Raw genomic sequence first — 113,418 nt, 5'->3', positions numbered from 1 at the left:
CGGCGGGGCCAGGGGCGGCTGCCTCAGGTTTTTATATGCATCCATGGCGTCATGGGTAAGCCAGGCAGACAGTCCCCCCACAGCCAGGGGGATGAAAAGGCTTATGAATAAGGGCTTCCACTGGACAGGGGTATGGTTTATGCGTTTTGACATGAGGCATCCTGCCTTTCCAGGAAAAATACAGGGATTCCCCTATAGTGTATGCCATGTTTTTGGAAAAATGCAGCGTGCAGGATTTTCAAACCCGCTTTTAGGTTCTTCACGCAAGCCCCAGAAGCCTTGCGGCACAGGCTGTTATAAAGCACAGGCCCAGCCCGCAGGCTGTGGGCAGCAGGAAGGCCACAGCCGTCCATTTCAGGCTTCCGCTCTCTTTTTTGATGGTCATGCAGGTGGTGGAGCAGGGCCAGTGCATCAGCCCGAACAGCATGGTACACAGTGCTGTCACCCATGTCCAGCCGTTATCTGCCAGCAGGGCATGAAGGGCTGTCAGGTCGCTCAGCTCTGTCAAAGCCCCGCCGCTGGTGTAGGCCATGATGATAAGGGGGATAACGATTTCATTTGCCGGCAGGCCCAGGATGAAGGCTAAAAGTATCACGCCGTCCAGGCCGAAAAGCCTTGCGAAGGGATCTAAAAACCTGGCGCAGTGGGCCAGGAGGGTAGCGTCTCCCAGGGTGATGTTGGCTAAAAGCCAGATGATAAGCCCTGCCGGGGCAGCCACCGCCGCTGCCCTGCCCAGCACGAACAGGGTGCGGTCAAACACAGAGCGGACAATAACCTTGCCGATTTGCGGGCGGCGGTAGGGAGGCAGCTCCAAGGTGAAGGAGGAGGGCACGCCTTTCAGCAGGGTTTTGGAGAGGAATTTGGAAACAGCCAGTGTCATGAACAGACCCAAAAGGATGACGCACAAAAGCAGCAGGGCAGAAAGCAGGGAGCCGCCAAAACCTCCCGCGGCCCCGGCAAAAAACATGGTGATAAGGGCAATAAGCATGGGCAGCCTGCCGTTGCAGGGGACGAAATTATTGGTGAGCATGGCAATCAGCCGTTCCCGGGGGGAGTCGATAATGCGGCACCCCACCACGCCGGCGGCGTTGCAGCCAAATCCCATGGCAGTGGTGAGGGACTGCTTCCCGCAGGCCCCGCAGGCCTGAAAGCATTTGTCCAGGTTAAAGGCCACCCGGGGCAGATACCCCAAATCCTCCAGCAGGGTAAAGAGGGGGAAGAAAATCGCCATGGGCGGCAGCATTACAGAAACCACCCAGGCAAGGGTGCGGTACATGCCGTCAACCAGCAGCCCAGTGAGAAAGGGGGGAAGCTGGCACAGGGCGCACAGATCCCCTAAGCGATCGCCCAGCCAGAAAAGGGCAGTGCTGAGAAGCTGGGAGGGATAGTTTGCCCCGGTGATGGTAAGCCAGAAAATCCCCAGCAGCAAAAGCAGCATAAGAGGGAACCCTGTGGCCTTGCCTGTTAAAAGCCGATCCCATTTCCTGTCCCGTTCGCTGTAGCTGTTTTGCCCAAAGGAAACCGCCTGCCGGGCAATCTCCTCTGCCTTGCCCACAGCCCCGGCGGCAATGTCATCCCGCAGCCGCTCCGGGGTAAGGCCTTCCTTTTCCCACTGCTTTTCTAAGGCCTCCAGGATTTCCCGCACCTCCGGCTGTGCCCGCAGGCGCAGGCCCAGGTTTTTCTCCATAGCAAGGTCCAGGCTTGTGTCGTTGCTGTCCAGCAGCTTCAGGGCCAGCCACCGGGCATTGACCCGCCCCCCGCACAAGCCCTCTACAACAGGCTGCAGCTTTGCCACAGCTTCCTCTGTAAAGGGGGAATAGGGGATAGGGGCGCTGCCAGCCTCAGGAGACAGACCCCGGGCGCTTTTTCCCGCCTCCTCTAAAAGCTTTTCCAGGCCTGTGCCGCTGCGGGCAGAGGCGCCCACCACCGGCACGCCTAAAAGCTCTGAAAGCTTCTCCAGATGAACCTTGACGCCCTTGCGCCTGGCCTCGTCCAAAAGGTTCACGCACACCACTACCCGGGGCGTAATCTCCATGGCCTGCAGCACCAGGTTTAAATTCCGCTCCAAGCAGGTGGCGTCGCACACCACCACAGCAGCGTCCGCGCCGCCGAAGCAGAGGAAGTCCCGGGCCACTTCTTCCTCGGCGGAATGGGCCAGCAGGGAGTAGCATCCAGGTAAATCCACCAGAACATACCCCTGATTTTGGCGGTTTACATATCCCTGGGCATTGGTCACAGTTTTTCCGGGCCAGTTACCAGTATGCTGATGCATTCCAGTTAAAGCGTTAAACACAGTGCTTTTGCCCACGTTGGGATTGCCCGCCAGTGCCAGCACCAGATCTCCCGGCTCTTTTTTCTCAATAACCAGTTCGCTCCCAGCGGCACGCGCCCCGGTGGAGTCCTTAGAAAGCCCCATGGTTCTGCCACGCTCCTTTCTTCGGCGTCAAACCGCCGGCCCGTCCAGCAGAACCCCGGCGGCGTCCTGGCTGCGCAGGGCGATAACAGCCCCACGGATTAAATAGGCAGAGGGGTCACCCAAAGGGCTTGCCCCCAGGCATTTTACAACTGTGCCATGTACAAGGCCGATATCCTGCAGGCGGCGGCGCATAGGGCCTTGGGCGGACAGCTCCGTTACAGCAGCCGACTGCCCTGGCAGCAGGCTGGAAAGATTGCTGAATGGTTTCATATATACAGTCACTCCTGAATAATTTGTTAGGGAAAGGCAAAATTCTTTCTCTCCACTACTATATTCCTGAGAGAAAAACTTGTGACGGGAGGAGCCGGGATGCAGGAAGGGTTTTACACCATGAAAGGGTATACGCTGCTGGAGCATGGGCAGCTTACCGCATCCATGGAGGACTATCTGGAAATGATATACCGCATGGGGGAGGAGGGCTATGTGCGCATCACAGCCCTGGCCCAGGCCCTGCACGTAAAGCCGCCCTCCGCCTCCAAGATGGCGGCAAACCTCCGGGGCCAGGGGCTGATTGAGTTTCCCAAATACGGTTACATCACCCTGACGGAATGGGGCAGGCGCATGGGGGCCTATCTGGTACACAGGCACCGGGTGGTGGGCAGGCTTCTGTGTACCATTAACCAGACAGAAAGCGAGCTGGAAGAGGTGGAAAAAATCGAGCACTTCCTGTCGCCCCGCACTGTGGCAAATATAGAAAAATTTTTAGAGGGGCTGGAAACCCCCTCCAAATAGAAAAATGCGTAAGACAGGCCATCATGGCTTGTCTTACGCGCTATGCTGTGTGCTTCTGTATGGCGGTTCTTACAAATTGCTTCTCCTAAAATGGATAAAGGATAAAATGCCGATGGGGATAAAATAGGCGCACCAGAATTCCAGCGCTATAACGCCGCCCAGGCTGTTCTCCCCGTCCGCCATAGAGCGGAACACGCCTGTCATGGGCAGTATAAAACAGGAGAAAAAGAAAATTCCATGAACCACCATCAAAACCTGTAACCATTTGTCCGCTTTTGTCTTTGCCTCTATCGTAAGCCCCAGAAAGAAAGTCGAAAGCGCCATCATGCCATATCCAAGCAGGTCATAATTGAAAATCAGCCCGCCCCTTGAAAAATCGAGGATCCTTATGGCCTGCTCGTTAAGCCCGTCCAGCCGGACGGATGTAGTCTGGGCAAAATATACCAGGAAGATGAAGCCAGCATACAACACGGCAAAGGCCATTCCAGCAAGAGCCGCCACCTTATGCTTTTCATCGCTTTCCTTGCAAAAGCCGGCGGCCGCCATGATGTATCCGATAGGCAGCAGCATACACACAAAATAGCTTCCAAAGTCAAAGGGAATAAGCATACAGAGGGCAAACAGCAGCACGGAAACCGTTACGATAAAAGCCCCCGCCTTTGCGATTGTTTTGTTCATCAGCCAATCACTCCAAATCCCGCTTTTCAGCTTTTCCGCCAGGCCGAGGGCACAAACAAAAGGAGCATGGGGAAGATTTCCAGCCGGCCCACCAGCATGTCAAAGGAAAGCACCAGCTTGCTGAAACCGGAAAAATGGGAGAAATTCCCTGTGGGGCCAACCATGTCAAGGCCCGGCCCGATATTGTTCAGGCAGGCCAATACGGCGGTTATGTTTGTTTCCAGGGAGAAGCCGTCTCTGGCAATCAGCAGCATAGACAAGAGGATAATGGCGCAGTAAGCGGAAAGATAGCTGTAGGCGTTCTGAATCATGTCCTCGCTGGCAAGCTGCCCGTCTATATGCACCTGGGCAACAGACCTGGGCCGCAGCATCCGCTTGATGTTCCGGTGCCCTGCTTTTGTAAGCACCACAGCCCGGGCCACCTTGATACCGCCGCCAGTAGATCCGGCGCAGGCCCCCAGCACCATCAACACCACCAAAAGGGTTTTGGAAAGGGTGGGCCATTGGTTAAAATCCACAGTGGCAAAGCCAGTGGTAGTCATAATAGAGGAAACCTGGAAAGCCGCGTGGTGCAGGGCTTCCCATACGTTGCCGCCAAACTGGGGCAGGATATTCCAGGCAATAAGCCCGGCAGAGCCTATCATAACGCCTAAATACGTCCACAGCTCCTGGTTGTGGAGCACCCGGGAAAACTGCCGTAAGAGCAGCAGATAGAACACGCTGAAATTTATCCCGAACAGCGCCATGAAAACTGTACAGACCCCCTGCAGATAGTGGCTGTACCCGGCAAGGCTGTCCCCTTTGATGCCAAAGCCGCCGGTGCCCGCCGTACCGAAAGCTGTGGTGATGCTGTCGAAAAAGGGCATGCCGCCTATCAGCAGCAGTATAGTCTGGATAAGGGTCAAGGCGATATAAATGGCATATAATATTTTAGCGCTGTTTTGCAGCTTGGGCACCAGCTTGTCCACCTGGGGGCCGGGGCTTTCCGCCCGCATTACGTACAGCAGGGAATTTTTCCCCTTTCCCATGGGCACTACGGCTAACAGGAACACCAGCACCCCCATGCCGCCCAGCCAGTGGGTAAAGCTGCGCCAATAAAGCAGGCCCATGGGCATGGCCTCCACATCGGTGAGGATACTGGCGCCGGTGGTGGTGAAGCCGGAAATCGTCTCAAAAAAGGCATCGATAAAATGGGGGATAGCGCCGCTGAGAAAGAAGGGGAGGGCGCCCAGGGCAGACACAGCTATCCAGCACAGGCCCACGCTGAGAAAGCCTTCCCTAGCGCCTATTTCCCGGCTGCGGGGACGGAACAGGTAGGTGCTCAGGCTGAGGCCGCCCGCCAGGGCGGTGGAGAGGATAAGCCCGAAAAGGGCCGCATGTTCCCCTTTATAGAGGGATATGCCGATAGACGGCAGCAGGCACACTGCTTCCACGCGCAGGATATAGCAGATTAAGCGCAGGATCATTCTGTGATTCATAGCAGCAGGCACAGGCCCCAGGCCGTATCCGGGGCGCTCCTTTCCTGATTTGAGATGATAAAAGCCGGAAAAACTTATTCCTTTTCAATGCGCACGAAAAAACGTGCATGGTTGTCCGCCACCCATGCCGCAATTTTTTGCAGCAGCTCCTGCATAAAGGGGGAAGGCTCCTCCCGCACCAGCAGGACAACATGGGTGTTTTCCGGCGTGGCGGCAGGGCACTGCCCGCGGAAATCCGGGGTACGGATATATTTCAAGTAGGTTTCCACCTTGTCCAGCAGCAGGGTCTGGCCTTCCGGCGTTTCGTCCAGAGGATCAGGGGAAACCATAACCAGATCCGCGCCCCCGTCCTTGCGCGCGCCCAGGATGTCAATGTGCCGTGGATTTTCCACCATAAAAAACCGCCATGCGGCAGGGGATTCATGCCCCATACCGTTCCTTTCCGCAAAATGTCAATCGTCAATAAAAATATCGCTCAAGTCTGCAATGCCCCGCTCTGCGGGAGAAATAACCACCACGTTGTCATGAGGCTCAATGCAGTCGCCGCCGCTGGGGATGATGACCTTGCCCCGGCGGGTGATGCTGGCAATCAGGGTGCCGGGCTTTAATGCCACCTGGTAAAGGGGTTCTCCCAGATGGGGGAGCTGCTTGGTGGCAGTAAACTCCAGGGCCTCCACCTGATCCTCCACCAGCCGGTGCAGGGCCTGCACCGAACCGCCCTTGCGGTTTCCCATGGCACGCACATACCGGGCAATGTCGTTGCAGCACAAGTCCTTGGGGCTTACCACGCAGTCAATTCCCTTTTCGTTTAAAACCTCGCTGAATTCTGTACGGTTGATTTTGGTGATAACCTTGTAGGTGCCCAGGAAATTGGCATACATGGAAATGATAAGGTTCTGCTCGTCAAAGTCCGTCAGGGTAACCACTGCGTCTGTCTGGGCCAGTCCCTCGGAATCCAGCACAAAACGGTCAGAGCCGTCTGCGTGGAGGATGGTGGCCTTAGGCAGGTTTTCCGCAAGCTCTATGCAGCGGTTCTCGTCGATTTCAATCAGTTTTACATTGACGCCGGCCTTAATGAGATCTTCCGCCAGATAAAAGGCAATGCGGCTGCCGCCTATAATCAACACGTCCCGCACCTTTTTCTGGGCAATGCCCAGGCTGCGGATAAGCCTTGCCAGGTCGCTGGTGGAGGCCGTAACATAAAGCCTGTCGCCTTCCAGCAGGGTGAAATTGCCGTCCGGGATAACCACCTGGGAGCCGCGCTTTACCGCGCACACCAGCACCTTTACCTTCACAATTTTATACAGATCCAGCAGCCGCGCGCCGTTCAAAACGCTGTCCCCTTTAAGCACCAGCTCCACAATCTCCACCCGGCCTCTTGCAAAAGCCTCCCGCTTCAAAAAAGAGGGGAACTGCAGCAGGCGGGAAATTTCGTTTGCCGTGGCCCGTTCCGGATTGATGGCCATGTTCAGGCCAAATTCCTCCTGCAAAAGGAAAAGCTGGCCAAAATAGTCGGGGTTGCGCACCCGGGCGATAGTGTGGGCACAGCCCAGCTTCCGCGCCAGAATACAGCACAGCAGGTTGATCTCATCGGCGGAAGTGGCGGCAATAAGCAGATCGCTTGCGTCCACATTAGCCTGCTTCTGCACCTTCAAAGCCGCCCCGTTGCCGTATACCACGTTCACATCCAAAGACTGCTCCGATTCCTGCAACACCATTTTATTGCTGTCAATGATGACAATATCGTGATTTTCCTTGGAGAGCTGTACAGCAAGAGCGGAACCCACCTTGCCATCGCCCACAATCACAATTCTCATAAAGAAACCGCCATTGGGTACAGGGCTTTCCCGCGCCCTGCGCCATTCCTTTCTCCCATGATTTTACATCCGCTCTGTAAAGAGAGTTTCCTTTACAGAATAAAAAGAGGCAGTGCCAGAAAAAAGGGCTGCATCAACAGCCCTTTTGGAATGTATCATTACTTGGTACGTGCCGCAGGCCTGTCCCTACCTTGCCTATCCTACCACAAAGAACAAAAAGGCGCAATAGGTTTTTGAAAAGCGCAGAATTTTTTCTTTTTTGCCCAAATCAGCAGCTTTGGAATGAAAAGATTATATGCTTATCCCTCTTCCAGCACAGAAGTGCAGTGGGGGCAGCGGGAAGCTTCCAGGGCAATTTCGCTTTTGCAGTAAGGGCAGGCCTTCACCGCAGGGGCTGGCTTATCCGGTTCGGCTTTTTTCAAATTGCGCAGCCGGTTGATAGCCTTGATAACCAAAAACAGCACCAGGGCAATAAGCAGGAAGTTTATGACAGCAGCAATAAACGCGCCGTATTGCAGCGCGTCCCCGTCATTTCCCCCCAGCCGCAGGGAAAGCCCGGCAAAATTCATGCCGCCTGTAAGCAGCCCTAGCAGGGGCATAAAAATGTCGTTTACCAGGGAATTGACAATGGCTGTAAAAGCGCCGCCAATAATAACGCCTACCGCCATATCCAGCACATTGCCCTTGGAGATGAACTCTTTAAACTCTTTCAGGATTTTCATAAATACCCTCCTGCCCTCCGCAATATCTTCCTTGATTTTCGCCCCATTATGGCAGGGTGTTTTCCTTATTTTGCCACAGGAAGCATGAAAAAGCAAGGCCCTGCTGCCATTTGCGCTGTCAAAAGCCTGCCTGTAAAGCACATCGGCATTACAAGAAAAGGATCCCAGGCTGCTGGGATCCTTTTCTGCCGTATTATTGGGAGACGCTGCCGCTTAAGGCTGCATATAGCTGCTGCCGCAGGGTACTGTACTCCCGGGCAATATCAGCGGGGGCGTCATCTGTCAGCGCTTTTTGGCGCATATATTCCAGCGCCAGATACTGCGCTTCTGCCAGTGGCGAGAGGGCTGTCCGGTTTTCTTCCATCTTTGCACGCTCCTTTCTGAAAATATAGAATGGGCGCAAAAAGGGCGTGTTATGCAGAAAAGGCTTGCAAGCCTGGCTTGGTATGCTATAATATATTATCCGTAAAAGTATGAAACAGCCAATTGTGTAAAGCACACGGATTTACACAAAAAAGGGGGGGTTCCATGTACATTGCTGATCTGCACATCCATTCCCGGTACGCCCGGGCCACCAGCCGGGACTGCGACGGGCCTCACCTGGATCTCTGGGCCAGGAAAAAAGGGATTGCCCTGCTGGGCACAGGAGACTTCACCCACCCGGCATGGCGCAGGGAGCTGGAGGATCAGCTTGTGCCTGCGGAGGAAGGATTTTATGCGTTAAAGACGGAGCACCAGCTTCTGGACGGGCCTGAGGCGGCTGCGCGCTTTGTGATTTCCGGGGAAATCAGCTCCATCTACAAGAAGGACGGCAGGGTGCGCAAGGTGCATTCGGTTATCCTCCTGCCTGATTTCGACAGCGCCCGCCGGCTTTCCGCCCGCCTGGAGGCCATCGGCAACCTTCACTCCGACGGCAGGCCCATCCTGGGCCTGGACTGCCGGGATTTGCTGGAAATCACCCTGGAGGCCTGCCCCCAGGCCATGTTCATTCCCGCCCATATCTGGACGCCCCATTTTTCCCTTTTTGGGGCTTTTTCCGGCTTTAATACCATAGAGGAATGTTTTGGGGATATGTCCGGGGAAATTCATGCCCTGGAAACAGGGCTTTCCTCAGATCCTCCCATGAACTGGCGGGTTTCCCAGTTGGACGGCTACACCCTGGTGTCAAACTCTGACGCTCATTCCCCCCAGAAGCTGGGCCGGGAAGGGAACCTGTTGGATACGGAGCTGTCCTATCCTGCGCTGAAACAGGCCATTGAGACGGGAGAAGGCTTTGGGGGCACCCTGGAATTTTTCCCAGAGGAGGGGAAATACCATCTGGACGGCCACCGGAACTGCGGCGTGGTGCTTTCTCCCGCCGAAACGGAGGCCCTGGGGGGACGCTGCCCGGTTTGCGGGAAAAAGCTGACCATCGGGGTGGAGCACCGGGTGGAAGAACTGGCAGACAGGGAAGAAGGCTTCCGGCCTGTAAAGGCCAAGCCCTTTGAAAGCTTAGCGCCCCTGCCGGAGGTGATAGGAGCCTGCTGCGGGTATTCGGAGGGCAGCAAAAAGGTGCGGGCCTGTTACGAACACATGATAGCAGAGCTTGGCCCGGAGTTTTCCATCCTGCGGGAAAGCCCTCTTTCCGACATCAGCCAGGTGGCAGGGCCTGCTGTGGCGGAGGGAATTGGCCGCCTGCGCCAGGGCCGGGTGGAGCGCAAAGCTGGGTTTGACGGGCAGTTTGGCGCTGTGATTCTGCTGACCCCAGCGGAAATAGAGGCCCTTGAGGGGCAGACCAGCCTGTTCGCCCTGTACAGCGCCGGAAAAAAGCCTGGCCAAAAGAAAAAAGCCGGGAAAAAGCCCCAGGTGAAAGCCGCGGAAAAGCCTCTGCTTCCCCAATCCGCCATACCAAACCCGGAGCAGCAGGCCGCTGCCTGCGCTGTGGAGCCAGTAGTGGCGGTGATAGCCGGGCCGGGAAGCGGGAAGACTAAAACCCTTGCGGACAGGGTGGAATTCCTGCTCGCCCAAACGGGGGCAAAGCCCCGGGAGATTACGGCAGTCACCTTTACAAACCAGGCCGCTGGGGAATTGCGGGACAGGCTCGCGTCAAAGCTGGGAGGCAGGCGGGCTGTTTCCGGCATGACCATTGGCACCTTCCACAGCGTGTGCTGGCAGCAGTTGGGAAAGCCCGGGCTGGTAAGCGAAAGCGAGGCCCTCTCCCTTGCGGAAAAGCTTTTGGAGGGCCGGGGAATTCGTGTCACGCCCAGGCGGTTTTTAGAGGAGCTTTCCCGGCGGAAAAACGGCATGGGGCCAAAGGAAACGGCAGTGGAGGAGAGTTTGCTGGAGGAATACCGCATCCTGCTGGAGGGGCGGCTGGACTTTGACGATCTTCTTTTACAATCCCTGGCCCTTGACCCGCCAGCCCCCAAAAGCCTTACCCATCTGCTTATAGACGAGTTCCAGGACTGCAACAGCCTGCAATACCGGCTGGCCCTGCATTGGGCGGAAAAGGGGAAAAGCCTTTTTGTCATCGGGGATCCGGATCAGTCCATCTATGGCTTCCGGGGCGCGGCAGGCAGGTGCTTCCAGCAGCTAAAGGAGGACAGGCCCGGCCTGCGGGAAATACGCCTTGTGCGAAACTACCGCTCCACCCCGGAAATCCTGCAGAGCGCCCTGGAAGTCATCTCCCATAACCCCGGCGGGCCGCGCGTCCTTGCAAGCGAAGCCCCTAAAGGCCCCCTTGTGCGGTGGTGCAAAGGAGAGGACGAGTTTTCCCAGGGGATATTCTGCGCCAAGGAAATTGCCGCCATGACAGGGGGCATGGACATGCTGGGGGCGCGCCAGCGGGAAGCCTTCTATGCTTTTTCTGAAATTGCGGTGCTGTGCCGCACCCGCCGCCAGCTTGAGGCCTTGGAACGCTGCCTGCGCCGGGAGGACATCCCCTGCGTAATCGGGGGCCGGGATGATTTCCTGCAGGAAAAGGAGGTGCTGGGCACAGCCGCCTTTTTCCGGTTCCTGCTGGACTTTACAGATGCGGGCGCTTTAAAATCCTGCCTGGAGCTTTTGTGGGGCTGCCCTGCTTACCACCGGGAAACAGCCGCCGCCTGCTGCGGGGAAACCGGGCAGGGGAGCATAGAGCCTTTGAAAGGGCGGCTGGGGGATATCCCGGCACTGCAGGGCTTTTTGCAGGCAGCGGAAGAGTATCTGCCCCGGGTAAAGGAAAAGCCGGAAAAGCTTTTGGAAAGCTGGGCAGCCAGGCAGCCAAAGTCCCGGGCATTAAAGCGCCTGGCAGGCGTCGCGGCCTTTTCCTCCAGCCTGGAAGATTTCCTCAACACCCTGCTGTTAGGCGAGGAGGGAGATCTGCGCCGCCAGTCCGGCAAAACTTACGCCTCCGGGGCCGTGTATCTCAGCACCTTGCACGGGGCCAAGGGGCTGGAATTCTCCGTAGTCTTTCTAGCTGGAGTGGACAAGGGGACCCTGCCCCTGGAATCCGCCAAAGGCCAGGCAGACGCCGAGGAGGAACGCCGCCTGTTTTATGTGGGCATGACCCGCGCCCGGGAGGAGCTTGTCTTGCTTTCCTCCGGGGAGCCTTCTCCCTTTATGGAGGAAATCCCACCGGAACTGCTGGAAAAGGAGAAAATCCCTCTAAGGGAAAAGCCAGCCGAGCAGCTCCGCCTGTTTTAACAGAAAAGAAGGGGCACACTGCAAAGCAAATTGCCTTTACAGTGTGCCCTTTGTCATGCCAGCAGGCATAGCCTGAAAATTTAGCTGCCCAGCACAATCTCCTTATGCTGTTCGGAAGAATCGTAAATGGCCTGCATCATCTGGGCTGTGACAATAACGGTGTCGATGTGGGAAGGCAGCTTCCTGCCTGTCTTGATACAGTCCACAAAAGCGTCTATCTCATTTTGGAACATATCCCGGGATGTATACTGAGGGGTAAACTCCACCAGCGCGCCGTTTTCCACTGTGTACAGGGTGAACTCCTTGCCATACTGCAGCCGGATGCCGCCCTTGTCCCCCATAAAGTCGATATAGCGGTCTTCCGCGCCGATATTCTGCGCCCAGGCGCCGTTTAAGGTAATCACAGGGCCGGAGGTGCGGATCATGCCGGTAACGGAATCGTCCACGTCGTACACGCCGTCATACTTGGGAGGCCCTGCCCACATGTCTTTATACACATAGCTTTCCATATCCTTGCCCAGCTTGCAGAAGGCCTCGCCTGTGACAGTGCGCACAGTGGGATCGCCGCAGCAGTACATAACAATATCCAGGTAGTGTACGCCCCAGTCGATAAGGGCGCCGCCGCCTGCAATGGCCTTGGTGGTGAAAGCGCCGCCCAGGCCGGGGATAGAGCGGTGGGCGCGGAAGCTCACATAGACGTGGTGGATGTTCCCCAGGCGGCCGGAATCAATGTATTCCTTTATGCGGTTTACGCCGTCGTTAAAGCGGTTTACCACGCCGATGTTCAAAACCTTCCCTGTTTCGTGCTGTACCTTCTGCATCTCCAGGGCTTCCGCGTAAGTGCGGGAGGCAGGCTTTTCGCACAGCACGTTTTTCCCGGCCCGCAGGGCGTCCATAGCGATAACCGGGTGCATGTCGTTGGGGGTGCAGACAGACACAGCTTCAATTTCCGGGTCGGCCAGCGCCGCATGGTAATCCACAATGGCCGTGCCGCAGCCATACTCTTTCACGGCTTTCTCGGCCCGCTCAGGGATGATGTCGCAGAAATATTTGATTTCCGCCTCGGGGTTCTTCATATAGGACGGGATGTGGGCGGCGTTGGCAATGGTGCCGCAGCCGATAACAGCTACCTTCATGATGATACACTCTCCTTATCAGTTTCACATCGTTTTCGGGCTTTATGGTGATTATACCTTAGCGCGCCGGTATTTGCAATGCGGATTTTAGAAAAAATCCCCCCGCCGCCTTTTTTCCTGATTTACACCTGCGGGCAAGTGTGGTACAATAGACGAAACTATGAAAAAGGGAGGTTCCACCTATGAACCAGACCATTGACGTATTGATGAAACGGAAATCTGTCCGCCAGTTTGAAGAAAAGGAAATCCCCGCCGACGTAAAGGAAGCCATTCTGGCAGCAGCCATGCGCGCCCCCACTGCCGGCAACTCCATGCTCTACTCCATTTTGGACGTGACCGACCAGAAGCTGAAGGATCTCCTCTCGGAGAGCTGCGACCACCAGCCCTTTATCGCCACAGCCCCTCTGGTGCTGGTTTTTCTGGCGGATTACCGCCGCTGGGTGCGCAAATTTGCCCAGGCCGGGTGCGAGGCCCCCAAGCCCCGCTTAAGCGACCTGATCCTCTCCACCAACGACGCGGTTATCGCCGCCCATGCCGCCTGCGTGGCAGCGGAAAGCTTTGGCATCGGCTCCTGCTACATCGGGGACATTATTGAGCAGTGGGAAACCCACCAGAAGGCTTTTAACCTGCCCCAGTATGTGGCCCCGGTATCCATGCTGGTGTTCGGCTATCCCACCCAGCTTCAGAAGGACCGCAAGCAGCCCAGCCGCTTCCCCAAGGAGATGATCGTTTTTGAAAACGGTTATCACGATCTTACCGATGAAGAACTGCTGGCCTATTATGATAACGAGAAGGCCGCCGCTTTCTGCAAACGGAAGTACACCTCGGATTTCGCCCTGGAAATGGAGCGATCCGCCAAGGAGATTTTGAAAAACTGGATGGGCGAGCCGTAATTTCCCGCCCTTCCACCATTACAAAAATAAAAACAAGGAGCAAAATTATGTATCCCTTTTCTATCGGCGTCATGCTGGATTCCTTCCGCACAGACATGCTCACTGCCCTGGACAAGGCCGCGGCCCTGGGGGCCAAGGGCATCCAGGTGTATGCTACCCGGGGGGAAATGTCCCCGGAAAAGCTGGCAGGGGAAAAACGCAAAGAATTCCTGAAAGCTGTAAAGGATCATGGCCTTACGGTTTCCGCCCTGTGCGGCGACCTGGGCAAGGGCTTTGTAAACCCGGAACTGAACCCCGGGCTGATTGAGCAGTCCAAGCGCATTCTGGACTTGGCAAAGGATTTGGAAACAGACGTGGTAACTACCCATATTGGCGTGGTGCCGGAAGACCCGGCCCATCCCCGCTATGGAATCATGCAGGATGCCTGCGGAAAGCTTGCAGCTTACGCGGACGGGATGCAGGCCCATTTTGCCATTGAAACAGGCCCGGAGAAGGCCGCCACCCTCAAAGGCTTTCTGGACGGCCTGCACTCCACCGGCGTGGCGGTGAACCTGGATCCCGCAAACTTTGTCATGGTCACTGGGGACGATCCAGTACAGGCTGTATACACCTTAAAGGATTACATTGTCCACACCCATGCCAAGGACGGGCGCAGGCTGGCTGTGCGGGATCCGGAAGTGCTTTACGGCATGGTAGAGTCTGAAATGCTGAGTGACCCCTCTTATATTGAGCTGCCCTTGGGCGAAGGCGACGTGGATTTCCCCAACTACTTGAAAGCCTTAAACGACATTGGCTTCAAAGGCTTCCTCACCATCGAGCGGGAAGTGGGGGATGACCCGGAAGGGGACATCGGCGCGGCAGTGCGCTTTTTGCAGAACCTCATCCGGTAAGGCTGGCTATGACGGCAAACGAATACCAGGAAAAGGCCATGGCAACCTTAAACCCGGATTTATCCCCTAAGGACGTGCTGATAAACAGCGTGATGGGTTTGTGCGGGGAATCGGGGGAGGCCATTGACCTTGTGAAGAAATGGCTTTTCACAGGCCACGGTTTTGATCGGGACGCCTTGATAAAAGAGCTTGGGGACGTGGCCTGGTATCTAGCCGAGGCCGCCACAGCCCTGGGCCTGCCCCTGGAGGCTGTTCTGCAAAGCAACCTGGACAAGCTGCAAAAGCGGTATCCCAAGGGCTTTGATTCCGAGCGTTCCAGGAACAGGGAAGAAAGCTAGAAGCACCAAATGCAGCCGCGCCTTTATTTCCAGGGGGCGGCTGTTTTTTTATGGGAAACGGGTTGTAAATTCAGGCAAAGGGTGGTAAAATCCATATTGCAAGAGGAAAACTGCCCTTTTTGAACGGGCGGTGTGAAAAATACAAAGAAAGGAACGATACCGGGTACAAAAGGCCGCTTTTTCATGGCTTTTTGCGGCGAATCCTGGTTCGCATGGCGATTTAAGATGGAGGGCGAATCACCCAAACAGCCCCTGCTGGCAAAAATCGGCAGGGAAGGCATGAAAAAATTCCTGATTATCAACGCGGGGGTGTTCCTGCTCTCGCTGGGGGTATATTTTTTCAAGTTCCCCAATAACTTCACCACAGGCGGCGTAAGCGGCATTGCCATTATTCTGGGGCGGCTCATCCCGAACCCGGCCATATCGCCTGCCACCATGATGTCTGTCATCAACATTGCCCTGCTGGTGGTGGGCTTTATCTTCCTTGGCAGGGACTTTGGCTTCTGGACAGCCTATTGCAGCATTATGTTCTCCTTTGAGACATGGCTTTTTGAAAAAATCTTCCCCATGGACAGGCCCTTCACCGACCAGCCCCTTCTGGAGCTGTGCTTTGCCATCATGCTGCCGGCAGTAGGTTCTGCGCTGCTCTTTAATAGCAACGCCTCCAGCGGGGGCACAGATATTGTCGCCATGATACTGAAAAAGTATGCCAGCATCACAGATATCGGCAAGGCCCTGTTTGTCAGCGATGGCCTGATAGCCTTGTCCGCCTGTTTTATTTTTGGGATGCAGACAGGCCTTTTCTCCCTGCTGGGCCTGTTTTTAAAGGCTTTCGTGGTAGATTCTGTCATTGAAAGCATTAACCTGTGCAAGTTTTTTGCCATTGTCACCTCAAAGCCCCGGGAGATCTGCGACTATATCATACAGGACATGAACAGAAGCTCCACCGTCATTGACGCCATGGGCGCCTATACCCACGCGGGCTGCAAGGTGGTGCTCATAGCCTGCCGCCGGGGGGAGGCGGTGCGCCTGCGGCAGAAGTGCAAAACCATTGACCCCAAGTGCTTTATGTTTATCACCAACACCAGCGAGATCATCGGCAAGGGATTCCGGACAGTATAGCATTTAGAGAATAAGGGAAACGGCGGTAAAGTTGAGAATGGAAAATCAGCATAAAGAGGAATTTATCGAAATCTTTCAGCGGCATGTGGCAAGGGACGGCGGGGATAAGCTTTTAAACTGGCTTTCCGGCACAGATTTTTTCACCGCCCCTGCCAGCACCAAGTACCACTGCGCCTGCGAGTGCGGCCTGGTGCAGCACAGCGTCAATGTATACCAGGTTATGCGGGAAAAATATTTCGAGGAAGGGGACAGCGAGGAAAGCTTTGCCCTGTGCGGCCTGCTCCATGACGTATGCAAGGCCCAGTTTTATAAAATTTCCACAAGGAATGTGAAAAACGAGGAGACAGGCCAGTGGGAGAAGAAGCCCTTCTATTCGGTAGAGGACGCCTTTCCTTATGGCCATGGGGAAAAGTCTGTATTCCTTATTGAGCGCTTTGTGCGCTTAAAGCCTGCCGAGGCCATGGCAGTGCGCTGGCACATGGGCGGGTTTGACGACTCAGTGCGGGGCGGCAGCTTCGCGTTAAGCGTTGCGTTTGACCGCTACCCGCTGGCTGTAAAGCTGCATCTGGCAGACTTGGAGGCCACTTACCTCCGGGAGCATGGCACCTCAGAGGCCAGACGCTGAAAGGGGGGCGCATATGGATGCCATCACAGCCTTTGGGCTGACAAAGCAATATGCCGGGCGCACAGTGCTCCAGGGGCTGAACCTGCAGGTGCAGCAGGGCAGCGCCATGGCCTGCGCTGGCTGGGAGAACTCCGGGAAAACCACCCTGATACGGCTGCTGTCCGGGCTGTGCAGGCCTACAGCAGGGGAGTGCGCTGTTTTGGGGATGTCCCCGGCCTTTGAAACGGCGAAGCTTCATGCCCGCCTGGGGGTGGTGTTGGACAAGGCCCCTTTGTACAGCGGCATGACCTTAGGGGAGAACCTGCGGTTTTTCGCGGGCATCCATAATATGGACGGGAATGACAGCCTGGAGCGTTCTTCCTTTTTGCTCCACAGGCTGGGCATTTGGGAATACCGGGATGAAAAAGCTGGAGCGCTGCCCACAGGCGTGGCCCGCCGGGCCAGCCTTGCCAGAGCCTTGATGCACTCCCCCCAGGTGCTGCTGATGGACGAAGCGGCCCGGGGTCTGGACGCGGAAACCGCGGAAATAGTCCAGGATCTGCTGGCCTATCTGGTGCGGGAGGAGGGGATTGCCCTGCTGCTGGGCACCCGGAACATGCAGTATGCCCAAAGGGTCTGCGACAGCTTTTCCCTCATGCAGGCCGGCGTGCTCATTGCCAGGGGAAGCCTGGAAAGCCTGCGGCAGGGGGCAGGGGTGCGTTTCCGGGCCGCCCTGCGCCTGGGGGAAGGGGAGGGAACCCTTCCTGGCTTTCATCTGGAGGACGGGCTGTGGCAAAAGGAGATAGATTCCGAAAACGAAATGCCCGCCATTATCGCCCAGGCAGTGGGGCAGGGGAAAAGCCTGTATGAGGCAAAGCTTATCCGGCCCACGCTGGATGAAATATATCGCGCCTGCCTGGCGGGAGGCAGGAGAAGGGAGATGGCCTATGAGCAGGGAACCCAGCGGCAAGAGGACAAGGCTGCCGGAGAAGAAACCCCAGCGGACGGAGCAGAATCCGGGACGGAACAGCCGGGAGAACCCAGAGGGGAAGAATAGGGCTGTTTTTTCCTCTTCTGAAATCATCCTGGTGAAAAAGGATTTAAGCAGCCTGTGGAGCCGCAAAGGCATCCGCGCCCTGCTGGTGCTGGTGCCGCTTTTTCTGGCGGTAATTGTCCCCATTGTATACTTTACCGCCATTTCCCTTGTGCCCATCGCCCCTGGCGCCCGGGTGCCGGAGGGCATATGGGCTTTGCTGCCGGAATATGAGGGGAAGCTGGCATACCGGCAGGCGTGGATGGAAGCCTTCACCACCCTGCTGTGCCCCATGCTGTTCCTCTGCGTGCCCCTGCTCACCGGCGCGGTTTCTGCCGCCTGCGCCTTTATAGGGGAGAAAGAGGAGGGGACGCTGGAAACCCTCATGCTTTCCAGCATGAACGCCCGTTCCATTTTCAGCGCGAAAATCGGCTGCTGCGTAATGCTATCAGTTTTCCTGTCTTTGATGGCTTTTGCGGCATTTTTCCTGACAGTTACAGTGGCCGATGTCCTAACAGGCGCGCCTTTTTTCCTGCGCATTGACTGGCTTATCACGCTGTTCCCCTTAACGCCTGTTATGTCCCTGTTTTCCGTGGTGTTTATCAGCCTGATTATTACCCGGGTACACAGCACAGGGGAGGCTATGCAGACCCTGGGCTACCTGATTCTGCCAATAGTGGTGGTATATCTGGTGCAGTTTACCGGGGTGTTCCGGCTTCATTGGGCGGTCCTGCTGGTGCTGGCAGCAGCGCTGGGGGCAGTTTCCGTTATCCTGTACAATATTTCGGCCCAAAATTTCCAGCCTGAAAAACTTTTTGTCCAGGAAGCCGGGGACAGCGTGTACGAATCATAGCCCGGCAGGATATAGGCGTGGCGAAAGCACAAAGTTTGTTAAAGGGAAATTTCACAAATGCAGGAGATTGGTTTTCGGATCAAAACATTCTCAAAGGGAATGTTTTGGGGCATGGGGCTTGTGCCGCGGATATAAAACGCATGGCTTGGACACTTCCCAGGACACGGGAGTATCCAATGTGCAGAGAGTATACAGAAAATCCGATAAATTTTTAAACTTGGTTTTAGGGTCAACCCCTTTTTTAAAAGGGGTTGTGGGGGTATGGGGCAAAGCCCCATAGGTGTGCACCGTAGATATAAACTGCGTGTTCGGACACTCCCCCAGGACACGCTCCTCTTGACAAATGGAAAAAGATTTGGTAAATTTTGTGCTGGGCAGCTTTTTCTTACCCCTGCCCTTCACTTTTTAGCTTTGGAAAGGATGGTTCCTATGGAAATTCATTTTACGCCGAAAGGCGTCTGCTCCCGCCACATTGATGTGGTTGTGGAGGACGGCATTATCCAGTCTGTCAAGTTTACCGGAGGCTGCAGCGGCAACACCCAGGGTGTGGCGGCTCTGGCCCAAGGCATGAAGGTACAGGATTATATTGACCGCTGCAAAGGGATCCGTTGCGGCGTCAAGTCCACGTCATGCCCGGATCAGCTTGCCGCAGCCTTGGCCCAGGCTTTGCAGGCATAAGCTCCGGCTTTTTCAAAAAAGGCGTATGTATAAGGAAAAGGGTGCTGGCCCCGCTGGGGGACAGCACCCTTTTTGCGCGCAGGCTTTCATGTGAAAACCTGCCGCCGCGTCCTTTCAGGACTGTGTGGCGTTAGCAGCCGCAGTTGCCGCCGCAGCCGTTGCAGCCGCAGTCATTGCCGCAGTTGCAGCCGTTGTTGTAGCTGCCGAAATTCCCGCAGCCACCGCAGCACAGAAGGATGAGAACGATGATGATGATCCAAGAGCAACCTCCGTTACACATTGAAGAACGCCTCCTTTCATTTACACTCTATCTTATGGCAGGGGAGGAAAAGTGTTACAGCTATGAAAAAAAGAGAATACAGGAGATTTTATCAGGAATCAGAAGATATATTCTCATAAATCCGTATAGGCGAATATGAAAGCCGGATTTTTTTAAAATTCCTTCTTGACTTTCCCGGAAAACTTGGTATACTTAAAGTCAAAGAAAGTCAAAGACAAAAACGGAGATGAGAAGGAATGCGTATCAGCGACAGCGTTGCAAACTATATTTTGCAGCTCCTAAATGAAGCCGACGGCATTGCCGAGATCCAGCGCAACGAGCTGGCAAGCTTCCTGGGGTGCGTGCCCAGCCAAATAAACTATGTGCTCACCTCGCGCTTCACCCCAGAGCAGGGATATCTGGTGGAAAGCAGGCGGGGCGGCGGCGGGTATATCCGCATCACAAGGCTCCGGCTTTCCACAGCGGACATGATTATGCATATTGTAAACGCTGTGGGGGATTCCCTGGACGCCGCCACAGCCCGGGCCATGACCGCCAACATGGTGCAGAATTCTGTGCTGGCCCCCCAGGCGGCAGACCTTATCCAGGCGGCTGTTTCAGAAAAGTCCCTGGCCGCTGTGCCCCGGGAACTGCGGGAGGCGGTGCGGGCCGCAATCTATAAAAACATGTTGCTGGCAACCAGGACGTAACCATATAACAGAGAAGGAACAGGAGGAATTTGCATGATCTGCCAAAGATGTGGAAAGAACAACGCAACCACTCATATCAAAACGACTGTCAATGGCAAGATGACAGAGCTTTACCTCTGCCCGGAATGCGCCAGGGAACAGGGGTATACCCATCTTTTTGAAGACTGGGGATTTAACAGCCTGGTAAGCGGGCTAATGGGCGGGGCCGCTCCCCAGCGCCAGGTGCCCCGCTGCCCTTCCTGCGGGGCAAGCTTTGAAGAAATATCCCGCAGCGGGAAAATGGGCTGTGCCGCATGCTACAATGCCTTCCGCAAAGAACTGGCGCCCATTATCCAGCGGGTACACGGCACAACGCGGCACAAAGGCAAGGTGCCCGGCGGCTCGGCCCTGCGTGTGGCGGATCCCAACCAGAAGCTGGTGGCTGTGGAAACCACCCTGGCAGATGAAAAAAAGCGGCTGCTGCAAAAGGCCATAGAAGCCCAGGACTTTGAACAGGCCGCTGTACTGCGGGACGAGATACGGGATTTGGAGAAACAGCAGAAAGGGGAGAAGTAATCATGAAGTGGTATGAAAAAGCCGGAGCCAGCGGAGACGTGGTGTGCAGCACCCGGGTGCGGCTGGCGCGGAACCTGAAACAGTATCCCTTCCCGGACAGGGCCTCCCTGGAGCAGCGGGAAGACATTAAAAAACGTGTGCGGGACGCCCTCCTTTCCGGCAACAGCATTCTTTCCAAGGAATTTCAGTTCCTGCCCCTGGAGGAGATGGACGAAGAAACAGCAGTGTCCCTGGTGGAGCGGCACATTGTCAGCCCCGGGTTTATTGCCGGCCGGCAGGGGAAGGGCGTGCTGATTGCAGAGGATGAAAGCATTTCCATTATGATAAACGAGGAAGACCACCTGCGTATACAGGTGCTGCGGGAGGGCCTGTCCCTGAAAGAGGCCGCTGAAACAGCGGATCGGCTGGACACCCTGCTGGGGGAAAGCCTTTCCTTTGCCTTTGACCAGGAATTCGGCTTCCTCACCCAGTGTCCCACAAATCTTGGCACCGGTATGCGGGCCTCCGTTATGCTGCACCTGCCAGCCCTGCAGGAAAGCGGATCTATAGCGCGCATCTGCGCAAACCTTTCCAAGCTGGGCCTGACCCTGCGGGGCACTTACGGCGAGGGGACAAAGGTTACAGGGGCGCTGTACCAGCTTTCCAACCAAATTACCCTGGGGCTAAGCGAAAACGAGGCCATTGAGAATTTAAGCGCCATTGCAGGGCAGTTGATAGAGGAAGAGCGCAGGCTGCGGAACCAGATGTGCAAAAACCTGCTTTTGCAGGACAAAATAACAAGGGCGGCTGGTGTGCTGGGCAGCGCCCGGGTAATTTCCACCGGGGAGTTTATGGAGCTGCTGTCCTATGTGCGGCTGGGCCTTGCAGCAGGGCTTTTGCAGGGGGTCACGCCGGAAGAACTGAACGCCCTGTCTGTACACGCCCAGCCTGCCACGCTGATGGCCCAAAACGGGCAGAAGCTTTCTGAAAACCAGCGGGACGCCAAACGTGCCTGCCTTGCCCGGCAGGTGTGCGGGAAGCTTCGAGATGTGATGGAATAAACGTGTTTTGAAAGGAGCTGGCATATATGGAGTACCGTTTTAATGGATTTACAGAAAAGGCCAACAAGGCGCTGAACCTGGCGGTGGAATCCGCCCAGGAGCTGGGCCACGACTATATTGGCAGCGAACATCTGATGCTGGGCCTGCTGAAGGAAGGCAGCGGCGTGGCCTATACCGTATTAAGCAAGCTGGGGGTGGAAGCGGAGGCTTTTGAAAAGCTCATCCGGGAGCGCATCGGTTCCGGCCCTGCCACATCCCTTTCCCCAGACGCTTTCACCCCCCGGACGAAGCAGATTCTGCAGGTTGCCGCCATGGCAGGCGCAAGGCTGCACAACGCCTATGTGGGCACAGAGCACCTGCTCATTGCCATTATGCAGGACGAAAGCTGCTATGCCATCCGGTTTTTAAAGATTCTGGGGGCAGACCCGGACAGGATAGTGGGGGAGCTTTCCGCATTGCTGAGCAACACAGCCTTTTCCGGGCAGGAAAACGGCTCCAAGGCGGGACGTGAAGGCAAACCCGCCGGGAAGGCCCTGGAGCAGTTTGGCAGGGATTTGACAAAGCTGGCGGCAGAAGGGAAGATTGACCCGGTAATCGGGCGGCAGACGGAAATTGAGCGGGTAGTGCAGATCCTTTCCCGCCGCACAAAGAATAATCCTGTCCTTATTGGCGAGCCTGGCGTTGGCAAAACCGCTGTGGCAGAGGGCCTGGCCCTGAAAATCCACGCGGGAGACGTGCCGGAAACCCTGAAAAACAAGCGGCTGGTTTCCCTGGATTTAACAGGCATGGTAGCCGGGGCCAAATACAGGGGAGACTTTGAGGAGCGCATTAAGGCAGCCATTGATGAAGTGAAGGCAGACGGCAGCGTTATCCTGTTTATTGACGAGCTGCACACCATCATCGGCGCAGGCTCTGCCGAAGGCTCGGCAGACGCGGCGAACATCTTAAAGCCCGCCCTGGCCCGGGGGGACTTCCAGGTAATCGGCGCCACCACTATCAACGAATACCGCAAGCACATTGAAAAGGATGCCGCTTTAGAGCGCCGGTTCCAGCCGGTGACAGTAGGGGAGCCTACAGAAGAAGAGGCGGTGGAAATCCTCCGGGGCCTGAAAGACAGGTATGAGGCCCACCACAAGGTGCAGATTACAGACGCCTCCATTGACGCGGCGGTGCAGCTTTCCGCCCGGTATATTGCCGACCGCTACCTGCCGGACAAAGCCATCGACCTGGTGGACGAGGCGGCCTCCCGGGTGCGCCTGCGCACCTTCACAGCCCCGGAGAGCCTGCAGGACTTGGAAAAGCAGATTAAAGACGCGGAGATAGACAAAGCGGCAGCCATCAATTCCCAGGATTTCGAGCGGGCGGCCTCCCTGCGGGATAAGCAGAAGGAGCTGCAGGAGCAGCTTGACAAAGCCAAAGACGAGTGGGCCGCGAAAAACGAGCGCAGCAACAGCGTGGTAACCCCGGAGGACATTGCGGACATCGTCTCCATGTGGACGGGGGTGCCTGTGTCCCAGCTTACAGAGGAGGAGAGCCAGCGGTTGCTGCGGCTGGAAGAGACCCTGCACCAGCGGGTCATCGGCCAGGAGGAGGCTGTAACAGCCATTGCAAAGGCCATTCGCCGGGGCCGTGTAGGCCTGAAGGACAAGAACCGGCCCATTGGTTCCTTCATCTTTTTAGGCCCCACAGGCGTGGGCAAGACCGAGCTGTGCAAAGCCCTGGCGGAAGCCATGTTCGGGGACGAAAAGGCTATAGTGCGCTTTGATATGTCGGAGTATATGGAAAAGCATACAGTTTCCCGGCTGGTGGGATCCCCTCCCGGCTATGTAGGCTTTGACGAGGGCGGGCAGCTTACAGAGGCAGTGCGCCGCAAGCCTTACTCTGTGGTGCTCTTTGACGAGATTGAAAAGGCCCATCCCGACGTGTTCAACATCCTCCTGCAAATCCTGGAGGACGGCCGGGTAACAGACTCCCAGGGCAAAACCGTAGACTTCAAAAATACGGTTATCATCATGACCTCCAACGTAGGGGCCAGGCTTATCACCGAAAAGCAGAACACCCTGGGCTTTGCCGGAAGCAGCGGGGAAAGCAAAGATTTCGAGAAGATAAAAGAGCTGGTGATGGGGGAGCTGAAAAACCTTTTCAAGCCAGAGTTCTTAAACCGCGTGGACGATATCATTGTGTTCCACAAGCTGACCCGGGAGGACACAGCCAAGATTGCCGGGAAGATGCTGGAAACCCTGAAAGGGAAGCTGGCAGAGATGGGCATTGAAATGGAGTTTGCGCCGGAAGCGGTAGAGGCGCTGGCAGAAAAGGGATACGATCCCCTTTATGGCGCCCGGCCCCTGCGCAGGGTGATACAGAGCAAAATTGAGGACACAGTATCCGAGCAGATGCTGGAAGGCAGGGTGGCTGCCGGGAAACGCTATGCCTGCCGGCTTGCAGACGGAGAGTTCAGCATAGAGGAAACAGCACAGGCATAAGAATAAAAATCCCCCGGCGGAGCCGGGGGATTTTTATTCTTAAAAGCAAGGCCCTAAGAAAGCCTCTTGCTCTTTCCCTTTGCTTTGCCCACAAAGCGCAGAGGCTGTTTCTGCCGCAGCCGCAGGCCGCCGCTTTCCTTCCGGCGCATGTGTACGCTCTGCACCAGCCCGAACCCCAGGTACAGGCAGGCCGCAGAGGATCCGCCTGCGCTGAAGAAGGGCAGCGTCACGCCCATAACAGGCAGCAGGGCCAGGCACATACCGATATTTACAACAGACTGCAGGGCGATAATGCCAAAAAAGCCAAAGCACATAAACCGGCCCAAATCGTCGCGGGCCATGCTGGCAACATGGAGCACCTTCACCATAAGCAGGAACAGAAGCAGTAAAATCAGGGAACAGCCTATAAACCCCAGTTCTTCCCCTGCCACAGAAAAAATGTAGTCGCTTTGCTGGAAGGTTACCGCATTGCTTGCCACCCGGGTGCCCTGGAACAGCCCCTGGCCCCGCAGCTTCCCGCTTCCAATGGAGATGCGCCCCTGATACTGCTGGTAACCGCCCTCCATCTGGACAGTGGGATCCTCCAGGTTAAATACAGCGGTAAAGCGGCTTTTTTGATATTCCGGCATGACATACTCCCAGAGGATGGGGAAGGCAATGAGAATCAGCACAAACAAAATGGCAAAATACCGAAGCTGCACCCCGGCGCCCAGGCTCATGGACAGGAACATGAAGAAAAACACCACCCCGGCCCCGGTGTCCCCCTGGAACATGCACAGCCCCACAGCGATGAAAGCGTGGCAGGCCAGCAGGATAACCTGTATAGGCTCTTCCAGCCTGCCCTGCTTTTTCAGGATATCCAGATGCTTTGCAAAGGTAACCATAAAGGCTATCTTCACCAGCTCCGAGGTCTGGAAGGTGCGTCCGGCTATGCGGATCCAGGCCCTGGCGTCCACTCCGCCGGAACCCAGCACCTGATCCCCGAAAAGGGCGGTATAAATCATCAAGATAATGCACGCCCCGGATATCAGAACCCAGTAGTTGGCAATTTCAGCATAGTCCATCATGCTGACCACCACAGCGCCGGCAAGGCCGATAGCTGTGGCCATAAGCTGCGTGCGGAAATAGCTTGTCCCGGTAGCGGTGTCCACACTGCGCAGCAGCAGGAGGCTGTATACAGAGATGGCCGCCAAAAGCATCCAGAGGATGATGTCGGCCCGCTTTAAATATCCCCACAGCCCTTTCAAAAAACGGTTTTCCATAATATGCAGTTAAACCCAAAGGCGGCGCCCGCCCCTTTCCCTTTCTTCATTTTGATTATGACGCTCCTACAGCCCGAATTCCCGATTTATGTAAAGCAATTATACCACGCTTCCCGGTTTTCGGCAAGTTTTTTTGTTTCAGGCTTTACTATTCCGCCAAGATAATTTATAATGCATAAAGGAAAGAAAATCTTTTGGCCATAGCGGCCGGAAAGGCGTGAGGTACCTTATGCTAACCGATATTGAAATCGCACAGAGTACCACCATGAAACCCATCACCCAGGTGGCGAAAGAGCTGGGCATTCTGGAGGAAGAGCTGGAGCTGTACGGCAGGTATACCGCAAAGCTCAACGACGCTGCCTTCCAGCGCCTGTCCCAGAAGCCGGACGGCAAGCTGGTGCTGGTGACGGCCATCAACCCCACTCCGGCTGGCGAAGGCAAAACCACCACCACCGCAGGCTTGGGGCAGGCCATGGCAAAAATTGGCAAAAACGCCATCATCGCCCTGCGGGAGCCTTCCCTTGGCCCGGTGTTCGGCATTAAGGGCGGCGCGGCGGGAGGCGGCTATGCCCAGGTGCTGCCCATGGAGAATATCAACCTCCACTTCACTGGCGACATGCACGCCATCACTTCCGCCAATAACCTGTGCTGCGCCATGCTGGACAACCACCTGCAGCAGGGGAACCCTCTGGGCATTGATCCCCGGCGCATCCTTATCAAGCGCTGCCTGGACATGAACGACCGGGCCCTGCGCAACGTAAACGTGGGCCTGGGCGGCAAAATCAACGGCGTGCCCCGGGAGGACGGCTTCATTATCACGGTGGCAAGCGAGGTTATGGCAATTCTGTGCCTTGCCGCTGATATGCCAGACCTGAAAAAGCGCCTGGGCAATATCCTCATCGCCTATACCTATGACAACAAGCCCGTCTATGCCCGGGATATCAAGGCCCAGGGCGCTATGGCGGCCCTTTTGAAAGACGCCGTCAATCCCAACCTGGTGCAGACCGTAGAGGGCACCCCTGCCATCATGCACGGCGGGCCTTTCGCCAATATTGCCCATGGGTGCAACTCTGTGCGGGCCACCCGCCTTGCCCTGAAGCTGGCGGACTATTGCATTACAGAAGCGGGGTTTGGCTCAGACCTGGGCGCGGAGAAGTTCCTGGATATCAAGTGCCGCATGGCAGGGCTGAAGCCTTCCTGCATTGTGGTGGTGGCCACTGTACGGGCCTTAAAGTATAACGGCGGCGTGGCAAAGGCCGATTTGGCAGCGGAAAATGTGGCTGCGCTGGAAAAGGGAATTGTGAACCTGAAAGCCCATGTGGAAAACATGCACAAGTTTGGCGTGCCGGTAGTGGTGGCTATCAACCGCTTTGGCACAGATACAGACGCAGAGCTGCAGGTTATAGACAACTGCTGCAAGGAGCTGGGGGTAGATTATGCCCTTTCCGAGGTGTTCGCCAAGGGCGGCGAAGGCGGCAAAGAGCTGGCCCAGGCTGTGTGCGGTGTTATTGAAAAGTGCGAGGGCTGCCAGACGAAATTCGCCCCAATCTACCCGGACGAGGCTCCTATTGAGGAAAAAATTGACACAATAGCCAAGAAAATTTACGGCGCGGAGGGCGTCATTTTCACCAAGCAGGCCCAGAAATCTTTAAAGGACATCAAGGCCCTGGGCGGGGACGCCATGCCTGTGTGCATTGCCAAGACCCAGTATTCCCTGTCTGACGATCCCAGCCTGCTGGGGCGGCCCGAGGGATTCTCCATCACCATTCGGGACTTGAAGCTTTCCGCAGGCGCAGGCTTTGTGGTGGCTTACGCCGGAGATATTATGACCATGCCCGGCTTGCCCAAAGTGCCTGCGGCAGAGAAAATCGACGTGGATGAGATGTCTGTCATTCACGGGCTGTTCTAACAAAAGCATGACGCAAACATTTTTGACGAATTCGCCAGAGGAAACCCAGGCGCTGGCCTCCCGCCTTGCAAAGCAGTTGCAGGGCGGGGAGGTGCTGGCCTTTACCGGAGGCATGGGCATGGGCAAAACAGCCTTCACCCGGGGCCTTGTCATAGGACTGGGAGCAGGAGACGTAGCCCAAAGCCCCACCTTTGCTCTTATCAATGAGTATACAGGCAGGCTTACGGTGGAACACTTTGACATGTACCGCATTGAAACCTGGGACGATCTGTATTCCACTGGCTTTTTTGATTACTTGGGCACAGACCGGGTGCTGGTAATTGAGTGGAGCGAAAACATAGACGGCGCTTTGCCTGAAGAAACCGTCTATATTCATATGTCGCTTGGGGAAACACAGGCCCAGCGGCGCATTACCATAGAGGGCTGGAAGGGAGAACTGTAGGGTATGCTGGTTTTAGGAATTGAATCCTCAGCCACAGCGGCTTCGGCGGCTGTGGTAGAAGGGGAAAGGCTTTTGGGGCAGTATTACTGCAACGTTTCCATGACCCACAGCCAGACCCTGCTGCCTATGGCGGAAAGCCTGCTCCAGGCCTTGGGGAAGTCTTGGCAGGATTTTTCTCTGCTGGCAGTTTCCGCCGGGCCAGGTTCTTTTACGGGGGTGCGTATCGGCGTCTCTTGTGTAAAGGGAATAGCCTTTCCAAACAACACGCCCTGCTGCGGCGTTTCCACCCTGGAGGCCATTGCTTATGGAGGCCTTGCCTGCGAGGGCTGCGTCATCTGCGCTGTCATGGATGCCCGGTGCGGGCAGGTGTACAATGCCCTGTTCCGGGTGGAAAAGGGCGCGCTCATCCGGCTGACGGAGGACAGGGCCATCGCTATCTCCGCGCTTTCGGCAGAATGTGAGGCATACGGGTCGGCGCTGGTGCTCTTTGGCGACGGCGCAGCCCTGTGCCACAAAACCTTTTCCGCGTGGGGGGCGCGCCTGGCTCCGGAAAGCCAGCGGTACCAGCAGGCCTCCAGCGTAGCCTTTTTAGGTTTCAAGCAGGCAGAGCAGGGGCTGGCAGTTTCCGCGGCGGAGCTGCTACCTGTATACCTGCGCCTGCCCCAGGCAGAGCGGGAGTTAAAACGAAAAAAAGAAAAAGAGGGGAATTGACTTGAAAATAGCACTTGGCTGTGACCACGGCGGTTTTGAGATGAAAGAAGCTGTGCGGCAGCATCTGGAGGGAAAGGGTATACAGTGCGAGGACTTTGGCGCATACAGCACCGAATCTGTAGATTATGCGCCCATTGCCGCCAAAGCCGCCCGCAGCGTGGCGGAGGGAAAGGCAGATTTTGGCGTGCTGGTCTGTTCCACAGGCATTGGCATTTCCATGGCCGCCAACAAGGTGAAGGGCATCCGGGCGGCAGTGTGTACAAACGCCCACTGTGCCGAAATGACCCGCCGGCACAATAACGCCAACATTTTGTGCATGGGCGGGCAAGTAATCGACAAGGAAACCGCTTTACAGCTCGTGGATATCTTCCTGGACACAGGATTTGACGGCGGCCGGCATGCCCGGCGCATTGCCCAGATTGCCCAGATTGAAGAAGGAACACTGTAAAGGCAATCAGCTTTATGCGTTGCGGCTATACTTAAAAGTTGGGAGGAGTTTTACCAGTGAAAAGCCATGAAAACGTATTTGTTATGGATCATCCCTTAATCCAGCACAAGCTCACTTTTCTGCGCAGCAAGGACACAGGCACCAAGGAGTTCCGGGAGCTTGTCAGCGAGATCGCCAACCTGATGTGCTATGAGGCCACCCGGGATCTGCCTTTAATGGATGTGGAGACGGAAACCCCCATGCAGAAAACCACCACCCAAGTCATTGCGGGCCGGAAGCTGGCCTTTGTGCCTATCCTGCGGGCCGGACTGGGCATGGTGGATGGCATGCTGCGGCTGGTGCCCTCCGCTAAAGTGGGGCATATCGGCCTGTACCGGGATCATGACACCCTAAAGCCTGTGGAGTATTACAACAAGCTGCCCCAGGATATTATGGAACGGGATGTTATCGTGCTGGATCCCATGCTGGCCACCGGCGGCTCTGCCATGGACGCTATTACCATTGTCAAGCGCAGCAGCCCTAAAAGCGTAAAGTTTTTGTGCATTATCGCCGCTCCCGAGGGGATTGAGGCCCTGCACAAAGCCCATCCGGATGTGCAGATTTACTGTGCCGCTGTTGACGAAAAACTCAACGAAAACGGCTATATCCTGCCTGGGCTGGGGGATGCGGGCGATAGGATTTTTGGCACGATTTAAAAGTATTCATCCTGAAAGGTTACGACACCATGACAAATGCATTGCAATTTAATCCCATCGGGGAGGGCGCTTCCCTGAAATCCCTGTCCGATTCCCGCTTTAAAACCATGCGGGTGTCTGTTAATATGCTGGTACCCCTAACGGAAAAGACGGCGGCAGCCTATGCGCTGCTGCCTTCCCTTGTCAGCCGGGCCACCCGGCAGTATCCCGATTACACAGCCTTAAACTGCCGCCTTTCAGAGCTTTATGGCGCTTCTTTAAGCTCCAGCGTGCGAAAGTTCGGGAACTTCCAGTCTATCGGGCTTTCTGCAAGCGGCATTGCGGACCGCTATGCCTTTGGGGGCGAGAACATGTTGGAGGAGCTTTCCAGCCTCCTTTTCAGCGTAATTTTTTCCCCTTTGCAGGATGCCCAGGGCTTTTTCCCTTTAGACGGGTTCACCCAGGAAAAGCGCCAGCTTTTAGAGATGAAGGACGCGGAGTATAATGATAAAATGACCTATGCCCACCAGCGCTGCGAAGAAATCCTGTTCCAGGGTCAGCAGGCGGGTATCAACCGCTGCGGCAGCCGGGCGGATATTGAGGCACTGAAGCGGGAAGGGCTTTTGGCGGCCTGGGGAGAACTGCTCCGCACAGCAAGGTTTGAAATTTTCACCTTGGGAGACTGCGCCCCTAATCCTGCGCTGTTCCGGGAGAAGTTTGGCGCCATGGGCCTTTCCCGCCCTCTTGGACAGGTGCCTTATCGGGAACCTGGGGAGGTGCGCCGGGTGACGGAGGAACAGCCCCTGTCCCAGTCCAAGCTTTCCATGGGCTTCCGGCTGGACGCAAAGCCCCGGGAGCGGATGCTATTCCAACTAATGAGCGCTGTGCTGGGCGGCACGCCCAGTTCCAGGCTTTTCCAGAACGTGCGGGAAAAAATGGGCCTGTGCTATTACTGCTCCTCCAGCTTTTCCAGCGTCGGCAACGCGCTGTATGTGGAAAGCGGCGTGGAAACGGCAAATCTGGAAAAAACAGAGGAGGCTGTGCTGGAGCAGCTTCAGGCCTTGCAGCGCGGGGAAGTAACCGAGGAGGATTTGACCTTTGCAAAGCTTGCTCTGTGCAATGCCCTCCATTCTGTGGGGGATTCCCTGGGGGCTGTGGAAAACTGGTATCTTTCCCGAACCTTCGATCAGCCGGAGCAAAGCCCGGACATGGCGGCAGAGCAGTTAATGGGCTACAAGGTGCAGGACGTAATAGAGGCCGCGAACAGGCTGCGGCTTGACACAGTATACCGGCTAAAGGGAAACGGAGGGGATTGACCAATGGATCTGCAAAAAGTGACAAGCGCTCGGGTGGGCGACCACTATTTCAAAGCAAGCCATCCCACAGGCCTCACCATTTACCTTTATCCCAAGGAGAGCGGCAACACCACCTATGCCATTTTCGGCGCCAAATATGGGTCTATTGACAACTGCTTTTGCCGCAGCGATGAAAAGGCCCCGGAAACCGTGCCCGAGGGCATTGCCCACTATCTGGAGCACAAGCTTTTTGAGAGCGAGGACGGGGACGCTTTCGCCCGGTTCGCCAAAACCGGGGCCAGCGCCAACGCCTACACTTCCTTTGAGTCCACCTGCTACCTGTTCTCCTGCACAGAGCGGTTTTATGAGTCCCTGGAAATCCTGCTGGACTTTGTGCAGTCGCCTTATTTTACCAAGGAGACGGTGGCAAAGGAGCAGGGGATTATCGGCCAGGAAATTAAGATGTATGACGACGATCCCCAGTGGCGGGTGATGTTTAATTATCTGCGTGCCATGTACCATGCCCATCCCATCCACCTGGATATTGCCGGGACGGTGGAAAGCATTGCGAAAATCACCCCGGAATACCTGTACCGCTGCTACAACACCTTCTATAACCTGCACAACATGGCGCTGGTGCTGGTTGGAAAGTTTGACCCGGAAAAAGTGCTGGCCCTGTGCGATAAAATGCTCAAGCCCTGTGCGCCTGTCTCTGTGGAGCGGGTTTTCCCGGCAGAGCCAGCGGATATTGTAAAGCCCTTGGCAGAGGAGCGCCTGGCAGTGGCGCTGCCCCTGTTCCAGTTCGGCTTTAAGGAGGACGGCGGCAGGGCGCGGACGGAAAAAGACCTGGCGGAAATGGAGATCCTGCTGGAAATCCTGGCGTCCGAATCGTCCCCGCTGTTCAGGCAGCTTTTGGACAAGGGCCTTGTAAATGAGTCCAGCTTCAGCTATGAGTATTTCGAGGGTGCCGGATACGCCACCGTCATGTTCGGCGGGGAATCCCGGGAGCCAGAGGCTGTGGCCCAGGCCATCAACCGGGAAATTGCCAGGCTTTTACAGGACGGCATCCCGGAGGATGCTTTCCAGCGGGCCAAGCGCGCCCTGTACGGGGAAAACGTGGCAGCTTTAAACAGCGCCTCCAGCATTGCAAACGGCGTGCTCAGCCTTTCTTTAAAGGGAAGGGAGCTGTTTGCCTATATTGACGCGCTGGCACAAATAACCCTGGAGGACGTGTCGGAAAAGCTGTCCCTCCTGCGGGAAGACCGCAGCGTGCTGTCTGTAATCCGGCCTTTATAAGGCACACCTGATATAAATGGAAATGGAAGGCGCACAGCCCGCGCAACGCTGTGCGCCTTAATAAAGGAGGAATTTTTTATGCAGATGACTTTCCGCTGGTATGGCGAAGGCAACGACAGCATTACCCAGGAACAGATTAAGCAGATCCCCGGCGTAACAGGCCTTGTGTGGGCCTTGCACGACAAGGCCCCCGGGGAAGTCTGGGAGGTGGAAGAGATAGAGGAGGCCCGCCGCCAGATTGAGGGCCACGGCTTTAACATGGACGTGTTGGAAAGCGTAAACGTCCATGACGACATCAAAATCGGCCTGCCCAGCCGGGACAAATACATAGAAAACTACAAGCAGACTCTGCGAAACCTGGCAAAATTCGGGGTGAAGGTGGTCACCTATAATTTTATGCCCATTTTCGACTGGACTCGCACCGATCTGTTCCATCCCATGGAGGACGGCTCCACAGCCCTTTACTATGAGAAGGAAAAAATCCAGCAGGACTATAAAGAAATGGCACAGTATATCCTGGAAAACCTCCATGGCATGACTTTCCCTGGCTGGGAGCCGGAGCGCATGGCAAAGCTGGACGAGCTTTTTGAAGCCTACCGCCCTGTGACAAAGGAAAAGCTGTGGGAAAACCTGCGCTACTTCTTAGAGGCGGTTATGCCCACCTGCCACGAGACAGGCATTAAAATGGCCATCCACCAGGACGATCCGCCCTGGGATATTTTCGGCCTGCCCAGGCTCTTGGTGGATAAGGAATCCATCGGCCAGTTCCTTTCCATGGTGGATGACCCCTATAACTGCCTGTGCCTGTGCTCCGGCTCTTTAGGGGCAAACCCCCAGAACAATGTGGCGGATATTATCCGCACCTACTGTGACAGAATAGCCTTTGCCCATGTGCGCAACGTGAAGCATTTCCCGAACGGGGACTTTACGGAAGCCTCCCACCGGGACTGCGACGGGGATACGGGCATCCTGGAGATTATGCGGGCTTATCATGACTGCGGCTATGAAGGCTATATGCGGCCTGACCATGGCAGGCACATCTGGGGCGAAAAGTGCCGCCCCGGCTATGGCCTTTATGACCGGGCCATGGGCATTATGTACCTGTGGGGCTGCTGGGATATGCTGGAGCGGGAAGCGGGGAAAATCTAAACTATGTATCCAAAAGATATAGAAAAATTCCTGCTTCAGGTGCAGAAACCTGGCCGTTATGTAGGCGGTGAGGTAAATGCGGTCATGAAAGACCCCTCCAAAGTAGAAGTCCGGTTCGCTTTCTGTTTTCCTGATGTATACGAAATAGGCATGTCCCATTTGGGTATCAAAATCTTGTACGGTGCTTTCAACCAGGTGCCCTACTTCTGGTGCGAACGGGTATTCGCCCCCTGGACAGATATGGAAAAGCAGATGGAGGAACACCGCATCCCCCTGTATGCCCTGGAAAGCGGGGATCCAGTAAAGGAATTTGATTTTATTGGCTTTACCCTCCAGTATGAGTTAAGCTATACAAACGTTCTCCGGATGCTGGAGCTTTCCGGCGTTCCCCTGCGGGCAGCCGACCGCCCGGAGCTTTTCAACATCGTGGTGGGCGGCGGCCCCTGCGCCTGCAACCCGGAGCCTCTGGCAGACTTCTTTGACCTGTTCTTTTTAGGGGACGGGGAAGAGGTGGACATGGAGGTAATGGAGCTATACAGGCAGTGCAAAAAAGAGGGAAAAGATAAGAAAGAGTTCCTGCGGCTGGCTTCCCAGATAGAGGGGGTATATGTACCGTCCCTTTATGATGTGGAGTATAACCCGGATGCCACCATAAAGCGGTATATCCCGCAAGAAAACGCGCCCGCCACTATAAAAAAGCGGGTGGTGCTGGATATGGACAGCGCCTATTATCCAGATTCTTTCCCTGTGCCCATGATAGAGGTGGTACACAGCCGGATATCCGAGGAGGTGCTTCGGGGGTGTATCCGGGGCTGCCGGTTCTGCCAGGCAGGTTTTTTATACCGGCCCTTCCGGGAAAAAAACATTGAGGTGATAGACGCCCAGTGCCGCGCCCTGTGCGCCTCCACCGGATATGACGAAATCTCCCTTTCCTCCCTGAGCACCAGCGACTACAGCCGCCTTAACGAACTGATTGACCGCCTGCACCAGTGGACGGAGAAGGATAAGGTAAGCCTTTCCTTGCCCTCCCTGCGGGTGGATGGCTTTTCGCCGGAACTGATGGAGCGCATTAACTCTGTGCGCAAAAGCGGGCTGACCTTCGCGCCGGAGGCAGGTTCCCAGCGCATGCGCAATGTAATCAACAAGAACGTAACGGAGGAGGAACTGCTGCGCACCGTAAACGTGGCTTTCACCGAGGGCTGGACGCGCATCAAGCTGTATTTTATGATAGGCCTTCCCACAGAAACCATGGAAGACGTGCTGGCCATTCTGGAGCTGGGCAGGAAGGTGGTGGACGCCTTTTACCAGAACAAGGAAAAGCCCCGGGGAAAGCCTGTAGAGGTGGCTCTAAGCGCTGCTGCCTTTGTGCCCAAGCCCTTCACGCCCTTCCAATGGTTTGGCCAGGACACCATGGAAACCCTGCAAAAAAAGCAGCGGGAATTAACAGGCCATGTGCGCTCGAAGCGGGTAAGCGTCAATTACCATGGGGCGAAAACCAGTTTTTTGGAGGCTGTCTTTGCCAGAGGAGACAGGAAGCTTTGCGCTGTGCTGGAAAAGGCTATCGCACTGGGCCTGCATTTTGACGGCTGGGACGACTGCTTTCACTTTGACAAATGGATGGAGGCTTTTTCCGCCTGCGGGGTGGATCCGGATTTTTATGCCACCCGCACCCGGGGCCTTGACGAGGTATTCCCCTGGGATCATCTGGACTATGGCGTGACAAAGGCATTCCTGCAAGCAGAGTATGAGCGGGCCTATCAGGGGCTTACCACCCCCAACTGCCGGGAAAAGTGTGCAAACTGCGGCGCTTTGTGCTACAAAGGAGGGCTGTGCGTTGAAAAACGTGAGAATGTGGTTTAAAAAAGGGGGAGCGGCAAAATATATCTCCCATCTGGATTTAACCCACTGCATGGGGCGCGCCCTGAAGCTTTCCGGCCTGCCTATATGGTATACCCAGGGCTTTAACCCCCGGATCTATATGGCGTACGCCATGCCTCTGTCCCTGGGTGTAAGCGGGGAGAGGGAGTGTGTGGACATCCGCCTGACAGAAGAGGATTTTCCTTTAGCGGACGTGGCAGGCCGCGTCAACCCCCGCCTGCCAGACTCCATTTCCGTCTGGGGTGTTACAGAGCCTTTAAACAAGCTGGACGCCATCGCCTTTGCCGACTATGAACTGCGCCTGGAGGCAGGGGACAGCGCCGGGTTAAAAAGCCAGATAGAGGGGCTTTTCGCCCAAGGCCCCGTAATCGTGATGAAGCATGGAAAAAAAGGGGATAAAGAGCTGGATATTGCCCCCTATTTTTCTGACATGGCATTAAACGCCGGGCCGGGATATCTGGAGGCCGCCCTGCGCCTGCCCTGCAGCGTTTCCGGCAGTATAAACCCCAGCCTGCTTTTAGATGCCCTGAAGAGCTGCCTGGGCCTGGCGCCCTATGCGGAAATCCATCGGAAAAGGCTTTTGCTGGAAGATTTTTCCGAAATAGCGTAAAAACACCTTGCAAAACCACTTGCGGTATGGTAAAATATTTAAGCATTTGAGTTCTGCGGGCGTCCTCAAAGGCTTGCCCGTGGGGTTCTTGGCGCGAAAGCGCCGGAAGCGGACAGTCCGCTGCCGGGTTCCCGGCATGAATGTCTGAATATATTTTTTGGAGGAATATCAAATGGACGCACTGAAAATCATTTCCCAGGCTTCCCTGCGGGAAGAAGTACCCCAGTTCAACATTGGCGACACTGTGCGGGTAGACGTAAACATCCGCGAAGGCGAGCGGGAGAGAATCCAGCAGTTTGAAGGCACCGTTATTGCCCGCAAAGGCAGCGGCATCAGCGAAACCTTTACAGTACGCCGCGTTTCTTATGGCGTTGGCGTAGAGCGGGTGTTCCCCCTGCATTCCCCCAATGTGAAGGCTGTGAAAGTCGTGCGCCGGGGCCGTGTGCGCCGCGCCAAGCTCTATTACCTGCGCAACCGTGTGGGCAAGGCTGCCAAGGTCAAAGAGCAGCTTAAGTAAGAAAAACCTGATAGCAAGGCAAAAAGGGACATCATGTCCCTTTTTTGTTATACTGGTTCAAAAACAGCGGAAAGGAGCGGTACAAAACGCCGAAAGGCGTATCTTGTGCCGCAGGGCAAACAGGATGGATGCACCGGAAAATGCACGCCAGCCCAATAGAATAAAAATCACCGCCAGCATTTTTCTGGACTGGGTGGAAGAACTGGTGATAGCCCTTACCATAATCGCCGTCATTTTCACCTTCTGTTTCCGAATCATTACGGTTTCCGGCACCTCTATGGTGCCAAACTATGAGGACGGGGACAGGATACTGGTGGTAAACGCCTTTACGCCTCCCAGGCAGGGGGAAGTGGTCGTAATTGTAAACGTGCTGGAGGAGCCTATTATCAAACGGGTAATAGCCACAGAGGGACAGACTGTGGACTTTGACTATGAGGCAAAGGCGGTTCTGGTAGACGGGAAGGCCCTGGACGAAACAGCCTTTGGGCTGGAAAACGGTATCACAGAATTTCCATACACCTCTTTTGAGCTGGTAGATTTTCCCCAGACCGTACCTAAAGGCTGCATTTTTGTGCTGGGCGACAACCGGCCTGTGTCAGAGGACAGCCGGTATCAGATTATCGGCATGGTGGATATGCGGGATGTGCTGGGGAAAGCTGTTTTCCACGTGTTTCCCCTGCACAGATTCGGCCCAGCGCAGTGAAAGCGCATTATCATAAACAACCACTGGAAAGGATGGTTTTCATGGAGGATATACTACAGCCTATGGAAGGGCCAGAACAGCAGGAGAAAGCTTTTTGCAGTTCTGTGCTGGAATGGGTGGAAACTATCGTGTTTGCCATTATGTTGGTGTCCATAGTATTCACCTTTGCGGCAAGGGTTATTACGGTTGATGGGCGCTCCATGGAGCCGACATACCAACATGGGGATCGGGTGCTGGTTTCCGGCTTTGCAGGAGAGATAGGCCGGGGGGATGTAGTTATTATCGTCCATGCCCTGCAGGAACCCATTATCAAGCGGGTGGTTGCTACAGAAGGGCAGGTTGTAGATTTCGACCTGGCGGCAGGAGAGCTGACTGTTGACGGCACGCCTGTAAAGGGAGAAGCCTTTGGCCTGGAAAACGGCATCACCTTTGTGCCGGACGCCCCCGGGCAGGTGCTGGATTTTCCCCAGACTGTGCCGGAAAACTGCGTGTTTGTGCTGGGGGACAACCGGGGCAATTCCACAGACAGCCGCTTTCTCTCTGTAGGCATGGTGGATCACCGGAACATACTGGGGAAGGTGGTATTTAACCTCTATCCCTTCTCCAAGCTGGGCAGGCCCTCCTGAGGCGCATACCCGGCATAGAAACAAACTTGTACCTTTTATGGACAGCTTGTAAGGCAGTTTGGCTTTACAAAGCAGAAAGGAGAACGCAGATGGGCGAAGTGATGTCAGTACAGTGGTTTCCGGGCCATATGGCGAAAACCCGCCGGAAAATCGCGGAAGATTTAAAGCTGGTGGACGTTGTGGCGGAAATTTTAGACGCGCGCATTCCCCAAAGCAGTTCAAACCCCGTACTGCGGGATATTATCCGATCCAAGCCCCGCGTGGTACTTTTAAATAAAAGCGATATGGCAGATCCCAGCGAAACGGCTAAATGGGTGGCCCGCTATCAGCAGCAGGGGCTGAAGGCCATTCCCATTGAGAGCAAAACGGGCAAGGGCATCCCTGCCTTTTACAATGGGGCGCGCCAGGTGCTGGCAGAGCAGATTGCCGCCTGGGAGCGCAAAGGCATGGTGGGCAGGCCCATCCGGGTGATGGTGCTGGGGGTGCCCAATGTGGGCAAGTCCTCCTTTATCAACCGCATAATGGGCAAAGGCGGCGGGAAAGCCGAGGTGCGGGACAAGCCCGGCGTCACCCGGCAAAACCGCTGGTTCGCCGTAGGCAGGGGCTTCGAGCTTTTGGATACCCCAGGAGTGCTCTGGCCCAAATTTGAAGATCCCATTGTAGGGGAGCATCTAGCCTTTACAGGGGCTGTGAAAGACGAAATCCTGGACTTGGAGGGCCTTGCCTGCCGCCTGTTGGAGCTTTTGCAAACCCGCTATCCCAAATGCCTGGAGCAGCGGTACAAGCTGCAGCTTGATCCCCAAAGACCTCTGCAGGGATATGAGCTGTTAGAGCGCATTGGGCGCAACAGGGGCATGCTGGTTTCCGGCGGGGAAATCAACACCGAACGGGCCGCCATCACCCTGCTGGACGAATACCGGGGCGGAAAGCTTGGCCCCATAACCTTAGAACCCGCTTGAAAACAACGGATAAAGGAGGAAAGGGCAGTGGACTGGTACGCCTATGAAAAGCAGGCAATATCCCAGGGATGCCGGGCTGTCTGCGGCATAGATGAAGCGGGGCGGGGGCCTTTAGCGGGGCCTGTGTGCGCCGCCGCCGTTATCCTGCCTGTGGACTGCGAACTCCCCGGGCTGGATGATTCCAAAAAGCTGACAGAAAAAAAACGGGAACTGCTTTTCCTCCTCATCACCCAAAAGGCACTGGCCTATGGCATCGGCTGGGCAAACGAGGAGGAAATTGACCGTCTCAATATCCTGCGGGCCACTTTCCAGGCTATGGCCCGGGCTGTAGAAGCCCTGAAGCTCCCGCCGGACTGGGCTATGGTGGATGGCAACCGCATGCCGCCCCTGCCCATCCCCGGGGAAACCATTGTCAAAGGGGACGCAAGGTCTGCCAGCATTGCGGCAGCCTCTATTTTAGCCAAGGTAAGCCGGGACAGGGTGCTGTGCCAGATGGATGCACAATATCCCCAATATGGCTTTGCCAAGCACAAAGGATACGGCACAAAGGCCCATTATGAGGCCATTAAGGCCTATGGGGTGCTGCCAGTACATAGAAAAAGCTTTCTGAAAAACCTGGGAGAGAAATAGGAACAGCTATGGAGAAGAAGCAGTCCGGCAGCTTGGGGAAGCTTGCAGAAGATTTCGTTGCCCAGCGGTTAGCGGAAGAGGGCTGCAAAATTCTTAAGCGGAATTACCGCACCCGCTTAGGGGAAATAGATATTGTCGCCCAAAAGGACGGATGGATCCTCTTTGTAGAGGTGAAAGCCCGCAAAGCGGGAAGCATGGTTTCCCCATTGGAAGCAGTAACACGGAGCAAGCAGAAAAAGCTTCTGCTCGCCGCAGGACAGTATCTGTCGGAAAATCCGGCTCCATGGCAGCCCAGATTTGACGTGGCGGCTGTGTATATGCAGGCAGGGCGGATAGTAAAAATGGAGTATCTGGAAAATGCTTTTACAGCATAAGGAGGGGATATCCTTGCGTTATTTCGACCTGCACTGCGACACCATGACAGAGTGCTTCCTGCACGACAAGCACCTGAAGGAAAACGATCTCCACGTAAACCTGCAAAAGGCGCAGGCCATGGAAACTTATGCCCAGTGCTATGCGGTGTGGATCCCAGACAACCTGCGGGGGGACGCTGCTTTCCAGCGGTTCTGCGAAATTGCAGACCGCTTTCAGGAGGAGGCAGCGGCAAACCGAGAGCCGCTTTCTGTCTGCCGGCAGCCCGGAGACTTGGCCCAGGCTGCCGCAAAGAAAAAGCACGCCGCTGTACTGACAGTGGAAAACGGCGCGGCATTGGGGGGAAAGCTGGAGAACATCCAGGCTTTCCGGGACAGGGGCGTGAAAATGTGTACGCTGACATGGAACGGGGAAAATGAATTGGGCCGGGGCGTGGGGGCAGAAGGCAATACCGGGCTTTCAAATTTTGGCAGGCAGGCTGTGAAGGGCCTGGAGGAAGCCGGCATTGTGATAGATCTTTCCCACGCAAGCCCGGCGCTTTTTTACGATGTTGCAGAGATTTCCCAAAAGCCTTTGGCTGCGTCCCACTCCAACGCCAAGTCTGTGTGCTCCCATCCCCGGAACCTGACAGATGAGCAGTTTTGCATTATACGGGATTCCGGCGGGCTGGTGGGGCTGAATTTCTATAAAGCTTTCCTGCATGATGAACCGGAAATAGCTTCCATGGAGGACGTTTTGCGCCATGCGGAGCACTTCCTCGCCCTTGGCGGCGAAAACACCCTTGCCATGGGCGGCGACTGGGACGGCGCGGCCCTGCCAAAAGACATGGCAGACGGGCTGGGGGCTGTCCCCAGGCTGTATGAGCTGTTCTTAAAACACAATTACCCGGAAAGCCTGGTAAAGAAAATTTTTTATGAAAACGGGGCCTGCTTTTTCCAAAAACAGAATTTGCTTTGACAGAACGCCAAAAGTGCGGTATAGTATTGGGGTGTAATTTCCCAGGCCTCCAAGATGCCGGGAATGAAAAATAACAAGTGTGGGTGATATGGATGCGCTATAAAAGCACCAGGAATTCTAAGCTTTCCCTGCTGGCTTCGCAGGTTATAGCCCAGGGAATCTCAGAGGAAGGCGGGCTGTTCGTGCCAGAATGCCTGCCGCAGGTGAAAGAAAAGCTGCCTTTATGGCGGGATATGGATTACCGAAGCCTTGCAAAGGCTGTTTTCGCGGAATTTTTAACAGATTTTTCTCCGGAAGAACTGGACGAGTGCGTGGAAAAGGCGTATGCCCCCGGCAAATTCGGGGGAGGTGAACCTGTAAAGCTTGTCCCCTTGCCGAATTCCCCAGGCAATGAACATCTATTAGAGCTGTGGCATGGCCCCACCTGCGCTTTTAAGGACATGGCACTGCAAATCCTGCCCCATTTCCTCACAAAATCCATGGGGAAATCAGCGGCAGGGAAAACAGCCGTCATCCTGGTAGCCACCTCCGGAGATACGGGCAAAGCTGCGTTAGAGGGTTTTAAGGACGTGCCGGGCACGAAAATCATGGTGTTTTATCCCAAAGACGGGGTCAGCCCTATGCAGAAGCGCCAGATGGCCACCCAGGAAGGGGAAAACGTGGGTGTCTGCGCCATAGAGGGGAACTTTGACGACGCGCAAACCGCAGTAAAAACCATCTTTACCGATCAAGGCATGAAGCAGGCGCTTTTGGATAAGGGAATGCTGTTCTCCAGCGCCAATTCCATCAACTGGGGCCGCCTGCTGCCGCAGATTGTCTATTATTTCTATTCTTATTTGGAACTGCACCGCACAGGCCGCATATCTTCCCTGGAAGAGCCGATAAATATTGTGGTGCCCACCGGGAATTTTGGCAATATTCTGGCGGCTTATTATGCCAGCCGCATGGGCCTTCCCGTAAAAAAGTTTGTCTGCGCCTCCAACCGCAACAAGGTGCTGGCAGACTTCATCCGCACAGGCGCATATGACCGCCGCCGGGAGTTTTTCGCCACCTCCTCGCCTTCCATGGATATCCTTATCTCCAGCAACCTGGAGCGGCTGCTGTACGCTCTGTCCGGGGAAGACAGCCAGGCTTTAACCGGCTGGATGGAGGAACTTGCCCAAAAGGGCGTGTATGAAGTCAGCCCGCTGGTAAAGGAAAAGCTGCAAGCCCTTTTCTATGGCGGCTTCTGCGATGAGGAGGCCACAGCCCAAACAGTGCGCCGCATCTGGGAGCAGGAAGGCTATCTCTGTGACACCCACACAGCAGTGGCCTTAGACGTGTACCGGCAGTATATAGAGGAAACTGGGGACGGGGAAACGCCTGCCATTATCGCCTCCACTGCCAGTCCTTATAAATTTACACAGCATGTGCTGGGCGCTTTGGAACCCCTTGAAACGACGGAAGAATTTGAAAACCTCCGCCGGCTGGAGGAACTGACCCGCACCAGCGCCCCCCGGCAGCTTCTTGCTCTGCGTGACAAGGAAATACGCTTTACAGAAATCGTCCCGAAAGAGCAAACGGCTGCCGCTGTACGCCGTATGCTGGGGATAGGGTAAGATTATCAAGAAAGGAAGATACGGGACTGTCTGTATCACGGGAACGTGGGAAAATGGCTTTATTTGTAATAGCAGATCTGCATTTGTCCCTGGGGACAGACAAACCCATGGACGTTTTCCGAGGCTGGCAGGATTATGTGCAGCGCCTGGAGGAAAACTGGCGGGGCACAGTGGCTGAAACAGATACGGTGGTCATTGCCGGGGATATTTCCTGGGCCATGAAGCTGGAAGATACCGGCAAGGATTTTGCCTTTATCAATTCCCTGCCCGGGCAAAAGCTGCTCCTAAAAGGCAATCACGATTACTGGTGGTCTACCCGGAACAAAATAGACCGCTTTTTCCTGGAAAACGGCTGGGATACCTTGCACATTTTGCATAACTGCGCCTACAGAGTAGGCGATAAAGCCATTTGCGGCACCCGGGGATGGCTCTATAACTCGGAAACCGAGGAAGACAGAAAAATTGTCAGCCGGGAGGCAGGCAGGCTTTTGTCCTCCATTGAACAGGCAAAGACCCTGGGGGGAGAGCTGGTGGCTTTCCTCCATTACCCGCCGGTATATGATAATATGGAGTGCCGGGAACTGCTGGAAATCCTTTGGGAAAACCAGATCCGCCACTGCTATTTTGGCCATATCCATGGGCAGTATGCCGCCAAAAAAGTTCTGGCAGGCAGCTACCGGGGTGTGGAGATGCATTTGATTTCTTGCGATTATGTAAACTTCGCCCCTGTACTCATCCCATAAACGGCAAATTTTATGTGAAAAAACCGAATTTTTCACGATTTTCCTGCAAGAATTTGCAGTCCAGATATAGATTCCTGCGCTTGTCTATGCTATAATATTCACAAGCGGCTATTTTGCAATACTTAAATTTTACCAGGATACCAGGCGGCCCGTCCCGTTTCTGGTATGAAGTCAAAACGCCCGGCTAAGTCTATTGTGAGAGGAAAAAGTAAAATGAATTTAAAAGCTACCAACAACGTGGAAACCAACAAATACCAGTTGCAGATTGAGGTCACCCCCGAGGAATTTAACAAGACCCTGGACGCTGTGTTCAAGTCGGAAAGCAAAAAGCTGAATATCCCCGGCTTCCGCAAAGGCAAGGCGCCCCGGGCTTTTGTAGAAAAGTATTACGGCGAAGAAGTGTTCTTTGACGCCGCTGTTGACCGGCTGTACCGCTCCATCGTCATGGAAGCCATCGACCAGTCCAAGCTGGAGGTAGTCAGCATTGGAGACTTTAAAATCGACGAAATCAGCAAGGCGGCTGGCGTGCAGTGTACGCTGACGGTTGTCACAAAGCCTGAGGCCTCCATTGAAGGGTACAAGGGCATTGAAGTCACCAGGGAGCCTGTTGTGGTAACAGAAGGGGACATCAATAGCGAGCTGGAGCGGGTTCGGGAGCGCAATTCCCGGATGATCACAGTAGAAGGCCGCGCGGCGGAAAACGGCGACATTGCTGTAATCGACTTTGACGGCTATGTAGATGACAAGCAGTTTGACGGAGGCCAGGCGGAGAACTACGAGCTGACCTTGGGTGCCGGGCAGTTTATCCGCGGTTTTGAGGATCAGATCGTGGGCCACAGCACAGGGGAGGATTTTGACGTAAACGTAACCTTCCCGGAGGATTACCATGCTGAAGAGCTGAAAGGGAAGGCGGCTGTTTTCAAAATCAAGCTGCATGAGTTAAAGACAAAGGAACTGCCCGAGGTAGACGATGAATTTGTAAAGGATGTCAGCGAATTTGACACCTTGGAGGAATATAAGAAGGATATTGAAAAGAAGCTGCTGGAGCGCCGGGAAAAGGCCGCGGATGCCGATGTGGAGAACCAGCTTATTGACGCGGTTATTGAAAAGGTGCAGGCGGAAATCCCGGATGAGATGGTAGAAAACGAGGTAGATGAAATCATCAACGCCTTTGCCCAGCGCCTGCAGTCCCAGGGCCTGAAGCTGGAGACTTACCTCCAGTATACCAATATGACCACCGACGATCTCCGCGCCCAGTATAAGCCCCAGGCAGACCGGCAGGTAAAGGTGCGGCTGGGCCTTGAAAAAATCGCACAGTTAGAGGGCATCAAGCCCACAGATGAGGAGTGCGAGGAAGAACTGAAGCGCCTGTCCGAAGCGTATGGGATGCCCCTGGAGAACGTCAAGGGCCTGGTGAACATGGATATGGTCAGCGCAGACCTGGCAAACCAGAAGGCTGTAGAGTTTGTGCGTGCCAACGCTGTCATCAAAGAGCCGGAGGCTGGGGAAGAATAACAGGAAAAATAAGGCAGAAATGCCTTTTGCTGGCATAATTTTTCTGAAACCGAATAAATCTTATTGCCTGCTTTCATACTAATTTAGGCTGAAGGCCTGTTTGGAGTGATTTGCTTTCAAAAAGGGCCTCTGGAAAGGAGCTAATCAATATGAGCCTGGTGCCATATGTTGTGGAACAGACCAACCGGGGCGAGCGGTCTTACGACATTTTCTCCCGCTTGCTCAATGACCGGATCGTTATGCTTAACGAGGATGTGAACAGCGCGTCTGCTGGTGTTATTGTGGCGCAGCTTCTGTACCTGGAAGGGCAGGATCCGGAAAAGGACATCTCCCTGTATATCAACAGCCCTGGCGGCGTTATTACCGACGGCATGGCCATTTATGACACCATGCAGTATATCAAGTGCGATGTGTCTACTATCTGCATTGGCATGGCAGCCAGTATGGGTTCCTTCCTGCTGGCTGCGGGGACGAAGGGCAAACGTTTTGCCCTTCCAAACAGCGAAATCATGATACATCAGCCCAGCGGCGGCGCACAGGGGCAGGCCACGGATATCAGTATCCATGCCGACCATATCCTGCGCACCAAGAAGCGCCTGAACACCATCCTGTCCCAGCGCACAGGCCAGCCCATTGAGGTCATTGAGCGGGACACCGAGCGGGATAACTTTATGACAGCCCAGCAGGCACTGGAGTACGGCCTTATCGACAAGGTTATAGAATCGAGATAACAGAAAGGGTGTGGACAGATGGCGGGAATCAATGAAAGCGAAATCTGCTGTTCTTTCTGCGGAAAGCCGCAGGCTGTAGCAACCCGTCTGATAGCAGGCTCCGGGGTGTATATCTGCGATGCTTGCGTCAGGCTGTGTATGTCCATTATAGAGGATGAGGATCGGCTGAAAAAGGGCAGAAGCGACGAAAAGGAAGTGGGCATCCTGCTGCCAAAGCCACAGGAAATCAAGCGGAAGCTGGATGAATACGTGGTGGGGCAGGAGAGCGCTAAAATCGCTTTGTCCGTAGCGGTTTACAACCACTATAAGCGCATCTATTTTTCCAATGACGATGTGGAGCTGTCTAAAAGCAACGTCATGCTTTTAGGACCCACCGGCGTGGGCAAAACCTATCTGGCCCAGACCCTTGCAAAGCTTTTAGACGTACCCTTTGCCATCGCGGACGCCACCACCCTGACAGAAGCGGGCTATGTGGGCGAGGATGTGGAAAATATCCTGCTGCGGCTTATCCAGGCGGCAGACTATGATATCTTCAAGGCAGAGCGGGGCATTATCTATATCGACGAAATCGACAAAATTTCCCGCAAGTCGGAAAACACCTCCATCACCCGGGATGTCAGCGGCGAGGGGGTGCAGCAGGCCCTGCTGAAAATTCTGGAAGGCACCACCGCCAGCGTGCCGCCGAAAGGCGGGCGCAAGCATCCCCAGCAGGAGGCCATCAATATCGACACCTCCAACATCCTCTTTATCTGCGGCGGCGCCTTTGACGGCCTGGAAAAGATTGTCCAGCAGCGCTCTGCGTCCACCACCTTAGGCTTTGGCGGGGAAGTCCATGGGAAAAAGGAACTGGATTCCATTAACTGGATGAAGGATGTAACCCCTCACGATCTGGTAAAATACGGCCTTATCCCCGAGCTTGTAGGCCGTATCCCGGTTATCACATCCCTGGAGGGCTTGGACGAAGAGTCCCTGGTGCGCATTTTGCGGGAGCCGAAAAATTCCCTCTTGAAGCAGTACCAGAAGCTGTTTGACCTTGACAAAGTGGATCTGGAGTTTACGGAAGAGGCCCTGCGTTCCGTTGCCAGGCAGACTCTGGAGCGCAAAACAGGCGCCCGGGGCTTGCGATCCATTTTGGAAGGGGTTTTAATGCCCATGATGTATAAGGTTCCCAGCGACTACACCATTGAAAAGGTAAAAATTACAAAGCAGATGGTAGAGGACGGCATGGAGCCGGAAATCCTGTACAACAAGGACAGAAAACCCGTTAAAATCAAAATCACCCAGCCTAAGCGGCGTGACCGCAGAGACTCGGTATCATAAATAAGGTAGCGAAAAAGGCTGTTGCCGGCATGGTTCCCGGTCGCAGTCTTTCGCTGGTTTTAGGAGATCATCATGCAAAATTTTACAGATGAAAATAGCAAGATAGAAAACAACTTGGTTTTGCCGGTTCTGGCTGTGCGCGGGCTGGTGTTTTTCCCCGGTATGATGCTGCAGTTTGACATTTCCCGAAAAAAATCCGTACTGGCAGCATCTGAATCTATCGTCAATGACAGGCTGATTTTTCTAGTCTCCCAGGTGCATATGGAGGATGGAGAACCGGTAGGGGATGACCTGTACCGGGTAGGCGTCATTGCCCGCATCAAACAGGTGGTACACCACTCAGAAGAAGGGGCAAAGCTTCATGTAGAGGGGCTGTGCCGGGGGGAAATCACCTCTTTTGTGCAGGAAGAGCCTTATCTGCTGGGGAACATTGTGAAATGCCCTATGCTCACCTATAAAAAGTCCTACAAGTCTGAAGCCCTCATCCGCATTATCCACGAGCGCTTTGACGAATACCTGCGCCTGTTCAAGCATGTGCCCCCGGATGTGCTGCTGGGCGTGCTCCAGGAAAAGGACTGCGGCAGGCTTGCGGACTACATTGCCTCCAACATTTCCATCGACTTCGAGCGCAAGCAGTATATTTTAGACGAGCTGCGGCCCCTAAAGCGTATGCAGAAACTGATTGACGTGCTGACCGAGGAAATCCAGATTCTGGCTGTAGAAAATGAAATCAATCAGAAGGCCCAGGCCCAGATGGATGAAAACCAGCGGGAATATTTCTTAAAGGAACAGATGCGGGCCATTGCCAATGAACTGGGGGAAGAGGACGACCCTCAGCAGGAGTCAGATGAACTTCGGAAAAAGGTGCGCGCCCTGCAGCTTTCCAAGGTCTGCGAGGAAAAGCTTCTAAAGGAATGCAATAAGCTGTACCATATGCCCTCCGGCTCCCACGAGGCCAGTGTCATCCGGCTGTATCTGGACACCTGCCTGGAGCTGCCCTGGCGGAAATCTTCCAAGGAAAAGCTGGATTTAACCCGCGCCCAGCGGATTCTGGATCAGGATCATTATGGGCTTGTAAAAGTCAAGGAGCGGTTTATTGAAATCCTGGCAGTGAAAAGCCTTGCGCCTTTACAAAATGGACAGATCATCTGCCTGGTTGGTCCTCCGGGCGTGGGCAAAACCTCCATCGCCCGTTCCATTGCCCGGGCCACCGGACGCAAATATGTGCGGGTGTCCTTGGGAGGCGTCAGCGATGAAGCAGAAATCATGGGTCACCGCAAAACCTATGTAGGCTCCATGCCTGGCCGTATTATCAACGCTGTGAAGCAGGCAGGAGTGAACAACCCCCTTATCCTGCTGGACGAAATTGACAAACTGGGTACGAACTTCAAGGGGGATCCCGCTTCCGCCTTGCTGGAGGTGTTGGATCCGGAGCAGAACGGGGAGTTTACCGACCATTATATTGACATGCCCTTTGACTTGAGCCATGTGCTTTTTATCACCACGGCAAACGATGCCTCCCGCATCCCCGGCCCGCTGTATGATCGTATGGATATTATCGAGCTGGGCAGCTATACGCTGGAGGAAAAGTTAAATATTGCTACCAAGCATCTGGTGAAAAAGCAGCTTACAAAGCATGGCATTAAGGCCCGGCAGTTAAAGTTCAGCAAAGCGGCCCTCCGGCAGATCATCGAAGGCTACACCCGGGAGGCTGGCGTGCGCACACTGGAGCGCACCATTGCTTCCGTCTGCCGGAAAACAGCTAAAAAAATTGTGCTGGATCCGGAGTTTTCCAGCGTTTCTGTAAAGCCCGAAGATCTGGAAGAGCTGCTCGGCCCCCGGAAATATACCCAGGATCGCCTGCCCAGTGAAAATATGGTGGGCCTTGTCAACGGGCTGGCCTGGACCAGCGTGGGAGGGGAGCTTTTGCCCCTGGAAGTGGCTGTTATGGAAGGCACAGGCAAAATCCAGCTTACTGGCTCTTTGGGGGATGTGATGAAGGAATCCGCCAACGCGGCCATCACCTGCATCCGCACCCGGGCCGGCGCTTTGGGCATTTCTCCCAAATTTTATGAAAAGTGTGATATACATATTCACGCTCCGGAGGGCGCAGTGCCCAAAGACGGCCCTTCTGCCGGCATCGCCATGGCCACTGCTATCACTTCGGCCTTAACCGCCATACCTGTGCGGCGGGATATAGCCATGACAGGGGAAATCACTTTACAGGGCCGCGTGCTGCCCATCGGCGGCCTGAAGGAAAAAGCCATGGCAGCCTATAAAAACGGCATAAAGACTGTGCTTATTCCCATTGACAATGTGCCGGATCTGGCAGAAATAGATGAAGTTGTAAAGAAAAATGTATGCTTTATCCCAGTAAAACGAGTAGATACCGTACTGGAAAACGCTTTACAGTGTATGCCCCGGCCCATCCAGCCGGAGGGACAGGCCATTTCCGAGGAAATCCCCCTGCACCCAGCTCCCGCTGACCACTATGTAGAGCCTGCCAGAGTGTAAAGTAAAGGAGCTTACCAGTGGATTTTCAACATGTAGAATTTGAATTTGCAGCAGGACGCAAAGACCAGTTGCCCGCCTCCAATTTACCAGAGATCGTATTTTCCGGCAAGTCCAACGTGGGGAAATCCTCCCTTTTAAACCGTCTGGTGAACCGCAAGGCCCTTGCCCGGGTGAGTGCCACGCCGGGTAAAACCGCCACCATCAATTTTTACCGTCTGATGGATTGCCGTTTTGTGGACTTGCCCGGCTATGGGTATGCAAAGGTTTCTAAAAGCGAAAAAGAGCGCTGGGCCTCCCTAGTGGAGGGATATTTTGCCCAGCAGCGCCAAATTGCCCTGGTTATCCAGCTTATCGACATGCGCCACAAGCCCTCTGCCAATGACCTGCAGATGATAGATTTCCTGCAGGGAATGGGTGCGCCTTTTGCTGTGGTCTGCACTAAGTCCGACAAGCTGAATAAAGGGGAGACAACGTCTCAAACCCAGCTTTTTTCTGATTTGCTGGCCCCTCTGGGCATTCCTTTTTATCCTTTCTCCGCGGTAAAAGGAGCCGGGCTGGAAGAGGTGCGGGAACTGATTGCAAAGGCTGTAGAGACGTATGCGGACATGTAATTTTTGATTGTGCGAAAGGATGATGAGATTGCTTTCTCCCTGCCTTGAAATAAACGAGAGGGGACGGCTGGCTATCAGCGGATGTGATGCCGTAGAGCTTGCCGGGCAGTATGGCACACCCCTTTATGTGATGAGCGAGGACGAAGTACGCCGGGTTTGCAAAAGCTATGTGCAATCCTTCCAGAAATTTTATGGGGGCCATGGCCGCCCTATCTATGCCAGCAAGGCCTTTAGCTGCAAGGAAATTTACCGTATTGTGGTAAGCGAAGGCCTGGACGTGGAAGTGGTTTCCGGCGGTGAACTGTACACAGCCCTGCAAGCAGGAGTGCTGCCCCAGCATATCCATTTCCAGGGGAATAATAAGTCTGCCGGAGAGATAGCCTTTGCCGTTGAAAACGGCGTGGGAGACATTGTGGTGGACAGCTTTTCCGAACTGCGGCTTGTAGAGCGCATTGCGGAGGGCAATAACGCTGTGGTCAACATTTCCCTGCGTATCAAGCCGGGCATAGATGCCCACACCCACGACTTTATCCGCACCGGGCAGATTGATTCCAAATTCGGCATCGACTTGGCAAGCGGCGAAGCCCTGGAGGCGGTGCGCCAAAGCCTTTCCCTGGAGCATGTAAGCTTAAAGGGGCTGCACTGCCACATCGGCTCCCAGATTTTTGAAGTGGAGCCTTTTGTACACGCCGCTGAAGTCATGCTGGAGTTATTCGGGCAGGTAAAGTCCCAGTTTGGCGTGGAGTTGGAGCATTTGAACCTGGGCGGCGGTTTTGGGGTGCGCTACACCCAGCGGGATGACGCCCTGCCTTATGAAAGCTATATGGAGGCTGTGTCCCAGATGGTACACAAGAAGTGTAAAGATTTAGGCCTTGACCAACCTGAAATTTACATTGAACCAGGCCGATCTGTGGTGGCGGAAGCAGGCATCACCTTGTATACTGTGGGCGCCATCAAGGAGATTCCCGGTGTGCGCAATTATGTTTCCATTGACGGGGGCATGTTTGAGAATCCCCGCTATGCCCTCTATCAGGCCGATTACACCTGCCTGCTTGCCAATAAAGCAAACGCGCCTGCGGATTACATTGCCACAGTGGCAGGAAAATGCTGTGAGAGCGGCGATCTGATCCAGGAGCACACGCCTATTCAGCGCCCAGAGGAAGGGGACATCCTGGCAGTGCTCACCACTGGGGCCTATAATTATTCCATGGCCTCAAACTATAACCGCAATCCCCGGCCAGCCTGTGTTATGGTGTCCCAAGGGGAGTCCCGTATCATCATCAAAGGGGAGACCTATGAGGACTTGGTGCGCAATGACGTATAAGGGGCGGCATAATGGGCTATAGATATTTGATTTTTGATGTGGACGGCACGCTGTTAGATTTTGGACGTGCCTATGCCTGCGCCCAAAAAGCCATTGCGGAGAAGCTTAACGCCGCGTATACGCCGGAATATATTTCTTTAGATGAAAAATTAAGCTGGAAAATCTGGGACGAGTTTGGCTTGGACAATACCTCGAATCAAGACATCCAGGCAAATTACCACCGCTATTATTATGCGTATCTCCAGCGGCATTTTACATGCCTCGCACAGACCCTGGGGTGGGGCGGGGATATAGACGAACTGGTGGAATGTTACCTGAAGCATGTAGCCTTGTCCTGCGATTTTATGGAAGAGGATACCTTTGATATCTTCAGGCAGCTTTCCGCAAGCCATAAGCTGGTGCTGGCCACTAACGGCGTCACCCGGGTGCAAAGGCCCCGAGTGGAAAAACTCCTGCCTTATACGGAGGCTGTGTTCATTTCCGAGGAAATAGGCTGTATCAAGCCGGGAAAGACATTTTTTAAAGAAATGCTCGTATCCCTTAGGTGCAGCCCGGAGGACTGCCTGATGGTGGGCGACTCCCTTTCCAGCGATATTGCAGGCGCTGTGGCTGCCAGGATGCCCGCCTGCTGGTATAATCCCAGAGGAAAGCAGCCGCCTCAGGACATTGCACCTGCCTATATTATCCGCAGCCTGCGGGAGCTGGAGCGGGTTTTGTCCTGATGCCATAAAATCCACAGACTTTGAACTTTACTTTTCTGCTTTTCTGTGTTAAAATGATAAACCAGTGGGAACCGTGTGAAAACAGGGAGATAAGAACATACCGGGCGCAGAAAGCCTGCGGGTTTTAAAATTTTTCATGGAAAGAAAGGACGGCGCAGAGATGAACGCGAAATTGCAGGACGGTAACATAGATTTTCTTTTCCAGGCAGTGCTGTCGCTGGAAACGCCGGAGGAGTGCTACCGCTTTTTTGACGATCTGTGTACAGTGCCAGAGCTGAAATCCATGTCCCAGCGTCTGGCTGTGGCAAAGATGCTCAGCGACAAGCAGGTATACAGCGACATTGTGGCAAAAACAGGAGCTTCCACCGCCACCATCAGCCGGGTAAACCGTTCTCTGAATTACGGCAGCGACGGCTATGAATTGGTGTTCAGCCGGCTGGGAAAAGAGAGGAAGCAGGAATAAGCCTATGGGAAGCTACGCGGTTTTTGCCCAGTTTTACGATGCCCTAACCGCCAACGTGGGCTATAAGGAGCGGGCGGAATATTTCCTTTCCCTCTTAGAGCGGCTGGGGCATACGCCCGGCCTTACATTGGATTTGGCCTGCGGCACAGGCTCCCTGACTCTGGAGCTGTTCCGCAGGGGCGTGGATATATACGGCATAGACGCTTCTGTGGAGATGCTTTCAGAGGCCCGGATGAAATGCGCCCAGGCAGGGGCGGACATCCTGTTTCTGTGCCAGAAAATGCAGGAAATGGACTTGTACGGGACAGTGGATACGGTTATCTGCTCTTTAGACAGCCTGAACCATTTAAGCGGCAGGGAAGAGATGCAGCAGGCCTTTGGCAGGGTTTCCTTTTTTATGAATCCCGGAGGGTATTTTTTATTTGACCTGAACACCCTCTACAAACACGAAAAGGTGCTGGGGAACAATACCTTTGTCTATGATATAGGGCAGGTCTACTGTGTATGGCAGAACCGCTGCATCCCAGGCTCTGGGCGTGTGGACATCCAGTTGGATTTTTTCCAGCGGGAGGGGAAGCTGTACCGCCGCAGCCGGGAGCACTTTTCCGAGTCTGCCTACCCGCTGGAAGAAGTATTTGCCATGCTGGGAAAGGCAGGTTTCGGAAATATCCAGGTGTATGACGAGCTAACGTTTCAGCCGCCCCGGGAGGACAGCCAGCGGCTGGTGTTTGCCGCGCAAAAATTGAAATGAGGGGAGAAAACCCAAACCATATGGACAGGATTATCCGCACCATCACTTCCGATGGGAGCCTGATGGCTTCCGCTATCGACTCCACAGAGCTTGTATACACAGCCCAGCAGCTCCACGGGCTTTCCAAAACAGCCTGCGCGGCTTTAGGCAGGCTGCTGACAGGCGCATCCCTTATGGGCGCCATGCTGAAAAAGGATAATGCCACCCTAACCCTGAAGGTAAACGGCGGGGGGCCTTTAGGCACCCTTGCAGCCCTTTCAGACAGCCGGGGCAACGTGCGCGGCTATGTGGACAACCCTCAGGTGGAACTGCCCATCCGCCAGGATGGAAAAATAGATGTGGGCGGCGGCGTAGGCCATGAAGGCCGCCTGGCAGTTATACGCGACTTAGGGGAGGGCGACCCTTATATCGGGCAGACAGCCCTTGTAAGCGGTGAAATAGCCGAGGACATCACCCAGTATTATGCCATCAGCGAGCAGGTGCCCACAGTGTGCGCCTTAGGCGTGCTGGTGGACAGGGAAAAGGGCGGGGCGCTGCTTTCCGGCGGGCTGCTGATTCAGGTGCTGCCCAGGGCAGAGGAAGCCGCTGTAAAGCAACTGGAAGCCAATATCGCCAAGCTGGATTCCGTAACCACCATGCTGGCAAAGGGGCTTTCCCTGGAGGAAATGTGCCAGAAGGCTCTGGACGGCTTTGCCATGGAGGTTTTAGACGAGTTTCAGATACACTATGTGTGCAATTGTAGCAAAGAGCGTTTTGCAAAGGGCCTTCTGACCTTAGGCCCTCAGGAAATCCGTACCCTTCCTTTGGACAGCCAGGGCAGGGTGGAAACTGTATGCCAGTATTGCAGCCGGAAATATTACTTTACAAAAGAGGAACTAGAGTCCCTGGCAGAGCAGGCGGCAGGCAGTTTAAAAAAAGAAAAATAAATTTTGAAAAACCCCTTGACATTTGACGGAAAATCCTGTAATATATAGAGCGTCGCTGGTAGACAGCGCAAGCGCCGCTTAAGCGGTACTTAGGATGTGTGGGAGATGGGGGCATAGCTCAGCTGGTTAGAGCACCTGCCTTACAAGCAGGGGGTCATAGGTTCGAGTCCTATTGTCCCCACCATACACATGTTTTACTTAGGTAATCTGGCCCGGTAGTTCAGTTGGTTAGAACGCTAGCCTGTCACGCTAGAGGTCGACGGTTCGAGCCCGTTCCGGGTCGCCATATTTGCCTCTGTAGCTCAGTTGGTAGAGCAGGGGACTGAAAATCCCCGTGTCATTGGTTCGATTCCGATCGGAGGCACCATTTGCGGGCGTAGCTCATCTGGTAGAGCGCCACCTTGCCAAGGTGGAGGTAGCGAGTTCGAGCCTCGTCGTCCGCTCCACAAGATGTGAAAAGACGCTTCTTTCTTGGAGCGTCTTTTCCTAAACATTGGTGACATAGCCAAGTGGTAAGGCAAAGGTCTGCAAAACCTTCATTCCCCGGTTCAAATCCGGGTGTCACCTCCAGAAACGCTATGGATAGATGTCCATAGCGTTTCTCATTTTCTGTAAAGGTGGAAGCTTTATGCTGGAAAATATCCCGGACAGGGAAGAACTGGCGGCATTGCTTGGGCCAGCGCTGTATGAGGTGTGGACGGGCTTGTGCGCCGCAATTGACGCGAAATACGAAATGGAGCGGCTTTGGAACACAGGCGGCAAAAACTGGCAATATGAATATAAGTACCGCAGGGGCGGCAAGACCCTGTGCGCCTTATACGCCCGGGAAGGCTGTGCAGGGTTCATGGTAATTTTTGGCAAGGCCGAGCGGGATAAATTTGAGGCACTTCAAGACAGCTTCCCTGCACAGATACAAACAGCATACGCAAAGGCGCAGACTTTCCATGACGGAAAATGGGTTATGTTTGAGCCTGAAAGCACAGAATTGCTGGACGATTACGTGCGGCTGTTGACAATCAAGCGGAAGCCGAACCGAAAATGAAACCCCTGTTTTGCGAAAGGAGCGTGTAAAGCTTATGCAGTTGGAAACAGAACGCCTTATCCTGCGGGAGATGGTTCCCAGCGACTTTGATGCCCTGTACAAGGTTTGGGGGAATAGGGATATCATGCAGCACTACCCCTATACCTTCGATGAAAAGCGGGTCAGGGAATGGATCCAGCGGAACATGGAGCGGTATCAGATTTTTGGCTTTGGCCTATGGGCAGTGGTTTTGAAAGAGACGGGGGAAGTAATCGGTGACTGCGGCCTGACCATGCAGAACATCGGCAGTAAGATAAAGCCTGAGATTGGCTACCACATCCGCAAAGATCAGCAGCGCAAAGGTTATGCCAAAGAGGCTGCCCGGGCCTGCCGGGATTGGGCCTTTGAAAACACCCCTTTTAACATGCTTTTTTCCTACATGAAATACACGAACATCGGCTCTTATTCCACTGCTATGGCTAACGGCATGCGCCTGTTAGAAGAGTTTGAGGACGATGTGAACACCATCACGAAGGTTTATGGCATCACCCGGGAGGAGTGGGAGCAGTGCCGGTAAAAGAATGGGGAATACCCACCCTGCTGGAAGCCTCGGATCCGGAGAGCGCTGCGGCCCTGTGCAGCCATTTAGGGTTTGGCTTTGTCGAACTGAACATGAACCTGCCCCAGTACCAGCAGTGGGACATGCCCTTGCTGCAAAGCGTGGCAGACAGGTATCAGGTTTATTTCACCATACACCTGGACGAAAAGTTGGATCTGTGTGATTTCAACCCCCTTGTGGCCCAGGCGTACCTGGACACCCTGTTGAAAACTATCTCCTTTGCCCGTAAGCTGCACATCCCTGTCTTAAACATGCACCTGTCAGAAGGCGTATACTTTACCCTGCCTGGGAAAAAGGCGTATCTCTATGAAATGTACCGGGAACATTTCCTGGGGCGGCTGGCAGAGGCCATTGCCCGGTGTGAGGAAGCCGCAGAAGGGGCGGTTTCCATCTGCCTGGAGAATACCGGGAATTTTAACAAACCCTTCCTCCAAGAGGCCCTGGAGCTGTTCCTCCAAAGCCCGCTCTTTGGGCTGACCTTCGATATCGGCCATAACCACAGCGCCGGGGACGTGGACAGGCCCTTTTTCCTTGCACATAAAGAACGGCTGCATCATTTCCACATTCATGACGCAATCGGTGGAAAAAACCACCTGCCCTTGGGCACAGGGAAAATTGATTTGCCCTGGCACCTGGCTCTTGCCGCTGAGAGAAACTGCCGGGCTGTGCTGGAAGTGAAAACCTCGCAGGCCCTGGCAGATTCGGCGGCGTGGCTGGAAAGGGAAGGCTTCTTGGACAGGAAATAATAGGTGCGAAAAAACGCGAGAAAGGAACGATACCGGGCACAGCCTGTATCGCAGGGCGATTAAAATGTATACAAAAAGCGATTTGCTGGCAGACATTAAAAACATGGGTGTCAACCCCCAAGGCGCTTTGCTCATCCATTCCTCCATGAAGGCCATCGGCCCAGTAGAGGGCGGTGCGGATACAGTCCTGGACGCTTGGTGCCAGTACATGGGGGAGGGGCTGCTCATTTTTCCCACCCACACCTGGAAATACATTGGGCAAGGCAAGGAGCAGACTGTGTTCGACTCCCGCACGCTTCCCTCCTGCGTAGGCATCCTGCCCGAGCTTTTCCGGCACAGGCCCGGCGTGGTGCGCTCCCTGCATCCCACCCATTCAGTAGCCGCCCTGGGAAAGGGTGCCGCGGCCTACACAGCCGGCGAGGAACAGGCCCACAGCCCCTGCCCCCGTGATGGCTGCTGGGGCAGACTGCTGGACTTGGACGCGGACATTCTCTTTTTAGGCTGCACCCTGCGCTCCAACACCTTTATTCATGGCGTAGAGGAGTGGGAAGGCATTCCAAACCGCCTTACAGAGGAAACCCGGCCCATCACTATTATAGGGCCTCAGGGCGAAGAATACCGCACAGACGCGCGGTTTCATTACTGCCCTGCCGGGGACGTTTCTGAAAACTATGACAAGCTGGAAAAGCCATTTTTGAAGCATGGAGCCATCCGGTATGGCACGTTTGGAGATGCCAAATGCATCATCGGCAACGCCCGTAAGATGCGGGCAACTGCCTGCGCACTGCTGGAAAAAAATCCCGATCTTTTCCTGGACGCACAAGCAGTTCCTGAGGAATGGTATGGATAATTGCAGAGCCGGAAGGCGACAGCCTTTCTTGCGGTTCCTGCCTTGAATCCCACAAAATCCCCTTGAAAATCTACATATTCAACTTATGTTGGATACGCTCTAAGAAAGCGCCCAACCCCGCAAGGCTGGCGCTTTTCTTTTTTCCTCTTCTGGATTTTTGAAAAGAAAGAATAGGAAAAATATTCCCAGCATAGCTTGTATGGAAAGACTGTGAAACCTACAAGGCAAAGGGGAGAAGGCATGAAACGGAAGCTGGCATTTTGGGTGTTATTCTGCGGGGCGCTGGCGCTTTTCGGTATACAAACCATGGAAGCTTTTGGCGTGGTGTCCTTCCACGCCGATTTTTTCCAGAAAAAAGGAACCATTGTAGTGGACGCGGGCCATGGCGGCGAAGACGGCGGAGCCGTAGGCATAAACGGGGCGGTGGAAAAGGATATCAATTTAGCCATTGCCCTGGAGCTGGAGAAGCACTTAAAGCAGAATAATTTCAATGTCATCATGATCCGGGACACCGACAGCGCCGTAGGGGATCAAAGCCTTGGCAGCATTGCCGAGAGAAAGCGCTCTGACACAAAAAAGCGTCTGCGCATAGTGGAGGAAACAGGAGAGTGCATTCTCATCAGCATCCATCAGAACCACTTTTCCGAAAGCAAGTACAGCGGTACCCAGGTGTTTTATTCCGGCGCCCGGGAAGAAAGCGGAGTGCTGGCAGAGGCGGTCCGGCAAAATATTGTAAGCGCCTTGCAGCCTGAAAACAAACGGGAAAATAAGCAGGCTGAAAAAAATATTTATCTGCTGTATAACTGCCATGTACCAGCTATTTTAGTAGAATGCGGCTTTTTATCAAACCCTCAAGAGGCCGAAAAGCTGCAAACGCCTTCTTACCAGCAGGAAATGGCGGCGGCTATCTATAACGGGCTGATAGACTATTTGCAGGCAAACCAGGATGTCGGAAAGGAGCAAGGCAGCAACGGGCAGTTTGCAAATCCATAAAAATGTGATATAATGGCTGTAAAGAATGCTATTACACTTGACATATCATAAGGAATGAAAAAGCAATGGCAGCCAAAAGCAAAGTCATATACCAGTGTACCCAGTGCGGGTTTGAATCCCCCAAATGGGCAGGAAAATGCCCTTCCTGCGGGGAGTGGAACACTCTTCTGGAGACAGTGAAGGAGCAGGAAAGTGCCCAGCGTGCGGCTGTAAAGCGGGCTGTAGGCGGCATGGCCTCCCGGGCAGTGCCTATCGGGGAAATCAGCACCACAGACGAGCACCGCTACCACACAGGCCTGTCCGAGTTGGACAGGGTGCTAGGCGGCGGCATCGTAAAAGGCTCCCTTGTGCTGATAAGCGGCGATCCCGGCATTGGCAAATCCACCATCCTTCTGCAAATCTGCGAATATCTGGGGCAGAATCTGCGGGTGCTCTATGTGTCCGGGGAGGAGTCTGCCCGGCAAATCAAGCTGCGGGCCTCCCGGCTGGGGGTGCAAAGCCCGAACCTGATGATCCTGACGGAGACGGATATCCAGTACATAGTGGAACAAATCCGGGCCGAAAAGCCGGACTTGGTGATGATCGACTCCATCCAGACTATGAACTACACAGAGCTTTCCTCCTCGCCAGGCAGCATTACCCAGGTGCGGGAATGCACCAACGTGATGATGCGCTGTGCCAAAGCCCTGGACATCCCGGTTATTGTGGTGGGACATGTGAATAAGGACGGGGCCATTGCCGGGCCAAAGGTACTGGAGCATATTGTGGACGCTGTCCTTCTCTTTGAGGGCGACCGGCAGATGACCTACCGCATTTTGCGGGCAGTAAAAAACCGTTACGGCTCTACAAATGAGATCGGCGTGTTTGATATGGGAGAGAAGGGGCTGCAGCAGGTGGAGAACCCTTCCCTTGCCATGCTGTCCGGCAGGCCCAAGGATGCCTCCGGCACCTGCGTCACCGCTGTCATGGAAGGCTCCCGGCCTTTGCTTGCGGAGATACAGGGGCTTGCCACCACCTCAGGCTTTGGCACGCCCCGGCGCATGGCCACAGGCTTTGACAACAACCGCATGGCCCTGATTCTGGCTGTGCTGGAAAAACGGGCTGGCTTCTATTTTTCCAATTTAGACACATACCTGAACGTGGTGGGGGGCCTGCGGCTGGATCAGCCCTCTGTAGACCTGGCGGTAGCTGTAGCGCTGGTGTCCAGCCTGAAGGACATGCCCATTCGGGAAGATACTGTGGTGTTCGGGGAAATTGGCCTGGCAGGAGAACTGCGGAGCGTCAGCCACGTAGAACTGCGCATTGCGGAAATCAGCCGCCTAGGCTTCACTAGGTGTATCCTGCCTTACCATGGGCTGAAAAACGTGTCCAAAAGCAAGCTGGAAGGGCTGGAGGTTATCGGCGCCCGGAATATCCGGGAGGCCTTCCAGGCCGCCACCACATGAGCGCGCACACGCCGCGGCTGCCTTGCCGCCCGGCAAAGCTGGCGCTGGTTTCCGGGGAATATCCAGAACTGGCAGACAGCCTGAAGCGGCAGGGCATTACCCCTATTAAAACTTTGTTCGATTCCCGTTTGCCCGCTCCGCTGGGATACCATCCTGACATGCAAGTGTTCCTTTTTGAACGAGAAGCCTTTGTGTTAAGGAAAAGCGCTTTACAAGACAAGCTGTCCAGCCTGGGGCTTTCTGTAAAAGAAACCATTCGTCAGCCAGAAAGCTGGTATCCTTGCGATGTGCTGTGCAACGGCTTTGTATGGGACAAATGGCTGGTGGGGAATCCCCAAACGCTGGATGCAGGCATACAAAACGCGGCTCAAGCCAAGGGACTGGAACTGCTGCCAGTGCGGCAAGGATATGCGGCTTGCTCTACAGCACTGATAGATGAAAAGGCTTGTATCACTGCTGACGCAGGCATGGTAAAGGCCCTGGAAGCAAAAGGATTTTCCGTACTGAAAATCCAGCCTGGCTTCATCAGGCTGCCCGGCTATGACACTGGCTTCATTGGTGGATGCTGCGGCAAAGTCTCCGCCGATGTGCTGGCAGTTTCCGGCAGGCTGGATAGCCATCCCGATGGGAAAGCTATCCAGGCTTTCTGCGAAAGCCGCAGCGTTTCCATTTGGGAACTGACTCAAAATCCTCTTATAGATGTAGGCGGTATTTTGCCCTTGGCTTAATGCCAGGAGGGACGAAGGAGCCAGCACCATAAGAAGGGGCTTTTTCCAAAAAGAGCAATTATACAAAATTTCTCGTTTTGTCTCTTTTCGCGCATATACTTGATGCGCGAAATGATACAAAACGCCAATTTTGTAAGCGCGCAATATCCGGGCGCGCGCTAATTGCGGTTCGAGCGCAGGCGAGACTTTTTGGAAAAACCCCGCAACTTGGGTGCTGACGCTGAGGAGGGCGGAGGTTCGCTGGCTCTGGCTGTTTCTTATACTTGATAATAGGCACAGTATTCCTTCAATAAATTACTTGTGGATAACCGCATTATAAATTTATTGACTGAAAGTGATGTCTACTGCAACGGACGCATGAAAATCAACCCCTGTAATGGGGAAGTGCTGGAGGACGTTGTCGCAAACCGTCCTATCTTTCGGCGGCTGGCTGTGGAGGAAGTCGGGGACAGGAAGAAGAAAACACGGAAACAATCGGCGGAGGGGGAAAGCGCTGGGAGGTCTGCGGCCCGGGCAAGAAAACAATTGTTCGAGCTGGCTGTCTGCAATCCCATGGAGTATTTCATTACCCTTACGCTGGATGAGAGGGAGATAGACCGATATGACTACAAAAAATGTGTGCTTAGGCTCGGACAATGGCTCTCCAACCGTGTGGAGCGAAATGGTTTTCAATACATCCTTGTGCCAGAACTGCACAAGGATGGAGCGTTGCACTTTCACGGTCTGGTTAACGGTGGAGGGCTTCGGCTGTGTGAAAGTGGGCACAAAACGAAAGATAATAGAATCATATACAATATATCTAACTGGCGTTATGGCTTCACAACTGCTGTCAAGCTGTCCGGAGATTACGGAGCAGTTTGTCGCTACATCACAAAATATATTACAAAATCTACGGAATCAGGGTGCATTGGTGGGCGGTACTTCTTTCACGGGGGAGACTTGCGGCCCCCTCGGCTGGTTTATTACCAGGCCGACAACTGGGCGGAAATCCCGGGAAAGGTGGTGGTGGTAGAGGAAGCTGGGTTAGAGTTCCGTTATCGGCCTATAGGCGAAACGCCCACTTAATATATTTCCTTGTTGACAATATGACAACCGCAAGGTTGGGGGGAGAATTGCGGTCTGAATTTTTGGAAAGGGGGGAGTTCGTGCGGTTGATTTCCCAGATGCCGGAGACGTACAAGGTGGCGCTTCTGCTGAGCCTGGAAACGGGCCTGCGGATTTCAGACGTGCTGGGCCTGACGTTTAGCCAGGTGCTTTGGAGCGCCCCTGTGCGGGAGCGCAAGACGGGCAAGACGGTTGTGCTGGATGTGCCAGCCTATCTCAAGGCGTCTTTGTGGGGCTGGTGGCTGGACAGGCAGAGGGAGCTGGTCTTTGAAAGCAAGAAGGCCCCTGGCAGGCCCGTGAGCAGGTCTACGGTGTATCGTTGGGTGAGAAGGGTGGCTCAGGCCGAAAAGGCCCATGTATCGCCCCACACGGCCCGGAAAATCTTTGCTGTGGAGAGGTTCCGGGAGAGCGGGAGCTTGGAGCAGGTGCAGGAAGCCTTGCGGCATGACAGGCCGGAAACAACGGCCTTGTATGCGCTAAGCGACAAATTTTGACAATTTTGTAACCTTTTTGCAACACTTTCAGGATTGTTGCAAAAAAAGGCCCCGGGCTTGACAAGTCCGGGGCCTTTGTGCTACCCTTTTTGTAGTGACACAATCAGGGCCGAGCACAGTCTTATTGTTTTGTACGTAAACCTCGCCCGTCTCGGGTGCCCGCAGGCAAGCCCGAGACTTGGCGATTGTTTCCGTGATTACAATAATACTATCTCTTGTGGGATTTGTCAAGGCCCGGAAAGGAAAAGATGGAATCTGGGCTTTATTTTCAACCTTCCCGCGCGCCAGCGCGGGCCAGCGACCGCAAGGAGGCCCGGAAGCCCGGGCCGACTGAAGGCGCGCCGCTGACCCAGCGGAACACGCAGGAGGGACGAAGGAGCCAGCACCATAAGAAGGGGCTTTTTCCAAAAAGAGCAATTATACAAAATTGATATTTTGTATAATTCAGGGGAGGCAGAAACATATTTGTGCCTCTGAAATTCCATAAAACCCGGCTAAAATCCCAGAAAGGAATCCTTGCCATGAGTTTTTCAATCAAACTGGAAATGTCCGATCTCGTTCAGGAATACGCCATGTATCTGCGCAACATCAAAGGTTTGTCCGCCAAAACTGTAGATGAATACTGCATGGATCTGCGCACGCTGTTCCGTTTCTTAAAGGTCAATTGGGCCTTGGTACAGCCCGGCGTGCCACTGGAAGAAGTTTCCGTAAAAGACGTGGGCTTGGAATTTGTTCGGAACATCAAAACCTATGACCTGTTCGAGTTTATGAATTTTGTGGCAGACGAGCGCAATAATATGAGTTCCACCCGCCAGCGGAAATCCTCCTCGCTGAAATCCTTTTTCAAATACCTCACCGTCCACGAAAAGCTTTTGGCAGAAAACCCCACAGAAAACCTGACCCCACCTAAAAAAAAGAAATCGCTCCCCCATTTCCTTTCTCTCGAACAAAGCATCGAACTGCTGCAGGCAGTAGAAGGCCCGGACGCGGAGCGTGACCGCTGTATCCTGACCTTGTTTCTCAACTGCGGAATGCGCCTTGCTGAGCTGGTTTCCATCAACATTTCAGATGTGCTCTATAACAATTCCACTCTTCGCATCCTGGGCAAGGGCAACAAGGAGCGCATTGTATACCTAAACCAAGCCTGCCTGGACGCTATCAACAGCTACCTGGCGGTACGTCCCAAGGACGGCGTAATTGATCGCAGCGCCCTCTTTCTCAGCAACCGGAAAACCCGCATCAGCCCTAAAACTGTGCAGGCTATGGTAAAGAAATACCTGGATAAAATCGGCCTCAGCGGCCCTGGTTACTCCGTACACAAGCTGCGCCACACAGCCGCCACCTTAATGTACCGCTACGGCGACGTGGATATCCGGGTGCTCCAGGACATTCTGGGCCATGCCAATCTGGGCACCACAGAAATCTATACGCACACCTCCAGCAATCAGATGGAAAGCGCCATAAATGCCAACCCTCTGGCCTATGTATCTCCCAAAAGCGAGAAGAAAGAACGGAAAGACGAGGAATAGAAAAACAGCAAAAAATAAGCAAGCCTTGAGAGACGAACCGCCTTTCAAGACTTGCTTTTATTTTTTGTCCATCATAGATTCCTCACAGGATTTCTGCATCATATGGCGCTCAACAACAGGATAAACCATAAAATTCACCAGGAACATGGAAAAACCGCAGCCGAACAGCCCGAAGAAGATAGAAAACACCAAAAGATTCAGCACCAGCAAAGGCAGGCTGCAAAAAAGCACCAGTACGCTTAAAAGGAGCGTAAGCAGCAGATTCCGCCCAAGGCCTACAACTGAAAAAATCAAAGCATTTTTGTAGGCTTGTCTCCATTTCAAATGGAACGTAACCAGCATAACTGGCAGATAATATTGGGCAAACAGGCACAGCAGCCCCAGCATCACACAGGGCCATAAAAGGGCATAATACAAGGGCTGGCTTTGGGCCGCCCAGCCATAACAGGCAATGGAAGTGGACAGCACTGCAAACTGAAGATAACACACAGCGCCCCCTAGCAGGAAGCTTTTCCAGTTGGCCCTCACAGCGTCCCAGAAATCATACCAGATAAAAGCGTGTTCTTCCCTTACATAATTCCTAGTAACAAGGGACAGCCCTGCCCAAAATGGAGAAAGCAGCACCAGCGGCACCGGAACTGCCCACAGCCTCCACATATCCAGCCAGAAGCCTTTCATTTCATAAGGAGCCGGGTGGGAAAACTGCTCCCATCTGCACCACTGTATACCGTTTCCCGCCTCTGGCAAACGCATCAGATAGTGCGGCAAGAAAAACTCCAGCGCCGCCATTAACGCCAGCACCAGCAGAACCGGAACCAGGAAAAGCAGGTTCAGCCGCACCAGTTGGGAAAATTTCCGCCCCCAAAGCTGAAAAAACCGCGCTGGCGCTGCTTTGGGCTTTTCCTCTCTGCGCCCCCCAGATCCAGACCTGCCATAAGGCCTGAACAAACCAAAGAAAGGCAAGCCGCTCCCTCCTTTACCCTAGCTTCCGTTGGGCTTTGGGATGGCAGTCGTGATACACCTGGTTCACATGGCTGTCCAAAAGCTGTACATACACTTGGGTAGAGGAAATATCCGCATGGCCCATCATTGTCTGAATGTCCTTGACAGAAGCGCCGTTTTCCAATAGATGAAGGGCAAAGGAGTGACGGATGGTGTGAGGCGTAATTTCTTTTGTAATGCCTGCCTCCACCGCATAGCCTTTTACAATCTTCCAGAAGCCCTGGCGGGTCAGCCTGCCGCCGTTCAGGTTCACAAAAAGCGCCTCGCCGCTGTCCGGCCCGGCAATCAAGCCCCGCATCCGGTATATGTAGTCAGACACCGCCACCACAGCAGAAGGGTAAATAGGGATGGAACGCACGCCTTTGCTGCCCCGGCAGTACAGCACCCCGGAACGCAGGTTGATGTCCTGTATGTTCAGATTGATAAGCTCCGAGGCCCGGATGCCTGTCGCATACAGCAGCTCCAGCATAGCTTTGTCCCGGCAGCCCTTCGGCTCTGTGATATCCGGCTGGTCAAGCAGCAGTTCAATCTCCTCCCCCAGCAAAACCTGGGGCAGCTTTTTCTCTGCCTTTTCCAGCTTTACCGCCTTGGCCGGGTTATGATCCACAAGCCCCTGCATAATAAGGAACTTATAAAAACAGCGGACAGAGGCCAAATTCCGAGAAATAGTAGTGGTAGAGCGCTTTAAATCAGCCAAATGCTGCACAAAGGCTTGGATATCCCGTTCGTCTGCTTCTAGAGGCGTAATATCCAGCCTGCCAAGAAACTCCAAAAAATACTGGACATCCCGCAAATAAGATTCCCGCGTGTTAGCAGAATTGGCCTTCTGCTCCATAAGATACTGCGCGAACATAGAATGGAAATCGTACACGTTTCAACACCTTCTTTATGATGGAAATATACTGCCGTACAGCACAGCCAGCAAGCCTCCCACAAGAGCAGCCATAACCGCAAAAGACAGGAACAGGAAAAAGTCCATAAGATAACGGCGGAAATTCAGACTTTCTTCCTGAGGGCTGAACCCGGCCTTTGCCAGGCGCTTGGAAAAAACCATGGTGCGGGTGGCGAAAAGCAGGAGCAGCAGAGATGCAAGGGCTGTAACAGGCGTATAAGTACATGCCGCCCGGCCCAGCCCGGAAAGCCCGTCCACAGTAAAAAAGGAAAGGACTCCCAGGCCCACAGTAACGCCTTTCAGAAAGATGAAGGCTGGCACAGCCGCCACTCCAAAAGCGGTCATTCCTAAAAGGAACAACAGGATAAGGCCGATAAGCATATTCAACAATAAGGTGGAGAAACAGGGAAAAAAGCCCCCCTGAGGGTCGGGGATTCCCGAAAAGAACAGGGGCAGCACCTGCCCGCTATGAAAAAAATCAAAAGTGCCTCCGGCTGCCGCTCCAGCCACTGCGCCACATAGCAGCAAAGCCAGCAAAGGGCAAAAAACAGCTTTTCGGGAAAAACGCCGGAGAAAGGGGATGTCTTGGAAGAGCGCGCGGGTTTCTTTTGCTTTCATGAAGCACCGTCCTTTACTTTTTCACAGGGAATGTATGGAGCTTATGCCACATATCTATGAAAAAGGGGTCGCGCCTATGTCTCTCTTTCTGAATAAAAACCGCGATGTATAAAAAGATTATTTGTAACTCAAGTTGCATCCATGCGTAATATACAGTGGACAGGACCAAACTTTATGCATGGCAGGGTGCTGTCTGTTTGTATGTGAGCAGGAAAACTGTCCGCAACAAGATAGAGGGCTGATAATGAAATAAAAGAGGTATATATTGGGTTTTTTCCGGAAAAACCCAGAAAAAACCTTGTCTGTTTTTCCACAATGCCATAAAAACCGTGTGGAAACCCCCGCTGTACTAGCAAACAATCCAGGCTGGGAATTCCCCTTGTCCTATACTATACCCCATCCGCACGAATTTTGCAAGGGGTTTCAATGAATATTTTTTCTTTTTTCGCAGTACCTCAAGATTTTATGTATTTTAGATTATGTAAACTTATGAATATATGCACCTTGTGATTATGTAAAAACGCAGAAATATGGTATGCATAAAAATACACACAGCTAGGCCGTGTGTATAAAGGTTGAAAATATGCTTGTTTTGCGTTTAAAATTTCACTTTCGCTTTGCGGTTGGCCCCCAGAACCCCCCCAATGGCTCCGCTGGCTAAAAGCGCCGCTATCTTCCCTGCACCGCTGATAGCAAAAACCTCTCCAGCCATAAAATAAGAAGCCACGCTGATACACACAGCCAATAAGGCCCCGGACGCCAGCCCCAGGTACAGCCCTTTCTCCTTCGCCGCCAGCGCCGCAGCCAGCCCGCCTAAAAAAGCAGCGGCACAAGCTGCGGCAGTGGTTATCAGCGGCAGGGAACCTTGGGGCAGCACGCCAGCCCTTGCAATAATGAACGCGATAATCGCCAGCAGCACAAGACAGCTCCCCCCTATTGCCCCGGCGGAAAGGAGTATGGATCGGATAAATTTCATAAAAAAGACCTCACAGCTCAAGTTTGTACAATACTATGAGCTGTGAGGCCTCTTTATGCCATATTCATTCTGTTTTTGGTTCTTAGAAGCTGCACCAATCCTATCGGTACAGCTTTTTATTCCTTCTCTTCCTCATGCACAGTGTCCACGCTGCCGATAGCCCAGCGCTTAATGCGCATCTTTGCTTTGTCGCTGCCGGTTTCAATGACGATAGACTCTGTCTCGTCCTTTATCGCCACAATGCGTCCGCATATGCCGCCAATGGTGGTAATCTCATCCCCCACCTGGGCGTTGTTGCGCATTTCCGCTTCCTTTTTCTTCCTCTTGTTCTGGGGCCTGAAGAAGATAAAATACATGCCCACAATAAATACGGCATATATCAATAGAACAACGATCATGTTCATGCCGCCGCCTTGCTGGGTGGTCAGGGGAATTAATTGATTCATTTGTTTTTACACCTCCGAGTTTATCTTTATGATTATAACAAGAAAGCTGTCAACATGCAAGCAAAAACTGGATTTTTCTTGATTTGTTTATATTCTGCGGCTCAATTTCTCCACATTCTCCTTGTAAAAGCCTTCAAACGCTCCTTCATCCAGAGATTTTCGTATCTTTTCCAGCAGATTGTTATAAAAGAAAAGGTTGTGCATCACTGTCAGCCGCATTGCCAGCATCTCCCCTGCCTTAAAAAGGTGGTGGATATAAGCCCTGCTGAATTTCTGGCAGGCCGGGCAGGAGCATCCCTCCTCCAGCGGCGCTTCGTCCAGCTCATATTTGGCATTCAGCAGGTTCCGGCAGCCCTCCATGGTAAAGGCGTGGCCATGGCGGGCGTTCCGGCTGGGCATTACGCAGTCAAACAGATCAACGCCCCGGCGCACTGCTTCCAATATATTGGCAGGCGTGCCCACGCCCATCAGATAGCGGATTTTGTCTTTTGGCATAAACGGCTCTATGGATTCAATAATATGATACATTTCCTCCGCAGGCTCTCCCACCGCCAGCCCGCCAATGGCATACCCGTCGCAGTCCAGAGCGGCAATACGCTTCATATGCTCTATGCGCAAATCCGCAAAAGTACAGCCCTGGTTAATGCCGAACAACAGTTGGTTTGGATTCAACGTATCCTCTAAGACGTTTAAGCGGTTCATTTCCGCTTTGCAGCGCTCCAGCCACCGGGCGGTACGGGCGCAGGAATTTTTCGCATACGCATATTCCGCTGGGTTTTCCACACACTCGTCAAAAGCCATGGCTATAGTAGAGCCTAAATTGGACTGGATGCGGATGCTCTCCTCCGGCCCCATAAAGATGCGCCTGCCGTCAACGTGGGAGGCAAAGGTTACGCCCTCCTCCCGGATACGGCGCAGCTTTGCCAGGGAAAACACCTGGAAGCCGCCGCTGTCCGTAAGCACCGGGCCGTCCCAGCCCGTAAACTTCCGAACTCCTCCCAGTTTTTTCACTGTCCCATCTCCTGGCCGCAGGTGCAGATGATAGGTGTTGCAAAGCTGAACCTGGCATTTCAGTTCCCGCAAATCATAGGCAGACACAGCCCCTTTAATGGCCCCGGCAGTGGCGACATTCATAAAGGCAGGCGTCTGCACTGTGCCATGGACAGTTTCAAATTCACCCCGGCGGGCAGCGCCCTCGGTTTTTAGAAGCTTATACATATGTTCCCCCGTTGCGCGAAAGCTCAGCCTTTCGCCCTTTCCTGTAAATTCATTTCCTGATAAAGCCGCGTAAATTATACAAAATCTTTATTTTACCTAATTAACACACTCCACCCAGAAAAACAGCGGCGCAAGGGCACCCCCACGCCGCTGCTTGCTTGCAAGTTTGCTGGGCGCAGCTACCTATGCTGTCCCAAGAAGAACAGGGCTACTGTGCCCGGGCCGGAATGGGCGCCAATCACAGGGCCAATAAAGTTTATATAGAATTTTTTCACGCCCAGCGTCTCCCGAACCCTCTTTTCCACATACTGGGCGTCTGCCAGGCAGTCCCCATGGCTGATAAACACAGTCTGTCCGGCAGGATCCAGGGCAGTTTCTGCCATCTTGCGCACCAGTTCGTCTAAAGACTGCTTTCTGCCCCGCACCTTGGAAACCGGGATCAGATGGCCTTCATCGTCCACATGAAGCACAGGCTTAATCCCCAGCATAGTGCCCACCAGAGCCGTGGCGGCAGACACCCGCCCGCCCCTCTTCAGGTGGTTCAGATCATCCACCGTAAACCAGTGGCAAAGGTGCAGCACATTTTCCTTCAGCCACGCCAGCAGTTGATCCAGCGTAAGCCCGGCCTTTTGCTGCTGGGCCGCCAGATACACCAGCAGCCCCTCCCCCATGGAGGCGGCAAGAGAGTCGAACACTTCCACCCTGCGCCCGGGAAACTGCTCTTCCAACTGCTGCTTGGCAATGAGAGCGCTTTGGCAGGTGCCGCTAAGGCCGGAAGAAAAGGCGATGTACAGCATATCCTCCCCCTCAGCCAGCACAGGGGAAAACACCTCTATAAATTCCTCTGCGTTTATCTGCGCGGTGGTAGACATCTGGCCTGCCCGCAACTTGTTATAAAAGTCCGGTATAGGCATCCCTCCGCCAGGGATATTCCGGTGGGTCTGGTTTTCCAGCATAAAACACATGGGAATCACAGTCACCCCCAGATCTTCTATCATCTCCGGGGTAATGTCTGTGGTAGAATCAGTAATAATCCGATAGCCTGCCATGAAAGCAGCCCCCTCCTGTATAGGAATTTCTGCCCGAAAGCCTTCTGCCAGTATGCCCTTCTTTACAGAAAAAATGCAGGCAGGTATTTCCTGTTTGGCATATTATACTACAAATTTCCCTGCCTGTAAACCTTATTTAGGATGGCTGTTCCGTCTGGACTGCAAATAATCCTCCAAAATCACTGTGGCAGCCACCGCGTCCACAACAGCCTTGCGCTTTTTCCCCCGGGTATTGGTGGCGTTCAGGTAATTGTGGGCCGTTATGGTGGTGCCCCGCTCATCGCAAAAGTCCACAGGCAGCCCGGAAGCTTCTGCCAGCATGGCCCCCGTTTCCCGGGCTTTTTGAGCGCTCTCCCCTTCGCTTCCGTCCATGTTCCGGGGCAGGCCCACCACCAGCCGCTCTGCCCCTCTTTCCCGGGCCGCGGCAGCAATCCGCTCCACCAGACGCGCCCTGTCCCGCTCCTGTATCACAGCAAGGGGAGAAGCCAGCACCTCTCCCCGGTCGCACACCGCCAAGCCCGTCCGGGCCTGGCCCAAATCAACCGCTACAATAATCATACTGGCCCACTGCCTCCAAAACGGAATTCCACCGGCGGGCGGCGCAGTTCCTCTGTAAGATGGGACATATCATTCAGTTTTTTCCAGGAAAGCACGCCGTTTTCCTCCTCCAGTATGCTCACCCCTGTGTTGCCGAACACCGCGCTTTCCCGTATGCCCGCAAGAAACCCAGATGCCACCCGGGCATACAGGTTCCGGATCACCCCGCCATGGGTAGCAGCCAGTACAGTTTTCCCCCGGTTCTCCTGTATAATGCGGTCAATAGCAGCGTTCACCCGCCCGTACACCTGCTCCATAGATTCCCCTCCGGGAAACTGGCATCGATCCGGCGCTTCATCCCAGGCCTTGGCTGCGGCAGGAAACTTTTCGGCAATTTCCCATAGGAACAAGTTCTCCATCTCCCCCACATCAATCTCCGAAAGCCCTTCTTCCACCTGAATAGGCAGAGGGTGGAAACGGCAGCAGGCCTCAGCGGTTTTCATGGCCCTGGTTAAGGGGCTGGAGTACACCGCGTCTAAATGAATATTCCGAAAGCGCAGCGCCAGCAATTCTAACTGCTGCTCCCCCTGAGGGCTTCCAGGCGCGTCAAACCGCCCCTGGAACCGCCCCTCCACATTCCCCGTAGACTGGCAGTGCCGCACAATGTAAAGCCGCGTCACCATGGGCGCACACCTCCCGTCAGTTCGGAAAGGCTCTTAATGCCCTGCTCCTCCATGAATCCCCCAAGGCCCTCCAGAATCTTCTGGGGCGCATAAGGGTCTGTAAATAGCACTGTACCAATCTGCAAAGCTGTGGCCCCGGCCAAAAGCATCTCCACCGCGTTCTGCCAGGTGGAAATGCCTCCCAGGCCCACAATGGGGATTTTCACCTTCTGGGCTGTCTGCCACACCATACGCAGGGCAACAGGCAGCAAAGCCGGGCCGGAAAGCCCTCCTGTGTTGTTGCGGATAATGGGCCGGCGGGTGCGGATGTCAATGCGCATACCCGTCAGAGTGTTAATCAAAGACACAGCGTCAGCCCCTGCCCTTTCCGCAGCCAGGGCCATTTCGGAAATATCTGTCACATTGGGGGAAAGCTTCACCATCAAAGGCTTTTTGCAGTGCTTTCTCACCTCCTGGGTAATGCCAAACACCCCTTCCGCTGTGGTGCCAAACTGCACCCCGCCCTGCTTCACATTGGGGCAGGAAATGTTCAGTTCCACCATGTCCACACAGGTGTCGTTCAGCTTCTCCACAGTCTCGCAGTAGTCCTCTGGAGTATTCCCCGCCACGTTGGCGATAATGCGGGTGCCCTGCCTTCTAAGCCAGGGAAGATCCTCCTTTATGAAGTGATCCACTCCAGGATTTTGCAGCCCTACAGCGTTCAGCATTCCTCCCGGCGTCTCCGTCACCCGGGGCGGCGGGTTGCCAGGGCGCTCCTTGATGGTGATGCCCTTGCAGGAAATGCCCCCCAGCAGGGACAAAGGGTACAGCTCGCCATACTCCCTGCCAAAGCCAAATGTACCTGACGCGGCAATAAGGGGATTGGTAAACTCCACCCCTGCCACATGCACCTTCATTTTAAGCGCAATCTTTCGCGGTTCCTTTTCCAGCACAACCCCTTCGCCATCATCCAGGCGAAGCACCGTACACTGGTTCTCCTTTTCATACTGGCGGCACTTCTCCTCCGTATTCCCATCCTGCCGCTGCTGCTTGCTGTAGTGGGGCAAAATCTGCACATCCGTCAGCCCCAGGCCTGTGAGATCCTCCAGTCCCATAAAGTTAAGCTGGGGCAGGTAGCGCTCTGTCAGGGCAATGGTTCTTTCCAGCACCAGCGCCCCGGCGCTCCAGCCTATCAGCAGCCCTTTTTCAGCAATCTGGCGCAGCACGTCCGCTCCGTTATGTTCCCGGATGGAACGCAGCAGGTAATACGGATTGCCGCCCATCAGCTCCACCACGCCATACTCCAGAAGCTTTTCCGCTGGCTGGGCATCGAAATCAAACAGATCGGTTTCCAGCCCCAAATAAGCCAGTTCTTTACAGCAGCGCTCCACATGGTAGTTTTTTTCCTTATATTCCGGGTCAGCCGTCACCACCAAAGCCGCCTTTTTAGCGCCTTTTATATGCTTTTGTGCCTCCTGCAGCAATTCATAGCTTGTCAGGCCGTTTGAACACAGCAAAACCATATGCGTTCCCCCTTACTTAAAGTTATATTCTGCTCAAAGCCCCAGCCCGATAGCCTGCTTGTCCCCCGCATAGCCCCTGCCGGGGAACCCTTCCCGGGCAAGCTTTGCAAACCTTTCGGAAAAGCCATAGGCTTCAAGATCCTCCACAGGCACAAAGCGCACGTCGGATATGGGGTTTTCGTCCTTGGAATTGTCCGGCAGCCGGAGCGCGCCCCCTGTCCGCTCCAGCAGGAAGGTAACATGCAGCAGGGTGTGCTGGGACTGTTCCGCGTCGCATACATACAAAAGCTTTTGCACCTGAACCTGTAAACCGGTTTCTTCCTCTATCTCCCGGCATACTCCCTGCCCCAGGGTTTCCCCCTGCTCCAGCCGCCCTCCGGGCAGGGACCAGCCCCGGTTATCGCTAAGCCTCTGCTTCACCAGAAGCAGGCTGCCCTCCTCCAGCAGCACCCCAGTCACGCGCACCTGAAAGTTGTAGCTCACAGCGCCGCCCTCCGACTCACAGTTGCACCATGCAACTGCTAAACACCGGGCCGTCCTTGCACACATGCCCGAAATACTGGCTTCCGTCCTCCCGGAGCAAAGGCGTGGCGCAGCCCAGGCAGGCCCCAATGCCACAGGCCATCCGCTCTTCCAAGGAGAGATAGCAGGGCACGCCCCGGCTCTCTGCCAGGGCCTTTGCCGCCCGGAGCATGGGGGCAGGTCCGCAGGCAAACACCGCGTCAAAGTCCTCCTGCTCTGCAAGCTCTGTCACAAGGCCATGATGCCCATAGCTGCCATCGTCTGTGGCCACAGAAACCTTTGCCCCAGCCGCCCGGAAATCCTCCTCCAGAATAACCGCAGCTTTATTGCGAAATCCCAGGCAGGCAATCGCCTTCTCCCCTAACCCGGCCGCGCAGCCCAAAAGGGGCGGCACGCCAATGCCCCCGCCTATCAGCAGGGTGCGCTTGCTGCTGTCAAGGGGAAACCCTTTCCCCAGGGGAGCCAAAATTTCCAGTTCATCTCCTGGCTCACATTCCGCCAGCTCCGCCGTTCCCTGGCCCCGAATCTGGAAAACAAAGCGCAGAAGGCCCCTTTCCCTGTCTATGCCGCAGATGGAGATAGGGCGGCGCAGTGTATGCCCCGGCAGGCGGATTTGGGCAAACTGCCCCGGGCAGGCTTTCTCCGCAAGTCCCGGGCAGGAAAAGACGTAATCGAATACATCTTCCGTAAGCTTCCAGGCTTCCTCCAGCCTGCACATCACAGAATCAAACTTTTTCATATGCCCTCCTTTACAGAGGCAGCTTCATCTGCCCCACACAGCCCATAATCTCATCCCGCATCCGCAAAGCTTCCCTGCGGGCAGCACCGGCAAAGTCTTTGGGGTCGCAGTTTTCCTTTTGCCAGGCGCACATAATGCCCCGGGAGGAATTGACAATAGCCCCCAGGCCGTTCTTGTCAAAGCCCTGGGCCACGTCGGCGGCAGCGCCCCCCTGTGCGCCATAGCCGGGCACCAGGAAAATGGTGTCTGGCAAGGCTTTGCGCAGTTCTTTAAGCTGCTTAGGGTAGGTGGCCCCCACTACAGCCCCCACGCCGCTGTAGCCATATTTCCCCGGAAGCTTCTGCCCCCAATGCTGGCACATGTTGCCCATAGCCCGGTACAGCGGCTCATACATGGCATGGAGCATCTGATCCTGGAATTCCCCGGAAGAAGGGTTGGAGGTTTTCACCAGCACAAAAATGCCCTTGTCCTTTTCCCCGCACACAGCCAGCAGGGGATCAATGCCGTCCGTTCCCAGATAGCCGTTCACCGTCAGGGCATCTGCCCCAAAGGCCTCAATTGTCTCGCCCTCCACCTCTGTCTCTCCCAAATGGGCGCAGGCATAGGCCTGCATGGTGGCACCGATATCATTGCGCTTGCCGTCCGTAATCACAAACATGCCCTTGCTTTTGGCGTAAGCAATGGTTTCAGCCAGCGTCCGCATCCCCTGCCAGCCGTACATCTCATAGTAAGCCGCCTGGGGCTTCACAGCGGGGACAATATCACACAGCCCGTCAATCAGCCCCTTGTTGAAGGCCAGCAAGGCGTCTGCCGCGCCTTCCAGCGTCTTGCCAAACTTTCCGTAGCTTTCCTCCCGGATATACTCTGGTATGTAGCTAAGCTTGGGGTCTAGGCCCGCCACTGTGGGATTTTGTTTCTCAACCATTTTTTCCAGCAGCCTGTCCATGGACATTGTCAGCACTCCCTTATTTTTTTAGATTTCCGCAGAAAGAAAGCCGCAACACAAAATGTCGCGGCCCGGCATGGTAAAACTATTCTCCGGCTTTCCCGCACCCACTGCCCCTTGGGCCGCGTCCTTTCGGGCTGGGCCTGGAAAACCTTGTCCCGGGTATCATATCACAATCCAGCCCGGTTGTCAAACACTTTTCTCCCCCGGAAAAAGGTGGCAGCTACACGCCCCTTTAACGTCATGCCTTTAAAGGGGGTGTTCCTGCTTTTGCCATGCAGCCTGTTTTCAAGAACCTTCCAGTGCCCCGCCGGGTCAAACAGAAGGATGTCCGCCCATGCCCCCTCTTTAAGCGTGCCTGCCGGAATGCCCAGTATGCGGGCTGGAGCAGCGCTCATCTTTTCCAAAATTTCCGGCAGGGAGAGCACCCCTTCCAGGGCCGTAAAGGCGGCGCAAAGGGAGGTTTCCATGCCAATAGAGCCGTTAGGCGCAGCATAAAAATCTGCCTTCTCCTTGGGGCTGTGTGGGGCGTGATCCGTTGCAATCGCGTCGATGGTGCCATCCTTCAGCCCCTCAAGCAGCGCCAGCCTGTCCGCTTCGCCGCGCAGGGGCGGGTTCATGCGGTAATCCGCGTCCCGGCCGCGGAGGGCCTCGTCCGTCAGCAAAAGGTAATGGGGGCACGTCTCCGCCGTAACAGGCAGCCCCCGGCGCTTATAGTCCCGTATCAGTTCTACAGAACCTTTTGTGCTCACATGACAGATATGAATAGGCGCGCCTATAGAAGCCGCTGCCGCCAGCTCCCGGGCAGTGCCGCAGTCCTCGGCGGCAGCAGGGATGCCGGGAACACCCAGCTCCTCAGAAACCGCCCCTTTGTGCATCAGCCCACCCTTAGCCAAGTCCAAGTCCTCGCAGTGGGCACAGATGGCAAGCCCCAGCCCGGGGGCTTTCTCCAAAGCCTCCAGCAGCAGCCGGGAACTGCCCACAGGCGCCCCGTCATCGCTTAAAGCAATGGCCCCGGCTTCTTTTAAAGCCTCAAAGTCTGTAAGCCTCTCTCCCTGCATCCCCTGGGTAACGCAGGCTGCTGTATAGACAGCAGCCTCTGCCGTCCGGGCGCGCTCCAGCAAGTCCCGCACCAGTTCCGGGCTGTCCATAACAGGCCGGGTGTTTGGCATGGCCAAAAGGCTGGTAACGCCTCCGGCGGCGGCGGCCCTGCAGGCGGAAAACAAATCCTCCTTATAGGTTAGCCCCGGATCCCGCAGATGGACATGCATATCCACTAGCCCCGGCGCCGCCACCAGCCCCGCGCAATCCAGAACCTCCTCCGCTTCCCCTATGTGCTGGAATAAGTCTTCCCCCACCTTGGCAATTTTCCCGTCCCGCAGCAGAAGATCCCCCGCCATGTCTAAAGACTGGCTGGGGTCGATAATATGGGCGCGCTTCAATAAAACCGTCATGCTCTGCCACCTCTCTCAAAATACAAACTGGTCAGTCTAAAATGGCGTGCTGTACCGTCCACTTGGTCAGGGATAAAAGCTCCCGCCCGTAATATTCCGGGAACAGGATAGGATCTGTCTCCGCCACCAGGCTGTAAGCGGTGAATCCGGCGCTTTCCGCCAGTTGCAGCGCCCGGAACATGTGAAAGCTCTGGGTCACCACAGCCACCTCTGTGCTTATCCCCTCTTTCTCCGCAACCTCCATGGCATACACCATGTTCTCCCTGGTATTGTGGGACTTGTCCTCCATATAAATGCGTTCCGCCTCCACCCCCCGGCGCATCAAGCCGTTTTTCTGGGTAAGGGCTTCCGGGCAAGGCTCGTCCCCGCCCTGTCCCCCAGTGACAATGCACCGGGCCTCCGGATATTCCAGCAAATAAGCAGCCGCCGCATCGACCCGGTTCTGCAGGCTCACACCCATGCGTTCCGCGCTGTAAATCCTGGCCCCCAGCACAATAATATCCGTCCCAGGCGGCGGGGTGCGAAACTGTACGGAAAACATCAGCACAGTAAGGGCTGTCGCCCAGCCTATTCCCAGAGCATAGAGGACGGAAAATATCCGGACACAGATTTTTTTCCATCCGCCAGCCTCTGCAAGCCTCCGATAACACAGCAGCAGAGCCAGGCCAAAAGCGCACACGCCCAGCCCAAAGGCCGCGCCAAGCTGGAATCCGCCACGCAGAACAGGCAATAAAAACCACACACATCCGGCTGCGCACAATATGCACCCGGCAGCTTTACCAATCAGTTTTGCTTTCTTCATAGTGTTCTTTTCTCATCCCCAGTCCTTTCCCAGTATTCTGCCCCGCAGCTTCGCGTTTGCACCATCTCCGGGGTATTTTTCATTATACAACATTTTATCCCCGGGGTAAACTCTTTTCGTAAGCAAAAAAGATTTTCCTGGAGATTTCGCCTGAATGCGCCCCAGCCATAAAACAAAAACCGGGCACTCCCGCCTGACAGAGGGAATACCCGGCAAAACACCTTTCCAGCAAAGCTTAAGAAAAGCCTGTCAAGGCTTTTCCCTTTCCTGCTTGGCGCGGCCCAATGCCATGTCATACTTTTTCCCTAAAATGCGGAAATACATCTCAAACCCCAAGCAGAACACCAGGAAGATAACAAAGAAAATCACTACAAACATCCCCCAGGCAGCCAGGTTTTCCATAGGGAACCAGCGGAATACTCTGGCAAACCCTGCGCATGTGCCGAAAACCAGCAGGCAGAAAACCGCCATGCGCAGGTAATAGCTGGGCTTTTTCAGCACGCGGCCTGAGAAAAACACATACTGCAGCAGAGTGATAATGCCGCACAGGGCCAATAGCTGATACACAGTGGCGCAGGCAATCTGCCCGTCTCCCCAAAAGGTGTCAATCAGGGTGTAAATGCACAGCGATCCTGTAAAGCTCAGACAGCCCCAGGTTTTCATCTCTCCTACAAACTGCAAAAATTTTTTCATAATGCACTCCTCCCATTACAGTTCCAACCTTTTTTTCAGCCCTGCCGCATACTGTCTGGACACATACACAGCCTCCCCGCCCCGCATGGTCAGCCGCAGCCGGCCTCCCAGGTCGGGCCGCAGGGACTGGATGGCGTTGAAGTTGACAATTACAGATTTGGAAGCCCGGAAAAACCCCCGGCCAATGAGCCGACCTTCCAGCTCATACAGCCGCAAAGGCGTTTCAAACACGCCTTCTGCTGTGTACAAAAAGGTTTTCCTGTCCACCGTGTCGATGTAAAGCACCTCCTCCATGTCCAGCAGGTAGGTCTGTCCGCCCTGTTCCCCGGTCAGCTTCCGCCCGTCCATAGCCCGCAGCAAGGCCAGCAGCCTTTGGGCTTCGCCGTCCGCCCGGGGGCAGCGGATAAGCACCTCCATCTCCTCTAAGGCTGAATCTTCCTCCAGCTTAATCTGCATCGTTCTGCCTCCTTTCCTTTGGCCCGCCCACAGTATACCCCACCAGGCTTTAAGATTGCAAGAGCCTTTGCGTCACCTGAGTTTTCCAGGCCTCAAGGCGCAAAAAAAGAGCACCGAAACAAACGCTTCGATGCTCTCTGTTTTATGGAACTATCACGCTATACCCCTTGCCAGGGATACAAGATTAATAGCCGCGCTTCACGTAAGTGGTGTGCAGAATCTCGTGGGCCTTGTGGCTGCCAGGCTCGCCCAGGAACTCCTCATAGCACTTCTTCACTACAGGGCTTTCATGGGACTTGCGCAGAGGCATGGCCTTGTCCTGGTCGTACAGGGCCTTGGCACGCTGGGCCTTCACATCGGTGAAGCTCCGCTCTGTAGCGGATACAATGGGCTGGCCGCCGCCGTTTACACAGCCGCCGGGGCAGCACATAATCTCCACAAAGTGGTAGTCTGCCTCGCCTGCGCGGATTTTCTCCAGAATCTTGTTGGCATTGGAAAGGCCGCTGGCTACAGCCACCTTTACATCCATGCCCGCTACCTTGTATACGGCTTCCTTAATGCCCTCGGTGCCGCGGACTTCTTCATAGTCGATAGACTCCACAGACTTGCCCTCCAGCACATCGGCTGCAGTGCGCAGGGCCGCTTCCATCACGCCGCCAGTAGCGCCGAAGATGACAGCCGCACCGGTGGATACGCCCATGGCGTCGTCAAACTTCTCGTCAGGCAGGCGGTTGAAGTTGAGCTGGGCCTTCTTAATCATCTTGGCAAGCTCCCGGGTGGTCAGGCTGATGTCCACATCAGGCAGGCCGGCAGCAGCTTCATCCTCCCGCTTGATTTCAAACTTCTTCGCTGTGCAGGGCATAACGGAGACAGAAACAATCTTAGAGGGATCAATGCCTTCCTTCTGGGCATACCAAGTCTTAATCAGCGCGCCGGTCATGTTCTGGGGAGATTTGCAGCTAGAGAGATTGTCCAGCAAATCCGGGTAGTAGTGCTCGCAGAACTTCACCCATCCGGGAGAGCAGGAGGTGATCATGGGCAGGGTGCCGCCGTTCTTCACACGATCAATAAACTCGTGGGCCTCCTCCATGATGGTCATGTCTGCGCCGAAATCGGTATCAAACACCTTGTCAAAGCCCAGGCGGCGCAGGGCGGCCGCCATCTTGCCCTCTACATTGGTGCCGATGGGCATGCCAAATTCCTCGCCCAAAGCAGCGCGCACAGCAGGAGCAGTCTGCACAATCACGATCTTCTCAGGATCGTTGATAGCGTCGATAACGTCCTGTGTGTTGTCCTTCTCACGCAGGGCGCCTGTGGGGCAGCTTACAATGCACTGTCCGCAGGCCACGCAGGAAACGTCTGCCAGAGGGGCCTCAAATGCACAGCCAATCTGGGTGTCAAAGCCGCGGTTGTTTGCGCCAATAACAGAAACATGCTGGTTCTGGCAGGCAGCCACGCAGCGGCGGCACAAGACGCACTTGGCGTTGTTGCGCTCCAGATACGGGGTGGAAACATCGGTAACATTGTTGGGCAGCGCCCCTGCAAAGCGCTCCTCTTCCTCAATGCCCATGTCATTGCACAGCTTCTGCAGCTCGCAGTTGCCGCTGCGGTCGCAGGTCAGGCACTTCCGCTCATGGACGGAGAGCAGCAGCTCCAGCGTCATGCGGCGGGACTGCTGTACTTTGGGAGAGTTGGTGAACACCTCCATGCCGTCATTTACGGGGTATACGCAGGCGGCCACCAGGGAGCGGGCGCCCTTTACCTCTACCATGCACATACGGCAGGCGCCTATCTGGTTGATATCCTTCAAAAAGCAAAGGGTGGGGATATCAATACCGGCAGTGCGGGCGGCTTCCAGGACGGTAGAATCCTTGGGAACCTCATAGGACACGCCGTTAATCTTGATATTGACCATATCCATAGATTACTAATCAATCCTTTCTTACGTCTGCGTGGTAAGCTGTTGCCAGGGCACGCTAAAACCCCAGCGTGTAAAGCAGGAGTGCTTTACAACATCGTGCCACGCTGCCTTATTTCTTCACAACCGCGCCGAACTTGCATTTCTCCATGCAAACGCCGCACTTGATGCACTTGTTGGTATCAATCACATGGGCCTGCTTGACAGCGCCGGAAATAGCCCCCACAGGGCAGTTACGGGCGCAAAGGGTGCAACCTTTACACTTGTCGGCCTCAATAGTGTAATTGGTGAGGGCTTTACAGGCGCCAGCAGGGCAGCGATGCTCCACCACATGGGCCTCATACTCGTCCCTGTAATACTTCAAGGTGGAGAGTACCGGGTTCGGAGCCGTCTGGCCCAGGCCGCACAGGGAGTTCTCCTTGATGTAGTAGCACAGCTCCTCCATCTTGTCGATGTCCTCCAAAGTGCCGTTGCCGGAGGTAATCTTGTTGAGGATTTCCAGCAGGCGCTTGGTGCCCACCCGGCAGGGCGTACACTTGCCGCAGGATTCGTCCACCGTAAACTCCAGGAAGAACTTGGCGATATCCACCATACAGGTAGTCTCGTCCATAACAATCAGGCCGCCGGACCCCATCATAGAGCCGATAGCCAGCAGGTTGTCATAGTCAATGGGAGTGTCAATCAGCTTTGCCGGGATGCAGCCGCCAGAAGGGCCGCCGGTCTGGGCAGCCTTGAAGGTGTGGCCGCCAGGCACGCCGCCGCCAATATCCTCCACAACCTCCCGCAGGGTGGTGCCCATGGGCACTTCCACAAGGCCGGTGTTGGTAATCTTGCCGCCCAGAGCAAACACCTTGGTGCCGGGAGACTTTTCGGTGCCGATAGACTTAAACCAATCAGCGCCCTTTAAGATAATCTGCGGGATGTTGGCATAGGTTTCCACATTGTTAAGCACTGTGGGCTTCCCGAACAGGCCCTTGAGAGCCGGGAACGGAGGCCGCACGCGGGGTTCGCCGCGCTTGCCTTCAATGGAGGTCATGAGGGCAGTTTCTTCGCCGCATACGAAAGCGCCTGCGCCCAGACGGATATCAATGTCAAAGTCAAAGCCGGAATCAAAAATATTCTTGCCCAGCAGGCCGTATTCCCGGGCCTGATCAATGGCAATCTGCAAACGCTTTACCGCAATAGGATACTCAGCGCGGATGTAGATATAGCCCTGGCTTGCGCCGATGGCGTAGCCGGCAATGGCCATAGCCTCCAGCACGCTGTGGGGGTCGCCTTCCAAAACAGAGCGATCCATGAAGGCGCCGGGGTCGCCTTCGTCGGCGTTGCAGCAGGCATACTTCTGGTCAGCTTTGTTGGCAGCGGCAAATTTCCACTTCAACCCCGTGGGGAAGCCCGCGCCGCCGCGGCCCCGCAGGCCGGAAGCCAGCATCAGGTCGATAACTTCCTGAGGCGTCATCTCCGTAAGCACCTTGCCAAGAGCGGCATAGCCGTCCTGGGCGATGTACTCGTCAATCAGTTCAGGGTTGATAACGCCGCAGTTTCTAAGGGCAATGCGCATCTGCTTTGCGTAGAACTTGGTTTCGTTCAAAGACTTGGTAGTGTTGTCGTCCACCACTGTCTCCTGGTACAGCAGGCGCTTGACGATACGGCCCTTTAAGAGGTGCTCGTCCACAATCTCCTTCACGTCATCCACTGTAACGCGGCTGTAGAAAGCGCCTTCAGGATACACCACCATAATGGGGCCTAAAGCGCACAGGCCAAAGCAGCCGGTACGGATAACGTTCACTTCCTTCTCAAGGCCCACAGCCTTGATTTCTTCATTCAGCTTTTCGATGATCTGCTCGCTGTTGGAGGAGGTACAGCCCGTTCCTCCGCAGACCAGCACGTTCGAACGATACATAGATTCTTCCTCCTAATTTATTTCGCGCCGATGGCGTTGGCCCCAATGGTGTACTCGCTCACCACATTGCCGTTTACCAGATGGTCGTTTACCACCCGCAGGGCCTTCTCGGCGGTCATTTTCACATAGGTGACCTTCTCCTGTCCGGGAGTGACAACCTCCACCACCGGCTCATACTGGCAGATGCCAATGCAGCCTGTCTGTGTGACCATAATGCCCTGGAGGTTGCGCTTTGCCACCTCTTCCACAAAGGCGTTAAGCACAGGCCTGGCCCCAGCAGCAATGCCGCAGGTAGCCATGCCCACCAGCACCTTGGTTTCGGCGTCGGCATTCTCACGGATGTTGACAGAAGCGCGGGCGCGCTCTTTAATTGCCTGCAGTTCCGCTAAAGATTTCATATATGGTACCATTCCTTTCTTGCGTTGTTCGGCCGCTTCCAGCAGCTTTCAGGAACTTTATGAAAAGTCCCTGAAAGGCTGTAAAAACCTTTTGCCACACCTGCGGCGTGTAAATCCTTGTTAGCCGCGTGGCAGCGTCTTTGTTCCGATGATTTTCCGGCTTTTGCCAAAGGAACCCCGCATACAATGCGCTATTCCTCCGCAGGCTCCTGGCCGGTCAGGACATAGTGGGTCTGCTCCTCCAGATAATCCTTTATCCACAGCACCACTTCCGGTGCGTTCAGGGAAACATCCCCTCCCAGCACCTCCCGCAACTCTGCTGTGTTCAGGGCAAAATCCCGCTGGGCACTGTGGTCCTTATAGCTTCTGGTAAAGAGGAAATCCCTGTCCGGGTTCCCTGTAACCAGCAGGAGTATGGTGCCGTTGATATCTCCTAAAGGGATCATATCCACGCTGGAGGGATGGAATACCGCTGCCAGCTCTGTACCCACCCCCACTGTAGAGTCAATGGTAAAGTGCCCCCCTGTCATCTCCGCTTCCATTTTGAACAGAGGAACCCCCAGCCCCACATTCCGGGTGGTGCGGGTGGTGTAGAAGGGATCCGTAACGTTCTGCACCTGCTCAGGCGTCATGCCCCGCCCGTTATCTTTTACGGATATGCGCAGAAGATCCTGGGTCAGATCTTCCTCCACCGCAATGGTAATAAGGGACGCCCCGGCGGAAATGGAGTTCTGGGCTATGTCCATGACATTTAACGACAGCTCCCGCATGGATTACTCCATGTATTTTGCCAGAATACTGTCAACCTCTTCCGGCTCCAGACGGCCGTATACGTCCTCATTCACCGTCATAACAGGGGCCAGGCCGCAGGCGCCGATGCACCGGCAGGCGGTCAGGGAGAAAGCGCCGTCCTCGGTACATTCTTCAGGGTTGATGCCCAGCTTCTGCTGAATGCGGTCCAGCACCTTGTCAGCGCCCTTTACATAGCAGGCGGTGCCCAGGCACACAGAGATATGGTTGCGGCCCTTGGGCGTCAAGGAGAACTGGGAATAGAAAGTGGATACGCCATAGACCTCCTCCAGGGGTACGTTCAGGCCCTTGGCGATTTTCTGCTGCACCTCTAAGGGCAGATAGCCGTAAATTTCCTGCGCCTGATGGAGCGCGGGCATTACAGCCCCCTCCTGCCCCTTCAGGCCCCCGATCACTTCGTCGAGCTTCTGTGCCTGCTCGGGAGTGTCGTGGAACGGCAAATTGCTGATTCGCTTTTGCATAGGTTTTTCCTCCCAAAATATTGATGGTTGCAACTTAAGAGCCTGTTCAGCCTCTTCCCGCGCAGGTTCAGGCAGCGCATTTTCCGCCCCGGAAGGCAAAACCGCCTGCCAGCCCCCCGCGCCCAGATGCTGAAAAGCCTCTAACGGACAGCCTGTTGTGGCTGTCCCTGAACATCCTACTAAATATATCAAAATCCAGGGCTATTATAATTCTTCAAAAGAACTATAATGAAAAGAACGACAATTTGCTACAGGATTTTCCTGTACAAACCGTAAATTGTTACCAAAATATCGGTATAAATTTCTCGAATGCCCTTTTCAGCCCTTTCCCAGCGCCTGCAGCACCGCCCGCGCCGACTTTTCCGGCAGGCTGATGGTATTGGCTTCCGACTCCGCCAGCGTCTCCAAATAGTGGGAGTCCGAGTCCCGCACCGCCTTTAGCCCCTCAAGCTCCGGGTTTGTTCTGAACAGCGCCTCCATGTCGCAGTCCCTGGTGGCCTCGAAAGCGGCAAAGCCCGCTTCCGGCGGAAGGCTTCCCAGGGCGGCGATGACGCTGTAAGAATCCCGGTTCACATGGGCTGGCAAAGCTATGCCGCCATATTCCTTTGCCAGGGCGCACACATCGTCCACCCCCACAAAGGAGGAAACCAGCAGCAGGTTTTCCTCCAGCCCAAGCAGCTCCTCCGACCGGGAAAGCATCCGCTGCTCCCCAAAAATCTCTGCCTTGTTTGCAATATGGGGCATGTTCTTATATATGTAGCTGTCAAAACCCATAGCACCTTCCAGCGTCTCAAAAAGGCAGACAATGTGGGCTTCTTCCGCGGTACACAACTCCATGCCAGGGATTACCAGTACCCCCGCCTCCTGCCCTGCCGCCATAACGGAAGCGGCATTTTTGCTGGTGTTATGGTCGGTAATAGCGATGATATCCAGCCCCATCAGCGCCGCCATCCCCACAATATTGCCGGGAGTCATGTCGTTGTCGCCGCAGGGGGACAGGCAGGAATGTATGTGGAAGTCATAGCGGTACTCAGCCATTTCCCTGCCCCAATTGCCCTGCCACCTTCAAAGCGGTTTCATAGAGGTTTTCTGGACAGGTGTACACCGGTATCCCCTGGAGTTCCGCCCGGTTCTTAGCGGCCTCATCTAAGGCTGCGTCCTCCGCCAGCACGATGCCCGCCACGTCTGTCAGGGCAGCAACCGCAATAGCGTTCACATTCCCCATCACTGTCAGCCACACGTTGCCCGAAAGGGCGCGGGCCATCACCCAGCTTAAAAGGTCGCCAATGTAGCACCCGTCCACCTGGGCGTCTGTGCCCTCCTCCCCTGCCAGCAGCTTCCAGCCGCAAGCTTCGGCCATCTCTTTTATCTTCATAACGGCATCATCTTCCTCTCTAAGTGATAAAACCTTCGGGCTTTGTCCTAAATCCTACAACCCTTTTTAGCAAAGAAGGGTAAACACTCCTTTTGGGGGAAGTGTCTAAATCACAGAGTTTATAAACAAAATCCAATAAATTTGTAAAATTAATTTTAGGATCAAACCCTTTTTTAAAAGGGTTTGTGGGGTTTTCAGGGGGCGAGGGTTGCCAGTGGCAACCGTTCCGAGCCGACCGAGCTGGAAGGCGAGACTCAAAGCCCCTGAACCGCCGGAGGCATAAAAGCGCGGTTGGACACTCCCCTTATAGAAAACGCGGTTCTGGCACGCCGCGTCTGCCCACGTAAGCGCGCGAACCCTCCGCGCGGCGATAACCCACATCTTAACTTTCCCGCATCTCAGGTGCTTCTTGCCTGCCGGCCCGGTCGGCTCAGGGCGATTGCCGCTGGCAATCTTCGCCGTCACGCTGCGGCAGCACACAGGGAGCTGTCTCCAGGGCCGACAAGGTGCTTGCCACCTGCTGCAACTGCTTGCGGTACACAAACACGCAGTCTGTCTTGCGGGATCCACCCTTCACCACGTCCTCCGCAAAGGCCCGGCAGGTGGGAGAGCCGCAGGCCCCGCAGTCCAGCCCGGGGAACTCCTGCTCCATTTCGTCTATCTGCACCATCATCATCATGGCTTCCTGGAGGTTCTCCGAAAGGCTCATCACGTTGGAGAACTCCAACCCGCTTTCCCACTCCATCAGGCTGGGGATAGGCCCTCCCTGCAAATGGTTCTGGGAAACGGGCAAATACTTCCGCAGCCGCTGGATCCGGGCCTTGGCCACATAAGGGTTCTCCACGCACAGCACGCCGCCCACGCAGCCGCCGGCGCAGGCGTTCAGCTCAATGAAGTCCAACTCGCCAATGCGCTCGTCCTCAATTTCCTCCAGCACCCGGATCACATTTTCAATGCCATCCGCCGCCAGATATTTTTCGTTCAAAAGCGCCGCCGATTCACCTCCGCTGGTAGCCCACCCCACCCCGATAATGCCTGAGTTGGCAATAGGCTCGATAGATGTCAGGTGATCCATTTTGCTGGAGAGCATGGGGAACACATCGCTGATGGCAAGGGCGCCGTCCACCATGGATTTTTCCAGGCCGATAGGCGCTTTGATATCCGTCACCTTTGCCGGGCAGGGGGTGATGAAGAAGCAGCCAATATCCTCATAGGGCAGCCCTGTTTCTTCGTGAGCCTGCTGCTTTGCCATAGCCGCCGCCGTCTCCATGGGAGATTTCAGGGGCAGCACGTTGTCTACCAAGTCAGGGAAACGCACCCGTATCAGCCGCACCACCGCCGGGCAGGCAGAGCTGATAACAGGCCGCTTGAGCTTCCCGGCGTCCATCAGCTTGCGGGTGGCCTCGCTGATAAGTTCCGCCGCCCGGGAAACCTCGAACACCATATCAAAGCCCATTTCCTTCAGCCCGGTAAGCACATAGTCGATGTCATCCAGATTGTTAAACTGGCCGTACAGGGTAGGCGCTGGTAATGCAATATTGTATTTGAATTCCTGCATACGGGAAAGCTGGGTGTACCTGGCCCGTTTGGCGTGGTGGGGGCAGATGCGGATGCATTCGCCGCAGTCTATGCACCGTTCGGGCGCAATGACAGCCTTGCCCCCCCGCACCCGTATGGCTTCGGTGGGGCAGCGCTTGATGCAGTTGGTACAGCCCACGCACTGCTCCTCGTGCAGGGTAACGGAATGGTAAAACTCAACCATATTACATGCACACGGCAAGGCACAGCCTCCGGTAAGGAGAAGGCCCCGCCGTTCCTTTCTTCATTTCTTGGTTTGCGGGAAAGGCCCGCTTTTAGGGGGCCGCGCGCCGCTTACTTCTTGCCGGGGTTTACCACCATATGCACGGTGGTGCCTTCCCCCACCACAGACTGGATTTCCATCAGATCTGTGTATTTTTTCATGTTGGGCAGGCCCATTCCCGCCCCAAAGCCCAAAGACCGAACGTTATCCGGGGCTGTGGACCAGCCGGCCTGCATAGCTTTGGATACATCGGCAATGCCGGGGCCATGGTCCTGCAGAAGGATGTCTACCTTGTCGGGATCAATATCCACAGTGGCTTCGCCGCCGCCCGCATGGATAACCATGTTGATTTCCCCTTCGTACATCGCAATGGCTACGCGGCGGATGGCGTCAGGCTCGTAGCCCAGGCGTTTCAGCTTATGTTTCACGTCGCCAGAGGCTTCGCCGGCCCGGGTGAAGTCGTCTCCAGGCACATCATAATGTAAATGCAGCATACTCATCAGATATCACACCCTCCCCGCAGACCATTGGAATATAACAGCCCGCAGGCCGTAAACATACGATAAGGAGTGGCAAGAACGGTAATGTCCTTTTGCTTTGCCAAATCCACCACGCCGGGATTCACTTCCTTGCCCCGCACAAACACAATGCAGTGCATGTCCATCATTTCCGCCGTTCGCACCACCTGGGGATTCATCAGGCCTGTCAGCAGCACAGACTGATCCTTTACAAAAGCCAGCACGTCGCTCATCATATCGCTGCCGCAGGCTGTTTTCACTTCCTCGTCCAGGCTCCCTTCGTTCAAAACCTCGCACTTCAGGATGTCAATAATGTCCCTTACTTTCATAGACTGGTTTTCCTCCCGGATTAAAAATTTGCTGTTAGAAGCCACACTGCCAGAACTGTGCAAGGAGTTTCGAGGAAACCTTACAAGATCCAAGGAAAACACGGAAAAAATTATCGCATTTTAAAAAATCCCGATAGAATCCCGTAAAAGCTGCCGGAACGGTTTGCACAGCGCCCAGGGGCAAGGCTTCTCATTTTAAGGGTAGGGGCTGCTCCGCCATGGGGCAGCCTGAGGCTTGGCATTTTGCGCATCCTCATTGCTTAGATTATATCATATAAAGAGGTCAAAGTGCAAACATTTTATATAATTTGCCAGATTTTTTTTCTGCCGCAGATTTCCCCCTTTTTTCTCCCCCAGTGCAATTTTGCAATTTCAAAAGTTTTATCTTGCATTTTAGACGCAAAAGCGCTATAATAGGGCAACCCATACAGGCTGTTCTGTGAGGAACAAGGGGCTGAAAAAAGCTGGAAATTTGTTGTGATTTTCCACAAAAACGGCCCAAAACGCATTTATGTCTAAAAGCTGAACTGTCTGTTTTTCTGGTAAAAACCAGATGGAAAACAGGAAAAGCAAGCAGCTTTGTAAACAATTTGTCATCTTTATTTCTGGATTGTCATTTTTAAAAGGAACATATTTTGTGCATTTTGCCAGTCCGCTGTCTGCATCCAAGCACTGCTGTACAGTATTACGCCTGAACGGAATGGCTGGAAACACAGGTTTGGAGTTTTCCATATTCCCTTCAGAAATAATAGCAAGCTAAGTATATTTTTAGGAGGTAATGAAAATGTCCCGTGTGTACAATTTTTCTGCCGGGCCTTCCATGCTGCCCGAAGCCGTACTGCAAAAAGCTGCCGCCGAAATGATGGACTATGAGGGCAGCGGCCAGTCCGTTATGGAGATGTCCCACCGCTCCAAGGTCTATGACGCCATTATCAAAGGGGCAGAGAGCCTGCTGCGGGAGGTTATGGCTATCCCGGAAAACTATAAGGTTCTGTTTTTGCAGGGAGGCGCCTCTTCCCAGTTTGCCGCTGTGCCCATGAACCTGATGACAAAAAACCACAAGGCCGACTATGTGCTGTCCGGGCAGTTTTCCACAAAGGCCTATCAGGAAGCCAGCCGCTATGGCGACGTGAAGGCTGTGGCAAGCAGCAAGGAGGACACCTTCTCCCACATCCCGGAAATTGACAAAAATGAGTGCCGCCCGGACGCGGACTATTTCCATATCTGCATGAACAACACCATTTACGGCACCCTGTGGCACACCCTGCCTAACACCGGCGATGTGCCCCTGGTGGCGGACATCTCCTCCTGCATTTTAAGCCAGCCCATTGACGTGAGCAAATTTGGCCTGCTGTATGCCGGGGCACAGAAGAATGTGGCCCCTGCCGGCCTTACCATTGTTATCGTGCGGGAGGATCTCATTGGCGAGACGCTTCCGGGCACTCCCACCATGTTTATGTATGACGTGATGGCGAAAAACGATTCCATGTACAATACCCCTCCCTGCTGGTCTATTTATATGTGCAAGCTGGTGCTGGAGTGGATTCAGAACGACATTGGCGGCCTTGCCAAAATGGAGGAGCGCAACGTGAAAAAGGCCCAACTGCTCTATGATTTCCTGGACAGCTCCAAGCTGTTTAAGCCCTGCGCCAGGAAAGACAGCCGGTCCATTATGAACGTCACCTTTGTGACGGGGGACGCGGACATGGACGCAAAATTTGTAAAGGAGGCCGCCGCAGCGGGATTTGTGAACCTGAAGGGCCACCGCAGTGTGGGCGGTATGCGGGCTTCCATCTACAACGCCATGCCTGTGGAGGGCATTGAAAAGCTGGTGGCCTTTATGCGGGATTTTGAGAAGGCCAACGGGTAATTTTGAGCCATAATGAATGGACGGAAAGGATGGTATGCAACATGCATAAGATACTGTGCTTAAACAAGATAAGTCCTGTGGGCACCAAACGCTTTGGGGAGGCTTACACCTTCTCCCCGGAAATACAGGAGCCAGAGGGCATTCTCGTGCGCTCTGCCGCCATGCACGACATGGATTTGCCGGAAACCCTGCTGGCTATAGCCAGGGCTGGGGCTGGGGTGAACAATATCCCTGTGGACAAATGCACGGAAAAGGGCATTGTGGTGTTCAATACCCCGGGGGCTAACGCCAATGCTGTGAAAGAGCTGGTGCTGTGCGCCCTGCTGCTCACCTCCCGGAAAATCCCCGCCGCCATGGACTGGGTGAAAACCCTTAAGGGGGAAGGCGACGCTGTGGGCAAGCTGGTGGAGAAGGGCAAGTCCCAGTTTGCGGGGCCGGAAATCAGCGGCAAAACCCTGGGCGTGGTGGGCCTGGGGGCCATCGGCATCCTGGTGGCAAATGCCGCCGAGGCCTTGGGCATGACGGTTTACGGCTATGACCCCTTCCTCTCTGTGGAGGCGGCCTGGCGGCTTTCCAGCTCTGTGAAGCGCTCCCTTTCTTTAGACGAGATTTACGCAAACTGCGACTATATCTCCCTGCATCTGCCTGCGACCAAAGACACAAAGGGTATGATAAACGGGGAGACCATTGGCAAGATGAGGGACGGCGTGCGGCTTTTAAACTTCGCCCGGGGGGAGCTGTGCGACAGTGCCGCGCTCTGCGAGGCTCTTGCAAGCGGCAAGATGGCGGCTTACGCCACAGACTTCCCGGCTGACTGCCTGATTGGCGCGGAGAATGTGACGGCCCTCCCCCACCTGGGCGCTTCCACACCGGAAAGCGAGGACAATTGCGCGGAGATGGCTGTGGATCAGATGAAGGACTATCTGGAAAACGGCAACATCAAAAATGCTGTGAACCTGCCCTCCCTCTCTATGGCCCGGGAGCCGGGCACCAAGCGGGTGTGCCTGATTCACAAGAACCTGCCCAACACCATTGCCATCTTTGCCGCTGCCTGCGGCCAGGCCGGGATTAACATTGAGAACATGCAGAGCAAGTCCCGGGGGGAATATGCCTACACCATTCTGGACGTGACCGGGGATCTGCCCGGGGGCACCTTCTCGAAACTGGAGCATGTGGTGAAGATCCGGGTGATTGAGTAATTTGAACTGAAAAAATGGCATAGAAAGAACCGGCAGAGCTTGCGCCCCGCCGGTTTTCTCTATTATTTTTGTTTCAGCAGCCGTCTGTGTCGTTCAAACCTGGAACATCGCAAAAGCCTAAAGGATAAACATATAACCGAAAGGTACCGGACTGCTGCAACACAGTCAGCGGTATCCGGTAACGCATCACCGTGTCACCGGCAGGCATCCAATTTGCTCCTACTGCGGGTACGGCAAGCGGGTGGCCTACCACATACCATTTTCCGTCCTGATAATATTGCAGCCGATAGTTATTGCCGTCATAGTGCCAGGGCAGTTCGGCGTCCCCATGGATATTCACCATGATGTCTACGCGTGCGCCTGCACGTTCCGTTGGCGGGATATGTTCAAAGCCCAATACCGTCAGCGTGGCATTTTCATTTACAATATAGATATCCTCCCCCACCCATTCCTTTTCCACATCAGCGTCATACCAGATCGCAAAATAATGCTGGGCGTTGGCAGTTATAACGGTGAGCAATATGACAACGGACAGCGCCGCCAATGAGCGGAGCAAAGCTCTGATAATGGTTTTCATGCACATCACTTTCCCTGATTTTGAGGGCTTATCCCCAATTCCCCGGCCCCTGGGGAGGCGTGGGCTGCTGGGGATAGACGGGCTGTACGGGCGGGTACATGAGCAGGGTCATGCCGGAGCGGTAGCGGGTGAGGATGATGGAGATAATCACCAGGGTGGCGGCGCCTACCAGGGAGCCAAGGCCCAGGATGGGCGTGGTAAAGAGATTGGCAAGGCCTGCCAGCACCATGCCTGCTGCCTCAATGTAATTCATCACAACCAGGAAATTGGGAATGCGGTTGTCCGGCACGCCTGTGGTGGCGGTAGCCTTGATGCGGTTGATAGTTTTAATCACGCAGACCTGGTAAATAACCGCCAGAGCCAAAACTGCCGCCAGGATGACAAACAGCACCAGCAGCACAGCGATACCTGCCTGGGCTATGCTGGCGTCATAACCATAGACATCATTGGCAGCCTCTGCTACACCCGCGATCAAAAGTATCACCATGAACAGCACCAGTATGGCGGCAAAAATGCATATGCACACCAGCGAAATGATGGAGAGCACCTTGCAGATGGTAAGCCCTGCTGTGGAGACATTGCCGCTTTGGGTATCGCGGCAACTGGCGTAAGTAATCCACATGGCCACCGCAACGAGGATGGCGGGAACCGCGGAAAGCACCGCGCCTGCAACGGACATGCTGCTGGCGGCGTCTATAACCGGGTAGAACAGGCTGGGATCCAGGTCTAACTGCATGGCATAGTAGAACAAATCCCACATATTGTCACGCAGACCCAACTGACTGGCAATGGTCAGCACAGGCGCGATGGACAAAAGGATTGACACTACCAGGAACAGAGGTGAGGATCCAATGGTTTTTAAGGTGTTCACAGCCGGATTTGAGGACAATACAGGAGTATTGTAGGAACAGGGGCACACGCTCCCGTCCGGGATATTCCTGCCGCACTTAGGACAAATCATAGTTTTACCCTCCAATTAAAATGGGATAAGGGAAAAAGCAAAATCCCTATGGATACATATTACAGGAAATCAGAGAAAAATGCAAATAATAATTGGGATCTTTTCAGGTAATTTCCGCCACTTTTCTTTTTTCATGGACTTTTCAGGCTAATTGTGGTATATTATGTTAAAGAATGCTTGAAACGAAGGAGGAATACCCATGCATTTGCACAAAAGGAAGGGGCTGCGGCTCCTGGCGGCGCTTCTTGCCTGCTGCCTGTTTTTTTCCGCGCTGTCCATAAGGCCCGCCCTTGCCGCCGGATTTTTTTCCGATGTGCCCCCCACCGCCTGGTATGCCAAAGATGTGCTGGACCTAGTGGACAAGGGCATTATCCAAGGCACTGGGGCGAACCGCTTTTCCCCCGGAGGGCGGCTGAGCCGGGGAGCCTTTGCCGCCATGCTGTGCAAAACCCTGCTTACCCCGGCGGAAATCAAGCAGTATGCTTTTAAGGGCAGCTTTAAGGACGTGCCACAGGGGCATTGGGCCAACCCTTATATCAACTGGGCTGTGGAAAGCAGCGTGGTAAAGGGCCGGGGTGACGGCACCTTTGGGCCGGACTCTCCGGTGAGCCGCCAGGACTTGGCGGTGATGGTGGCGAACTTTTCCAAGGCTACCGGCAGGAAAATGAACGCGGTGAACCCGGCTATGTCTTTTTCTGACGGCTGGAAAATCAGCTCCTATGCTGCCGCAAGCGTTTCTGCCTGCCAGCGGGCCGGGATACTCAACGGCTATACTGACCGCACCTTCCGCCCCACCCAGACTGCCAACCGGGCGGAGGCTGCTTCCCTGTATGCCCGCTTTTTAAACAAATGCAATACAGAACGGTATGAAATTGTGCAAAAGCGTGTCAACGGCGTGCCAGTACGGGCAGTGGTGTTTGACCCTCACAGCTTTTCTTCCAGCGTTATGCTGGCCCAGAACAAAATTACCGGACGGGAAGGGCCTGGCTCCTTAGTGAGCCGTTCCGGAGCTGTTATCGCTGTAAACGCCGCCTTTTTCTATATGGACTCTTACATCCCCATAGGCACCATGATAAGCGGCGGGAAGGTGCTGACAGTGGACAACCTGTTTGCCCCGGCAAAGTCTGCCTTTGTGATGGACTCTAGGGGAAACTGCTCCATAGAAAATTTTGCCACCCGCCACAGGGCTGTGCTGCACAGCGCCCAAGGGGAAGCCGCTTTGGAGAACGTGGGCTTTAACCAGAAGCCTATGGTGCCCCAGGACACCACCCGGGTGGTGTTTACCAAAGATTTCGGCACCAGCCTGACCTTTACCGCCCGGGACGCTGTGGTGGTAAGCTCCGGCGGGTTTATCACCCAGGTGCTGCACAACACAGATGTGAATATCCCTTCCGACGGCTATGTGCTTGCCCAGCGCAGCCGCCGGGCAAGTGCGGACGCTTTCTTTGACACAGCCCAGGTGGGCGACCGGGTTGATTTGCAGCGCAGCTATGAAGGCGCTTCCACCCAGGACATCAAGCTTTCCATTGGCTTAGGGCCGCGCATTGTGAAAAACGGCATGGTATATGGCAATGCTGACACTTACCGGGCCGAGGGCTTCAAAGATCCTGGCATTACCGTATACAACGCCAGGCGGGCCTGCATCGGCATTAAGCAGGACGGGAAAATTATGCTGCTCACCGCCAACACAAACCTGAGCAGTCTCTCGAAAATCATGGTGAGCCTGGGGTGCCAGGACGCTGTGAACTGTGACGGCGGCGGCTCTACCAACCTGTTTGTGGACGGGCAGTGGCTGTATGGGCCGCAAGAGCGGAAGCTGAACCATATGCTGGTGTTTAAATAGAAAAAATTTTTGTATGCAGCAGCCCCCGGTACACAAAAACGTGCGCCGGGGGCTGCTGCTTTTACCTAATAAATAATTACTCCTGGGGACAGACAACAACTTTAATGGACTCGCTGCTCATCTGCTCTGCAATGGCTTCCGCCATTTTGCCCAAGGGGAAGCGGTGGGTGATGATGGGGGTGAAATCCAGCTTGCCCGCATTGAGAAGCTGGACGGCCCGGTGATGGGTGTCGGGATTTACAAAAGAGCCTTTTACAGTCAGCTCCTTCTTGTACATATCAAACAGAGGAAGCTGGAAGGTGCCGTCCACCTTGGGGACGCTGAACAGGACAATAGTGGCACCCTTTTTGGCAAAGTCAAAGGCGCTCTGCACAGCGGGGGTATTGCCCACGCACTCGATAACCACGTTTGCTTCACAAGCCATGGACTCCTTAGCTTTGGGATCGGTGGGGTCGATGGCCAGGGTTGCGCCCAGCTTCAGGGCAGCCTCCCGGCGCTTCTGGTTAGGCTCGCTGACCACCAGCCTGGCAGCGCCGGAAAGCTTTGCAAGCTGGAGCATGATAAGCCCGATGGCCCCGCCTCCCACAATGCATACGGTATCTCCGGGCCGGATGCCAGCCAGGTCGATGCCGTGGAGGCAGCAGGCCACAGGCTCTGCCATAGCGCCCCATTCATAGGGCAAATCTTCTGACAGTTTAAAGGCTTGGCTTACGGGAACCACGCTGTACTGTGCAAAGCCCCCGTCCCGGGTGACACCGATGGCCTGCATCGTTTCACAGAGCTGCTTTTTGCCGTTCTGGCAGTATTCACAGGCCCCGCAGTAAATGTTGGGGTCTACGGTGACGTGGTCGCCTGCTTTGAGGGCTGTGACGCCCTCCCCTGTTTCCACCACTTCGCCGGCATACTCGTGGCCCAGCACCACAGGGGGATTTACATCGGCGGAGCCAGGCTCGCCATGGTAGATATGCACGTCTGTGCCGCACACGCCGCAGGCCATGTTGCGGATAACTACTTCGCCAGGGCCTGCATGGGGGATTTCCCGCTCTTGTACCTCAAAGGTCTTATTTCCTAAAAAGGCCGCTGCTCTCATGTTTTTCCTCTCTTTCTCCCTTGCCAGCTTCCGAAAAGCGGCGCGCTTCATCAGCGCGCCGCCTGAAAGCAGGCAGGAAAAGCTCTGCTTCTTATTTCTTCATCATGCCGATTGCGTCGGAGATGGTTTTCTCATAGGCTTCCTTGCCGTATTTGTCTACGTCAGCCTTGTTCTTTTCCCCATGGGTCAGGCATCCGGCACCGCCGATGCATCCGCCCACACAGGCCATGCCCTCAATAAAGTTGCCGGGCAGGAGGCCCTTGGAGGCCTTCAGCAGGGCCACGCGGCAGGCTTCAATGCCGTCGCAGGGCACTGCTTTCAGATCAAACTCAATGTCCTGCTCCTTGAGGCCCTGGGCCACAGCATCGCTGAGACCGCCGCTGCGGGCAAAGATGCGCCCATAGTAGGAGGCGTTGTCCAACACGTCCTCCGGCAGGGATTTCAGGTCGATATCCCTGCTGTCGAACAGGGCCTGCAGCTCCTCAAAGGTAATAGTGGAGTCGATAATGTCCTTGAGGCCCTCTTTCTGGAACTCCATCTTTTTGGCGGTGCAAGGCCCGATAAATACGATTTTCGCGGTGGGATCTGTCTCCTTGATGTACTGGGCGATAGTGGCTGCTGGGGACAGGTTGTGGGAAACGTGCTCTTTCATCTGGGGGAAAGCTTTCTCTACATAGTCCACAAAGGCGGGGCAGCAAGAGCTGGTGAGGAAGCCCTTTTCCGCAAGCTCCGCAGACTCGGCATAGGCTACCATATCGGCTCCCAAGGCCGCTTCCACAACGGTGAAGAAGCCCAGCTCCTTGATACCGGAAATCACCTGGCCCAGCTTGGCATAGGTGAACTGGCTGGAGATGGAGGGGGCGATAACCGCGTACAGCTTATACTTTTCGTTGTTCCCGCTCTCCTTTATCAGCTTCACCACGTCCAGGATAAAGGATTTATCCACAATGGCGCCAAAGGGGCACATATATGCGCAGGCACCGCAGGAGATGCACTTGCTGTTGTCGATGGCAGCTTCTCCCCCCTCTGCCATGCTGATGGCCTTCACCTTGCAGGCCTTCTCGCAGGGGCGCTTTTCGTTTACAATGGCGCTGTAGGGGCAGACCTGGGCGCAGCGGCCGCAGTCTACGCACTTGCTTTTGTCAATGTGGGCCTTCTGGTGCTCATCAAAGCTGATGGCACCCCGGGGGCACACATCGGCGCAGCGGTGGGCCAGGCATCCGCGGCAAGCGCTGCCTACGTTATAGCCGCTCTTGGAACACTCGTCGCAGGCAATGTCAATAACCTCAATGACGTTGGGGTTATCCTTATTGCCGCCCATAGCCAGACGGATGCGCTCCTCTACAATGGCGCGCTCCTTATAGATGCAGCAGCGCATGGTGGGCTTATCCTTGACGATGAGTTTGGGGATTTCCGTATAGGTGGCAAGCAGCCGGTCTTCAAAGGCGCACCGGGCCACCTCGCGCAGCACCTTATATTTGATGTACTGCACTTTCGTGTCAAATTTCCATTCCGCTTGTCCGGGAATTGGCATAGTCCCATTCTCCTTTCCGGCGATGCTGCACAAAACCGTTTCCGGCGGGCGGTTCGGCCCTGCGGTGCAGCCGCCACATGGGGCATTGTTTTTTCTTAGAAATAGCTTACTTTAATGCGCTTGCCCATAGCTTTCAGACATTCGCTCAGCTCCTCCACCAGACGCATCTTGATGTTGAAGCTGATGGGCAGGTTGGGGTTCTGGTGGGCGGGGTTTACAGCCCGGCCCACAAAGAAGTTGATATCCGTGGCCTCCTCAAAGAGCATACGGGCAATGAGGGACGCGCCGTCCCGCTTGTAGCCCCACTCTGTATAGGACTCGTTGTCCTGGAGGAAGTCCTTGGCATAGTCTACCACCTTGCTGATAGTGATGACGCCTTCGGTGACCAGGTCCACGCCCTCGATTTTGGCTATGGGCGGGATTTCCGGATCCAGATAGTCCAAATCGGCTATCATGGGCTTCTTCAGGTATTCGGAGGTGATAGTGGAGGTGGTGCCGCCGCAGACAATGTGCTTGCCCTCCTTGGAATGGAACAGGGCCTGCATTTTGTTTACATCCTTACGGTCAGAGGGCGGGCCTATCATCAGGTTCACCTGCTGGCGGTTGCGTATTTTTACACAGGCCACAGTGGTGTCGTCTCCGGGATGGCCGCCGTAAAGGTGGTTGCACTCCTCCACCAGCAGGGTGCTGTAGGTTTTGGCCGTGTAGGAGGGGTCATACATCATTTCCAGAAACTTGATGATTTCCGGGCGCTGCCAGCCGAAGTTCAGGGACTGGCCCACGCCTGCGTGGATGGTGCCGTCACTCATGGTAAAGAGAAAATCGTTTTCCTGGAGCTTGATGCGGGAGCGGTAGATCATTTTCCCTTCAATCTCATTGCCGGTTTTGGGGATTTCCACAAATTTGCCGTCCCGCAGGAGGATCAGGAGGGGGTTATCATACTGGATGATCTCCGCTTCTTCATTGTCGATGATGTGGATGATGGTGAACGTGGAATAGGCCACCTGCCGCACCGCGCACACAGGCAGGGTGGCGGCAATGGTGGAGACGCAGTCCTCAATGGACATGTTCGCCGCCATCATGGTCGAGATAATCTTGGATGTGAGGGACGACAGGATGTTGGCCTTTACGCCGCTGCCCATGCCGTCTGCCAGCACCACTACAGTGGAGTTTTCGCCTTGCTCGACAATCTCCACCCGATCGCCGCAAAGCTGCTCGCCCCATTTATGGATGCTGGTATACCCGATGTCACTACATAAATTATTCATCTTTCAGGGAATCCTTTAACTTAGTGAGCGCGATTTTTGTCTCGGCAGTAGTTTCGCCCAGCAGAGAGGCGATTTCCTGCACCACGCGCATTTGCTTCTCAATGACGTTATCCGTCACTTCGATGGTGGAGTGGCTGATTTCTTCTTTGCGCTGGCGCTGGCGCTCCTCATCGGTAACGTCGCGCATAATGCACATAACAATGCGGTAGCCCTTGTCATAGATGACGCTCTGCTCTACATAGCGCTTGTATTCCGCCAGATAAACCTTCTCGTCCCGCACAGCCTGGCCGGTCTGCATGACATCCAGGAACACCTTGGGATCGAGAATGCGGATGACCTGATCCCCCAGCACATCGGAGGCATAGCGGATATTCATAATGTGGCAGGCGGCGGCATTGATCTGCTGCACCTCCAACTGCTCGTTTAAGACAATGATGCCGTTAGGCGTGTTGTTGATGATGGTATCGGAGAAGGACTCTGCCTTATCCTTTAAGAAGGGCAGGCACATGTTGATATTGGCCTTGCCCTGGTATACGGCGATAGCCTTTTCCCGGCAGGTGCTGTAGCCGCAGGCACCGCAGTTAAGTTCCTGTTCAGGATTGTTTTTGCCCATTTTGCGCAGGATTTCTTCAATGTCATTCTGGCCGGGCATATTGCGGTGCAGGCCAATAAACTTGTGATCCTTCACCAGATCCTTCTCTTCCGGCTGGGGAATGGCGAAATCCTTCCGGCCCGCATAGCGGTCTACCTCTATGTAGTCGCTGACCGGGCGGCGCTGGGCATGTTCCATGGCGGGGCCGCCAATGCAGCTGCCGGCGCAGATGGACATCTCAATAAAGCACTTGCGGAGCCTGCCTTCTTTGATGTCGTTCAGGGCCTGGATGCAGTTGTCAATGCCGTCTACCACTAGATAGCTGTATTCCGGGGAATCCTGCTCCATGGTGCGCAGGATTCCGCCGCTGGTGGGGAACAGGCGGGCGCGGCTTTCGTCCAGGTTATCCTCGCCCTTTTCGACGGTGACGCCCTCCTGCTTGAGCCACTCGCTCAGCTCTTCAAAGGTGAGCACGCAGTCTACATCCCCGGGATATGATTCGGCCTCGGCTTTTTTGGAGATGCAGGGGCCGATGAACACTGTGGACGCGCCGGGATTGGCAGCCTTGATTTTCCGGCAGTGGGCCTGCATGGGAGACACCACTGTGGCAAGATAGGGCAGCACCTCGGGATGGTATTTCTCGATTAAAAGGTTTACAGAGTGGCAGCAGGAGGAGATGATCACGTCCTGGCGGGCGTCTTTGACCATTTTTTCATACTGCTTCTTCACGATGGACGCGCCCTCGGCTGTCTCCTCGGCAGAGGCAAAGCCCAGCTTTTTCAGGGCTGCTTCCATGGTGGCGATGGTGGCGCCGGAATAGTTTGCCACAAAGGAAGGGGCAACGCTTGCAATCACCGGGCCTTTCTTCATCAGCTCCAGGGCCTTCACCACGTCTCCCCGCACCTCTTTGGCGTTCTGGGGGCAGACCACGAAGCACTGCCCGCAGAGGATGCACTCGTCTGAGACGATGTGCGCCTGGTCGGAGGAGAACTTGATAGACTTTACCGGACAGTGCCGAATGCATTTATAGCAGTTGACACAGTTGGATTTTTTCAGTTTCAAATATTCAGCCATGTAAATCGCCATGCGATACTGGATTTGCACAAAAAGGAAAAACAACTGCTTTTTGCGCCCGGTATCGTTCCTTTCTTCCGTATTTTTCCCAAGGACATGATGGTAGGGGAAACTCCACCCATGGTGAACACGGATGGAGCGCCCTATCAAAAGTTCCTTTTTATTGTACTTTTGCAAGGATTTCCTTATCGAAGAAATCCTTGGTAGTCTCGGGAGAGAGAGAATACAGCTTGTCATCCAAGGTGACGTTGACGCCGTTTACACAGTTGCCCATGCAGAAGGTGCCGCCCAGCTCCACCTTGTCCTCCAGGTGGTTCTCTTTCACGAGATACTGGAGCTGCTCCACGATCTGCCGGGAGCCTTTCAGATGGCAGGAACTGCCAATGCAAATTGTACATTTCATAGTGGATCTTCCTTTCTCAGCTATAAAGCTGAATTGCTATGGCAAGAGATTGCCTTTTTAATTTATGGGGATAAAGCCTGCCGGAAACGGCAGGCCCTCTCCCCTCTGCTTTGTTCTCAAAGTAAGACGCTCTGCGGGAGCAGGCCGGGCGCGCGATGGCCTACGTAAGCGCGGCACGAAGCGACGCGGCGAAAATGACCGCAAGGCAGCGAACGCAGTGAGCGTTCCCGCGTCTCAGATCCAACGTTACGTTGGTTATTCGTATTCCACCACGTTTACCCAGTGCATGAGGAATTCCTTTTCCTCTTCCTTGCCCTTTACGGACTGGGAGGCGGCTACGATGGGCAGCCACTTCTGCACATACTGCTTAGCGGTATCGCTCTTCTTGCAGAAGAGATCCAGGTACAGCTCGGCGCCTTCAATGTCGCCGCCCAGCCAGAACAGCAGATAAGTACGGGCTGCGTCGGCGCTGGCATTGCCCTGGGTGGCGTGCGCCCAGTCCAGGATGGCGTAGCTGCCGTCAGGCTTAATCACCACGTTGGAGGGGTTAAAGTCGCCATGGCACAGCTTGTTGTGCTTGGGCATGCCATGGAGGCGGGCATCCAGCTCGTAACGGGTGGTGGCGTCCAGGCCGGTCTGGGAAATCTTGCGCTTCATCTTGTCCTTGAGCTTGTTCAGCATGGCGGGAGCGGGAGTTGCGTGCATTTCCAACTGGATATCCACCAGGCGCTCCATATACTGGGCATAGTTCTCATGATCCTCTGTCATCAGGCGGGCCAGGGTCTTGCCCTCGATAAAATCGGTTACAATGGCCCATTTGCCGTCTACCATGGTGACAGCTTCCACGCCAGGGATGGAGAGGCCAGTCTCCTCTACCCGGGCGATGTTCAGAGCTTCGTTCAAAATGTCGGACTTGGAATAGCCCTCGTCGAATACCTTGACAACGTGATCCCCATCACGGTAAATAGTCTTGGAGGTGCGGACAGCGATTACCTTTTCCAGTTTCATATGATATGCTCATCTTCCTTTCTTGATTTGTGGGAAGCGCCCTCCCTCCGGCAGGGCTTTCCGCCCTGCCCGGATGAAGTTCGCAAAAGGGAAGGGATTGGCCCTCTCTTATTTACCATAATAGCACTTGAGGTAGATATCTTTAATCTCGCTCATCAGCGGATAACGGGGGTTGGCGCCTGTACACTGGTCGTTAAAGGCGTTCTCCACCATCTCGTCCAGGGTATCCAGGAAGTATTTCTCGTCTACGCCGTAATCCTTAATGGTCTTTTTGATGCCGATTTTCTCCTTCAGATCCTCCAGGGCCGCGATGAAGTTCTCGAAGATTTCGTCATCGTTCTTGCCCTTGATACCCGCGAACTTGGCGGCTTCCACATAGCGCTCCTTGGCGTGGGGATACTGGTACTGGGAGAAGGTGCCCATCTTGGTGGGAACGTCAGCGGAGTTGTAGCGGATAACGTCTGTGAGGATAACAGCGTTTGCTACGCCATGGGGCAGGTGGTGGTAAGCGCCCAGCTTATGGGCCATGGAGTGGTTCACGCCCAGGAAGGCGTTTGCAAAGGCCATGCCAGCCATGCAGGAGGCTTCTGCCATTTTCTCGCGGGCAATGGGATCGTTTGCACCGTTCTCGTAAGCGGAGGGCAGGTATTCAAATACAGTCTTGATAGCCTGCAGGGCCAGGCCGTCGGTGAAGGGAGTGGCCATAATGGATACATATGCCTCGATGGCATGGGTCATTACGTCAATGCCGGAAGCGCTGGTAAGGCCTCTGGGAGCGTTCATCATGTTGTCCACGTCCACAATTGCCATGTTGGGCAGCAGCTCATAGTCGGCAATGGGCCACTTGGTGCCAGTCTTTTCGTCTGTGATAATAGCGAAGGGGGTTACCTCGGAGCCTGTGCCGGCGGAGGTGGGGATAGCTACGAACATGGCCTTCTCGCCCATTTTGGGGAACTTATAGATGCGCTTGCGGATATCCATGAAGTCCATGGACATGGAAGCAAAGTCAGCATCCGGATGCTCATAGAGCACCCACATGATTTTGGCAGCGTCCATGGCGGAACCGCCGCCCAGGGCGATGATCACATCAGGCTCGAAGGAGCGGATCTGCTGGACACCCTCCAGGGCATTTGCCAGGGTAGGATCGGGCTGTACGTTCCAGAAGCAGGAATACTGGATGTTCATCTCGTCCAGCTTGTCGGTGATGGGCTTGGTGTAGCCGTTCTGATACAGGAAGGTATCGGTGACGATGAAAGCCTTCTTCTTGCCATATTCGGTCTTCAGCTCGTCCAGAGCCAGGGGCATGCAGCCCTTCTTGAAATATACCTTCTCAGGCACACGGAACCACAGCATATTCTCTCTCCTCTCGGCAACTGTCTTTACGTTGATAAGGTGCTTGACGCCTACGTTCTCAGAGACGGAGTTGCCGCCCCAGGAGCCGCAGCCCAGCGTGAGGGAGGGAGCCAGCTTGAAGTTATAGAGGTCGCCAATACCGCCCTGGGAGGAGGGGGTGTTCACTAAGATACGGCAGGTCTTCATAGCAGCCTGGTGCTTTGCCATCTTTTCCTTTTCGGAAATGTGGATGTACAGAGAGGATGTGTGGCCGTAGCCGCCGTCTGCCACAAGCTGCTCAGCCTTGGCAACAGCGTCGTCAAAGTCTGTGGCCTTGTACATGGCAAGAACCGGGGACAGCTTCTCATGGGCAAACTCCTCGGAGATGTCCACGCTCTCCACCTCGCCGATGATGATTTTGGTGGACTCGGGCACTTCCACGCCTGCCAGGGCGGCAATGGTGTGGGCCTTCTGGCCTACGATTTTTGCGTTCAGGGCGCCGTTGATGATGATGGTCTTGCGAACCTTCTCGGTTTCGGATTTATTGAGGAAATAGCAGCCGCGCTTCTGGAACTCGTCTTTCACCTGCTTATAAACCTTGTCCAGCACAATAACAGACTGCTCGGAGGCGCAGATCATGCCGTTGTCAAAGGTTTTGGAGTGGATGATGGAGTTTACAGCCAGGATAACGTCGGCGGTGTCGTCGATAATAGCCGGGGTGTTGCCCGCGCCCACGCCTAAAGCGGGGGTGCCGGAGGAGTAAGCGGCGTTTACCATGCCGGGGCCGCCTGTTGCCAGGATGATGTCGGCCTCCGCCATGACCTTGTTGGTCAGCTCCAGGGAGGGCACGTCAATCCAGCCGAAGAGGCCTTCCGGGGCGCCTGCCTTGATGGCGGCGTCCAGCACAACCTTTGCAGCCTCGATGGTGCATTTCTTTGCCCGGGGATGGGGGCTGATGATGATGCCGTTGCGGGTCTTTAAAGCCAGCAGGGTTTTGAAGATGGCAGTGGAAGTGGGGTTTGTGGTGGGGATAACCGCCGCGATGACGCCGATAGGCTCGGCAATCTTCTTCGTGCCGAAAGCCGGGTCTTCCTCAATGACGCCGCAGGTTTTGGTGTTCTTGTACGTATTGTAGATATACTCGGCGGCATAGTGGTTCTTGATAACCTTGTCTTCCACCACGCCCATGCCGGTTTCTTCCACAGCCATGCGGGCCAGCGGGATGCGCTGGAAGTTTGCTGCCATGGCGGCGGCACGGAAGATCTCGTCTACCTGCTCCTGGGTGTAGGAGGCATAGATCTTCTGTGCCTCGCGCACCCGCTGGAGCATTCTCTCGAATGTTTCCGTGTTTTCCACAATTTCATACGCTGTCTTTGTTTCCATGAAATCACTCATCCTTTGCTGTTTATTTTGTGCTGAACCTTTCTTTTAAGTGATTGGAAAGTATGGCAAGGGACACCGCCATATTTTCATTCTGGACCAGAACCCCTTCAGGGACGCTGAGATGGACGTTCGAGAAATTCCACACTGCCAGGATGCCGCTGCTGGTGAGCCTGTCGCACACTTCCTGGGCAGATTCCCCCGGCACCGTAATAATGCCGATGCGCACCTTCATGCGCCTGCACAGGTTCGGCAGCTTCTCCATGGGCAGTATCTTCTTCCCCCCCTCCTCCAGGCCTTCCGGCGGATCGATGTCAAAGCCCGCCAGGATGTTCAGCCCGTACTGAGGGAAAACGTCATAGGACAGGAGCGCCCTGCCAAGCTTGCCGGCCCCTACCAGGATGGCGTCCTGGGTGTTGTCATAGCCAAGGAAGTGTTCCAGCTCTCCTATAAGCTTTGCGCGGACATATCCTACCTTGGGCCTGCCCGAGCTGCTGACAGCAGCCAGATCCTTGCGCACCACCACATCGTTGAGGCCCAGCGCCTCTGCTACGGCTGTTGCCGAAATGTACCGCCCGGCTTCCTCCGGCAGGCTTTGCAGGTAATGCAGGTATGCAGGCAGCCGCGAGAGGGTTTGCTTTGATACACTCCGGCCCGGCATTTTTTCACCCCTTTCCTAACTTTGATAATATTTTAACACAATCTCCATGGAAAGTAAATTGTCAGCTATGATATATCAATATTAAGAGAACGATTGAATTTGTACAATTTGCCATTCCACACAAGGGCTATGGCTTTCTATAGCTACATGGCCCATATTTAGAAGCAGGGCATTCCACTTTTTTGGCAATTTTTGAATCATTTTGCTCTTATTTTAACCTATTTTTTCTCTGAAAGCAAGGCCCAATTTACAAAAAGAGAGGGAGGTTTTTCCAGCGCGCCGGAAAAGCTTCCCTCTCTTTCGGTAAAATCACCAAGTTCACCTGAGCTGCTTCTGTAAAAGTGCCAAAGAGCAAAGCCCTTCCCTTGCCCAGCGGCATCCGCCGCACACCTGTTTGAAGCCATCCGCGGTTACGTTTTGCAGGAGGCTGCGCGTTTCCTCCCAGCCTGCCTCCTGGCCGGGGGCCAGCCCCAGCACCTGGAACGCAGCCGCATCCCGGGCCAACACGTCCTCTGTGCCGTGGGTGCAGCCTCCGTCCGGCAGAAGGTTCGGGCAGGCGGCGCAGACAGAATCCTGACGGGAGACAAGGCAGAAGCTTTCCCCCTCTTCCAATTCCCGGATAACTGCCGCCATATTTTCCACAAACTCCTGGCTGTAGCCATGCCCGGCAAACAGCGCCATGCAGAACAGGTGGTGCCCTCGTATCTCCCTCATAAGGAATCCACCAGATGGGCGCGCTTCAGGCTCATGAGAACTGCCAGGGCGGCAAAGCAGGCTAGGGCTACGGAGATTACATCTTTGATTAAGTAGGGCACAGAGACAGCTGCAGTTGCCTGCAGGGGTGTGGAGCCGGTGAGCAGCGCAAACTGAGCCACGCCGCACACATGGCATATCAGCAGCCCTGCTGTTCCCAGGGCAATTGCTATCAGGCGGTTGCCCTGCCTTGCCCCCAGCCCGCAGAGAAAAGCCATCCCCAGGAAGCCCCACAAAAAGCCTCCTGCCATGCCCATGAAGGCCCCCAGCCCGCCGCTGAATCCGGCGAATACCGGAAGGCCCACAGCGCCCATCGCCAGATAGACCACAACGGAGAGCGTGCCCAGCCCGGGGCCAAGTATGTAGCCGCACAGGGCTACCGCAAAGGTTTGCAGGGTGACGGGCACCCCGGTGGGCAGAGGGATGGAGATTTGGGACAGAACCGCCAGCAGCGCGGCGCACATCCCTGTCATTACAATTTTCTGGTTCCTGCTTTTAAACACGATTTTCATGTTCTTCCTCCCTTTTTTCTATACAGATTTTTCCCTGCGCAGGCGCTGGAGGAAATCCCGTTTGATATTCACTTCCCCTGCGCCAAAGACTTTCTTGCTGCCGTCTGGCAGCCTGACAAGCAGCCGCGCCTCTTCATCCACGCCCAGCACAGTGCCTTCCCGCTGGGATTCTCCCTCCATGAAGGTGATGTCCATTCCAGTGAGCAAGGAGCGGGAGCGGTATTCTTCCATAAAGGTGCGCCGGGGCAGGGCCTGGTAGTAAGCAAAAAAGCGGTTGAGAATGGCGGCGGCCAATTGGGGCCGGGATCCGGCAGGGGCCTTTCCCGCAAACAGCGCCCCTGCCACCTGGGCCACCTCCCCGGGGAAGCCGCCCTCCGGCTCGGTAAGGTTTACCCCCATGCCCAGCACCGCATAATGCAGGCCGCTGTTTTCAAAGTCTACGGAGGCTTCCGTCAGGATGCCGCAGACCTTCCTGCCATGGAAGTATACATCGTTCACCCATTTGATCATGGCCCTCTCCCCTGTCACATCGTCAATGGCACGGGCTACCGCCACTGCCGCAGCCGTTGTGATAGAGAGGGCCTCCTCAGCGGAAAAGCGGGGCCGCAGCAGGACGCTCATATACAGCCCGCCGCCCTGGGGGGAATAGAAGGATCGGCCCAGCCTGCCCTTGCCCATGGTCTGCCTTTGGGCGATAACCACCATGCCTTCCCGGCCTCCGTGCTCCGCCAGATCCTTCAGGACGGTGTTGGTGGAGGTTACGCTTTCCCGCACGTCAATTGCCGCTATGGAGGCCTGGGGTTCCAACTGCCGCCGGATGTTTCCGGCGCTGAGCACGTCGCTTTCTGACAAAAGCCGATACCCTTGGTTCGTTACGGCGGATATTTCATATCCTGCCTCCCGCAGATGTTTCACAGCCTTCCACACTGTGTTGCGGGTTACGCCCAGCCTTTGGGCCATATGCTCCCCGGAAACCGGGCCTCTGGCCTCCTGCAAAAGCTCCAGCACCTTATCGGCAGCGTCCATGAGGGCCGCCCCCTTTCTCAAAAAATATCCGGATAATCTTCATTTTATACAATATTGCCGGCAGCTATACAGTACCATACCAGGGGCTGGATTGTCAACATAGCGAAAGAACAGCAAGGTGACAATCCTTTTGCCACGTACAGCCTGCAAGTCAAGTGGAAATATGGGCAAATTTTCCCTCCTTCTCCCCGCCCCTTTTTACTTCCCTGCGCGTTGCGGTTTTTCCTGATCCGTGGTATACTTATAAGCATTACGAATTCGGGAAAGGGGAACTTTATGCGCAAGCTGACCGCCGGCATCCTGGCGCATGTGGACGCGGGAAAAACCACTTTATCAGAAGCCATGCTCTATTTAGGCGGCGCTTTGCGCAGCCTGGGCCGGGTTGATCATGCTGATGCCTTTCTGGACACCCATGAGCTGGAGCGGGAGCGGGGCATCACCATTTTTTCCAAACAGGCAGTGCTGCCCTTGCAGGACGTGGAAATCACCTTGCTGGACACTCCCGGCCATGTGGACTTCTCTGCCGAGGCAGAGCGCACCTTGCAGGTGCTGGACTGCGCCATCCTGGTTATCTCTGCGCCGGACGGCCTCCAGGGCCACACCCTGACCTTGTGGCGGCTTTTGGAAAAGCACCATATCCCTGTTTTCCTCTTCCTCAACAAGATGGATCAGCCTGTTGACCGGGAGGCGCTGCTGGCCCGGCTGAAAGGCTCTCTTTCCGACGCTGTCACAGACTTTTCCGCCTTTGGGCAGGAGGGTTTCTGGGAGGAAGCCGCCCTGGGGGACGAGGCGGCCCTGGGGGAATATCTGGAGACGGGCGCCCTTTCTGATGGCACCCTCCAGAGGCTGGTGGAATCCCGCCGGTGCTTCCCCTGCTATTTTGGCGCGGCCCTGAAAACCCAGGGGGTGCGGGAGCTTCTCGCAGGCCTTGCCCGCTTTGCCCCCCGCCCCCAGTGGGGAGAGGCATTTTCCGCCCGGGTGTTTAAAATTTCCCGGGACAGCCAAGGCACGCGGCTGACCCACATAAAGGTGACGGGAGGGGAACTGCCGGTAAAATCTACCCTGCCCCTGCCGGGGGGAGAAGAAAAAATCGACCAGATCCGCATTTATTCCGGGGCAAAATTTACAGCGGCAGACAAGGCCGGCCCAGGGACTGTATGTGCCGCTGTGGGCCTTTCCACCACCTATCCAGGACAGTCCCTGGGAAAAGAGGGGGCCTGGGCGGCCCCTGTGCTGGAGCCAGCCCTCACCTACCAGCTTTTGCTGCCGGAGGGCGCGCAGCCCCATGCCGTGCTGCCAAAGCTGCGGCAGCTTGAGGAGGAGGATCCCCAGCTTCACCTGGAGTGGAACGAGGCTTTGGGGGAAATCCACCTGCGGCTGATGGGAAGGGTGCAGGCGGAAATCTTAAAGCGGGTGATTCATGACCGCTTTGGCATTGAGGTGGATTTCGGCCCAGGGCACGTGGTGTACCGGGAAACTATCAAAGGCCCTGTGGAGGGCGTGGGGCACTTTGAGCCTTTGCGCCACTATGCGGAGGTGCATCTGCTGCTGGAGCCGCTGCCCTTAGGCAGCGGGCTGGTGTTTGCCTCGTCCTGCTCTGAGGATCGTTTAGACAGGAACTGGCAGCGGCTGGTGCTGACCCATCTGGGAGAAAAGACTTACAAGGGCGTGCTGACCGGCTCTGCCATTACGGACATGAAAATCACCCTGGTGGCGGGCAGGGCACACGAAAAGCACACAGAGGGCGGGGACTTCCGCCAGGCCACCTACCGAGCTGTGCGCCATGGGCTGATGAAGGCGGAAAGCGTGCTGCTGGAGCCGTGGTACGCATTGCGGATGGAGCTGCCTGAGGGAAGCCTTGGGCGGGCGCTGACAGACATCCAGCGCATGGGCGGGGAAAGCGATCCGCCGGAGACAGCAGGAGGCGAGGCTCTTCTTTCCGCCCGGGTGCCTGTGGCAGCTTTTGGAGACTATGCCTTGGAGTTTGCCGCCTATACCAAGGGACACGGCAGGCTCTCCTGCACTGTAAACGGTTATCTGCCCTGCGGGGAGCAGGAAAAAATTGTGACGGAAACGGGATACGATCCAGAAGGGGATTTGGAGGATCCCCCTGGTTCTGTATTCTGTGCCCATGGGTCCGGCTTCCAGGTGCCCTGGCATGAGGTGGAGAGCCATATGCACCTGCCCTCTCTCGACCTGCTAGCCCCTGCTTCGGAAGAGCCTTCCCAGCCTGCCCCTGCTCTCAGGCAGCAGACCTCCTCTGCCAGGGGGCTTGCCCTGGACAATGAATTGCAGGCCATTTTTGAAAAGACCTATGGCGCTGTAAAGCCCCGGGCCTTTCAGCCGCCTCCCAAGCCAGCCCGGGACACTTCCCAGGGAAAGATAACTGTGCCTGTCCCGGAAGCAGGGCCGGAGTACCTGCTGGTGGACGGCTACAACATGATTTTTGCCTGGAAGGATTTAAATGAGGTGGCAAAGGAAAACCTGGACGCTGCCCGCTATCTGCTGATGGACATTTTAAGCAATTACCAGGGCTTTCGGCAAAACCGGGTGATTCTGGTTTTTGACGCCTACAAGGTGCCGGGAGGCGCTGGCTCGGTGTCGCGGCATCACAACATCCATGTGGTTTACACAAAAGAGGCGGAAACAGCCGACGCTTACATTGAAAAAGCCAGCTATAAGCTTTCCCGGGAGGGCCAGCGGGTGCGGGTGGCTACCGCCGACTTTGCCGAGCAGCTTATTATCCTGGGCCATGGCGCGCTGCGGGTTTCCGCCCAGGAGCTGCGGGAAGAGGTGGAGCGCACCCAGGGGGAAATTGCCCGGATTATCGCGGACAGCCGGACAGCTTCCCGGGGCGGGGCCATGCGGGCGGCCTTTGAAAAGGCCCGCAACTGAACACTGATACCAGAAGGTGTATATGGTTTTTCCCTATATGTCCGCCATTATTCCTGCCTCTCAGGCAAAGCATCCTAAAAACCTAGTATTTTTAAGGCGCGGACACAGAAAGCGCTCCCTCTCCCCCATCTGGCGGGAAAAGGAGCGCTTTTTGCTTGAGCTTTGGGTGGCCAGTTGAAAGCAAAGACCTTGGGCTTCGCCCAAACCCACCGCCCTTTGTAAAGGGCGGCCCTAAACTTTACTATTTTTAGAGTGTGTTTACCCACAGGCTAAACACATTCTAAATGATGCTGGTTATTTCAAAACCACCTTGTGGAAAACCTTCTTGCCTTTTTTGATAATTAGCCCCTCCGGCCCGAAATCCGCGGCCGCGAAGCTTTTCCCAAAGTCTGTCACCTTCTCATCATTTACGGAAACGCCGCCCTGCTGCACCAGACGGCGACCCTCGCCCTTGGAGGGAATCAGCCCGGCCTTTAACAGCAGGTCTAAAATGCCAATCTGTCCGTCAGCCAAATCTTCTTCCGCCAGCTCTGTGGTGGGCATATTAGCAGTGCTCGCCCCGCCGCCAAACAGCGCCCGGGCGCCCTCCTGGGCCTTCTGGGCTTCCTCTTCCCCATGCACCATCTTGGTCAGCTCAAAGGCCAGGATTTCCTTTGCCTGGTTCAACTGGCTGCCCTCCCAGCCGCTCATCTCGTCAAGCTGCTCCAAAGGCAGGAAGGTGAGCATACGCAGGCACTTAAACACGTCCGCGTCATCCACGTTGCGCCAGTACTGATAGAAATCAAAGGGGGAGGTCTTGTTCGGATCCAGCCAGACGGCATTGCCCGCTGTCTTGCCCATCTTCTTGCCCTGGGAGTCTGTCAGCAGGGTGATGGTCATACAATGGGCATCCTTGCCAAGCTTCCGACGGATAAGCTCCGTGCCCCCCAGCATATTGCTCCACTGATCGTCCCCGCCAAACTGCATGTTGCAGCCATAGTGCTGGAACATGTGGTAGAAGTCATAGGACTGCATAATCATGTAGTTAAACTCTAAAAAGGACAGGCCCTTTTCCATGCGCTGCTTGTAGCACTCGGCCCGCAGCATGTTGTTGACAGAGAAGCAGTGTCCCACCTCCCGCAGCAGTTCCACATAGTTGAGGCCCAGCAGCCAGTCGGCATTATTGAGCATCATGGCCTTGCCGGGGCCTTCCCCAAACTCGATGAAGCTTTCCATCTGGCGCTTGAAAACAGAGGCGTTATAGTCGATGTCCTCCTTTGTCAGCACCTTGCGCATGTCTGTGCGGCCGGAGGGATCGCCTATCATGGTGGTGCCGCCGCCGATAAGGGCAATAGGCTTGTTCCCTGCCATCTGCAGGCGCTTCATGAGGGTAAGGGCCATAAAGTGGCCTGCTGTGAGGCTGTCGGCAGTGCAGTCAAAGCCAATATAAAAGGTGGCCTTGCCTGCGTTTACCATCTCCCGGATTTCCTCCTCGTTTGTCACCTGGGCAATCAGCCCCCGGGCCTGCAGTTCTTCATAGATACCCATTTTCTTCATCCTTTCGCATTTATAATAGTCTTTTCATAGTAAACAATGGTCATGCCGGGCTGTATTTGTGTTGTCTGGCCCGTCCTGCGGTAGCCAAGCTTCTCGTACAGGTGGCAAAGCCTGGGTTCTTCCTGAATCGTGTCCAACTCCCACAGGCTGGCCTGGGGATAAAGCTTTTCAGCCAACAGCATGGCCTGCTGGGCATATCCCATCCCCTGGTGTTCGGGCAGGATATAGACAGGTGATACCCTGCACTTCGCGCCGTTGTCCACAATCCGTATGGCGCCTATAGCTTCTTTGTCCCGCAGGATAAAGAAATAGCAGGAGCCTTCTGCCCGCATCCGCCACAGGATTTTCTCCACAGGCTCCGCCGCCGGGTTTGTGGCGTAATCCTGGTATTTTTCCAGCAGGCCCTGGAAAGCCTGCACCTGCATGGCATGGATGGTTCTGGCATCTTCTATGCCGGCTTTCTGTAAAGTTATCAAGCCTTACACACCTCCTTTAGGAAACAAAAAAGCCCTCCGCACGGGGATTCCCGTCCAGAGGGCGATTAAACATAACCGCGGTACCACCTCAGTTTACCGCAGCTTTCCAGCCTGCGGCCTCTTTAGGCACTATCATGCCCTTGCAGTGTAACGCCTGCTAAACGGCTCCCCCTACTGCATGTTCAGGGAAGCGGCTCGGGAAGGTATTTTCAGCCGCTGCCATGCACCTGCTTCCACCAGCCGCAGGCTCTCTTTGCCATATAAAGCAGCGCTTACTTTAGGCAACACCGCATAATTCCCTGCTTCCGCCATATACCACTTAAAATTATACAGTATTGCCTTTATTCCGTCATTGCCATTGTTTGTAATTATACACAGAGGTTTTACAAATGTCAAGGCCTTTGCAGCATTTCCTCCGCCATTTTCAGTTGTAATTCTGTCACAGCGTCCCCGGAAATAATCCGGGCCACCTCCTGCTTGCGGCCTTCAAAGTCTAAAGGTTCCACCTTTGTAAAGGTTCTGCCCTTTTCTGTGTGCTTGCTGATAAACAGATGGTTATCAGCCATGGCGGCAATCTGGGCCAGATGGGTGATGCATAACACCTGCCGATTATGGGAAACCTGCTTCAGCTTCTCCCCCACCCGGTTTGCCGCCACACCGCTGATGCCTGTGTCCACCTCGTCAAAAATCAGGGTGTCAATTTTATCCATGCCGGAGAGCACCGTTTTCACCGCCAGCATAATCCGGGAAAGCTCGCCTCCGGAAGCAATTTTCGACAAAGGCTTTGCCGGCTCTCCCTTGTTGGCAGAAACCAGGAACCGCAGCTTGTCGCACCCCCCTGTGTGCAGGGGCACCCGCTCTATCTCCGTCACAAACTCAATGCCAGGCATATTCAAAAAGGCCAGCTCCTTTTTTACAGCCGCCGTAAACTTCCCAGAAGCGCCCTGGCGTTTCTGGGAGAGTTCCTTTGCCAAAGCGATGGCCCGCTTCTTTTCCTCCTCATATTCCGCTTCCAGCTTCTCCCGCTCCTCGTCGGAAAACTCTATGGCGTGAAGCCTTTCCTGGCAGTCTGCCAGATACTGGAGGATTTTCTCCTCCCCGCCGCCATACTTCAGCCCCAGCCGGTACAGCAAATCCAAACGCTCCTCTATAGCGTCCAGGGCAGAGGGGTCAAACTCCACTGCAAGGCTGTGCAGGGCCGCGTCCGCATCCTCTAAAAGATAGCTTGCCTCCCGCAGCTTCTGGGCCGCTTCCTGCGCCTCTGGCAGGAAAGACGCCGCCTTTTCCATTTCAGCCGCTGCCTGGGCCAAATCGGACAACACGCCTCCCCTGTCCTCGTCCCCGCTCAAAAGGGCTTTGGAAAGCTCCACAGAGGCGGCGATTTTCTCGCTGTTGCGGATAGCCTCCCGCTCCTGGGCAAGGCGCTCCTGCTCCCCAGGCCGGATATCCGCGGCTTCAATTTCGTCAATCTGATAGCGCAGCAAGTCAAGCTGCCGGGCTTTTTCCCCTTCGTCAGTGTTAAAGTCCTCCAGCTTCCCCTGAAGCTGCCGCAGCCTGCGGTAGCTTGCCTGATACCTGCCCCGCAGCTCTTCCACCCGGGCAAAGCTGTCAATATAATCCATGTGAACCTCTGGGGAAAGCAGCTCATAGCTTTCATGCTGCCCGTGGATGCTGATAAGCCGGGGGGCTATTCTCTTGAGCATGGAGACAGTGGCAGGGGCGCCGTTAAGCTTGCAGGTGGATTTTCCAGAGAGCCGGATGTCCCGCTGGATGAGCAGGGAGCCGTCCTCCTCTTCCGGGACAGAAAGCTCCCCCAAAGCTGCCAGCACATCTGGCTCCAGCCCGGTAAAGAGGGCGGAAACAGAGGCGGCCTGGGTGCCTGTGCGCACCAGCTCCCTGGAGGTGCGCTCCCCCAATACAGCGTGTATAGCGTCGATGATAATGGACTTGCCCGCACCGGTTTCACCGGTAAGCACTGTGAAGCCCCGTTCCAAATCAATGGAGGCCCGCTCTATCACCGCGATATTGTTGATAA

General features: G+C 54.9%; 114 protein-coding genes, 5 tRNA genes, 1 pseudogene and 1 other annotated feature (2 of these 121 running past the window's edge). Of the genes and pseudogenes, 62 read left to right on the top strand and 58 right to left on the bottom strand.

Annotation, left to right across the window (positions count from 1 at the left end; translation table 11 throughout):
• The 3 genes from D1841_RS01690 to D1841_RS01680 form a co-directional block, all read right to left on the bottom strand.
• On the bottom strand, positions 1 to 153 hold the start of the coding sequence (locus D1841_RS01690) for a TspO/MBR family protein (RefSeq protein ID WP_160641413.1). Its footprint begins 339 nt before the window's first position; only the first 153 of its 492 coding nucleotides appear in the window; the start codon lies at positions 151 to 153; its stop codon lies off the left edge, out of view.
• A 106-nt stretch (positions 154 to 259) separates the two neighbouring features.
• A complete protein-coding gene (feoB, locus tag D1841_RS01685) occupies positions 260 to 2,416 on the bottom strand; it encodes a ferrous iron transport protein B (RefSeq protein WP_160641412.1) in 2,157 nt (718 codons plus the stop codon).
• 27 nt (positions 2,417 to 2,443) lie between these two features.
• The gene (locus tag D1841_RS01680; protein WP_160641411.1) at positions 2,444 to 2,686 is read right to left on the bottom strand and encodes a FeoA family protein; all 243 of its coding nucleotides are present in this window, start codon (positions 2,684 to 2,686) and stop codon (positions 2,444 to 2,446) included.
• Positions 2,687 to 2,785: 99 nt separating this feature from the next.
• Here D1841_RS01680 and D1841_RS01675 point away from each other — a divergent pair, with 99 nt between their 5' ends.
• Positions 2,786 to 3,208, top strand: coding sequence for a metal-dependent transcriptional regulator (locus D1841_RS01675; RefSeq protein WP_160641410.1), 423 nt, complete (start codon positions 2,786 to 2,788; stop codon positions 3,206 to 3,208).
• A 69-nt stretch (positions 3,209 to 3,277) separates the two neighbouring features.
• Here the strand turns inward: D1841_RS01675 and D1841_RS01670 are convergent, their stop codons facing one another.
• The 6 genes from D1841_RS01670 to D1841_RS01645 all read right to left on the bottom strand — a co-directional run bounded on the left by D1841_RS01670 (position 3,278) and on the right by D1841_RS01645 (position 8,267).
• Positions 3,278 to 3,886 (bottom strand): hypothetical protein, encoded by a 609-nt coding sequence (locus D1841_RS01670; protein WP_160641409.1) that lies wholly within the window; start codon positions 3,884 to 3,886, stop codon positions 3,278 to 3,280.
• A 26-nt stretch (positions 3,887 to 3,912) separates the two neighbouring features.
• Positions 3,913 to 5,364, bottom strand: a complete 1,452-nt coding sequence (locus D1841_RS01665) for a TrkH family potassium uptake protein (RefSeq protein ID WP_160641408.1) — start codon at positions 5,362 to 5,364, stop codon at positions 3,913 to 3,915.
• Positions 5,365 to 5,438: 74 nt separating this feature from the next.
• Positions 5,439 to 5,759 (bottom strand): DUF6572 domain-containing protein, encoded by a 321-nt coding sequence (locus D1841_RS01660; protein WP_166554212.1) that lies wholly within the window; start codon positions 5,757 to 5,759, stop codon positions 5,439 to 5,441.
• Positions 5,760 to 5,816: 57 nt separating this feature from the next.
• A complete protein-coding gene (gene trkA / locus D1841_RS01655; protein ID WP_160641406.1) occupies positions 5,817 to 7,181 on the bottom strand; it encodes a Trk system potassium transporter TrkA in 1,365 nt (454 codons plus the stop codon).
• Positions 7,182 to 7,480: 299 nt separating this feature from the next.
• A complete protein-coding gene (gene mscL / locus D1841_RS01650; protein ID WP_347563927.1) occupies positions 7,481 to 7,897 on the bottom strand; it encodes a large conductance mechanosensitive channel protein MscL in 417 nt (138 codons plus the stop codon).
• Between the two features lie 199 nt (positions 7,898 to 8,096).
• Positions 8,097 to 8,267, bottom strand: a complete 171-nt coding sequence (locus tag D1841_RS01645) for a hypothetical protein (protein ID WP_160641404.1) — start codon at positions 8,265 to 8,267, stop codon at positions 8,097 to 8,099.
• A 164-nt stretch (positions 8,268 to 8,431) separates the two neighbouring features.
• Here D1841_RS01645 and D1841_RS01640 point away from each other — a divergent pair, with 164 nt between their 5' ends.
• Positions 8,432 to 11,566, top strand: a complete 3,135-nt coding sequence (locus tag D1841_RS01640; protein ID WP_160641403.1) for a UvrD-helicase domain-containing protein — start codon at positions 8,432 to 8,434, stop codon at positions 11,564 to 11,566.
• Between the two features lie 80 nt (positions 11,567 to 11,646).
• Here D1841_RS01640 and D1841_RS01635 read toward each other — a convergent pair whose 3' ends face one another.
• Entirely contained in the window at positions 11,647 to 12,702 is a 1,056-nt protein-coding gene (locus D1841_RS01635; RefSeq protein ID WP_160641402.1) for a Gfo/Idh/MocA family protein, read from the bottom strand.
• A 182-nt stretch (positions 12,703 to 12,884) separates the two neighbouring features.
• Here D1841_RS01635 and D1841_RS01630 point away from each other — a divergent pair, with 182 nt between their 5' ends.
• From D1841_RS01630 to D1841_RS01620, 3 genes are read left to right on the top strand one after another with little or no spacing between them, the layout of a single operon-like run.
• Complete coding sequence (locus D1841_RS01630; protein WP_160641401.1) at positions 12,885 to 13,595, top strand: nitroreductase family protein; 711 nt, start codon at positions 12,885 to 12,887, stop codon at positions 13,593 to 13,595.
• 47 nt (positions 13,596 to 13,642) lie between these two features.
• A complete protein-coding gene (locus D1841_RS01625) occupies positions 13,643 to 14,485 on the top strand; it encodes a sugar phosphate isomerase/epimerase (RefSeq protein WP_160641400.1) in 843 nt (280 codons plus the stop codon).
• 8 nt (positions 14,486 to 14,493) lie between these two features.
• A complete protein-coding gene (locus D1841_RS01620; protein WP_160641399.1) occupies positions 14,494 to 14,823 on the top strand; it encodes a nucleoside triphosphate pyrophosphohydrolase family protein in 330 nt (109 codons plus the stop codon).
• Positions 14,824 to 14,846: 23 nt separating this feature from the next.
• Here D1841_RS01620 and D1841_RS01615 read toward each other — a convergent pair whose 3' ends face one another.
• A complete protein-coding gene (locus D1841_RS01615) occupies positions 14,847 to 15,068 on the bottom strand; it encodes a hypothetical protein (RefSeq protein ID WP_166554211.1) in 222 nt (73 codons plus the stop codon).
• Between D1841_RS01615 and D1841_RS01610 the strand changes: the two genes are divergently transcribed.
• The 5 genes from D1841_RS01610 (at position 15,049) to D1841_RS01590 (ending at position 19,113) form a co-directional block, all read left to right on the top strand.
• Positions 15,049 to 15,945 (top strand): YitT family protein, encoded by an 897-nt coding sequence (locus D1841_RS01610; protein ID WP_160641477.1) that lies wholly within the window; start codon positions 15,049 to 15,051, stop codon positions 15,943 to 15,945. The genes D1841_RS01615 and D1841_RS01610 overlap by 20 nt on opposite strands.
• A gap of 37 nt (positions 15,946 to 15,982) precedes the next feature.
• Complete coding sequence (locus D1841_RS01605; protein WP_160641398.1) at positions 15,983 to 16,570, top strand: HD domain-containing protein; 588 nt, start codon at positions 15,983 to 15,985, stop codon at positions 16,568 to 16,570.
• Positions 16,571 to 16,583: 13 nt separating this feature from the next.
• Positions 16,584 to 17,606 carry an ABC transporter ATP-binding protein gene (locus tag D1841_RS01600; protein WP_160641397.1) on the top strand — a complete coding sequence of 341 codons (1,023 nt, stop codon included), beginning with the start codon at positions 16,584 to 16,586 and terminating at the stop codon, positions 17,604 to 17,606.
• On the top strand, positions 17,497 to 18,435 hold the full coding sequence (locus D1841_RS01595; protein ID WP_160641396.1) for a hypothetical protein: 939 nt from the start codon (positions 17,497 to 17,499) through the stop codon (positions 18,433 to 18,435). The genes D1841_RS01600 and D1841_RS01595 overlap by 110 nt, the downstream gene beginning before the upstream one ends.
• A gap of 429 nt (positions 18,436 to 18,864) precedes the next feature.
• Positions 18,865 to 19,113: a TIGR03905 family TSCPD domain-containing protein gene (locus D1841_RS01590; protein ID WP_160641395.1), complete on the top strand. Its 249-nt coding sequence runs from the start codon at positions 18,865 to 18,867 to the stop codon at positions 19,111 to 19,113.
• 130 nt (positions 19,114 to 19,243) lie between these two features.
• On the opposite strand, the gene D1841_RS01585 is transcribed toward D1841_RS01590, so the two are convergent.
• On the bottom strand, positions 19,244 to 19,393 hold the full coding sequence (locus D1841_RS01585) for a hypothetical protein (RefSeq protein ID WP_166554210.1): 150 nt from the start codon (positions 19,391 to 19,393) through the stop codon (positions 19,244 to 19,246).
• 236 nt (positions 19,394 to 19,629) lie between these two features.
• On the opposite strand from D1841_RS01585, the gene D1841_RS01580 reads away from it, so the two are divergent.
• Genes D1841_RS01580 through D1841_RS01565 form a run of 4 tightly spaced genes read left to right on the top strand, consistent with a single transcriptional unit; the run spans position 19,630 to position 24,160 of the window.
• Positions 19,630 to 20,082 carry a CtsR family transcriptional regulator gene (locus D1841_RS01580; RefSeq protein ID WP_160641394.1) on the top strand — a complete coding sequence of 151 codons (453 nt, stop codon included), beginning with the start codon at positions 19,630 to 19,632 and terminating at the stop codon, positions 20,080 to 20,082.
• Between the two features lie 33 nt (positions 20,083 to 20,115).
• Positions 20,116 to 20,637, top strand: a complete 522-nt coding sequence (locus D1841_RS01575) for a UvrB/UvrC motif-containing protein (protein WP_160641393.1) — start codon at positions 20,116 to 20,118, stop codon at positions 20,635 to 20,637.
• Positions 20,638 to 20,639: 2 nt separating this feature from the next.
• Positions 20,640 to 21,677, top strand: coding sequence for a protein arginine kinase (locus D1841_RS01570; RefSeq protein ID WP_201751165.1), 1,038 nt, complete (start codon positions 20,640 to 20,642; stop codon positions 21,675 to 21,677).
• 26 nt (positions 21,678 to 21,703) lie between these two features.
• Entirely contained in the window at positions 21,704 to 24,160 is a 2,457-nt protein-coding gene (locus D1841_RS01565; RefSeq protein ID WP_160641392.1) for an ATP-dependent Clp protease ATP-binding subunit, read from the top strand.
• Between the two features lie 53 nt (positions 24,161 to 24,213).
• On the opposite strand, the gene D1841_RS01560 is transcribed toward D1841_RS01565, so the two are convergent.
• Positions 24,214 to 25,422, bottom strand: a complete 1,209-nt coding sequence (locus D1841_RS01560; RefSeq protein WP_160641391.1) for an FtsW/RodA/SpoVE family cell cycle protein — start codon at positions 25,420 to 25,422, stop codon at positions 24,214 to 24,216.
• Positions 25,423 to 25,651: 229 nt separating this feature from the next.
• Between D1841_RS01560 and D1841_RS01555 the strand changes: the two genes are divergently transcribed.
• From D1841_RS01555 to D1841_RS01340, 44 genes are all read left to right on the top strand, one after another.
• Entirely contained in the window at positions 25,652 to 27,331 is a 1,680-nt protein-coding gene (locus tag D1841_RS01555) for a formate--tetrahydrofolate ligase (RefSeq protein WP_160641390.1), read from the top strand.
• Positions 27,332 to 27,353: 22 nt separating this feature from the next.
• Positions 27,354 to 27,773 carry a tRNA (adenosine(37)-N6)-threonylcarbamoyltransferase complex ATPase subunit type 1 TsaE gene (gene tsaE, locus D1841_RS01550; protein WP_347563920.1) on the top strand — a complete coding sequence of 140 codons (420 nt, stop codon included), beginning with the start codon at positions 27,354 to 27,356 and terminating at the stop codon, positions 27,771 to 27,773.
• Between the two features lie 3 nt (positions 27,774 to 27,776).
• Positions 27,777 to 28,484 (top strand): tRNA (adenosine(37)-N6)-threonylcarbamoyltransferase complex dimerization subunit type 1 TsaB, encoded by a 708-nt coding sequence (gene tsaB / locus D1841_RS01545; RefSeq protein ID WP_160641388.1) that lies wholly within the window; start codon positions 27,777 to 27,779, stop codon positions 28,482 to 28,484.
• Between the two features lies 1 nt (position 28,485).
• Positions 28,486 to 28,932 (top strand): ribose 5-phosphate isomerase B, encoded by a 447-nt coding sequence (gene rpiB / locus D1841_RS01540; protein WP_160641387.1) that lies wholly within the window; start codon positions 28,486 to 28,488, stop codon positions 28,930 to 28,932.
• A gap of 83 nt (positions 28,933 to 29,015) precedes the next feature.
• Complete coding sequence (gene upp / locus D1841_RS01535; protein ID WP_160641475.1) at positions 29,016 to 29,627, top strand: uracil phosphoribosyltransferase; 612 nt, start codon at positions 29,016 to 29,018, stop codon at positions 29,625 to 29,627.
• 29 nt (positions 29,628 to 29,656) lie between these two features.
• Positions 29,657 to 30,922 (top strand): EF-P 5-aminopentanol modification-associated protein YfmF, encoded by a 1,266-nt coding sequence (yfmF, locus tag D1841_RS01530; protein ID WP_160641386.1) that lies wholly within the window; start codon positions 29,657 to 29,659, stop codon positions 30,920 to 30,922.
• 3 nt (positions 30,923 to 30,925) lie between these two features.
• Entirely contained in the window at positions 30,926 to 32,197 is a 1,272-nt protein-coding gene (gene yfmH / locus D1841_RS01525; RefSeq protein ID WP_160641385.1) for an EF-P 5-aminopentanol modification-associated protein YfmH, read from the top strand.
• Positions 32,198 to 32,275: 78 nt separating this feature from the next.
• Entirely contained in the window at positions 32,276 to 33,346 is a 1,071-nt protein-coding gene (gene uxuA, locus D1841_RS01520) for a mannonate dehydratase (RefSeq protein ID WP_160641384.1), read from the top strand.
• 3 nt (positions 33,347 to 33,349) lie between these two features.
• A complete protein-coding gene (locus D1841_RS01515) occupies positions 33,350 to 35,206 on the top strand; it encodes a TIGR03960 family B12-binding radical SAM protein (protein ID WP_160641383.1) in 1,857 nt (618 codons plus the stop codon).
• Positions 35,190 to 35,834 (top strand): TIGR03936 family radical SAM-associated protein, encoded by a 645-nt coding sequence (locus D1841_RS01510; RefSeq protein WP_347563926.1) that lies wholly within the window; start codon positions 35,190 to 35,192, stop codon positions 35,832 to 35,834. The genes D1841_RS01515 and D1841_RS01510 overlap by 17 nt, the downstream gene beginning before the upstream one ends.
• A 172-nt stretch (positions 35,835 to 36,006) precedes the next feature.
• Positions 36,007 to 36,351, top strand: a complete 345-nt coding sequence (gene rplS / locus D1841_RS01505) for a 50S ribosomal protein L19 (protein ID WP_160641381.1) — start codon at positions 36,007 to 36,009, stop codon at positions 36,349 to 36,351.
• Positions 36,352 to 36,475: 124 nt separating this feature from the next.
• Entirely contained in the window at positions 36,476 to 37,054 is a 579-nt protein-coding gene (gene lepB, locus D1841_RS01500) for a signal peptidase I (protein WP_160641380.1), read from the top strand.
• Between the two features lie 41 nt (positions 37,055 to 37,095).
• Positions 37,096 to 37,680, top strand: coding sequence for a signal peptidase I (gene lepB / locus D1841_RS01495; protein WP_160641379.1), 585 nt, complete (start codon positions 37,096 to 37,098; stop codon positions 37,678 to 37,680).
• Between the two features lie 89 nt (positions 37,681 to 37,769).
• Positions 37,770 to 38,639, top strand: a complete 870-nt coding sequence (gene ylqF / locus D1841_RS01490; protein ID WP_160641378.1) for a ribosome biogenesis GTPase YlqF — start codon at positions 37,770 to 37,772, stop codon at positions 38,637 to 38,639.
• Positions 38,640 to 38,666: 27 nt separating this feature from the next.
• Positions 38,667 to 39,269, top strand: a complete 603-nt coding sequence (locus D1841_RS01485) for a ribonuclease HII (RefSeq protein WP_160641377.1) — start codon at positions 38,667 to 38,669, stop codon at positions 39,267 to 39,269.
• Between the two features lie 8 nt (positions 39,270 to 39,277).
• Positions 39,278 to 39,643: a YraN family protein gene (locus D1841_RS01480; RefSeq protein ID WP_160641376.1), complete on the top strand. Its 366-nt coding sequence runs from the start codon at positions 39,278 to 39,280 to the stop codon at positions 39,641 to 39,643.
• 13 nt (positions 39,644 to 39,656) lie between these two features.
• Complete coding sequence (locus tag D1841_RS01475) at positions 39,657 to 40,598, top strand: dipeptidase (RefSeq protein ID WP_160641375.1); 942 nt, start codon at positions 39,657 to 39,659, stop codon at positions 40,596 to 40,598.
• Between the two features lie 92 nt (positions 40,599 to 40,690).
• The gene (gene thrC, locus D1841_RS01470) at positions 40,691 to 42,196 is read left to right on the top strand and encodes a threonine synthase (RefSeq protein WP_160641474.1); all 1,506 of its coding nucleotides are present in this window, start codon (positions 40,691 to 40,693) and stop codon (positions 42,194 to 42,196) included.
• A 53-nt stretch (positions 42,197 to 42,249) separates the two neighbouring features.
• Positions 42,250 to 42,939: a metallophosphoesterase gene (locus D1841_RS01465; RefSeq protein WP_160641374.1), complete on the top strand. Its 690-nt coding sequence runs from the start codon at positions 42,250 to 42,252 to the stop codon at positions 42,937 to 42,939.
• 213 nt (positions 42,940 to 43,152) lie between these two features.
• Complete coding sequence (tig, locus tag D1841_RS01460; RefSeq protein ID WP_160641373.1) at positions 43,153 to 44,454, top strand: trigger factor; 1,302 nt, start codon at positions 43,153 to 43,155, stop codon at positions 44,452 to 44,454.
• Between the two features lie 149 nt (positions 44,455 to 44,603).
• On the top strand, positions 44,604 to 45,185 hold the full coding sequence (clpP, locus tag D1841_RS01455; protein WP_160641372.1) for an ATP-dependent Clp endopeptidase proteolytic subunit ClpP: 582 nt from the start codon (positions 44,604 to 44,606) through the stop codon (positions 45,183 to 45,185).
• An 18-nt stretch (positions 45,186 to 45,203) separates the two neighbouring features.
• The gene (gene clpX, locus D1841_RS01450) at positions 45,204 to 46,505 is read left to right on the top strand and encodes an ATP-dependent Clp protease ATP-binding subunit ClpX (RefSeq protein WP_160641371.1); all 1,302 of its coding nucleotides are present in this window, start codon (positions 45,204 to 45,206) and stop codon (positions 46,503 to 46,505) included.
• Between the two features lie 72 nt (positions 46,506 to 46,577).
• Positions 46,578 to 49,019: an endopeptidase La gene (gene lon / locus D1841_RS01445; RefSeq protein ID WP_160641370.1), complete on the top strand. Its 2,442-nt coding sequence runs from the start codon at positions 46,578 to 46,580 to the stop codon at positions 49,017 to 49,019.
• Positions 49,020 to 49,036: 17 nt separating this feature from the next.
• Positions 49,037 to 49,630 (top strand): ribosome biogenesis GTP-binding protein YihA/YsxC, encoded by a 594-nt coding sequence (gene yihA / locus D1841_RS01440; RefSeq protein ID WP_160641369.1) that lies wholly within the window; start codon positions 49,037 to 49,039, stop codon positions 49,628 to 49,630.
• A gap of 19 nt (positions 49,631 to 49,649) precedes the next feature.
• Positions 49,650 to 50,954, top strand: coding sequence for a diaminopimelate decarboxylase (gene lysA / locus D1841_RS01435; RefSeq protein WP_160641368.1), 1,305 nt, complete (start codon positions 49,650 to 49,652; stop codon positions 50,952 to 50,954).
• A gap of 11 nt (positions 50,955 to 50,965) precedes the next feature.
• Positions 50,966 to 51,676 carry an HAD family hydrolase gene (locus D1841_RS01430; protein WP_160641367.1) on the top strand — a complete coding sequence of 237 codons (711 nt, stop codon included), beginning with the start codon at positions 50,966 to 50,968 and terminating at the stop codon, positions 51,674 to 51,676.
• Between the two features lie 160 nt (positions 51,677 to 51,836).
• The gene (locus D1841_RS01425) at positions 51,837 to 52,139 is read left to right on the top strand and encodes a YerC/YecD family TrpR-related protein (protein WP_160641366.1); all 303 of its coding nucleotides are present in this window, start codon (positions 51,837 to 51,839) and stop codon (positions 52,137 to 52,139) included.
• Positions 52,140 to 52,143: 4 nt separating this feature from the next.
• Positions 52,144 to 52,890, top strand: coding sequence for a class I SAM-dependent methyltransferase (locus D1841_RS01420; RefSeq protein ID WP_160641365.1), 747 nt, complete (start codon positions 52,144 to 52,146; stop codon positions 52,888 to 52,890).
• Positions 52,891 to 52,910: 20 nt separating this feature from the next.
• Positions 52,911 to 53,816: an Hsp33 family molecular chaperone HslO gene (gene hslO, locus D1841_RS01415; RefSeq protein ID WP_160641364.1), complete on the top strand. Its 906-nt coding sequence runs from the start codon at positions 52,911 to 52,913 to the stop codon at positions 53,814 to 53,816.
• A gap of 107 nt (positions 53,817 to 53,923) precedes the next feature.
• Positions 53,924 to 54,000, top strand: a tRNA-Val gene (locus D1841_RS01410).
• 25 nt (positions 54,001 to 54,025) lie between these two features.
• Positions 54,026 to 54,102: transfer RNA gene (locus tag D1841_RS01405), tRNA-Asp, on the top strand.
• Positions 54,103 to 54,107: 5 nt separating this feature from the next.
• Positions 54,108 to 54,183 (top strand) — tRNA-Phe (locus D1841_RS01400).
• A 3-nt stretch (positions 54,184 to 54,186) separates the two neighbouring features.
• A tRNA-Gly gene (locus D1841_RS01395) sits at positions 54,187 to 54,262 on the top strand.
• Positions 54,263 to 54,311: 49 nt separating this feature from the next.
• A tRNA-Cys gene (locus D1841_RS01390) sits at positions 54,312 to 54,386 on the top strand.
• Between the two features lie 58 nt (positions 54,387 to 54,444).
• Complete coding sequence (locus D1841_RS01385; protein WP_160641363.1) at positions 54,445 to 54,858, top strand: DUF3788 domain-containing protein; 414 nt, start codon at positions 54,445 to 54,447, stop codon at positions 54,856 to 54,858.
• A 34-nt stretch (positions 54,859 to 54,892) separates the two neighbouring features.
• Positions 54,893 to 55,414 (top strand): GNAT family N-acetyltransferase, encoded by a 522-nt coding sequence (locus D1841_RS01380; protein WP_160641362.1) that lies wholly within the window; start codon positions 54,893 to 54,895, stop codon positions 55,412 to 55,414.
• Positions 55,405 to 56,202: a sugar phosphate isomerase/epimerase family protein gene (locus tag D1841_RS01375; protein ID WP_160641361.1), complete on the top strand. Its 798-nt coding sequence runs from the start codon at positions 55,405 to 55,407 to the stop codon at positions 56,200 to 56,202. Before D1841_RS01380 ends, D1841_RS01375 begins: the two co-directional genes overlap by 10 nt.
• A gap of 64 nt (positions 56,203 to 56,266) precedes the next feature.
• Positions 56,267 to 57,052 (top strand): AAC(3) family N-acetyltransferase, encoded by a 786-nt coding sequence (locus D1841_RS01370; RefSeq protein WP_160641360.1) that lies wholly within the window; start codon positions 56,267 to 56,269, stop codon positions 57,050 to 57,052.
• A gap of 240 nt (positions 57,053 to 57,292) precedes the next feature.
• Entirely contained in the window at positions 57,293 to 58,045 is a 753-nt protein-coding gene (locus tag D1841_RS01365) for an N-acetylmuramoyl-L-alanine amidase (protein ID WP_160641359.1), read from the top strand.
• A gap of 65 nt (positions 58,046 to 58,110) precedes the next feature.
• A complete protein-coding gene (gene radA / locus D1841_RS01360; protein ID WP_160641358.1) occupies positions 58,111 to 59,490 on the top strand; it encodes a DNA repair protein RadA in 1,380 nt (459 codons plus the stop codon).
• Positions 59,487 to 60,218, top strand: a complete 732-nt coding sequence (locus D1841_RS01355; protein WP_160641357.1) for a DUF6873 family GME fold protein — start codon at positions 59,487 to 59,489, stop codon at positions 60,216 to 60,218. Before radA ends, D1841_RS01355 begins: the two co-directional genes overlap by 4 nt.
• Before the next feature lie 324 nt (positions 60,219 to 60,542).
• Positions 60,543 to 61,283: a hypothetical protein gene (locus D1841_RS01350; protein WP_160641356.1), complete on the top strand. Its 741-nt coding sequence runs from the start codon at positions 60,543 to 60,545 to the stop codon at positions 61,281 to 61,283.
• Positions 61,284 to 61,303: 20 nt separating this feature from the next.
• On the top strand, positions 61,304 to 61,816 hold the full coding sequence (locus D1841_RS01345; RefSeq protein WP_256376624.1) for a site-specific integrase: 513 nt from the start codon (positions 61,304 to 61,306) through the stop codon (positions 61,814 to 61,816).
• 521 nt (positions 61,817 to 62,337) lie between these two features.
• Complete coding sequence (locus tag D1841_RS01340; RefSeq protein ID WP_160641338.1) at positions 62,338 to 63,345, top strand: tyrosine recombinase XerC; 1,008 nt, start codon at positions 62,338 to 62,340, stop codon at positions 63,343 to 63,345.
• 57 nt (positions 63,346 to 63,402) lie between these two features.
• On the opposite strand, the gene D1841_RS01335 is transcribed toward D1841_RS01340, so the two are convergent.
• From D1841_RS01335 to D1841_RS01200, 29 genes and pseudogenes are all read right to left on the bottom strand, one after another.
• Positions 63,403 to 64,308 carry a DUF624 domain-containing protein gene (locus tag D1841_RS01335; protein ID WP_160641337.1) on the bottom strand — a complete coding sequence of 302 codons (906 nt, stop codon included), beginning with the start codon at positions 64,306 to 64,308 and terminating at the stop codon, positions 63,403 to 63,405.
• 13 nt (positions 64,309 to 64,321) lie between these two features.
• Positions 64,322 to 65,218, bottom strand: a complete 897-nt coding sequence (locus D1841_RS01330) for a tyrosine recombinase (RefSeq protein WP_347563919.1) — start codon at positions 65,216 to 65,218, stop codon at positions 64,322 to 64,324.
• Between the two features lie 15 nt (positions 65,219 to 65,233).
• Positions 65,234 to 65,560, bottom strand: coding sequence for a hypothetical protein (locus D1841_RS01325; protein WP_160641336.1), 327 nt, complete (start codon positions 65,558 to 65,560; stop codon positions 65,234 to 65,236).
• An 895-nt stretch (positions 65,561 to 66,455) separates the two neighbouring features.
• Positions 66,456 to 66,833, bottom strand: a complete 378-nt coding sequence (locus D1841_RS01320) for a TIGR04086 family membrane protein (protein WP_160641335.1) — start codon at positions 66,831 to 66,833, stop codon at positions 66,456 to 66,458.
• A gap of 116 nt (positions 66,834 to 66,949) precedes the next feature.
• A complete protein-coding gene (gene yajC, locus D1841_RS01315; RefSeq protein ID WP_160641334.1) occupies positions 66,950 to 67,279 on the bottom strand; it encodes a preprotein translocase subunit YajC in 330 nt (109 codons plus the stop codon).
• Positions 67,280 to 67,366: 87 nt separating this feature from the next.
• On the bottom strand, positions 67,367 to 68,497 hold the full coding sequence (gene tgt, locus D1841_RS01310; RefSeq protein WP_160641333.1) for a tRNA guanosine(34) transglycosylase Tgt: 1,131 nt from the start codon (positions 68,495 to 68,497) through the stop codon (positions 67,367 to 67,369).
• A 179-nt stretch (positions 68,498 to 68,676) separates the two neighbouring features.
• Positions 68,677 to 69,546, bottom strand: a complete 870-nt coding sequence (locus tag D1841_RS01305; protein ID WP_160641332.1) for a DegV family protein — start codon at positions 69,544 to 69,546, stop codon at positions 68,677 to 68,679.
• A 132-nt stretch (positions 69,547 to 69,678) separates the two neighbouring features.
• Positions 69,679 to 70,104: a Holliday junction resolvase RuvX gene (ruvX, locus tag D1841_RS01300; RefSeq protein ID WP_160641331.1), complete on the bottom strand. Its 426-nt coding sequence runs from the start codon at positions 70,102 to 70,104 to the stop codon at positions 69,679 to 69,681.
• Positions 70,101 to 70,766, bottom strand: a complete 666-nt coding sequence (locus D1841_RS01295; RefSeq protein WP_160641330.1) for a histidine phosphatase family protein — start codon at positions 70,764 to 70,766, stop codon at positions 70,101 to 70,103. Before D1841_RS01295 ends, ruvX begins: the two co-directional genes overlap by 4 nt.
• A complete protein-coding gene (locus tag D1841_RS18915) occupies positions 70,760 to 71,662 on the bottom strand; it encodes a dihydroorotate dehydrogenase (protein WP_237076128.1) in 903 nt (300 codons plus the stop codon). The genes D1841_RS01295 and D1841_RS18915 overlap by 7 nt, the downstream gene beginning before the upstream one ends.
• A gap of 33 nt (positions 71,663 to 71,695) precedes the next feature.
• Positions 71,696 to 72,268, bottom strand: a pseudogene (locus tag D1841_RS18910) (Type 1 glutamine amidotransferase-like domain-containing protein); the annotation flags it as partial.
• 33 nt (positions 72,269 to 72,301) lie between these two features.
• Positions 72,302 to 72,751, bottom strand: coding sequence for an NUDIX hydrolase (locus tag D1841_RS01285; RefSeq protein ID WP_201751161.1), 450 nt, complete (start codon positions 72,749 to 72,751; stop codon positions 72,302 to 72,304).
• 16 nt (positions 72,752 to 72,767) lie between these two features.
• Complete coding sequence (locus tag D1841_RS01280; RefSeq protein ID WP_237076124.1) at positions 72,768 to 73,529, bottom strand: dihydroorotate dehydrogenase electron transfer subunit; 762 nt, start codon at positions 73,527 to 73,529, stop codon at positions 72,768 to 72,770.
• A gap of 10 nt (positions 73,530 to 73,539) precedes the next feature.
• Positions 73,540 to 74,481 (bottom strand): orotidine-5'-phosphate decarboxylase, encoded by a 942-nt coding sequence (pyrF, locus tag D1841_RS01275; protein ID WP_160641327.1) that lies wholly within the window; start codon positions 74,479 to 74,481, stop codon positions 73,540 to 73,542.
• A gap of 164 nt (positions 74,482 to 74,645) precedes the next feature.
• The gene (locus D1841_RS01270; RefSeq protein ID WP_160641326.1) at positions 74,646 to 75,929 is read right to left on the bottom strand and encodes a dihydroorotase; all 1,284 of its coding nucleotides are present in this window, start codon (positions 75,927 to 75,929) and stop codon (positions 74,646 to 74,648) included.
• A gap of 31 nt (positions 75,930 to 75,960) precedes the next feature.
• Entirely contained in the window at positions 75,961 to 76,731 is a 771-nt protein-coding gene (locus tag D1841_RS01265) for a YdcF family protein (protein ID WP_160641325.1), read from the bottom strand.
• A gap of 249 nt (positions 76,732 to 76,980) precedes the next feature.
• The gene (locus D1841_RS01260; RefSeq protein ID WP_160641324.1) at positions 76,981 to 77,424 is read right to left on the bottom strand and encodes a DUF3021 family protein; all 444 of its coding nucleotides are present in this window, start codon (positions 77,422 to 77,424) and stop codon (positions 76,981 to 76,983) included.
• A gap of 15 nt (positions 77,425 to 77,439) precedes the next feature.
• On the bottom strand, positions 77,440 to 77,880 hold the full coding sequence (locus tag D1841_RS01255; RefSeq protein ID WP_160641323.1) for a LytTR family DNA-binding domain-containing protein: 441 nt from the start codon (positions 77,878 to 77,880) through the stop codon (positions 77,440 to 77,442).
• Positions 77,881 to 78,064: 184 nt separating this feature from the next.
• The gene (locus D1841_RS01250) at positions 78,065 to 79,801 is read right to left on the bottom strand and encodes an NADH-dependent [FeFe] hydrogenase, group A6 (RefSeq protein ID WP_160641322.1); all 1,737 of its coding nucleotides are present in this window, start codon (positions 79,799 to 79,801) and stop codon (positions 78,065 to 78,067) included.
• Between the two features lie 109 nt (positions 79,802 to 79,910).
• Entirely contained in the window at positions 79,911 to 81,701 is a 1,791-nt protein-coding gene (nuoF, locus tag D1841_RS01245) for an NADH-quinone oxidoreductase subunit NuoF (protein WP_160641321.1), read from the bottom strand.
• A 17-nt stretch (positions 81,702 to 81,718) separates the two neighbouring features.
• Positions 81,719 to 82,099, bottom strand: a complete 381-nt coding sequence (locus D1841_RS01240) for a ferredoxin (RefSeq protein ID WP_160641320.1) — start codon at positions 82,097 to 82,099, stop codon at positions 81,719 to 81,721.
• Positions 82,100 to 82,290: 191 nt separating this feature from the next.
• The gene (locus tag D1841_RS01235; RefSeq protein WP_160641319.1) at positions 82,291 to 82,869 is read right to left on the bottom strand and encodes an ATP-binding protein; all 579 of its coding nucleotides are present in this window, start codon (positions 82,867 to 82,869) and stop codon (positions 82,291 to 82,293) included.
• Between the two features lie 3 nt (positions 82,870 to 82,872).
• Positions 82,873 to 83,370: an NAD(P)H-dependent oxidoreductase subunit E gene (nuoE, locus tag D1841_RS01230; protein WP_160641318.1), complete on the bottom strand. Its 498-nt coding sequence runs from the start codon at positions 83,368 to 83,370 to the stop codon at positions 82,873 to 82,875.
• A 318-nt stretch (positions 83,371 to 83,688) separates the two neighbouring features.
• The gene (locus tag D1841_RS01225) at positions 83,689 to 84,408 is read right to left on the bottom strand and encodes a PHP domain-containing protein (protein WP_160641317.1); all 720 of its coding nucleotides are present in this window, start codon (positions 84,406 to 84,408) and stop codon (positions 83,689 to 83,691) included.
• On the bottom strand, positions 84,401 to 84,745 hold the full coding sequence (locus tag D1841_RS01220; protein WP_160641316.1) for a DRTGG domain-containing protein: 345 nt from the start codon (positions 84,743 to 84,745) through the stop codon (positions 84,401 to 84,403). The genes D1841_RS01225 and D1841_RS01220 overlap by 8 nt, the downstream gene beginning before the upstream one ends.
• Before the next feature lie 430 nt (positions 84,746 to 85,175).
• Complete coding sequence (locus D1841_RS01215; protein WP_237076123.1) at positions 85,176 to 86,525, bottom strand: [Fe-Fe] hydrogenase large subunit C-terminal domain-containing protein; 1,350 nt, start codon at positions 86,523 to 86,525, stop codon at positions 85,176 to 85,178.
• Between the two features lie 92 nt (positions 86,526 to 86,617).
• Positions 86,618 to 87,046, bottom strand: a complete 429-nt coding sequence (locus D1841_RS01210) for an ATP-binding protein (protein ID WP_160641315.1) — start codon at positions 87,044 to 87,046, stop codon at positions 86,618 to 86,620.
• Positions 87,046 to 87,393 carry a DRTGG domain-containing protein gene (locus tag D1841_RS01205; protein WP_160641314.1) on the bottom strand — a complete coding sequence of 116 codons (348 nt, stop codon included), beginning with the start codon at positions 87,391 to 87,393 and terminating at the stop codon, positions 87,046 to 87,048. The genes D1841_RS01210 and D1841_RS01205 overlap by 1 nt, the downstream gene beginning before the upstream one ends.
• Positions 87,394 to 87,801: 408 nt before the next feature.
• Positions 87,802 to 88,125, bottom strand: a complete 324-nt coding sequence (locus tag D1841_RS01200; protein ID WP_160641313.1) for a hypothetical protein — start codon at positions 88,123 to 88,125, stop codon at positions 87,802 to 87,804.
• A gap of 52 nt (positions 88,126 to 88,177) precedes the next feature.
• On the opposite strand from D1841_RS01200, the gene serC reads away from it, so the two are divergent.
• The gene (gene serC / locus D1841_RS01195) at positions 88,178 to 89,263 is read left to right on the top strand and encodes a 3-phosphoserine/phosphohydroxythreonine transaminase (protein WP_160641312.1); all 1,086 of its coding nucleotides are present in this window, start codon (positions 88,178 to 88,180) and stop codon (positions 89,261 to 89,263) included.
• A gap of 41 nt (positions 89,264 to 89,304) precedes the next feature.
• Positions 89,305 to 90,462 carry a 3-phosphoglycerate dehydrogenase family protein gene (locus D1841_RS01190; RefSeq protein ID WP_160641311.1) on the top strand — a complete coding sequence of 386 codons (1,158 nt, stop codon included), beginning with the start codon at positions 89,305 to 89,307 and terminating at the stop codon, positions 90,460 to 90,462.
• 73 nt (positions 90,463 to 90,535) lie between these two features.
• On the opposite strand, the gene D1841_RS01185 is transcribed toward D1841_RS01190, so the two are convergent.
• Positions 90,536 to 91,039, bottom strand: coding sequence for a hypothetical protein (locus D1841_RS01185; RefSeq protein ID WP_160641310.1), 504 nt, complete (start codon positions 91,037 to 91,039; stop codon positions 90,536 to 90,538).
• Between the two features lie 28 nt (positions 91,040 to 91,067).
• On the bottom strand, positions 91,068 to 92,000 hold the full coding sequence (locus D1841_RS01180; RefSeq protein ID WP_160641309.1) for a hypothetical protein: 933 nt from the start codon (positions 91,998 to 92,000) through the stop codon (positions 91,068 to 91,070).
• Positions 92,001 to 92,199: 199 nt separating this feature from the next.
• Here D1841_RS01180 and D1841_RS01175 point away from each other — a divergent pair, with 199 nt between their 5' ends.
• Positions 92,200 to 93,843: an S-layer homology domain-containing protein gene (locus D1841_RS01175; RefSeq protein ID WP_160641308.1), complete on the top strand. Its 1,644-nt coding sequence runs from the start codon at positions 92,200 to 92,202 to the stop codon at positions 93,841 to 93,843.
• Between the two features lie 76 nt (positions 93,844 to 93,919).
• Here the strand turns inward: D1841_RS01175 and D1841_RS01170 are convergent, their stop codons facing one another.
• The 11 genes from D1841_RS01170 to D1841_RS01120 all read right to left on the bottom strand — a co-directional run bounded on the left by D1841_RS01170 (position 93,920) and on the right by D1841_RS01120 (position 106,476).
• Complete coding sequence (locus D1841_RS01170) at positions 93,920 to 94,984, bottom strand: zinc-dependent alcohol dehydrogenase family protein (RefSeq protein WP_237076122.1); 1,065 nt, start codon at positions 94,982 to 94,984, stop codon at positions 93,920 to 93,922.
• A 40-nt stretch (positions 94,985 to 95,024) separates the two neighbouring features.
• Positions 95,025 to 96,467, bottom strand: a complete 1,443-nt coding sequence (locus D1841_RS01165; protein WP_160641306.1) for a 4Fe-4S dicluster domain-containing protein — start codon at positions 96,465 to 96,467, stop codon at positions 95,025 to 95,027.
• Positions 96,468 to 96,562: 95 nt separating this feature from the next.
• Complete coding sequence (locus D1841_RS01160; protein ID WP_160641305.1) at positions 96,563 to 97,735, bottom strand: SpoIIE family protein phosphatase; 1,173 nt, start codon at positions 97,733 to 97,735, stop codon at positions 96,563 to 96,565.
• The gene (locus D1841_RS01155) at positions 97,728 to 99,401 is read right to left on the bottom strand and encodes a [Fe-Fe] hydrogenase large subunit C-terminal domain-containing protein (protein ID WP_160641304.1); all 1,674 of its coding nucleotides are present in this window, start codon (positions 99,399 to 99,401) and stop codon (positions 97,728 to 97,730) included. Before D1841_RS01155 ends, D1841_RS01160 begins: the two co-directional genes overlap by 8 nt.
• A gap of 160 nt (positions 99,402 to 99,561) precedes the next feature.
• Complete coding sequence (locus D1841_RS01150) at positions 99,562 to 99,828, bottom strand: NAD(P)H-dependent oxidoreductase subunit E (RefSeq protein WP_347563925.1); 267 nt, start codon at positions 99,826 to 99,828, stop codon at positions 99,562 to 99,564.
• A 231-nt stretch (positions 99,829 to 100,059) separates the two neighbouring features.
• Positions 100,060 to 100,812 (bottom strand): phosphotransferase family protein, encoded by a 753-nt coding sequence (locus tag D1841_RS01145; RefSeq protein WP_160641302.1) that lies wholly within the window; start codon positions 100,810 to 100,812, stop codon positions 100,060 to 100,062.
• 108 nt (positions 100,813 to 100,920) lie between these two features.
• Positions 100,921 to 103,527 carry a bifunctional acetaldehyde-CoA/alcohol dehydrogenase gene (gene adhE, locus D1841_RS01140; RefSeq protein WP_160641301.1) on the bottom strand — a complete coding sequence of 869 codons (2,607 nt, stop codon included), beginning with the start codon at positions 103,525 to 103,527 and terminating at the stop codon, positions 100,921 to 100,923.
• Positions 103,528 to 103,549: 22 nt separating this feature from the next.
• On the bottom strand, positions 103,550 to 104,185 hold the full coding sequence (locus D1841_RS01135; protein WP_160641300.1) for a redox-sensing transcriptional repressor Rex: 636 nt from the start codon (positions 104,183 to 104,185) through the stop codon (positions 103,550 to 103,552).
• Positions 104,186 to 104,503: 318 nt separating this feature from the next.
• Positions 104,504 to 104,899 carry a DUF1284 domain-containing protein gene (locus tag D1841_RS01130; RefSeq protein ID WP_160641299.1) on the bottom strand — a complete coding sequence of 132 codons (396 nt, stop codon included), beginning with the start codon at positions 104,897 to 104,899 and terminating at the stop codon, positions 104,504 to 104,506.
• Complete coding sequence (locus D1841_RS01125) at positions 104,896 to 105,450, bottom strand: biotin transporter BioY (RefSeq protein ID WP_160641298.1); 555 nt, start codon at positions 105,448 to 105,450, stop codon at positions 104,896 to 104,898. Before D1841_RS01125 ends, D1841_RS01130 begins: the two co-directional genes overlap by 4 nt.
• 18 nt (positions 105,451 to 105,468) lie before the next feature.
• A complete protein-coding gene (locus D1841_RS01120; RefSeq protein ID WP_160641297.1) occupies positions 105,469 to 106,476 on the bottom strand; it encodes a biotin--[acetyl-CoA-carboxylase] ligase in 1,008 nt (335 codons plus the stop codon).
• Positions 106,477 to 106,752: 276 nt separating this feature from the next.
• Here D1841_RS01120 and D1841_RS01115 point away from each other — a divergent pair, with 276 nt between their 5' ends.
• Complete coding sequence (locus D1841_RS01115) at positions 106,753 to 109,371, top strand: translation factor GTPase family protein (RefSeq protein ID WP_160641296.1); 2,619 nt, start codon at positions 106,753 to 106,755, stop codon at positions 109,369 to 109,371.
• A 294-nt stretch (positions 109,372 to 109,665) separates the two neighbouring features.
• On the opposite strand, the gene tyrS is transcribed toward D1841_RS01115, so the two are convergent.
• The 3 genes from tyrS to recN all read right to left on the bottom strand — a co-directional run.
• Positions 109,666 to 110,898: a tyrosine--tRNA ligase gene (gene tyrS / locus D1841_RS01110; RefSeq protein WP_160641295.1), complete on the bottom strand. Its 1,233-nt coding sequence runs from the start codon at positions 110,896 to 110,898 to the stop codon at positions 109,666 to 109,668.
• Between the two features lie 5 nt (positions 110,899 to 110,903).
• Positions 110,904 to 111,383 carry a GNAT family N-acetyltransferase gene (locus D1841_RS01105; protein ID WP_237076121.1) on the bottom strand — a complete coding sequence of 160 codons (480 nt, stop codon included), beginning with the start codon at positions 111,381 to 111,383 and terminating at the stop codon, positions 110,904 to 110,906.
• 54 nt (positions 111,384 to 111,437) lie between these two features.
• Positions 111,438 to 111,680, bottom strand: a binding site (T-box leader).
• A 95-nt stretch (positions 111,681 to 111,775) separates the two neighbouring features.
• Positions 111,776 to 113,418 carry the 3' portion of a DNA repair protein RecN gene (recN, locus tag D1841_RS01100; protein WP_160641294.1) on the bottom strand. It continues 16 nt past the right edge of the window, so 1,643 of the gene's 1,659 nt are visible here — the last part of the coding sequence; the start codon falls outside the window, past its right edge; the stop codon is at positions 111,776 to 111,778.

Origin of the sequence: Neglectibacter sp. X4 (assembly GCF_009917365.1) — a bacterium.
Classification (GTDB): Bacteria; Bacillota; Clostridia; order Oscillospirales; family Acutalibacteraceae; genus Acutalibacter.
This window is presented reverse-complemented; position numbering and strand designations above follow the sequence as displayed.

Bases quoted from the DNA above. Each gene is read 5' to 3' on its own strand.
- D1841_RS01135 (WP_160641300.1), bottom strand. From the start codon at position 104,185: ATGCCGGGCCGGAGTGTATCAAAGCAAACCCTCTCGCGGCTGCCTGCA.
- yfmH (WP_160641385.1), top strand. From the start codon at position 30,926: ATGGATCTGCAAAAAGTGACAAGCGCTCGGGTGGGCGACCACTATTTC.
- nuoE (WP_160641318.1), bottom strand. From the start codon at position 83,370: ATGCAAAAGCGAATCAGCAATTTGCCGTTCCACGACACTCCCGAGCAG.
- hslO (WP_160641364.1), top strand. From the start codon at position 52,911: ATGGACAGGATTATCCGCACCATCACTTCCGATGGGAGCCTGATGGCT.
- lepB (WP_160641379.1), top strand. From the start codon at position 37,096: ATGGAGGATATACTACAGCCTATGGAAGGGCCAGAACAGCAGGAGAAA.
- D1841_RS01430 (WP_160641367.1), top strand. From the start codon at position 50,966: ATGGGCTATAGATATTTGATTTTTGATGTGGACGGCACGCTGTTAGAT.
- D1841_RS01345 (WP_256376624.1), top strand. From the start codon at position 61,304: ATGACAACCGCAAGGTTGGGGGGAGAATTGCGGTCTGAATTTTTGGAA.
- D1841_RS01200 (WP_160641313.1), bottom strand. From the start codon at position 88,125: ATGGAAAACTCCAAACCTGTGTTTCCAGCCATTCCGTTCAGGCGTAAT.
- D1841_RS01480 (WP_160641376.1), top strand. From the start codon at position 39,278: ATGGAGAAGAAGCAGTCCGGCAGCTTGGGGAAGCTTGCAGAAGATTTC.
- D1841_RS01130 (WP_160641299.1), bottom strand. From the start codon at position 104,899: ATGAGGGAGATACGAGGGCACCACCTGTTCTGCATGGCGCTGTTTGCC.
- D1841_RS01120 (WP_160641297.1), bottom strand. From the start codon at position 106,476: ATGGACGCTGCCGATAAGGTGCTGGAGCTTTTGCAGGAGGCCAGAGGC.
- serC (WP_160641312.1), top strand. From the start codon at position 88,178: ATGTCCCGTGTGTACAATTTTTCTGCCGGGCCTTCCATGCTGCCCGAA.
- yajC (WP_160641334.1), bottom strand. From the start codon at position 67,279: ATGAATCAATTAATTCCCCTGACCACCCAGCAAGGCGGCGGCATGAAC.
- D1841_RS01175 (WP_160641308.1), top strand. From the start codon at position 92,200: ATGCATTTGCACAAAAGGAAGGGGCTGCGGCTCCTGGCGGCGCTTCTT.
- tsaB (WP_160641388.1), top strand. From the start codon at position 27,777: ATGCTGGTTTTAGGAATTGAATCCTCAGCCACAGCGGCTTCGGCGGCT.
- D1841_RS01115 (WP_160641296.1), top strand. From the start codon at position 106,753: ATGCGCAAGCTGACCGCCGGCATCCTGGCGCATGTGGACGCGGGAAAA.
- D1841_RS01305 (WP_160641332.1), bottom strand. From the start codon at position 69,546: ATGGCAGGCTATCGGATTATTACTGATTCTACCACAGACATTACCCCG.
- radA (WP_160641358.1), top strand. From the start codon at position 58,111: ATGGCAGCCAAAAGCAAAGTCATATACCAGTGTACCCAGTGCGGGTTT.
- D1841_RS01625 (WP_160641400.1), top strand. From the start codon at position 13,643: ATGTATCCCTTTTCTATCGGCGTCATGCTGGATTCCTTCCGCACAGAC.
- D1841_RS01280 (WP_237076124.1), bottom strand. From the start codon at position 73,529: ATGAAAAAGTTTGATTCTGTGATGTGCAGGCTGGAGGAAGCCTGGAAG.
- trkA (WP_160641406.1), bottom strand. From the start codon at position 7,181: ATGAGAATTGTGATTGTGGGCGATGGCAAGGTGGGTTCCGCTCTTGCT.
- D1841_RS01595 (WP_160641396.1), top strand. From the start codon at position 17,497: ATGAGCAGGGAACCCAGCGGCAAGAGGACAAGGCTGCCGGAGAAGAAA.
- D1841_RS01210 (WP_160641315.1), bottom strand. From the start codon at position 87,046: ATGAGTATGCTGCATTTACATTATGATGTGCCTGGAGACGACTTCACC.
- D1841_RS18915 (WP_237076128.1), bottom strand. From the start codon at position 71,662: ATGAAGGTGCATGTGGCAGGGGTGGAGTTTACCAATCCCCTTATTGCC.
- tig (WP_160641373.1), top strand. From the start codon at position 43,153: ATGAATTTAAAAGCTACCAACAACGTGGAAACCAACAAATACCAGTTG.
- D1841_RS01190 (WP_160641311.1), top strand. From the start codon at position 89,305: ATGCATAAGATACTGTGCTTAAACAAGATAAGTCCTGTGGGCACCAAA.
- D1841_RS01320 (WP_160641335.1), bottom strand. From the start codon at position 66,833: ATGAAATTTATCCGATCCATACTCCTTTCCGCCGGGGCAATAGGGGGG.
- D1841_RS01265 (WP_160641325.1), bottom strand. From the start codon at position 76,731: ATGAAGAAAGCAAAACTGATTGGTAAAGCTGCCGGGTGCATATTGTGC.
- D1841_RS01295 (WP_160641330.1), bottom strand. From the start codon at position 70,766: ATGGTGACGCGGCTTTACATTGTGCGGCACTGCCAGTCTACGGGGAAT.
- D1841_RS01660 (WP_166554212.1), bottom strand. From the start codon at position 5,759: ATGGTGGAAAATCCACGGCACATTGACATCCTGGGCGCGCGCAAGGAC.
- D1841_RS01605 (WP_160641398.1), top strand. From the start codon at position 15,983: ATGGAAAATCAGCATAAAGAGGAATTTATCGAAATCTTTCAGCGGCAT.
- D1841_RS01665 (WP_160641408.1), bottom strand. From the start codon at position 5,364: ATGAATCACAGAATGATCCTGCGCTTAATCTGCTATATCCTGCGCGTG.
- D1841_RS01680 (WP_160641411.1), bottom strand. From the start codon at position 2,686: ATGAAACCATTCAGCAATCTTTCCAGCCTGCTGCCAGGGCAGTCGGCT.
- D1841_RS01355 (WP_160641357.1), top strand. From the start codon at position 59,487: ATGAGCGCGCACACGCCGCGGCTGCCTTGCCGCCCGGCAAAGCTGGCG.
- thrC (WP_160641474.1), top strand. From the start codon at position 40,691: ATGCGCTATAAAAGCACCAGGAATTCTAAGCTTTCCCTGCTGGCTTCG.
- yfmF (WP_160641386.1), top strand. From the start codon at position 29,657: ATGACAAATGCATTGCAATTTAATCCCATCGGGGAGGGCGCTTCCCTG.
- clpP (WP_160641372.1), top strand. From the start codon at position 44,604: ATGAGCCTGGTGCCATATGTTGTGGAACAGACCAACCGGGGCGAGCGG.
- rplS (WP_160641381.1), top strand. From the start codon at position 36,007: ATGGACGCACTGAAAATCATTTCCCAGGCTTCCCTGCGGGAAGAAGTA.
- D1841_RS01585 (WP_166554210.1), bottom strand. From the start codon at position 19,393: ATGTGTAACGGAGGTTGCTCTTGGATCATCATCATCGTTCTCATCCTT.
- D1841_RS01205 (WP_160641314.1), bottom strand. From the start codon at position 87,393: ATGAAAGTAAGGGACATTATTGACATCCTGAAGTGCGAGGTTTTGAAC.
- D1841_RS01635 (WP_160641402.1), bottom strand. From the start codon at position 12,702: ATGAAGGTAGCTGTTATCGGCTGCGGCACCATTGCCAACGCCGCCCAC.
- D1841_RS01385 (WP_160641363.1), top strand. From the start codon at position 54,445: ATGCTGGAAAATATCCCGGACAGGGAAGAACTGGCGGCATTGCTTGGG.
- D1841_RS01380 (WP_160641362.1), top strand. From the start codon at position 54,893: ATGCAGTTGGAAACAGAACGCCTTATCCTGCGGGAGATGGTTCCCAGC.
- D1841_RS01575 (WP_160641393.1), top strand. From the start codon at position 20,116: ATGATCTGCCAAAGATGTGGAAAGAACAACGCAACCACTCATATCAAA.
- D1841_RS01260 (WP_160641324.1), bottom strand. From the start codon at position 77,424: ATGAAAAAATTTTTGCAGTTTGTAGGAGAGATGAAAACCTGGGGCTGT.
- D1841_RS01465 (WP_160641374.1), top strand. From the start codon at position 42,250: ATGGCTTTATTTGTAATAGCAGATCTGCATTTGTCCCTGGGGACAGAC.
- D1841_RS01155 (WP_160641304.1), bottom strand. From the start codon at position 99,401: ATGGCTGAATATTTGAAACTGAAAAAATCCAACTGTGTCAACTGCTAT.
- D1841_RS01240 (WP_160641320.1), bottom strand. From the start codon at position 82,099: ATGAAATCTTTAGCGGAACTGCAGGCAATTAAAGAGCGCGCCCGCGCT.
- D1841_RS01565 (WP_160641392.1), top strand. From the start codon at position 21,704: ATGGAGTACCGTTTTAATGGATTTACAGAAAAGGCCAACAAGGCGCTG.
- tyrS (WP_160641295.1), bottom strand. From the start codon at position 110,898: ATGGGTATCTATGAAGAACTGCAGGCCCGGGGGCTGATTGCCCAGGTG.
- D1841_RS01255 (WP_160641323.1), bottom strand. From the start codon at position 77,880: ATGCAGATTAAGCTGGAGGAAGATTCAGCCTTAGAGGAGATGGAGGTG.
- D1841_RS01365 (WP_160641359.1), top strand. From the start codon at position 57,293: ATGAAACGGAAGCTGGCATTTTGGGTGTTATTCTGCGGGGCGCTGGCG.
- D1841_RS01620 (WP_160641399.1), top strand. From the start codon at position 14,494: ATGACGGCAAACGAATACCAGGAAAAGGCCATGGCAACCTTAAACCCG.
- D1841_RS01670 (WP_160641409.1), bottom strand. From the start codon at position 3,886: ATGAACAAAACAATCGCAAAGGCGGGGGCTTTTATCGTAACGGTTTCC.
- lysA (WP_160641368.1), top strand. From the start codon at position 49,650: ATGATGAGATTGCTTTCTCCCTGCCTTGAAATAAACGAGAGGGGACGG.
- uxuA (WP_160641384.1), top strand. From the start codon at position 32,276: ATGCAGATGACTTTCCGCTGGTATGGCGAAGGCAACGACAGCATTACC.
- D1841_RS01340 (WP_160641338.1), top strand. From the start codon at position 62,338: ATGAGTTTTTCAATCAAACTGGAAATGTCCGATCTCGTTCAGGAATAC.
- D1841_RS01145 (WP_160641302.1), bottom strand. From the start codon at position 100,812: ATGAAACTGGAAAAGGTAATCGCTGTCCGCACCTCCAAGACTATTTAC.
- D1841_RS01165 (WP_160641306.1), bottom strand. From the start codon at position 96,467: ATGCCAATTCCCGGACAAGCGGAATGGAAATTTGACACGAAAGTGCAG.
- clpX (WP_160641371.1), top strand. From the start codon at position 45,204: ATGGCGGGAATCAATGAAAGCGAAATCTGCTGTTCTTTCTGCGGAAAG.
- D1841_RS01515 (WP_160641383.1), top strand. From the start codon at position 33,350: ATGTATCCAAAAGATATAGAAAAATTCCTGCTTCAGGTGCAGAAACCT.
- D1841_RS01250 (WP_160641322.1), bottom strand. From the start codon at position 79,801: ATGGATATGGTCAATATCAAGATTAACGGCGTGTCCTATGAGGTTCCC.
- D1841_RS01600 (WP_160641397.1), top strand. From the start codon at position 16,584: ATGGATGCCATCACAGCCTTTGGGCTGACAAAGCAATATGCCGGGCGC.
- upp (WP_160641475.1), top strand. From the start codon at position 29,016: ATGGATCATCCCTTAATCCAGCACAAGCTCACTTTTCTGCGCAGCAAG.
- nuoF (WP_160641321.1), bottom strand. From the start codon at position 81,701: ATGTATCGTTCGAACGTGCTGGTCTGCGGAGGAACGGGCTGTACCTCC.
- D1841_RS01580 (WP_160641394.1), top strand. From the start codon at position 19,630: ATGCGTATCAGCGACAGCGTTGCAAACTATATTTTGCAGCTCCTAAAT.
- D1841_RS01370 (WP_160641360.1), top strand. From the start codon at position 56,267: ATGTATACAAAAAGCGATTTGCTGGCAGACATTAAAAACATGGGTGTC.
- D1841_RS01640 (WP_160641403.1), top strand. From the start codon at position 8,432: ATGTACATTGCTGATCTGCACATCCATTCCCGGTACGCCCGGGCCACC.
- D1841_RS01590 (WP_160641395.1), top strand. From the start codon at position 18,865: ATGGAAATTCATTTTACGCCGAAAGGCGTCTGCTCCCGCCACATTGAT.
- D1841_RS01180 (WP_160641309.1), bottom strand. From the start codon at position 92,000: ATGATTTGTCCTAAGTGCGGCAGGAATATCCCGGACGGGAGCGTGTGC.
- D1841_RS01645 (WP_160641404.1), bottom strand. From the start codon at position 8,267: ATGGAAGAAAACCGGACAGCCCTCTCGCCACTGGCAGAAGCGCAGTAT.
- D1841_RS01185 (WP_160641310.1), bottom strand. From the start codon at position 91,039: ATGAAAACCATTATCAGAGCTTTGCTCCGCTCATTGGCGGCGCTGTCC.
- D1841_RS01570 (WP_201751165.1), top strand. From the start codon at position 20,640: ATGAAGTGGTATGAAAAAGCCGGAGCCAGCGGAGACGTGGTGTGCAGC.
- feoB (WP_160641412.1), bottom strand. From the start codon at position 2,416: ATGGGGCTTTCTAAGGACTCCACCGGGGCGCGTGCCGCTGGGAGCGAA.
- ylqF (WP_160641378.1), top strand. From the start codon at position 37,770: ATGGGCGAAGTGATGTCAGTACAGTGGTTTCCGGGCCATATGGCGAAA.
- D1841_RS01270 (WP_160641326.1), bottom strand. From the start codon at position 75,929: ATGACGGTTTTATTGAAGCGCGCCCATATTATCGACCCCAGCCAGTCT.
- D1841_RS01425 (WP_160641366.1), top strand. From the start codon at position 51,837: ATGAACGCGAAATTGCAGGACGGTAACATAGATTTTCTTTTCCAGGCA.
- D1841_RS01560 (WP_160641391.1), bottom strand. From the start codon at position 25,422: ATGGAAAACCGTTTTTTGAAAGGGCTGTGGGGATATTTAAAGCGGGCC.
- D1841_RS01420 (WP_160641365.1), top strand. From the start codon at position 52,144: ATGGGAAGCTACGCGGTTTTTGCCCAGTTTTACGATGCCCTAACCGCC.
- D1841_RS01675 (WP_160641410.1), top strand. From the start codon at position 2,786: ATGCAGGAAGGGTTTTACACCATGAAAGGGTATACGCTGCTGGAGCAT.
- D1841_RS01555 (WP_160641390.1), top strand. From the start codon at position 25,652: ATGCTAACCGATATTGAAATCGCACAGAGTACCACCATGAAACCCATC.
- D1841_RS01235 (WP_160641319.1), bottom strand. From the start codon at position 82,869: ATGCGGGAGCTGTCGTTAAATGTCATGGACATAGCCCAGAACTCCATT.
- D1841_RS01220 (WP_160641316.1), bottom strand. From the start codon at position 84,745: ATGAAGATAAAAGAGATGGCCGAAGCTTGCGGCTGGAAGCTGCTGGCA.
- D1841_RS01160 (WP_160641305.1), bottom strand. From the start codon at position 97,735: ATGAATAATTTATGTAGTGACATCGGGTATACCAGCATCCATAAATGG.
- D1841_RS01630 (WP_160641401.1), top strand. From the start codon at position 12,885: ATGAACCAGACCATTGACGTATTGATGAAACGGAAATCTGTCCGCCAG.
- lepB (WP_160641380.1), top strand. From the start codon at position 36,476: ATGGATGCACCGGAAAATGCACGCCAGCCCAATAGAATAAAAATCACC.
- D1841_RS01125 (WP_160641298.1), bottom strand. From the start codon at position 105,450: ATGAAAATCGTGTTTAAAAGCAGGAACCAGAAAATTGTAATGACAGGG.
- D1841_RS01225 (WP_160641317.1), bottom strand. From the start codon at position 84,408: ATGGCTGAGTACCGCTATGACTTCCACATACATTCCTGCCTGTCCCCC.
- lon (WP_160641370.1), top strand. From the start codon at position 46,578: ATGCAAAATTTTACAGATGAAAATAGCAAGATAGAAAACAACTTGGTT.
- pyrF (WP_160641327.1), bottom strand. From the start codon at position 74,481: ATGTCCATGGACAGGCTGCTGGAAAAAATGGTTGAGAAACAAAATCCC.
- D1841_RS01610 (WP_160641477.1), top strand. From the start codon at position 15,049: ATGGAGGGCGAATCACCCAAACAGCCCCTGCTGGCAAAAATCGGCAGG.
- adhE (WP_160641301.1), bottom strand. From the start codon at position 103,527: ATGGAAACAAAGACAGCGTATGAAATTGTGGAAAACACGGAAACATTC.
- ruvX (WP_160641331.1), bottom strand. From the start codon at position 70,104: ATGATTATTGTAGCGGTTGATTTGGGCCAGGCCCGGACGGGCTTGGCG.
- tgt (WP_160641333.1), bottom strand. From the start codon at position 68,497: ATGTATAAGCTTCTAAAAACCGAGGGCGCTGCCCGCCGGGGTGAATTT.
- D1841_RS01170 (WP_237076122.1), bottom strand. From the start codon at position 94,984: ATGAAGCGCGCCGCTTTTCGGAAGCTGGCAAGGGAGAAAGAGAGGAAA.